Source organism: Hanstruepera ponticola (genome assembly GCF_012931685.1).
Classification (GTDB): Bacteria; Bacteroidota; Bacteroidia; order Flavobacteriales; family Flavobacteriaceae; genus Hanstruepera; species Hanstruepera ponticola.
The window spans coordinates 1-115,343 of sequence record NZ_JABANC010000002.1 but is presented as its reverse complement, the minus strand read 5'-3'; the positions used below and the strand labels follow the sequence as shown (position 1 = coordinate 115,343).

Sequence of the window (115,343 nt, the reverse complement as noted above, 5' to 3'; positions counted from 1 at the left end):
AAGCGTTTCCATCTTACAATATCATAGGTTGTTTCGGCCACAAATCCACGATCTCGGCTTCCCCAACGCTTATCACGTTTTAAAAGTTGTTGGATAACCTTGTCAGCATACTCACCCTCATTGAAGATTTTCATCAAACCATCAATAGTGGCAAAACATAAATTTCTGTGTAAACGCATTTTAATTTATTAGGCGTGCAAAGGTACATTTTAATTACTTATTTTTATCCTAAATATTTTATAAATGAGGAATTTAATACTGTTTATTATTGCTGTTTCATGTCTTTCTTGTCAAACTGAAGAAAAGATTAAAAAGCGAGAATTTTCTAAAATTACGTTTAAAACGATTCTTGAAGATTCAACATTAAGTATTCGTGCTATTGAAATTTTAGATCAAAAAAGTCTAGCTTTTGCAGCCAATAATAACACCTATGGATTGTATAATTCAGCTTCAGATTCATGGTTAATTTCAAAAATTGAACAAGACTCTCTGAATATTGAATTTCGAGCTATTGCTAACAACCAAGAAGATTTTTTTATGATAAGTGTTGGTAATCCAGCTTTGCTTTATAAAACTGGAAATAATGGAGAAATGGAATTGGTTTATAAAGAATCACATGAGAAGGTGTTTTATGACTCTATGAAGTTTTGGAATGCGAAAGAAGGCATTGCGATTGGTGATGCATTTAATGGGTGTTTGAGTGTTATTATTACGCGTGATGGTGGATTTACATGGCAGAAATTACCATGCGAGGTTTTACCTAAAGGAATAGAAGGTGAAGGCGCCTTTGCAGCTAGCAATACAAACATTGAAATTGTAGATGATAATACTTGGGTGGCAACAACAACTGGAAGCGTTTATTTTTCAGGTGATAAAGGAATGACTTGGGATGTTTTTGATACGCCTATTATTAAAGAAAAAGAGACCGAAGGGATTTATTCAATCGATTTTTATGATAACTTCAATGGTTTTGCAATTGGCGGTGATTATACAAAACCTGCGGATAGTTCAGCTAACAAAATAAGAACATTTGATGGCGGTAAAACTTGGGAATTAGTTGCTAAAAACCAAAATCCAGGGTATCGCAGTTGTGTTCAATATATTCCAAATGGAGCAGGCGAGGAGCTAGTAACTGTAGGATTTAAAGGTATTGATTATTCCAACGATAACGGAATGACCTGGATGCATTTAAGTGATGAGGGTTTCTATACACTTCGATTTTTAAATGATAGTGTCGCTTATGCTGCCGGAAGAGGGAGAATATCAAAGCTCACTTTTAAGCCATAAAAAAAAGAGCCATTTGGCTCTTTTAATTTAAGGTCTATCTTTTTTTTTCATGACGACGTTTTTTAAACTCTTCAAACATTTTACGTTTAAAATCGTCTTCGGCTTTTTTAAGTAAAACTATTTTTTTTGATGATAATACTTTCTGAAGATCAGATAAGTATTTGCTATACAGATTGTTTTTTTGAATATTAGATTCTTTGAATTTCTTAATCAAGTCAGTGGCTTGTTCTTCAGTCAGATTGTCATAGTCAATGAGTTTTCGATCTTCATAAGCTGCTTTTCGTAATTCATGCATGTTCTCTTCAAAATCGTTATAAATGGGCCAAAATTTTTCAGCTTCAGTCTTTGATAAATCAAGCTTTTCTGTAATATAGGCAACTTTTAGTGTTTTTATTTTTTCGTTTCTATCCATTCTATCTTGCGCCATTATTGTGGTACTCATAAATAAAATGATAATTGCTATTAGGTTATGTTTCATTGTCATTGCTATTATTTATTCTATATTAAAATCTTCTACATCAATATTCTCATATAAATAATCCTCAAGATGTATGTCATTGAGTGTTTCTTCCAAAATTATATTTTCAAAAGCGGTTGTATTGGTTATTAAGTTACTTAATTCCACTGATTCTAAATCATTAGTTAGGAGATAATTTTCAATACTGTCATTGTCTAATGAGGCAAAGGTAATAGCATTACTACCTATTTTAGGAATTGTAAAAATAAAAATGATTACAGCTGCTACACTAGCAACATAAAGCCATGACTTTTTATTAAATAAGTTAATGACCTTTGTATTAGATTCTGATTTAGGTATTTCAACTTTGAATCCTTCAAGATAGCCATCAGGAATATTTAAACCAGATTCACTAACCTGATTTCTCAAATTCAATTCTGATATTAAATTGTTTTCAAGAGTTTCAAAGTAATCCTTCGGCGTTTTAAAACCTCCTGTTGATATATTATGTTTACCTATTTTTTTCATTGTATTGTTTAGACTAATAAAAAAGCTATTGGTTTAATAAGTAGGCTTCAATTTTTTTTATGGCTAAATGGTAGGAAGCCTTGAGTGCTCCTTCACTTGTTTCAAGTATTTCAGACATATCTTTGTATTTAATATCTTGAAAGTATTTCATATTGAAAACTAATTGTTGTTTTTGGGGTAAGGTTGCTATGGCTTGTTGTAGTTTCAATTGAATAGCATCACCTTCAAAGTAAACGTCGGATTTTAAATTATCAATTGCTAAACTTTGTAATTCCTCATTACTTATTTGCATTTGTTTGGCGCGTTTGTTTATAAAAGTAATGGCTTCATTTGTAGCTATACGATACATCCATGAATAGAGTTTACTATCACCTTTAAATAAGTCTATATTTTTGAAAATTTTGATAAAAGTATTTTGTAATACATCATCAGCATCATCATGTGATTTTACGATATTTCTAATTTGCCAATACAAACGTTCTTTATAGAGCGATACCAATTCATTAAAAGCAAAATCTCGTTTGTCTTTAGACTTTAAATCGTTAATTAGTTTGACTTCTTCCACAAAAACATTTTGTTTTTAGACTTCTAAAACTAGAAATAGTTTAATCTGTCAAGTAAAGTAATGAAAATAATGGATTCTTGCGTTTTAATTAATGATTAGATAATGAGATAAAATGATAAAATAACTACAACGATGTAGTTGTTTTTAGTCTGAAATTATTGTCGTTTGAAAGATATTTTTTGCATTTCACCGTAAAAATAGACTATTTTAGATGTAATCATGACTCAAAAATGTATGGTACTGATTTTATGGCCAAAAGAATATTTTTCAGTTTTATTTCATTAATTTTAGTTATCCCAAGCTTTTCTCAAGTTGGGATTGGCACTGTTACTCCCGGAGCACAGTTGGATGTAGTAACGCAAGCTACGACAACTTCAGAAAGAAAAGGTATTCAGGTAGATTTAAATAGTACTTCAACCGCTCAACAAAACACATTTTCATTACACCTAACGAATTCTAGTAGTCCATCACTCACGGCTGCTAAATATGGAATTTTCAATAACGTTTCAGGTTTAGGAACTGCAACAAGATACGGCGTTTATAGTGAGGTTTTTAAGCCAAATTCAGGGGCAACTACTACAGATATATTTGGTGTTTATAGCTATGTTGGTCAATCTACTGGAGTTAATAGTAACAGCTATGGGTTTTATGCTGATTTAACCAATGCAAATAATACTGCAAATATATTTGGTGTTTACAGTACAGTTAATGGTACTGTTGCTAACCAAGATATTTATTCAGGATATTTTTTAGGAGGTAAATTCGCAATAGGGCAGACTGGTACCAATGTTTATGTTTTACCCGCAAGCCGAGGTACAAATGGTCAAATTATGCAAACTGATGGCTCTGGAAATGTCAGTTGGGTAGATACAGACTCTAATAATTTTTCATTAGTAAGGGTTAATTTATCAGCAAATCAAATACTCAATACTTCAGGATGGCAAAAAATTACTTTTGATACTACATTGTTCGATACCAATAGTGAATTTAACAGTACCGATAATCGCTTTGTTGCTAGTAGTGATGGTTATTATAAAATTAATGCAGGATATCACACCGCTTACCAAAACAACAATGAGTTTTATAGTATTGGAGTTTGGGTAAACAACGTTTTATACCAAGAGTCATCATTTAATCACTATGCTACGGGCGACGTTGTTAGGTCTATTAACTGTATAGTTAGTCTTAATGCAAATGATTATGTTGAGATATTTGTTCAAAATTTCCAAACCAATGATGGTTCAAATGGAGCAAATGGCGTTGTAATAGATAGTTTCACAGGTAAAACCTTTTTCGAAATTCAAAGAATAAGATAATACCTGCATTAGTTACAGACTTCACTAAATTTTTTCTTGTCTTATTCTATAAGCTTTAAGTAGCTGTAAAGCAATATGTTATAATTTATAAACACGATTAAATGCAAATAATATCGATAAAATGCATATTTTTCTTGTTTTGTAAACTAATTTGTTTTATGTTTACACCAACAAACCTACTTATGTTTGTTAGTCGTCCCCAAGTCTAACAATAGCTAAAAAAAGGGCTGAATGAAAATTCAGCCCTTTTTAGTTTTTATATAGTATTGGTTATTCTTAATCGAAACTTTGCATATCCACCAGCTTTTTATAGGTACCATTTTTTGCCAATAATTCTGTATGAGTTCCTTGCTCTACAATTTCACCTTTTCTCATAACAACAATTTCATCAGCATTTTGAATGGTTGATAATCTATGAGCAATAACAATAGATGTACGGTTTTTCATCATGTTTTCCAATGCTATTTGAACTAAACGCTCACTTTCAGTGTCTAATGCTGAAGTAGCTTCGTCTAATATCATAATAGGTGGGTTTTTTATTACAGCGCGTGCAATACTTAAGCGTTGTTTTTGCCCTCCAGAAATATTAGTTCCAGAATCACCTATATTGAAATCTAATTGACCTTTTAGGTTTTTCACAAATTCCCAAGCATTGGCTATTTTTAAGGCATCAATAATTTCATCATCGGTTGCGTCAGGCTTTCCAATTAAAATATTGTTTCTTATCGTATCATTAAATAAAATAGAATCTTGGGTAACTAATCCCATTAAACTTCTTAAAGATTCTTTTGTCACATATTTAATATTAGTACCATCAATTGAAATACCTCCTTCATTTACATCATAAAATCTAGTGACAAGATTGGCAATAGTGCTTTTTCCACTACCAGATTGTCCAACTAACGCAACTGTTTTACCTTTCGGAACTTCTAAACTAAAATTTTTGAGTACGAGATCTTCCTCATATTTAAAAGAAATGTTATCGACTTTTATTTTATCATTAAAAGTATTTATCTCTTTCGCATTTGGTATATCAGGTAATTGATTTTCTTCATGTAAAATTTCAAAAACACGATCAGCGGCAGCCATACCATTTTTTACTTTATATGAGGCTTTGCTAATAGCTTTTGCCGGAGTTAAAATGGCATAGGCTAATCCCATAAAGGCAATAAATGTAGTACCTTCAATTACTTTGTCAACTAAAACTAATTTTCCACCATACCATAATAAAACAGCTATAGTAGCTATTCCTAAAACTTCGCTCACGGGACCCGCAAGGTTATTTTTTAAGCCAATTTTATTTGAAAGTCTTAAAATACTATCTGCTGATTTTTTAAATTTATTTTTAAAAATTGGCTCAGCATTATAACTTTTAACAATCTTTAAGCCTGTTAAGGATTCTTCAACAATAGAAATCAACTTCCCAGATTCTTGTTGTGCTTTTAATGAATTGCTTTTTAAGCTTTTTCCAATTCTTGAAATCATGAATCCTGCTAATGGAATAAAACACAACACAAAAAGAGACAATTCCCAACTAATAGCAAACATAAGAGCTAATGAGAATATAATGGTTAATGGTTCTCTGACTATAAGTTCAAGGATAATAAAAAAGGAATTTTGCATTTCGTTAATGTCTCCTAATATTCTTGCCATTACATCTCCTTTCTGCCTTTTAGAATAAAAGCTTAATGGCAGTTGGATAATTTTTTCATACATCTCTTTTCTTAAATCAGTCAGTACACCATTTTTTAAATACATGATGTGTTGCATAGCAAAATATCCAAACAAATTTTTCAATAAAAAAGTTGAAATGACAATTGCAATGACTATAACCAAAGCCATTTGAGCGTTTCCTGACTCTAAAAAGCCACTAACTTTGTAATCAAGCAATTCTAAAGCATAATCTTTTACATCACCAATTTTTCCAGTCCATACAGGTTCATTCTTAACAATGGTAGTTTTTCCAAACAAAACATCTAACATTGGAATTAATGACACAAAAGCTAATGAACTAAAAAGAGCATAAAGCAAATTAAAAAAGATATTTAAAAACACATGGCCTTTAAATTTCTTAATAAAAGGTAATAATTGATGTATTATTTTTTTCATTTTAGTTTAGCTGCATATCTTTTACTATAGCGTCTATTTTTTGCTCCAGAAACGCTTCAGTTTTATTGAAATCTTCTTTAGTTTTCAATTTGTCATTAACACTGATATAAAATTTAATTTTTGGCTCTGTACCACTTGGTCTCAATGCAATTTGACTGCCATCTTCTGTATAATAAATCAAAACATTTGATTTTGGTATATCAATTATGGATGTTTCCCCAGTTATTGGGTTCAGAGCTTCGGAGGACTGATAATCTTCAATCTTTATTACTTTCGAGCCATTAATTTCCGAAAAAGGAGATTTCCTAGCATCTATCATCATTTGCTTGATTTCCGCAGCACCTTCAATACCTTTTTTAGTCATGGATATCAAACGTTCTTTGTAAAACCCATGCTCTATATATAAAGTAATTAATTCGTTAAAAAATGAACTGTTTTCTGCTTTTGCTTGAGCAGCAATTTCGCAGGCTAGAAGAGATGCTGTTACGGCATCCTTATCGCGTACAAAATCACCAACCATAAAACCAAAACTCTCTTCGCCGCCACCAATAAAATTCAATTCTGGAAAATCTTTTATCATTTTGGCAATCCATTTGAAACCAGTCAGTCCAATCTTGCATTCCACATTATATGCATTGGCAAGTTCCTTCATCATCGGTGTGCTTACAATAGTTGAGCCAATGAACTCTTTTCCATTTATTTTGTCAGTTTTCTGCCATTGTTTCAGTAAAAAAGCAGTCATAACCACCATGGTCTGATTGCCATTCAATAATTGCATGTTGCCTTTATCATTTCTGACTGCTATACCAACACGATCACTGTCTGGATCAGTTCCAATTACGATATCAGCATTTACGTTTTCGGCTAATTCCAAAGCCATTTTAAGAGCTGCTGGTTCTTCAGGGTTTGGTGATTTGACAGTAGGGAAATCGCCATTCGGTATAGCTTGTTCTTCTACAATATGTACGTTTTTATAACCAGCTTGTTTAAATGTTTCTGGGATAATAGTGATAGATGTACCATGTAATGAGGTGAAAACAATGGTCAAATTATCTTTGGCACTTTGACTAGTATAAAAACTACCATTTTTAATAGATGCTTTAATAAAAGTTTTATCAACTTCTGCGCCTATTTTTGTAACTAAATTAGGGTTGGATTCAAACTTAATTTCAGAATACTTTAAGTTGTTTATCTCTGCTATAATTTCACCATCTTGAGGTGGTACTAGCTGACCGCCATCTTGCCAATAGACTTTGTAGCCATTGTATTCAGGCGGATTGTGTGAAGCGGTCAATACTATACCACAATGACAATTTAAATGTTTTAAGGCAAATGACAACTCGGGAGTTGGACGTAAATCTTCGAATAAAAAAACTTCAATGTTATTAGCTGAAAAAACATCAGCTACTAATTGTGCCAATGTTTGACTGTTGTGTCTACAATCAAAAGCAATCGCTACTTTGATTGTTTCATTAGGGAATGACCTTTTCAAATAATTACTTAAGCCTTGTGTATTTCTTCCAAGCGTGTACTTGTTAATACGATTGGTGCCAATGCCCATCACGCCGCGCATACCTCCTGTTCCAAACTCTAAATCCTTGTAAAAGGATTCCTTGAGTTCTTTTGGGTTTGTGGCAATTAAATTCTTTATGTAGTCTTGAGTCTTTTTATCAAAATCGGGTGTCAGCCAAGTATTTACTCGATTTAATAGTTCAGGTTCAATATATATCATGATGTAACTAAAATAGAACGCAAAAATACGCAATTCAAAAAAATGACATGTGTCAAGAAGGAATTAATTAGCTGTAGTATCTAAATTAATAACCTCTTTAACCAAATAGCGTTTTTTGTCTTGTTTTGTACGTAGCATAATTTCACCAAGAAATCCAGCTACAAAAAATTGGGTACCTATAATCATTGTGGCCAATGAAAGGTAAAATTGTGGTCTTTCAGTAATGAGCCTTCCAGTTTTGTGGAAAAACAACTTATCAATACCTAAATATAGAGCAAACATAAATCCTATTGCAAACATTAAAACACCTAATGCGCCAAATAGGTGCATAGGTCTTTTACCAAAACGAGACAAAAACCAAATAGTGATTAAATCCAAAAACCCATGTATAAATCGATCTATTCCAAATTTGGTTTCACCGTATTTTCGTGCTTGGTGTTTTACAACCTTTTCACCAATTTTAGAGAAACCAGCATTTTTGGCTAATACTGGAATATATCTGTGCATTTCGCCATTAACATCGATGTTTTTTACAACATTAAGTCTATAGGCTTTTAGTCCGCAATTAAAATCGTTTAATTTGACCCCAGAAGTTTTTCGTGCTGCCCAATTAAATAGTTTTGAAGGTAAGTTCTTTGTTAAAACAGAATCATAACGCTTTTTTTTCCAACCCGAAACCATATCATAATTATCACTAATAATCATTTCATATAATTCAGGGATTTCTTCTGGGTTGTCCTGAAGATCTGCATCCATGGTAATGATAACATCACCAATTGCTTTATCAAATCCTGCATGTAAAGCTTGAGATTTTCCAAAATTTGCTAAAAACCGAATACCTTTTACATGAGGATTAATTTCTGAAAGTTTTGTTATAGTTTCCCATGAGGCATCAGTACTACCATCGTCAATAAAAATGATTTCATATGAAAAATGATTGGATTGCATAACATTTGCAATCCAATCATGTAATTCTTTTAGTGAGTCCTTTTCGTTAAGTAGTGGTATGACTACTGATATATTCATTGACGATTTTTGAAGATTATGTTTTCAAAAATATGAAAATATTAATCTTGGGAGCTAGTTTTCATCACTAAACCTGCAATTGCCGACCAAATAAGTCCAAAAAAGGCACTTAAAGCAAGCCACATAGCCGATCCGAGTAAAGGATTTGAGAATGTTTTGGCCATTTCCAAACTTTTCTCTTTTATTTCAACTGACATATTTGGGTCTTCTGCTATTTTTTCTTCAGCCAACTTCATCATTTCATCCATAAATTCAGGATCAATAATGTAATTAAATATTAAACCATATACAGCATAAACCAAGGCACTAATCACAGCAATTACCATCCCTGTTTTTAATGCTTCACTGAAAGAAAGGCTGTTGGCATTTGTTTTTTTGAATTGACCAATGGCATAAAAAATAATTACTGGAAAAATAATGTAATATAAATATTGAGGCCATTGTGTGCCTTCAAGTAGCATTCCTGTAGCATACATGATTACAGAAATTAAGATCATAATTGCTCCAAGAATTAATCCGTAATTTACTCCGAATTTACCTGGAGAAGGTTTTTGATTTTCCATAGTTTGAAAGTTTAGTTAATTTAATTAGTTAGTAAACAAATATACCAAAACGTTACACATTAATTGAAAGAATAAAAAATGAAAAAAATATTGTAGATTTATTAAATTTGCTTAAATTTGCACCTCGAAAAAAGTAATGATATTAAATCGAAAAGCGATGAAAAAAGATATACATCCAGAAAATTATAGAGTAGTGGCGTTTAAAGATATGTCAAATGATGACGTGTTTTTAACAAAATCTACTGCAAATACCAACGAGACAATTGAAGTTGATGGTGTTGAGTATCCATTAGTTAAAATGGAAATTTCAAGAACGTCTCACCCTTATTACACTGGTAAATCTAAATTAGTAGATACTGCTGGACGTATTGATAAATTTAAAACTAAATACGCTAAATTTAAAAAATAATTTAGTAGTAAAATATAATTATAAAAGCCTTTCAATTGTTGAAAGGCTTTTTTTATTTTTACCAAAAGCAACCTTATGAACTATATTCTTTTTGACGGTCCATTTAGAAACAATCTTCTACCATTTACCTTTACACGACCAGTAGCAGATATTCGAGTTGGTATTTTAACTATACGAGAGAAATGGGAAAACTATCTAGAATATACCACAACAACCATAACAGAAGACTATCTTGCTGATAAATATCCCATGGTTGAAATGGAGCATAATATTATGATTAATGCTTCTTTCTTACCCAATAAAGAATTAGTAGAGATTATAAAAGGCTTGGAGGAAAATCAAGCTGTTTTTAAAGATGAGGATGTTGTAGCTTTTTTCACTAAAGAAAATCAGGAAAATATAGATTTGGAATCGTTTGAAGCTATTGAATATCTTGATGACGTTTTAAAAATAGAAAATACTTGGGATATATTTAGTAAAAATGGTTTAGCTATAGAGGATGATTTTGAACTGCTTACCAAAGGAAGACAGTCACAACCTATTCCTGAAACAACAGTTGCTTTCAATAGAAAAGATATTTTTATTGAGGAAGGAGCCAAGTTACCTCTTTGCTCACTTAATGCTGAAAATGGACCCATTTATATAGGTAAGGATACAGAGATTATGGAGGGGAGCATGATAAGAGGCCCTTTTGCACTTTGTGAAGGTGCTACCGTAAAAATGGCTGCCAAGATTTATGGACCAACAACTGTTGGACCTTACAGTAAAGTAGGCGGTGAGATTAATAACTCGGTGTTGTTTGGTTATTCCAATAAAGGTCATGATGGTTTTTTAGGAAATTCAGTATTGGGTGAATGGTGCAATTTAGGAGCGGATACTAATAATTCTAACTTAAAAAACAACTATGCTGAAGTTCGCCTGTGGAATTATGAAACCGAAAATTTTGCTAGAACTGGCTTGCAATTTTGTGGGCTTATGATGGGAGATCACAGTAAATGTGGTATTAACACCATGTTTAATACAGGAACAGTTGTTGGTGTAAGTGCCAATATTTTTGGAAGTGGTTTTCCGCGCAATTTTGTGCCTAGTTTTTCTTGGGGTGGAAGTAGTGGTTTTTCGAATTATCTAACTAAAAAAGCGTTTGAAGTTGCTAAAGTAGTCATGTCTCGAAGAAATATTGAATTTACAGAGCAAGACGCAGCCATTTTAGAACACGTTTTTGAGGAAACTCAAAAGTATAGACGGGATTAAATCTCTAGATGTGTTTCAATAAAACTAATAAAATCATCTTTTCTTCTACTTGATATAGTAATTGATTTATTGTTATTCATTTCAACTGTCAAACCGTCTCTTTTTGAAATGCCTTTCATTTTTAGAGCATTTATGATAAATGAGTTATGAACTCTAAAAAATCCAGTTTTTTCTAACTTGTTTTCAAATTCTTTTAAGTGTTTAGTAACAGTAACACGTTCGTTGTTTTCTAGATAAACATCTGTATACGCACCAGAAGCTTCTAGATATACAATATCATTTAGTTTTACTAATCTAATGGATTCAAGAGCCTTTAGCATTAACGAATTTTCTTGTTTGCTGGTGAAATAGCTAACATTGTTCTCCTTTTGTTCATTTTTTATTTTTGAAAGTGCTTTCTCAATTGAATTTTTAAACTCTTGTATTTGAATAGGTTTTAATATGTAATCAACAGCATTAGCTTTTATAGCATTGATGGCGTATTTTTCGTGACCAGTTATAAAAATAACTTTTGCAATATTATTTTCTATTACATTTAGTACATCAAAACTTGATTCTTTGCCTAAATGTATATCAAATAAAAACAATTGATAATTAGTTTCATTAATTGCTTTAATGGCATCTTTAACGCTTGTAGCGATGTCAATTTGCTTGATGGATTTTATGAAATATTTTTCTAATAATGATTTTATTAGATTACAAATACGCTTATCATCATCTAAAACTAATGCATTCATGCTGCTACTAATGGTAATTTAAATTCAACAATTGCTTCATTATCTGTTTTATAAAACTTAAAGTCAGCTATTTTTTTATAAATTTTACTGTGTAAGGCGATGCGTTGTTTAGTTATATCCAAGCCACGGGAAGTGTCATGGTCTAATTTTTTATTAATAGAAACTAGCTGACCCAAGATATTATTTTTAATCGAAATGTTGATTATATCATTAGTTCTATTAATTAAAATAGTGATAAATCCATTAGTATCTATGTTATTAAAACCGCCATGTTCAATAGCGTTTTCCAACACACTTTGTGTAATAGCGCTAGGTATTTTTAACTTATGTAATTCTTCGACTTTTATATTGGTTTCTATGCTGTAATAAAAGCTGTTTTGAAGTCTATATTGCTGTGTTTTTAAATAATTTTCCATCATTTGTTTTTCTTCAAACAGTGTCCATTCGTCCTTAAAGGTACTCTCAAGTAATGACCTTGAAAAACGTGAAATATTAGAAGTATAATCAATTAAGCTTTCATCAAAATCACGTTCTATTAACTCTGCTTGAAGAGAGGTGAACGCATTGTTAATATAATGCGGATTAAATTGGGATCGTGTTAGTTTTGATCGTAACGAAAGATTTTTAATAGTGTTTATTTTTTTCTGGTACAACAAGATAATACTAGAAAAGATAAGTATTGTAATAAGTGCCAGTCCAAGATATTTTATTTGTTCTTTTTGTTGATGTATTTTAAAATTGTTTATTTCTTCTTGTTGTTTTAAGATGGTTATTTCATTGTCTTTTTTTTCAGTTTCAAAGGCTACTAGTGTTTTTTGTAAGTTTTGCATATCTGAAGTAATACTGATGCTATCCATAATACTTATCATTTCTGAATTTACTTTGGTAGCTTCTTCAAATTGATTGGTTTTTATCAATATTTTGTTTTTTATGCTTAATACACCTTTTAAGCGTTTTAAATCATTAAGTTTTTTAAAGTATACGGCTGCATTATTGCAGTTTGTTAAGGCTTCTTCATATTTTCCTTGATGATAGTATACATTAGCCAGTAATCTTTGAGCATCAGCCTTTTTTTCTTCAAATTTCTCTGTGCTTTTTGATAGGACTTTTAATCCTAATTCTTCCGCACGAGATAATTGGTTTTCTTTAATGTACAAAAAGCCCAAATTATTACTCAATAACAACTCTCTATTGGTCATCTTTAAACGAATAGTAAGGTCTAAAGCCTTTTCTAATATTTCTAAAGCTTTTTCATTGTTGTTTGTAAGTTGATATATATAGGCCAGGTTATTGCAAGCTCCTAAATATGTTTCTTTATAATCAGTGTTGTCTTTGAGAATATTAATGATTTCATTATAGTAAACAATACCTTCATTGTAATTTTTAGATTTTACATGTAAATAACCTAATAGGTTTAGTACATAAACATATTCATCAATTTCTTTTTCAAGTGAAACCGTTTTCTCAAGCTCTTTGAGCAAATCAATAGCTTCTTTATCTTTATTGAGTACAACATAATTACTTATAATACCAGTTTTAGTTTCTATCTCAAAGCGCCATAAATCTTCAGGCATTTTTAAGTTTTTTAACTCATTTTTGTTTTCTAAATAAATTTCTATAGATTCTTTAAACTTACCAGATTCATATAGCGCTTTTCCTTTAATAATGTTGTAATGAATTTTTAAATGCCTAAAGTTAGGATGCTCATCTAAAAATGGATTTACTTCATCTAATAAAGCAAATGTTTTTGTCAAATTTATTGACTTATAATAACCCGCTTTTATGATTTTTAATCTATTAATAAGATAATCATTATTAGTTTGTTTTTCTAATGCACTCAAATAATTTAAAATGCTATCATTAGACTTAATGTTGTTTAATGTTTCCTTTGTATTGGTAAAGAATAAATTATGTTTTTTTAAAAGGTCACTTTCATTTTCTTGTGAAAATGCTATGAGAACATTTAGTGTAAAAAAGAGTGTTAGTACTATTTTCATTTGTTAAAAAATTATTACTAAAAATACCATTTATTTATCGGAATTATTTTTAATCTATTAATTAGATTCTAACACTTATTAAATGAAACCAGACATCCATTAATATCGTTTAAACTTTACAGTTGTGTCTCTGTAAATTCGTGGTAATAACTTTAAAAAACTTAACCATGAAAAAAACTTACTTATTTATTTTGATTACCTTATTTTATGCTAACATCAGTTCTTCTCAGAGTTTAGACTGGGTTAACAGTCTTGGAGGACTTCAAGATGAGATTGCGAGAGATTTAGCAGTTGATACCTTTGGGAACATTTATATCGTTGGTCAATTTAGAGATACTGTTGACTTTGACCCTGGAAGTGGAACTGTTAATCAAACTTCTAATGGAAACGCAGATGTATTCATTTTAAAATTAGATAATTCAGGTGCCTTTATTTGGGTTAGAACATTTGGAGGCACTGGAGCAGATAACGCTACTGCAATAAAAGTAGAAGATTCTGGAAGTATTGTTGTTGTAGGTAATTTTAACGATACAGTAGATTTTGACCCATCGGCAGGAAATGCAACTACAACTTCCAATGGAGCAAATGATTCGTACTTGCTTAAGATGTCTGATTCTGGTAACTATCAATTTCATAGAACTTTTGGAGGTAGTGGAAACGATTTTATCAATGACATTGTAGTTGATTATAACAATGATTATATAGTAACAGGTAAATTTGTAAACACCGTAGATTTTGACCCTTCTGCAGGAGTATTGAACTTCACATCTGGCAGTACCGAATCTGATATATTTGTCATGAAGATTTCTTGGTCAAGTGGGTCGCTTATTTGGGCAAAACAATTTATTGGTAATAGTACTACAAGAGATAGTGCTGGTACAAGTATAGGGGTAGATCTAAATAATAATGTTTTTATAGGTGGATATTATGCAGGGACTGTAGATTTTGATCCAAATGCAGGTGTTGCAAATGAATCATCTACCGATTTAAGAAACATATTCATTTCTAAATTAAATCAGAATGGTAATTTCGTTTTTGTAAAAGTAATAAGTAATGATAACCGAAATGATCGTGTTAGAGATATAAAATTAGATTACAATAACAATATTTTAGCTGTTGGTGATTTTCAAGGAACAAATGTAGATTTCGACCCTGGATCTGGAATATCTAACTTAAGTGGTAATGGAGCTACTAATGTTCCTTTTTTGTTAAAGCTTAACAATAATGGAGATTTTGTTTGGGCAAAAGAATTTAAACCATTGGGTAGTGTTAATAATGGTTTTGCTGTTGCTGTTGATCCTTCGAACAACGCCTATGTTTCTGGACAATATTCAATTCAAATTGATTTAGATCCAGGGCCAAATACAACTAATGCAGGAACAATAGGAGCTGCTGATGCTTTTATGGTTAAATTAAACGAAATGGGCGATTTTGTTTGGGGAAAACGCTTTGGTGGAGCTAATAATGATACGCCTTATGCTATGAAATTCATAAATAATAAAATTTATCAAGTAGGGCGTTACAACGGTACTGCTGATTTTGATCCTGAAGCACCTAATGTTTATGAGACATCCAATGGTGGATATGACTTTTTTGTTCAGAGAATTTCAGAAAACACACTTTCTGTATCTGACTTTACAACTGACAGAATTAAAATATTCCCAAACCCAACACCACAGTATATTGTGGTTGATGGAATACCAGAATTTAATTATGAAATTGTATCATTAGAAGGAAAGCTCATTATGAAAGGTAAATATGTTAGTAATCAAATTAAAATTGACGTTTCAGGTTTGGTTTCTGGCATATACATCATTGAAATTAATTCATTGGATAATGATCAAAAAATAATTCATAAAATTATTAAACAATAAAAATGCTTGATTTATTATATAATTTTAGATTAGAATTGTTTTTAGTCTTGTTTTATAGTAGTGTGATTTTAATCCTATTTGTATTGTAATTATCAAAATAAAAAAGCTCATTTAATGAGCTTTTTTTACGTGTTTTAATTCTAAAAGATTAATTGGGTTAATTCCTAGCCCTTTTACATTTTTTCTTGTAAAGCGAACAACTTCGTCATAAAACATAGGCACTATTGGCGTATGACTCATAATTAATGAATCCATTCTGGAGTATAAATGCTCTCTTTTTTTTGACTCTGTTTCAATAAAGGCTTGTTCATACCAAGTGTCAAACTGTTCACTGCTAAAATGTGTGTAATTAGGTCCATTTGGCGCAAAGTTTTTACTGTAATAGAGTGATAGGTAATTTTCAGCATCAGGGTAGTCGGCTACCCAACTGGCTCTAAACATGTCTAGTTTTCCATTTGCTTTAGCATCTTTCAAACTGGAAGCAGGAACAACATCTACGTTTACAATAAGCCCTGTTTTTTGAAGTTCACGTTGTATGTATTCGCAAAAGCTTAAATAATTGCTGGTAGTTGTTATGCTAATTTCTGGATTGTTATTTCTTGTTTCTTTTATGTATTGTTGAACAAGTTGTTTTGATTTTTCAGGTTGATAGGTGAAGCCAATTTTATTACTGTAACCAGGCAATCCTTTAGGGATAAAACCGCCATTGGCAGGAATACCAATACCATTTCGTAAATAAATCATCATTTTATTTCTATCGAAACCGTAATTAACGGCCTGTCGGATTAATTCTGACTGTATTTCAGGAGCATCAGATTCCATATAAAAGGCTAAGTACTCAGTATTTAGATAGGGACCACGAATCATGTTGACATCAGAAGCATACAAATCTCGTAATTTACCATCTGCTGTTAATATTTCATCCTTATAGGAAGCATCCAATCCTGATACGTAATCAATATTGCCTTGGGCAAATTGTAAAAATTCACTTTGTTTGTCGGGTAAAAAAGTTATCGCAATAGCTTCTAGATAAGGAAGTTGCTTTCCGTTTTTATCAACTTCAAAGTAATCAGGATTTTTCCTAAAAACCAATTTTAAATTTTCTTCCCAGCGTTTAAATTGAAAGGGACCTGTTCCAATAGGATTTGATCTAAAATCATTACCATAATTTTCAACAATTTCTTTTGGAACAACGGAACAATATTTCATAGTCAATAAGCCTAAAAATGCTGGGAAAGGTTGCTTTAGCTTAATTTCAAAAATAGAATCGTTTACAGGGTAGAACGTTTTAACTTTATTCAATACCCAGCTTCCTGGTGATGCTAGTTTCTCATCTTTGAGTCTATTGAAACTATAAAAGAAATCATTTGAAGTTACGATTCGTGTGGAATCACTACCAAATAATCTATGTTTATGATATGTTACATCATCGCGAAGCGTAAATGTATAAGTAAGTGCATCATCTGAAATAGTCCAGCTTTTTGCAATAGCTGGTTGCACATTCAATTTATTATCCATTTCCACCAAACCATTAAAAAGCTGATTAGTTGCCCATATATCTGCAAGGTCTTTTGAAAATGCTGGATCTAATGAGCCAATATTTTTATGCTCATTATATCTAAAAACTAATGAACTATCAAGCTCCTTATTCTCATTGTTGCAAGAAATAATTATGATGGTGAAACACATTATCCATATCCATTTTATGGGAAGTCTCAATAATGACAGGTGGCGTTTTATCATTTTGTTTAATAGTTGTAAATTTGCAACTTGGTAAAAGTACAAGAATGACAGCAAGAAAAAAAGTCGGTTTTTACACGTTAGGATGTAAATTGAATTTTTCAGAAACATCAACCATAGCAAGAACTTTTAAGAACGAAGGTTTTGAGCGCGTAGATTTTTCTGAATATGCCGATATTTATGTTATCAACACTTGTTCTGTCACTGAAAATGCCGATAAACGTTTCAAGACCATAGTAAAGCAAGCTCAAAAAAATAATCCCGAAGCATTTATAACTGCTGTTGGATGTTATGCGCAACTTAAACCTCGAGAATTAGCTAATGTCGAAGGTGTCGATTTGGTTTTAGGTGCTACTGAAAAATTTAAGATTACCGATTATTTGAACGATTTATCAAAAAATGATTATGGCGAAGTTCATTCATGTGAAATTCAAGAAGCCGATTTTTATGTTGGTAGTTATTCGTTTGGAGACAGAACAAGGGCTTTTTTAAAGGTTCAGGATGGCTGTGATTATAAATGTACCTACTGCACCATTCCGTTAGCTAGAGGAATCTCTAGAAGTGATTCGGTAGAAAATGTTGTTGCTAATGCTAAAGAGATAGCTGCAAAAGATATTAAAGAGATTGTTTTAACAGGAGTGAATATAGGTGATTATGGTAAAGGGGAATTTGGTAACAAACGCCATGATCACACTTTCTTGGATTTGGTGAAAGAATTAGATCAAGTTGAAGGTATTGAACGATTGCGAATTTCTTCGATAGAGCCTAATTTATTGAAAAATGATACCATTAATTTAGTTGCGGAATCTGATAGTTTTGTACCGCACTTTCATGTACCACTTCAAAGTGGTAGTAACGCTATATTAAAGCGTATGAAGCGTCGTTATTTACGTGAGTTATATGTTGATAGGGTTGATAAAATAAAGGAAGTTATGCCAGATGCTTGCGTTGGAGTTGATGTGATTGTAGGATTTCCTGGTGAGACGGATGAGCATTTCCTTGAGACCTATAATTTTTTAAATGATTTGGATATTTCCTATTTGCATGTTTTTACGTATTCTGAAAGAGATAATACCGAAGCTTCACAAATGGAGCAAATAGTCCCCAAAAACGTGCGTTCTAAAAGAAGTAAAATGTTACGTGGTTTATCAGTAAAAAAACGTCGTGCTTTTTACGAAAGCCAGATTGGTACCATAAGAGAAGTGCTTTTTGAAAGTGAAAATAAAGAAGGCTATATTCATGGATTTACAGAAAACTACGTAAAAGTTAAAACGCCTTGGAATCCAGAATTGGTTAATACTATTCTAAAAGTAGAACTCACTACTATTGGTGAAGATGGGATTGTAAGATTCAATTTTCAAGAATCGGTGATTTCTGCTTGATTCTTCGTTTTTTCAAGTAGTTCAACGAGTTTTAATGTTTTTTGTCCTCTATTTTCCATTTGTCTTTCGAAAACAAATTATTTTCATCTCAAAATCAACTACTTATGTCTAAAGCCTTATCTATTATTGGTGCAATATTTTTGATCCTTTCCTTTACCGCTTGTTCCACTGATAATGATGACAACTTATCTGATAGATCAAATAATTTTAAAGGTGTTTGGAGGTTATCAATGAAAACAATTGAAACACCTATTGATTTTCACAATGATGGCAACTTAACCGATGTTGTTTATATAGGAACTAACTCACCTTACGATACAGAAATCATTATTAATAATAATAACAGTGGTATAATTTACTTTTCTGATACTGTTACTTACAATACTCGGGATGAAAATGGTACTTTAGTTTATATGGTAGCTAGTTCATTTAATAATGAACGTGTTGATATTCCATTAAGTTATATGTTAAGTAATAATTCTGGAATTATAAATTACAATGATGTTGAAGCTACTTTTCTATTGGAAGGAAACACTTTGTTTATGACCATTGAAGATGGTTTTGTTGCGAAAGACATTGATACTTTTGAGATAACTGTAGTTCAAGATTTGACCTATGTTTTTGAAAAGCAATAGAATTAAACGAAATATAAATAAAAAAAAGCCGAAATTTAATTTCGGCTTTTTTTTATATCCTAACTCCTACTGGGAGCATACTTTTGTATTGTCTATTTCGTCTAATAAATTTTGCTATTTCAGGACTCGTAGGAACAACGCTTAAATTGCGTTCTTCAATATGTTCAAATACGGTTCTAATAAATTCGTTTTGAAATTCTTCCGTAAAAATAGTTTCAGGAATAATTAATTTAGTTAAGAAAATTTTACGCTCTTGAAGGGAGTATTCAATTTTCGCAAGTTCATTATCAATTTTTAATTCAAACTGACGCAAAAAATCATTGTCAACGAGTTCATGTGCTTCTATCATAATAATCTTTTTTATTAATTGGAACTATAAGGAGTAGGACTATTTTATATAGTTTTGTAACGCAAATTTACGAAAAATTATTGTCATTTTAAAGATAATATTTGCATAATACCTTATGAATCAAGATATAATACATGTTTATTTCATGCCAGGAATGGCTGCGAGTCCAAAAATATTTGAAAACATACAACTGCCTGAAAACCAGTTTAAAATACATTATTTAGAATGGTTAATTCCAGAACGTGATGAAACTTTAGAGGCTTATGCCATAAGGATGACCCAAAAAATTAAACATGAGAACTTGGTATTAGTTGGTGTGTCTTTTGGAGGTGTTTTGGTTCAGGAAATGAGCAAGCATTTAAAGTTAAAGCGCTTGATAATCATATCTAGCGTTAGTTCAAAGCACGAACTTCCAAAACGCATGAGAATAGCTCGTAAAACAAAGGCTTACGCTATAGCTCCAACAAGTTTGGTAAGTCACATAGATATGTTTGCAAAATATGCCTTTGGATCTAATGTAAAAAAACGAATTGAGCTATATAAAAAGTACTTATCAGTCAACGATAAACGTTATTTAGATTGGGCTTTAAAAAATATGGTTTGTTGGAATCAAGACAAACCAATTCCAGAAGCTATTCATATTCATGGTGATCAAGATATGGTGTTTCCGTGTCATCATATTACTAATTGTATAAAAATAAAAGGTGGTACACATATTATGATTATCAATAAATTTAAGTGGTTTAATGAAAATTTGCCTAAACTAATTTTAAATGGACGACTAGATTAACATGTCGTTTTTTTTTATAACTTTAATGAAAAATTCCTCGCAATGAAAACTCTTAAAAACATACTATCAATTATAGGATTATTTGCACTCGGCATGATTTTCATTTTTGCACTTCAGGATGCTCCAAGTGATGAAAATTTTGAACGAAAACTTATTAACGATTATAACGTTTACGCGCTACAAGTTCCTGATAATTTAGATTTTGCAGGAGAGCCGTTACCACTTAAAAACCCAGATATTTTGGAGCGTATGGATCGTGAGCTTTTAGTTAATACGTATTGGCAATCCAATGGGTTACTTATGTTTAAAAGAGCACATAAATATTTTCCTATAATTGAGCCTATTTTGAAAAAAAATGGTATTCCAGATGATTTTAAATACTTAGCAGTAATCGAGAGTGGTTTGGTTAATGTGGTGTCACCAGCTGGAGCAAGAGGAGTTTGGCAAATAATGCCAGCAACTGGAAGAGAATTTGGGCTAGAAGTAAATGATAATGTTGATGAACGTTACCATTTAGAAATGGCAACTGAAGTTGCTTGTAAATATTTGAAAGAATCAAAGGAAAAATTGGGTTCTTGGACCTTGGCAGCAGCAGCTTATAATGCTGGTATGTCTGGAATTTCAAGACGCTTACAAGAGCAAAATGTATCAGATTATTATGATTTATTATTAGGCGAAGAAACAGGGCGTTACATGTTCCGTATCGTGGCATTAAAAGAAATATTGTCCCACCCTGATAAATACGGATTTAACTTTAGAACAAAGGATTTGTATAAAGATGTTCCAACATTCAAAGTTGAGGTTGATACAGCAGTAACTGATTTTACAGCTTTTGCCGAAAAGTTCAGTATCAATTATAAAATTCTCAAAATTCACAATCCTTGGTTGCGAGAGCCTCATTTAAACAATAAATCAAGAAAGCAATACTTTATTGAAATACCTAAGCCTGGCTATTATTCAACAAACCCTTAATGATTGAATATATAAAGGAGCATATCTGGTCTTTACTATTAGGCTTAAATTACATACTGGTAATTTTTGCTATTGCCATTATTCTTTTTAAAAACATTAATCCTACTAAAACCATTACCTATATTCTGGTTTTGGTGATGTTTCCTTTTGTTGGATTATTGGTTTATTATTTTTTCGGTCAGGAGTATCGTAAGAGTAAAATATTTAATCGAAAAAACGTTTTGAACAAGAGTATAGTGAAAAAAATCAGTGAAGATTTTACTCTAAATTCTAAAGAGCTCGAAGAATTTGATGATTTGTTGGACGAAAAAATGAAATTAGTACATCTTCTGTACAATTCAGAACATACACCTTTAACACGTTACAATGAGGTGGCATTATTGAAAAATGGTAAAACAAAATTTAAATTGTTATTTGAAGATTTAAAAAAGGCAAAACACCATATTCACCTTGAATATTATATCCTCAAAGATGATAATATTGGCACACAATTAATTGATATTATTTGCGAAAGAGCTCGAAACGGAGTTTCAGTAAAAGTAAGTGTCGATGACGTAGGTAGCAAGATATCAAATAAAGCTAAACGGAAAATGAAAGAATCTGGTGTTGAATGCAATGCATTTATGCCAGTATTATTTCGTGGATTTACAGGAAAATTGAATTATAGAAATCATCGAAAAATTGCAATAATTGATGGCAAAATTGGTTACGTTGGAGGTATAAATGTATCTGATAATTATGTTAATTATAAAAATGGAGAATCATTTTGGAGAGACACGCACGTAAGAATAGTAGGAGAAGCGGTTAAACCACTTCAAGTAAATTTTTTAATGACGTGGAATTTTGTATCCAATTCTGATTTAAAGATTACCGAAGAATTATTTCCGGAGGTAAAAACCAAGCATGAAACAGCTGTACAAATATCTGCTAGCGGTCCAGATACCAATTGGCCTAACATTATGGAAGCTATGTTTGTTTCTATTAATAGAGCAGAGGACTATGTATATGTTACAACGCCTTATTTTATTCCAAACGATGAGATAATCACGGCTTTACAAGTTGCAGCTAAAAGTAATATTGATGTTCGGTTAATAATACCCAAAATGTCTGATTCATGGACAGCTAAACATGCTACCAACTCCTACATAGAACCATTGTTAGAAGCAGGAGTAAAGGTATATAGATATTGTAATGGATTTATTCACGCAAAAACTATGGTTGTAGACGATATACTGTCAACAGTAGGAACAACCAATATGGACCATAGGAGCTTTAATATTAATTTTGAAATTAATGCAATAATCTATGACAAGAAAACCAGCGTTGAATTAAAACAACATTTTCTAGATGATTTAAAAGAATCTGAAGAACTAGATTTAAAGCGTTGGCAAGAAAGACCAATTTCAAACAAACTTAAAGAATCCTATGCTAGGCTGTGGTCTCCCTTATTATAATATTACCTTCTGCTACGTCTATTTTGTCTTGACGAAGTTGGTTGACCATAGTGTTGTTTAGGGATGGCAGCTTTTTTCATTTGTTGTTTGAACATTTTTATTTGATCTGCCAAAATATTTCTCTTGTCTAATTTTTCTGCTTCCTTCAATAATAATTGAGCTTCTTGCTTTCTTCTTTTTGAAAATGCAATACCAGCCAAATTAAGTTTTGCCATGGCTAGGTCATGATCCATAGATAAACCCAATGAAATGGCATTCTTAAAATATTTTTCGGCCTCATTCATATTATCTTGTGACACCATGATGCCATGTAAATAATTGTAATAACCTTGTTGTTTTTTTACTAATGCAGCACTCGGATTCTTAATTTTGTTCAACCATTTTTTTGCACCTTCAAAATCTTGCTTTCGCAACCTTAAAAAGGCTAATAAAATGAATTCATTTTTAAAATATAAAAAGATAAATATTCCAGAAAGTAGAATATACATGATACCATTACCAATATTTCCTTCAATAAACTGATAAATTGCAAAAGCAATAATCCCGAAAGCAATAATTAATTTGATAATTTTATTATACATATTTTAATGATGTTTTATAAAAAGCTTGTTGTGTTTTCAACAAGTGTTCAATTTCACTTCTATTAGACTGCAAAGAAACTAAAATTTTATTGAAAAAATATTTTTAAAATAAGGTTTGTCAAATAAAAAAGGGTTTGTATATTTGCACGCAGTTTTGGGAGTATGTTTTGAAATCCCAGTTCTAAAAATAAATAAGAAGATTTTAAAGATATAAATAATGAGCAAAAGAACATTTCAGCCATCAAAGCGTAAAAGAAAAAACAAGCATGGCTTTAGAGAAAGAATGGCTACTGTTAATGGTAGAAAAGTCCTTGCACGTAGAAGAGCAAAAGGAAGAAAGAAATTATCTGTATCTTCTGAACCAAGACATAAGAAATAATGATTAACAATTGTTAATATTTTAAAGGTGTTACTTAGGCGTAACACCTTTTTTTGTACCCTATTGATAACTATTTTTGCAAAACAAAATTTTCAACATGCCAAAAAACAAAAACATAAAATCGGTTTTAATTATAGGTTCTGGACCAATCATCATAGGTCAAGCATGCGAATTTGATTATTCTGGAACACAATCTTTAAGATCATTGCGAGAAGATGGGATTGAAACTATCCTAATTAACTCTAATCCAGCTACAATCATGACTGACCCTTCCATGGCAGATCATGTGTACCTTTTACCTTTGACTACCAAATCAATTATTAAAGTTCTAAAAGATCATCCGCAAATAGATGCTGTTTTACCTACAATGGGAGGACAAACTGCTTTAAATTTAGCTATAGAAGCTGATGAAAAAGGGATATGGAAAGATTTTAACGTTAAACTCATTGGTGTTGATATTGATGCCATTAATATTACCGAAGATCGTGAACAGTTTAGAGAGTTGATGTTGAAAATTGGAGTTCCAATGGCACCGCAAGCAACAGCAACGTCGTACCTAAAAGGAAAAGAAATAGCTCAAGAATTTGGTTTTCCATTAGTAATTAGAGCATCTTATACTTTGGGTGGAGCAGGAGCATCAATAGTTTACAAAGAGGAAGATTTTGATGAGTTATTGACACGTGGTTTGGAAATTTCACCTATTCATGAAGTGATGATTGATAAGGCCATGATGGGTTGGAAGGAGTACGAATTGGAATTACTTCGTGATAAAAATGATAACGTTGTAATTATCTGTACGATAGAGAATATGGATCCAATGGGAATTCATACAGGAGATTCTATTACTATCGCACCAGCTATGACCTTATCTGACAAAACATTCCAGCGCATGCGCGATATGGCAATACATATGATGCGTAGTATTGGTGATTTTGAAGGAGGATGTAATGTGCAATTCGCAGTAAGTCCAGATGAAAAAGAAGAAATAATTGCTATTGAAATTAATCCACGTGTATCACGTTCTTCAGCTTTAGCAAGTAAAGCCACGGGTTATCCAATTGCGAAAGTAGCAACGAAATTGGCGATTGGTTATTCTTTAGATGAATTAACGAATCAAATCACGGGTTCTACTTCGGCATTGTTTGAACCAACCATTGATTATGTAGTTGTAAAAATACCACGTTGGAATTTTGATAAGTTTGAAGGCTCAGATAGGACTCTAGGTCTGCAAATGAAAGCAGTAGGTGAGGTCATGGCAATTGGTCGTTCGTTTCAAGAAGCCCTGCACAAAGCTACGCAATCACTCGAAATTAAACGCAACGGATTAGGTGCTGATGGTAAAGGTTATAAGAATTACGATCAGATAATTGATAAACTTACTAACGCTAGTTGGGATCGTGTTTTTGTGATTTATGATGCTATTCAAATGGGAATACCTTTAAGTCGTATTCACGAAATCACAAAAATTGATATGTGGTTCTTAAAGCAATATGAAGAACTTTTCCATTTGGAAAGAGAAATATCAAAATTCACAATAGATACTATTGAGCGAGACTTACTTTTAGAAGCTAAACAAAAAGGCTATGGAGATAGACAAATTGCTCACATGCTTAAATGTTTAGAAAGCCAAGTATATAAAAAGCGTGAAGAATTTAATGTTAAGCGCGTTTATAAATTAGTTGATACCTGTGCTGCAGAATTTAAAGCTGAAACACCTTATTATTACTCTACTTTTGAAAATGAAGTTCAAGATAAGAACGGACATGTAAAACCGGCTAATGAAAGTGAAGTAAGTGAAAAAAAGAAAATAGTTGTTTTAGGTTCTGGACCAAATCGTATTGGTCAGGGTATCGAATTTGATTATTGCTGTGTTCACGGTGTTTTGGCAGCTTCTGAATGTGGTTATGAAACTATTATGATTAATTGTAATCCAGAAACAGTTTCAACCGATTTTGATATTGCAGATAAACTATACTTTGAACCTGTATTCTGGGAGCATATTTACGATATTATTCAACACGAAAAACCAGAAGGTGTAATTGTTCAGTTAGGTGGTCAGACTGCTTTGAAACTGGCTGAAAAGCTAGATAGATATGGTATTAAGATTTTAGGAACAACTTACCAATCTTTAGATTTAGCCGAAGACAGAGGAAGTTTTTCTAAACTTTTAAAAGAGAATGATATTCCTTACCCTGAATTTGATGTAGCCACATCAGCGGATGAAGCATTAGCGGTTGCAGATAAATTAAACTTTCCAATTTTGGTAAGACCATCTTACGTACTTGGAGGCCAAGGGATGAAGATTGTTATCAACAAAAAAGATTTGGAAGAGCATGTTGTTGATTTATTACGCGGTATGCCTGATAATAAATTGCTGTTAGACCATTATTTAGATGGTGCTATTGAGGCTGAAGCTGATGCAATATGTGATGGCGAAAATGTTTACATCATAGGGATAATGGAGCATATTGAGCCATGTGGAATTCACTCTGGTGACAGTAATGCTACGTTACCACCTTTTAATTTGGGTGAATTTGTAATGCAACAAATTAAAGATCATACAAAAAAGATTGCTTTAGCACTTAACACAGTTGGGTTGATTAATATCCAATTTGCCATAAAAGATGATAAGGTTTATATTATTGAAGCCAACCCAAGAGCATCTAGAACAGTTCCATTTATTGCAAAAGCTTACGGCGAGCCTTATGTGAATTATGCTACAAAAGTGATGTTAGGAGAGAAAAAAGTAACTGATTTTGAGTTTAACCCAAAATTAGATGGATTTGCCATAAAGCAACCAGTATTCTCTTTCAACAAATTTCCAAATGTCAATAAACAATTAGGGCCAGAGATGAAGAGTACTGGTGAAAGTATCTTGTTTATAGATAGCTTAAAAGACGATGAGTTTTATAATCTTTACTCTAGACGTAAAATGTATTTAAGCAAATAAATTGTTCAATTAGCAGTTATTTAATTTTAGTTGCGCAAAAAGTATTATTTTAGTAGAAAATATTGTGCTATGAGGAAAAAACTACTTTTTTTAATACTTATGTTAACTTCTGTTGTTGTGTTTTCACAAGTGTCTGCTGGTCAGGTTGATGATTTTGAAGACGGAACAGTGCAAAACTGGATTATTGGAGCTACTGGTTCAAGTTCACCAGTTAATGTAGCTTCAGGAGGTCCTGATGGAGTTGACGATAATTTTTTAGAATATACTTCAACTGGTGCTGGCAGTATAGGTAGTAGAATGGCTATTTTTAATGCTAATAATCAATGGTCTGGAGATTTTATTTCTGAAGGTATAGTTGAAATACAGTTTGATGCAGAAGTAACAACTAATGACTTGCATTTAAGGTTAGCTTTTCAAGGTCCAGGTGGAACACGTATGATATCTACTGTTCCTGTTGTAGTCGCTGCTAGTTCAGGATGGAATAGTGTTTCATTGCCGTTAGGCTTGAGTGATTTTACAATTGTTCAAGGAGCCAACACTGTTTCTGAAGTATTGTCAAATGCTTTCACTATGCGAATAATTAGTGTTGCCGATGAAAATATTGATAATTGGCGAGGCGAAGTGATTGCTGCAACGCTTCGAGTTGATAATATCACGGCTTCGACTACTTTGAGCAGACAAGATTTAAAAGTGGAGAATAGTTTTAGCATTTATCCAAATCCTAGTTCTAGAAATTTAAACTTAAATATCTCGAATTTAGAAAAAAATGCTCAAGTAACTATTTATAATATTTTAGGTGCTAAAGTTTACAGCAACACATTAAATAACTCTAAATTTTCTATTAATACCTCACAATGGCAAAAAGGAGTTTATTTGGTGAGAGTATCTTCAGATAATGGTACTACAACTAAACGTTTTGTAAAACAATAATAAAAGAATCATATATTATTAGCCATCAGTTTTCTGATGGTTTTTTTATGTCAAGATTGTAAACAATATACCAGTTACAATGGCAATTCCAAAGCTAATAAGTGTTCCTATTAGTATGTATTCTGTGAGCTTTCTGTGCTTACTTTCTTTTAAATCTCCAAATCTAAAAACCGACTTTGCAGTAATTAAAAATCCCACAGCTTCCCAATGATTGGTTATAATAAATATAAAAACTAATAGCCTTTCTAAAATTCCTATATACTTGCCAGCATCTTCCAATGATTCGTTGCCCTTTGTAAGTTTTTCAATGTTCCATTTGCCAAAAATGGCTTTCATGATTATTGAAACAGGTTGTGTTAAAAACAGTAGACAAGTTGTAAGTAACAATATATTTTCCTTGTCAATAGTTGCTACAGAAAAGTGAGCATTTGTGAATATATAATAAGCTATAAAAATGCTTACTATGTGCAATAATTGATCTATAAAAAACCAACGTCTTCTTGTTTTTTTATTTTGAAAAACGAGTTTTGTTGCATCAATAACAAAGTGTGATAAGCCAATAGTAACCAGTAATGGCCAATATGATAAATCCCAAACAATTAAAAATAATAATAGGAAATGAATAGCAACATGAAAGTAAAGCTTAAGTGATTTTAATTTTTTCTTTTCTTTTTCCTTGACCCATTTTTTTGGTTGAAGTAGAAAATCACCAATTAGATGTGCTAATATGAGTTTGATGAGTAAAGTCATTTTATATTATAGATTGAGCTATTTTGGATTTAAACATGGCGTTGACTTCTAATATTTCATCAAGATATGCGCGTTTCATACGTTTACTTACCGCATCTTGACTGATTCCAATAAGTTTAGCTATTTCTTTTTGAATTTTGTTTTCGTTCTCTAAATGTAATTTAACAATTTCTGCCGAATTTACTGACCAGTGATCCATAAGAATGCCAATAAGTTTTAAATATAGATTTAGTTCGTCATCAATGCTTACAGTTCCTTTAATTTTTAAATTGGTTTTTGTGTGCTTTAAATTTTCTAGAACACTTCCAGAGTTTTGGAATGCGCTACCATTTGATTCTGTAATAGTATCACCACTATATGTTTTTGTACCAATACCTATTGCTATTCTAACATCCAATCCTTTTATCATTTTTACAGAAGCTTTTATGTAAATAGCACTTATTAAGGATTTATAAACATTAGTAACTTCAATTTGAAAACTATCACCTCTAAAAACCTCCCAAGATGTTGATTTGGATGATATGGTTTGTAGTGCTCGTTTTAACGGTATCAACCATATGTTAGGGTCGTCATATTTGGTGGAGTTGATGATATCTCCTGTAATTACACTTATCATATTATATTGAGATAAATTTAAAATACCATTAAAAAAATGATAAATACAAATATCATTTAATAATGCGATAATCAAATATATGCCTTTTTAACGGAATAAACAAATATATGCTTTAATTATGGAATATTTACAAATATTCCTTATTTACAGAATAATAATTTATCTATTTTCAGGTAAGTCAATTTTAATTCTATAGCCTTCTAATTCTTCAATATAATTTTCCAAAGAAAAAGAAGCGCTGTTGAACTCATGTTCTCGATGCACTTTAGTTTCTTTACGTTTTATGGCTTTAAGAAAACGCTTCACTTCTGATTTATCATTTAAAATCAATCCAGGAACAGAAATAGATTTTCCTAGATCATCTTTGGCTACCATCGTGAAATATGAAGAATTGCAATGTTTTATGTGTCCTGTACGAATGTTTTCAGCTTCAACGCGAATACCAACAACCATTGAAGTTTTTCCTACATAATTAACCGAAGCTTTCATGGTAACTAATTCACCAATCTCAATAGGGTTTAAAAAGTCAACAGTATCAACAGAAGCTGTAACACAATAGGTTTCAGAATGTTTTGAAGCACATGCAAAAGCTATTTGATCCATTAAATTTAGAATGTAGCCACCATGTATTTTACCATCGAAATTGGAATGTGAAGGCTGCATCAATTCAGAAATTGAGATACGAGACGCATCTACTTTTTTGTAGTTATTAATCATTTAAGTATTGGTTGATAGTATTATCTTCTTCAACTTTTGTGACAAAATATTTAGTATCACCTAACCAAAAGAGCTTACCGAAACGCTCAAAATAATGAAGTTTCACAAACTTGCCTTGAAACTGTTGTAAATCACTTATCACTTGTTTCTCTTTATCTTCAACTGAAAAAACAAAAATTTGAGCATCAGAAACACCTTGGCTTATCTCACCTTCCCAAGTTTTTATAATAACACCTTTATGACTGAATTTAACCAGTCTGCCAGCCCGAATACCTTCGCTGTAGGAGGCAAAATATAGAAATGCAACATAGGCTATAAATAAAACAATTATGCCGCCCAATACTTTTAAAAAAAACTTTTTCATAATATTAAGTTATTATTCTTCTTCACTATTTTCTGCGCGTTTCAAAATAGGCTGCGGTAATGATTTTTTTGCTTTGGCACCCATTTTTTTCAACTTTTCAACACGCCCAATGAGATTGCCTTTACCCTCGACTAATTTATTCATAGCCGAAGAATAATCTGATTTTGCAGCATCAATTTTCTTTCCCACACCTGTTAAATCAGAAACAAGACCTTCAAATTTATCATATAATGCACCTGCCTGTTTTGCAATTTCAAGGGCATTACGTTGTTGTTTTTCATTGCTCCACATTGTATCTACCGTTCGAAGTGTTGCTAAAAGGGTAGAAGGTGTAACAATTACTATATTTTTTTCAAATGCTTTGTTGTATAATGTGTTATCTTGATTCAAAGCTACTGCAAAGGCAGGCTCTATTGGAATAAACATTAGTACAAAATCAGGAGATTCAATATCATATAAATCCTCATATTTTTTTTCTGAAAGCTGATTGACATGTTTGTTTATGGAGTTGACGTGTGCTTTTAGAAATAGTGCTTTGTCATCATCGTCAGCATTGGCATAACGCTCATAGTCTGTTAAAGAAACTTTACTATCTATAATCATACGCTTATTATCTGGTAGGTGTAATACCACATCTGGCATCACGCGAGAACCATCATCACGATTAAAGTTTTGCTGTACAAAATATTCTCGGTCTTTTTCTAAACCAGATTTTTCTAAAACACGCTCTAAAACCAGTTCACCCCAATTACCTTGCATTTTACTGTCTCCTTTTAGTGCTTTAGTCAGGTTATTGGCTTCTTTTGTCATTTGTTGATTTAAGTCTTTTAAACCTAATAGCTGCTCTTTTAAAGCTGAATGCATGCTGATACTTTCTTTTTGAGATTTCTCAACTTTATCTTCAAATGTTTTTATTTTTTCTTGTAGCGGATTGAGTATTTGTTTGATATTTTCTTTATTCTGAAGGGTAAATTTCTCGCTCTTTTCATCCAAAATCTTACTTGCCATGAGCTCAAAATCTTTTCGAAGTTGCTCTTGTTGTTTAACAAGTTCTTCGTCACGTTTTGCATTTTGTTTCTGCAAGTTTTCAAATTCGGTATTACGACGTGCCAATTCAGAATTCAAGAACTCTTTTTCATTTCGAATTGTTTCACGATTGGCTTCAACTTTACTTAAATTTTCTTTTAAATCATTAATGGTTTGTGATAATTGATTTTGACGCTCTTCTAATGTGCTTTTATCACTTTTGCTTTTTAATTTGGTAATGGTCATACCAATGTAAGCTCCAATCCCACCTGAAATTAAGATGGCAAGAATAAGAATGATGTTGTCGTTCATTTAATAAGAAGTTTATCCAAAGATAAATTTTTACCATGAGGATAAAAAGAAATGTAACAGCTTAAATATTCACTATTTTTAAAGAATAGATGTTTTTATATCTATATCAGCATCTTCCCATGCTTTGTTGAATTCTTGCATAATAGCTGTGGCCTCATCCATCTTATTTTGAGCAACCAAACTTTCATATAAACCCATAAGAGACCATCCGTTCTGTCGTAAGACTTTTAAATCTTCTAAATAGATACTTTCTGCTTCGGCATATCTTTCAGCTTTTAAGAGTATGGCTCCTAAATTTTGTCTAGGTGGAATATGCCAAGCCGATGGTTCGTTATAAATAAGATTGTCTTCCATATCAACGGCTTTTTGCATGTGTTTAATAGCTAAATTGAAGTTGCCTTCAAGAGAAGCAATTTCACCTGCTACGACTTCATAAGCCAATTTTGCTATGGTGGTTCCGTTGTCAAATCCGGAAGCAAATATAGATTCCATTTGAGGGTCATTTATGAATTGTTTGATTGCGTCGAGTTCTTCTTTGGCTTCCTTACTGTTGCTTTTCCTGGTGAAAGCAATACCTCTTGTATAATGCCAAATTAGTTTGAGGTGTTTAATACTATCGTTTGGCTTGGGATAAGTTAAAATATCATTCCATTTTCCAAATCTGGTATAAGCTAATAAAGGAGTCGCAGCAAAATTTTGTAAAAAATGTAACTCCTCCATCTCGCCAATAGGAACTTTCTCTGCTGTTTTTTTAGCGGCATCAATTGCCATTTCACTATTACCTAATAAACTTGATGCTGACCAAAGAAAGTGAATATTGTGAGGATAGTAGCCCAAAGGATACATACCTTGTGCATAGCATTGCGAAATATAATCTTCATCAGCTAGAATGGCTTTCTGGTTAGCCAATACAGCATCTTTATAACGACCAACACGAATGAATATATGTGATGGCATATGAACTATATGGCCAGCTGCAGGCACTAAGGAGCCTAATTTTTCGGCACTAGGGACTGCCAAATCTGGTTTAGGCAGTTCTACCATATGAATGTAGTAATGATGTGCTCCTGGATTGTCCGGACTTAATATCATAGCTTTTTCAAGTGCGTTTTTAGCTTCTGTAATATTAGGAGAAGGGTTCCCTTCTTTATCCCAATAATTCCAGGGAACTGTATTCATTACTGATGCAGCATAAAGTGTCAGAACATCTGCATCTTGTGAATAATCTGTAGCTACTTTTTCCATGGCTTGCATGTACGTAAGATTTAATTCAGCCACATCTTTTTCTAAATCTGTAGAATATCTGTGTGTAAGTGCTTCAATTAAAGCTTGCTCTTTTTTTGAAGCCATTGGAGCAAGTTTTGAAGCATGAGCTATAGCTTCATTATATTTCTTTTTGCGTTCATCATCTGGTAAAGGGTCATTTATATTCGGACCTAAAGTATAGGCTTGTCCCCAATAAGCCATGGCTAATTTAGAATCTAATCTTGCAGCTTCCATAAAGGACCTATGCGCTTCAGCATGATTAAAGGCGTAGGTCAATCGCAACCCTTGATTAAAGAAGCGTTGCGCTAATTCATTATCTGTACTAACCTTATATGAGTGGTTTCCTAGATTTTCAAATAATGGAGAAATTTGCTTTGTGGTATCTACATCTGTCAAAAGAAATTTTGCAGGTGTACATTTAATAAAATTCATGCCAACCTTTTGTGAATCGTCAAACTCCTTTTCTTCATTGGTGAAAATTAATAGAATTCCTATGATAGCAATTAATGATAGTGCTACTGCCAGTTGTTTAAATTTCATGACTACTGAATTAATGGTTAATATTTGATGCTAAAAGATTAATTCAGGGAGTAGTTCAAAGGCTTGAAAGAGAATATTGTAAATATAGTTTATTTTAAATAAAACGATTGAGCTATGAGTTATTTTTTAATCTTAAAACTTCCAGTTTTTTCATCGAAAGTAATAAGATCTTTTGGGAACAATTCATTGAATGTCCCTTTTTGAATTAAATTACAAGGCATTTCAGAAATAACATTATTTTTCGTCATCACAATCATTTTATCACATAGTTGAATGGCTAAATCAATTTCGTGTGAAGAAAATAAAATGGTCTTACCAGTTTCTTTAACCAGTTTTTGAAGTAATTTTAAAATATATGCTTTGTGATACATGTCTAGATGGGTAGTAGGTTCATCTAATATTATGACATCTGTATCTTGTGCTAAAGCGCGTGTAATCATTACTTTTTGCAGTTGTCCATCACTTAATTCAAAACATTTTCTATGCTTTAATTCTATAATGCTTGTTTGTTTTAAAGACCTTTCAACAACTTCAATATCTTGCTTTGATAGTTTGCCAATCCAATTGGTGTAAGGTTGTCTGCCCAGCGCAACTAACTCAAATACAGTAAGGTTTTTGGAGACAATCTGTTCAGTCAATACTAAACTTAAGTTTTTAGCCAATTCCAATGGTTGAATTTCAGTAAGTTTTTTATCGTTTAATAAAATAGTACCATCCAGCGGGTCTTGAACCTGTGTTAAGGTTCGTAGTAAAGTAGATTTTCCGATACCGTTGGCTCCAACCAAACCAACTAATTCACCAGCAAATAAATTAATATTTATACCAGATGCGATAACTGTATGTGACTTTTTAGACTTGTAGCCAATTGCGAGATTATTAGTCTTTAAAATAATATGTTGATTTTGATTGGTCATTAAAACATCATTTTACGTTTTCTAATCAATAACCAAATCACCACAGGCGCACCAAACAAGGAGGTTATGGCGTTTATAGGTAATGTATAGTCACTTGTTGGTAATTGAGCAATACTATCACATACCAGCATAACAATTGCACCTAATAATAATATGGCAGGCAATAATATTTTATGATTTGATGTAGTAAATATTTGGCGAACAATATGCGGAATTGCTAAACCTATAAAAGCAATGGGCCCTGCAAATGCGGTAATAGTTCCAGCCAATAAACTGGTCGCTACTATAATTATCAATCGGTTTTGTTTAATATTAAGGCCTAAACTTTTTGCATAATTTTCACCTAACAGTAAAGTGTTCAAAGCTTTTATTGATATAATACTTAATAACAATCCAAAACCGTAAATAATACTAAATATTAATAATTCATTCCATGAGAGATTTCCAAGACTTCCAAATCCCCAGAAAATGTATTGTTGTAATTGTTCAGCAGAGCTAAAGTAGGAGAGTACACTCACTACGGCTGCGGTAATACTACCAAACATAAGACCAATTATTAATATTGCCATTGTGTCTCTAACTTTTGTAGATACCACTAAAACGGCTAATAAAACGAGAAAACTACCCAAACTAGCAGCAATGACAATACTCCATTTTGAAACTAATAGCGCTGTAAAAGCACCACCAAAAAAACCAGCACCTAAAATGACAATGGCCACACCAAGACTTGCTCCAGAACTTATTCCTAATACAAAAGGACCAGCAAGAGGATTTCTAAAAAGAGTTTGCATTAACAAGCCTGACACACCAAGACCAGAACCCACCAATATAGCTGTTATGGCTTTTGGTAATCTGTAATTTTGAACAATATAATTATCTGAAAATCCGAATAAGCTATTTACTATCTCACCAAATGAAATAGAAACAGAACCTAGACTGATATTAGTGAAAAAGCATACGATTAATAAAGCAATTAATACTATAAATGATAGTCTATATGTTTTAATATCTGACACTTACATCAACGGTTTAAAGAACTGCGTGTTATAATTTGGAAGCAAATCAGGATGACAAATTTTTATTAAATCCTTCAGTACCAAGTCGGGTCTAGCTATTCCTAATTCATAATACGTCACACCACCTGAAGTTCCAGTAGTATTACTAAAGGTAAAAATAGATTTGTTTTTAAACGCATCAAATTTTGTATAATGGTCACTCGCTTTTTCAAGACTTTCATAGGTTCCATAATAGGAAGGGCTCAACCAAATATCTGCATCTTTAGCTTTGTTGTAAACACTTTCAAAACTCAATGCTAAACTGCCATTTCCATCACTGTCTTGCCATAAATAATTGACATTAGCATCTTTTAACAATTGTGCTTCAGGACTTGTATTGCTCGGCAAGTACCATATATCTTTATGCATCGCTCCACATAATACGGTTGGTTGCTCTTCAACATGTGCCGCTAGTAATTTAGCTTCTTTGTAATTATTTTCAATAGTTTTGAAAACTGAATCGGCTTCTTTTTCTTTATTATACAAAGCGCCAAAGAATTTAATCCATTCAGCTTTTGCTAAAGGTGATTTTTCAACCCAATCACCATTATAGACTACAGGAATATTTGATTTTTTAATGGTTTCGAGTGACTTATTATTACCATCTACGCCAAATCCGACGACTACATCTGGTTTCAAATCCAACAATACCTCTGTGTTGAGTCCTTCATTTTTACCTAGTTCTCTAATCATATCATTTTTTATAAGCACTCTAGTTTTTTCTGATGAAATATAATCTGTGCCCGGAAAACCAATTAAAGTGTTTTCAACATTTAATAATTCTAGGGCTGGAATATGGGTTGTTGAGGTAACAACAATACGTTCAATAGGAATAGTAATAATCCCGTCAAACTCATCTTTATTTAAAGTAATGGTAGGCAATACATTGCGATGCACCAATGCATATTTGTAAGCTTTATCGGCTTTGGGCCAAGGGTTTTTTATGGTTAAAATTTTGAAGTTCTCATTAGTTGTAATATGAAAGCCTTTGGCATATTCAAAATGTGAGTTTACAACATCTTGCTTTATATTTTCAGGTTGTTTAGGCTTATTTTCACAAGAGATGAAGCTGATAAATACAATTAATAAGAATAATTTTTTCAAAACAAATAGATTATGTTCCAAAAGTAATATTATTTCATGTTATTGATGAAACATTAAACAAAATGTTTAATTTCGCAGCGAATTTTGGTTTGGCTTTGCAATTGGGCAAAGTCAATTAAAAGGGAATCTGGTGCGACATGTAATTGTCTAGTCCAGAACTGTTCCCGCAACTGTAAGCTACAACGCTTTATGTTATACTTCTGAAGTCACTGGAAATTTCTGGGAAGACCAACATAAAGACGCAAGTCAGGAGACCTGCCAAATTCAAACAAATAAGTCAAACTTTCGGGATAAAAGTTTACGTATGATAGTCCATGCGATTCTCGAGCAATTAATTTAAAATGAACAAAAAAACATGGTTTTTTGGTGTGCTTTGTGTTACATCATTATTTGGGTATGCCCAACAAAAAACAGACTCTACTCAAGTAGAGCAATTAGATGAAGTGGTAATTACTGATTCTAAATTCAACCTAAAACGTGAAAATTCAGGTAAGGTTATCACTACTATTTCACAAGAAGAGTTATTGCAATTACAAGGAAAGTCAATAGCCGAAATTATTAATAATACCGTTGGTATTGAAATCAATGGCGTAAAAAGTAATGCAGGTCAAAACTTAAACTATTATGTACGAGGAGGACGTAATCGTCAAGTTTTAATTCTTATTGATGGCATCGCTTTGACGGATCCATCGCAAATAGCTAATGACTATGATTTACGCTTACTTAATGCTGACCAGGTAGAAAGTATTGAGATTTTAAAAGGAGCATCAAGTACGCTATATGGTTCTGGTGCTGCTACTGCTGTTATAAATATTACATTGAAAAAAGCTTCAAAAGAAGCTATTTCAGCAAATTTAAGAAGCGTAATAGGCACTAACCAATCACAAAATGACAATAACTATTCGGTCGCAGATTTTAGAAATTCAGTTTCTATAAATGGTACTTTGAATGATTTTAATTATTTAGCAAGCTTTGGTAATCAATATACTGATGGCTTATCGGCTATTTCAAGTGGTCAGGAAAGTGATCCTTACAATGCCATAAATGGTAATTTAAAGATGGGTTATCAGTTTAGTGAAGCATTTAAAATAAATACCTATGCTAGTTTTGATAAGTTTAAAGCAGATTTTGATGATGGTTTTTCAGGAATTGATACCGATGATATTTCAACCACCAATCAATACCGTTTAGGTGTTAATTCTGAATATAAATACAAGAATGGAAGTCTTACTTTAAATGCTGCTTATAATGATGTAGAACGCAGTATTGAATCTAGTTTCCCAGCTGAATTTTATTCAAATAGTTTTATTGGCGATTTGTTCAATAGATACAATTTTAACAACAAATTTTATGCTGTTTTAGGTGTGAATGCACAGCAAAATGAGATGGAAAGTTTTACAATTCCTTTTGGATCATCCAATCTGGAACAAAGCATTAAACCGCAAGAGGCGACCTTTACCATTGTTGACCCGTATTTAAATATGGTTTATGTATCAGATTTTGGACTAAATATAAATGCTGGAGCGCGTTTGAATAACCATAGTGAGTATGGTAGTCATTTGGTTTATAGCTTTAACCCTTCGTATAGAGAAGATTTTAATTTTGGTTATTTAAAAGCTTTGGCAAGTTACAGTACAGCATATATTACACCTTCATTATATCAATTGTTTGAGCCAACTTATGGTAATTCAGAGTTAGAGCCAGAGGAGAGCGCAACTATAGAAGGTGGTTTAGAATTTCAATTTAAAGAAAAAGCAACAGTAAGTGTAGTATATTTTAATAGAAGAGAAACCAATTTTATTGATTTCGTTGATTTAGGAAGTTTTGTTTTTCAGTATAATAATGTAGCAGATGAATTCACAGCCAGTGGACTGGAGTTTATAGCCAATTATAAAGTTTTATCTAAACTGAACCTGAATGCAAACTTAACTTACACTAAAGTTGAAGAGGATTTGAATTTGAGAATTCCTGAATTTAAGGTTAACGCTAAACTAGATTACCAGTTATTTAGTAATACAGTTTTAAGTTTGTCTTACCAATACAATGATGATAGGAATGATATGATTTTTAATAATACGACTTTTATGAATGACACAGTTGTATTAGAATCGTATAACCTTTTTGATTTTTATTTGAGTCACACCATTTTAAACAACAAGTTGAAGCTTTTTACGAACATAACCAATATTTTTAATGAAGATTACCAGGAATTATATGGTTATTCTACAAGGGGAAGAAACGTAAATATTGGATTTAATTTAAGTTTATAATTTAATAATCTGGTCATTTTGAGAACCTCAACTGACCAGATTTTTTTATTTTTCAATATACATGTTGTCTTGCAATGGCGTAAAAGAACTTTTACTACCAACAATTTCAAAAGGTTCAAACGTTTGTCCTGATAAACGGCTGTTATCCTCAATATGTTGTAATGCAACAGATAGCAGTAGCTCATTTTCATCACCAAGAACACCCATATTAGCATAGTTTTCTGAAACTAAAATATCAGGATCTAAACCTTCAAAATAATCAGTAACTCCAGCAGCATTTAAAGATTTTAAAACTAGTGGTTGCATAGCATAAAGATGAGAAGGGTTGGCGCCTTGCCTTCTGAAATCAGGAGAATCGTAAAGCGTAATGGAAGCTTGATATTTTCCAGTGGTTGATGTTCCAATTTGAACTACATTTATATAGGGCCTTAAACAATTAATCACTAATTCACTAGCAGAAGCAGAGCGTTTAGTAGTTAAAACATAAACACGATTAAGGTTTAAAATATTCAACGGTGTACCTTCATCATTATTGGTAAATCTATTAACTGTTGATTCCACTGATAACTGTGATTGAATATCATTGTTCCATTGTTCAGTACTAAAAACTTCACCGTTTCTTCCAGCTATCATACTTGATAATAAAATGGCTGTATTAACTGATCCACCTGGATTATAGCGTAAATCCAAAACTAAATCTTGAATATTGTTATTCGAAAAGTAGCCAAATGTATCATTTAATTGTGCATCAAAATCTCTAGTAAATCCATTATAGACTAAATAACCAACATTGCGACCAGCAACTTGGAAAACATTTCTTTCAAATATAGGATTTTCGGTATAGGGTGATTTTGTTAGCGTCACACTTTGTCCATTGGGAGTTATCGTATCATCATCTGGATCTGGTGTGCCATTATCATCATATATGGCTAAATTAATAGTATAAGTGTTATTGCTTAACAGGGAGAGGTAATTATTGTCATTCAATGGTGTGCCGTTAACAGCATAAAATATATCACCGCGTTGTAACCCTTGATTGGAAGCACTTGTATTTGGCAAAACATAGCCAACATAACCAAAAATATCTGAACTGGATGTCTGTCGTCTTACAAGCCCAAAATCCATACCGTTGTTTTGTGTAGTACCATTTAAAAAAGCTTCTAGTTCAATATAATTGCTAGTAATCCAACTAAATCTATCAACAGTTTCAGGTTGATATATTAAATGGTTGAACAATGCTTCGGGAGAATTATAACTATTTAAAAAAGCATCATACTCACTATCTGAAAAGCGATTGTTGGCTAAATCAGGAACATCATCTTTATACAAATAATATGTATTCATGCCTCGATAAACAAAATCATTTAAATCTTTAATTGATGCTGGATTATCATCTAAATCTTCGAAACAACTGATGAATACAGACGAAATAATAAAGAAGAGTAGTAGGTGTTTGAGTATTTTCATAGCAATAAAGTGTTCTTTTTCACTTTAAAAGTAGTTACTTTATTGAAGAATAAAAATTTTTTGTAACAAAATTGATAGTAGTTCGTCGTAATAGTAAATAACCCCAAAAGGGTAATTTTAACCAACCACAACTTATGACACAGAGTGAGTTTTTAAATATTGTCATGCCTTTTAAAGATAAGGTATTTCGTTTAGCCAAGCGATTACTGGTATCTAGGGAGGAGGCTGAAGATGCCACTCAAGAAATTTTATTGAAGTTGTGGAACAATAAAGCAAAGATTGAAGAGTACAAAAATGTGGAAGCATTTTCAATGACCATGACCAAGAATTTGTGTTTAGATAAGTTGAAATCCAAACAAGCTCAAAATTTAAAAATAGTACACAGTAATTATCAAGATCACAGTGTCTCTGTACAAAAGCAAGTAGAGTTAAATGATAGTTTGGATTGGGTAGGCAGGATTATGGAGGATTTACCAGAACAGCAAAAAATGGTCATTCAACTCCGAGATATAGAGCAATATGATTATGACGAAATAGCCAAAATGTTAGACATGAACAATACAGCAGTGAGAGTGGCTTTGTCAAGAGCGAGAAAAACAATAAGAAAAAAATTAACTAATACACATAGTTATGGTATTAAATAATATAGAAAAGTTACTAGAAAAGTACGAGAACGGCGAAACAAGCCTAAAAGAAGAGCAACAGTTAAAAAGCTATTTTTCTCAAGAAACTGTAGCGCCACATTTAGAAATGTACAAGCCAATGTTTACGTATTTTTTGGTAAATGAGAAAGAACAGTTCACCAAAAACATTCCATTAAAAACTAAAAAGACATTTAATTATAAGTGGATTTCTGTCGCAGCTGTAGCCGTTCTTTTAATCAGTGTTTATTTTTCCAATCCATTTGTTGTACAAGATGATTTAGGAACCTATGATGATCCTGAAGTAGCTTATAACGAAGTTACAAAAGCTTTGGAGCTAATTTCCTCTAATTTTAATAAAGGAGCTGGTAAAATAAATTATTTAAATGGCATGGACACAGGTGTATCCAAAGTTGGATACCTTGATGAAATGCATAATACAACTAGTAAAATTTTTAAATAAAAACTAAAAAAATGAAAACTATAAATAACTTAAAAATAAATACTTTCAAGAAGTATACGGTAACCTTATTAATGGTAATTCTATTGTTGCCATTAACATCTATGGCTCAAGATATATTTGCCAAATATGATGGTAATATAGACGTCACTTACGTGGATATTAAGCCTAAAATGTTTCAAATATTGGCAAAAATGGATGTTAAAATTGATGATCCAGATATGCAAGATTATTTAGAGACAGTAAATAGCATTACCAGTTTAAAAGCTCTAGTCACAGGAGAAGCGTCTATTTCAAATGATATCGCTACTTGGGTAGATTCAAAATCTAAAAATTTAGAAGAATTAATTGAAATAAGAGATGAAGGAACAGTTGTTAAGTTCTATATCAAAGAAGGTAGAGAGCAAGACCATGTTGAAGAACTTTTAATTTTTATTAATGGTATAAGTAATCAGATGAATGATTCTAAAACTGATAAAAATGGAAAAGCGCTCAATATTGAAACGGTTGTAGTTTCCGTAACTGGAAATATTGATTTAAAGCAAATAAATTTTGATTTAATTGGAGATCAAATCCAATCAAAACAATCTTCAGCTAAAATATTATCTCAAGACAGTATGGTTTTTAAGGATTTAAAAGTTTATCCTAATCCATCACAAGATAAGGTAACCATAGATTTACCATCTGAATTAAAGAATAATGTTAATATTACAGTTTTAAACGCTCAAGGAAAGCAAGTGAAAACTCAAGTTATAAATGCACAAAACAAAACTTTAGATATTTCTGATTTACAAGCGGGTGTTTATTTAATTCAGTTTATATACGATGATTCTCGTGTTGTAAAACGCTTTGTGAAACAATAATTTAAATAATATTTTAGAAAATACTTCAAGATTTTAAATAAAAAAACAATGAAAACTTCAATAAATAATAAAACAAAAACAATGAAAAAGTACACAGTAATTTTATTAATGGCAATTATGTTATTACCATTAACGTCTATGGCACAAGATATTTTTGCTAAATATGCAGAAAATCCAGATGTAACGTACGTGTCAATCAAGCCAAAAATGTTCCAAATGTTAGCAAAAATGGACATTAATACTGACGATCCTGAAACACAAGAATATGTAAAAATGGTTAATAGCATTACTAGTTTTAAAGTAATTACTACTGATAACAAAGCCATTTCTACTGATGTGACAAATTGGGTGAATTCTCGTAAGAGTTCTTTGGAAGAATTAATGGTTGTGAAAGATGATGGTGTGAATATGACTTTTTATGTAAAAGAAGGTCGTGATTCAGATCATGTAAGTGAATTTCTAATGTTCGTTGATGGTTTAAGTGCCATTACTAAAGATGCAAACATTGAAATGAACGGTAAAAAACGTGAGTTTGAAACAGTCGTTGTCTCCTTGACAGGTGACATTGATTTGAACCAAATTTCAAAATTGACTCAAAAAATGAACATCCAAGGTGGTGAGCATTTAGAGAATAAGAAAAAGTAAAAACAAATATGAAAACATCAATCAAAACAATATTGTTCGGTTTACTAGCATTAAGTATGCTAGTAAGCTGCAACAATGGGCCATCATTGCAAACATATTTTGTAGATAATCAGGAATCACCTGATTTTATTTCAGCTGATATTCCAACGTCTGTAGTTACATTAGACGAAGCGTCACTATCTGATGATCAAAAAGAAGCTTATAAATCTTTAAAGCGTTTAAACTTTTTAGGTTACAAAAAAAATGAAAATAATGCTGATGTTTATAATGCAGAACTTTCAAAAATAAAAGCGATTCTAAAGGATGAAAAATATATTGACTTAATGGAATTTAGCGATAAAGCCATGAAGTTTGATGTTAAATATATTGGTGATGATGATTCGGCTGATGAAGTTATAATATTTGCCAATTCACCTGATATGGGTTTTGGTATTATCCGAGTTTTAGGCGATGATATGCGTCCTGAAAATATGGCAACTTTAGCAAATGCCCTTCAAAATGCTGATTTTGACGAATCTCAATTAAACGGAATTACCGATTTTTTTAAATAAATAGTTTAAAATGTTAATGATAAAAACGACTGACCATTGAAGTTATCAAAGTGCAGTCGTTTTTTTTATAATGGTAGATGATTGTTAATCTTCATTCCCTTTCGTTAAAACCATGACGATGTTAACTATCACCACCAATAAGCCCACAATCAGCAATCCAATAATTGCAAAGTTTTCTAAAATCCCAAAAATTCCGGATAAAACAAAAAGAACAGTTATTACTGTACAAAGTATAATGGATTGTTTGTCAGACAACATATGATAATATTGTAAATTGATTATTAATCAAATTCAACTTCAATTTTATTTAAGTTAGCAATATCTTTATTTAGATATTTAATACTTACTTTAGGTGGGATAGAAATTTCAATACAAGTTTCACTAAAAACTAATTTATCGGAAGATATTTTAGCTTGGAAATCGTTTGACATTAGTAATGATTTCAAGATTAATTTAAACGTTTTTCTGTCATTGTATTTTTCGTACAACTCATCAATTTGGTCTTTATTAAGCTCTTTGAATCTGCTTACGTGTATTTCAACTGATGGTGGAATTGAAATTCCAACAATAAGTCTATTAGTTCTAAAACCAGCTTCTTCAATCAAAGGTAAAACATCAAAAATCTCCTTAACGTAACTAGCAAACTTATTTTTTGTATTTATTCCTAAATCACTAATTTTAGTAAGTCCATTTTTTAACTGATAAATTATTTGATCGGTACTATCAGTTATAGATTCTGAAGTTTTTTTTATGATGGACTTGTCTTTCACTGATTAATTCAAGGAACAAAAGCGTTATATACCTGTATAATTACTAGGCGTAATAGCTTTTAATTCGGTTTTAATTTGATTTGAGATCTCTAATGTATCAATAAAATTTGAAATGGACTTTTGATTGATTTTCTCATTAGTTCTCGTCAACCCTTTCAAGGCTTCATAAGGATTAGGATAGCCTTCGCGCCTTAAAATGGTTTGAATAGCTTCAGCTACAACGGCCCAATTATTCTCTAAATCTTCAGCAAATTTTGTTTCGTTTAATAATAACTTATTTAAACCTTTTAATGTTGATTTAAAACCAATTAAGGTGTGTCCAAAAGGCACACCAACATTACGTAAAACGGTACTATCAGTTAAATCACGCTGTAAACGTGAAACTGGTAATTTGGCTGAAAGATGTTCAAAAATAGCATTAGCAATTCCTAAATTACCTTCGCTGTTTTCAAAATCTATGGGATTCACTTTATGTGGCATAGCAGAACTTCCAACTTCACCAGCTTTAATTTTTTGCTTGAAATAATCCATAGATACATAGGTCCAGATGTCTCTATCTAAATCTATTAGAATAGTGTTTATGCGCTTCAAGCAATCAAATAAAGCAGCCATATGATCATAATGCTCAATCTGTGTCGTAGGGAATGAGTGGTATAAGCCTAGTTTTCCTTGAACAAAATTAGCACCAAAAGCTTTCCAGTCAATATCTGGATAAGCAACTTTATGCGCATTGAAATTTCCCGTTGCACCACCAAATTTGGCCGCACTTGGAATATCGTTTAATAAGTTAAACTGTTCTTTTAAGCGGACTACGAATACCTCAATTTCTTTGCCTAAACGCGTAGGAGAAGCTGGCTGACCATGCGTTCTAGCTAACATAGGTACGTTTGACCAATCTTTTGATAGCGATTCTAACTTATTTAATACTTCGGTATAATCAGAAATGTACACATCATTCATGGCATCTTTAATGCTTAACGGAATGGCAGTGTTATTAATGTCTTGCGATGTTAATCCAAAATGGATAAATTCTTTGTATTTAGAAATATCAAGCCTATCAAATTGCTCTTTAATAAAATACTCAACTGCTTTTACATCATGGTTGGTAACCATTTCAATGTCTTTTATTGCTGATGCATCAATAGCTGTAAAATTCTTATAAATCGCTCGTAAATCATCAAATAAATCTGTATTAAAATCAGCAAGCTGCGGTAGTGGAATTTCACATAAAGCAATGAAGTATTCAATTTCAACTTGAACACGATATTTTATTAAGGCTTCTTCCGAAAAATAAGGTGCTAATTTCTCAACTTTATTTCTATAACGTCCATCAATAGGAGAGATGGCATTTAATGATGATATAGACATGTTTTTGCTTTGTTTTTGAAAGATGCAAAGATAATCTTTTTAGATAGAAGAGCGAAGTTTGTACCTATAAGATTTAGTGCTGTATTTTATTTTTTAAGTATATTAGATACCTAAACTTGTAACCATGACTAGATCGTTTTTTCTATTATTATTTATTCTTTCTGAATTCAGTTTTTCTCAAGTTTATAAGAAATCTGAACCATTTACACATACCTATTCCATTGTGGCTCGTGATTCTGTAACTGGCGACATGGGAGTTGCAGTACAATCACATTGGTTTAGTGTAGGTAGCATTGTAATTTATGGCGAAGCTGGTGTTGGTGTAGTCGCTACACAATCATTGGTGAATCCTAGTTACGGATCTAAAGGATTGGCTTTAATGGCACAAGGATTGAGTCCGCAACAAGCACTTAATGCGTTACTTAATAATGATGCTGGGCAAATGTATAGGCAAGTAGCTTTCTTAAACCATAAAGGAGATGTGGCTACCCATACTGGAAGTTTGTGTATAGCTGAAGCTGGTCATAGACAAGGTAAGAATTTTTCGGTGCAAGCAAATATGATGTTGAATAACAGTGTTTGGAATGCTATGGCTGATGCTTTTGAAAGTACAACAGGAAGCTTAAGTGGACGTATGTTAGCTGCTATGAAAGCTGCCGAAAGTGAACGTGGAGACATACGTGGTAAACAATCTGCTGCTATTTTAATTGTAAAAGCTGAATCTACAGGTAACTCCTGGGAAGATACGATAATGGATTTACGTGTTGAAGATCATGAAAATCCCATTCAAGAATTGGAGCGCTTAATGCAGATTCATAAAGCCTATGATTTTATGAATAAAGGCGATGTGGCTATGGAGCATGGGAATTCAGAAAAAGCTGAATCGCTTTATATGAAAGCTCAAGAATTGTTTCCAGATAATTTAGAAATGCAATACTGGTATGCTATAAACCTATTAAACAACAAACAGTTTGATAAAGCAAAACCCATAATGACATCTATTTTTAAACAAAATGCGGACTGGAAAACATTAACATCACGATTAGTAGTTAGCAAATTGTTGGTGGTTACAAATGATGAACTTCAAGAAATTTTGAGTTGGTAGATTACTTTTTAATTTTCTTTAAAATATGTTTAGCTCGCGCTTTAAACCCAGAACTTTGCATTTGATAATCACGCTCCAAAATTAGAGCCAATTCCGGATGAATCCAGTCATAGTCTTGACCTAATAAATACAGGCTATTCATAGCATAAGCTTTAGGCGCAATTTTTTCGTCGTTAATCATATAATCAAAACAAGCCTCAATGATACGCTCTTTATGTTGTGGTAATAAAGCTGTTTTTATGTTGTTGTCGTTTTTTGAATAATAGGCTTTAACCAGATATTCGCATACTTTTGCAACAGGACGAACAGCAGAATCTAAATGAACTTTACTTACGTTTTTAGTAAAATCATCAAGATAAGGAATTGCAGCTTCTAAATTTTCACCACACATAAATTCAAAGACCCATGCAGCGCGACAAGAAATCTTATCATCAACCATAAAAAGAATGTCTAATAGCTTGGGAATTAAATCGGGATTATCAATGACGAGATTCGCATAGTGTAAACGTTTTTCTCGGGAATGATTCACGTAATTTAATTCATCATAAAGTTGTTTGGTAGTCACGAATATTTCCTATTTTTAAAAATCTAAAATTAAACATAATGAAAATAATTAAGAAACTCTTATTCATACTTTTAGCAGCATTTATAATAGCACAATTTTTTGGTCCAGATAAAAATGAAGGTGATTTAGCATCAATTGATGCTTTTTTAGCAGATACTAATCCACCTGAAGACGTCAGAGCCATTTTAAAAGAAAGTTGCTATGATTGTCATTCCGATGTAACGCGATATCCTTGGTATAATAACATAACACCTGTGAATTATTGGTTGGCTGATCATGTAAAACATGGAAAAGGTCATTTTAATGTATCGGTTTGGGATGAGTATTCTACCAAAAAGAAAGACCATAAGTTAGAAGAGTTAATTGAAATGGTTGAGGATAAGGAAATGCCATTAAACTCTTATACGTGGACGCATGGAGAAGCTAAACTTTCTGATGCTCAAATTCAATCGGTTATTAATTGGGCTCAAGCCGTTAGAGTCAAGTATGGTTTAGAACCAAAGCCAGAATAATCAATGTCTAAACTGCTCATTATTGGCTTTGTTTGGCCAGAACCCAAAAGTTCTGCAGCTGGAAGCCGCATGATGCAGCTTATAGAAACGTTTCAATCGCTAGATTATCAAATAACCTTTGCTAGTCCCTGTGAAAAGCGTAAGCAAGCGTTTGATTTCGAATCTATAGGAATTTCTCAAAAGTCCATTGAAGTCAATTCGAGTTCTTTCGATGACTTCATAAAACATTTAAAACCAGATGTGGTTTTGTTTGATCGTTTTATGATGGAAGAGCAATTTGGTTGGCGCGTGGCTGAAAACTGCCCAGATGCATTTCGAATTTTAGATACCGAAGATTTACATGGACTGCGAAAAGGCAGACAGCAAGCTTTTAAAAATAACAAACCATTTGAGAGATCCTATTTACTCAACGACACCTTTAAAAGAGAACTAGCCAGTATCTTCAGAAGTGATTTAAGCTTGATTATTTCAGAATTTGAAATGAACTTGCTAATTACCGATTTGCATGTTGACAAATCACTGTTGACTTATTTACCCTTTATGGAAGATAGACTAGAAGATGAGGTTATAGTGCAACTACCTAATTTTGAATTACGACAACATTTTATTACCATTGGGAATTTTTTACACGCTCCAAATTACCAATCGGTTTTATATTTAAAAGAAACCATCTGGCCATTAATCCGAAAGCAATTACCACAAGCCGAATTACATATTTATGGAGCTTATGTTACACAAAAAATAAACCAATTGCATAATGACAAACAAGGGTTTTTAATAAAAGGATATACTGAAGAAGTTAATACAGTTATGCAACAAACCCGAGTTTGTTTAGCACCATTACAATTTGGAGCAGGTTTAAAAGGGAAATTGATTGATGCTATGAAAAGCGGTACACCTTGTATTATGAGCTCAATCGCTGCTGAAGGTATGTTTGGGGATTTAGAATCTAATGGTTTTATGGAAGATAATCCTGTAGATTTTGCCAATAAAGCTGTACAACTGTATACAGATGAAAACCAATGGAAAACCAAGCAACAAAACGGCTTTAGGGTTTTAAATACACGTTTTAAAAAGGAAACTCATAAAAACAATTTTATTAAATTGTTACAGCATCTTAAGGGCAACATGCAATCTCATAGACTAAACAATACTATCGGACAAATACTTCAACACCAAACTCTGCAAAGTACCAAGTATATGAGTAAATGGATTGAGGAGAAGAATAAATCCTAGAAATTTTGAAGTTTCGTTTATGTTTATGGAAAGTTGCGGTTATGTATACGAGTATTTTCCGAAGGAAAATCAGACGAAACAAAACAAGCAACGACCTTTGATTAAGCACAACACAAGCAATTTTTTATATACTGTGTTGTGCAACGTAATTATTTTTTTCTTAATTCTTTAATTGCCATTAAATAATATATTTTGTCAATTAATAATTCAGACGCTTTTTTGTAAACAGGTTGATAGTTGGTTTCCACTTCAAAAGTATGTGCTGGTTTTCTATCAAGAAGTTTTTCAAATAGTCGGAATGTTAATCCGTGTGCTACAGGATTTCTTATTTCAGTATAAAATGTGTCATACTCTTGCTTTTCAATTTCTGAAATTACATTTTTGTTTTTTAATTCTTTGGTGATTTGACGAAAACAGAGTTTTTGTGTATTAATTATATCATTCTCTTCTTCCATCAAATTTTTTAGTTGCTCATTTATATTTTCTTTGCTTGGAATAAATCCGATTGGATTTGCTGTTTCTCGGACTAATCTGGTTGTAAAAATCATTTCGTAAAGAGTGGAACATAAACTCGCAGATGTACGGAATTTGTTGTCCATAAAAAACATTAACGCATCTCTAAATAAGTCATTTTCAATTGCTCGGTGAAATCTAACATTCCCAAGAAGAAATTCAGAATAAATTTCGTTTACTGGTTTCATTTTCTCTTATGTTGCACAACGCCCTGATATGGTTAGTTTTAATTAATTATATCAGTTGTAAACGAAGTTAGTTGTTTTTAATGATAATATCAAGACGTCATATTAGACTTACACAATTATAGGAATTCTTTATGGAAATAGGTATCTTTCAAATCACTTATTATTAACCAACTAACCATTTTCTATGAAATCCATTAAAAAGCAATCGGTTGCATTTGTATTATTTCTTTCGTTTTGTTTTTGCCAACTTCAAGCACAAGTAACTTCACAACAAATTGACTCTATTGTCAATTACGCAATGTCTAAATTTAATGTAGCTGGTTGTGCTGTTGCGGTTGTAAAGGGTGGTAAAATATTGCATGAAAAAGGCTATGGTGTCAAATCTATTAAAACCAATGAACCCGTAAACGAACACACAAATTTTGCTATAGCTTCAAATAGTAAAGCCTTTACAACGGTTGCTTTAGCCTTGCTGGTAGAGGAAGGCAAATTAAATTGGGACGATAAGGTTAAGATGCATATACCAGAATTTACTATGTATAATGATTATGTAGAAGAGAACTTTAATATAATCGATTTGGTAACGCATCGTAGCGGTTTGGGTTTAGGTGTTGGTGATCTCATGTTTTTTCCACAAGGGTCTGATTTTACCATTGACGACTTGTTGTCAAGCTTTCAACATTTTAAACAAGAGTCTGCGTTTAGAACTAAATGGGACTATGACAACTTGTTGTATTTAGTGGCTGGTGAACTCATTGCCAGAAAAAGTGGGATGACCTGGGAAGCTTTTATTGAAACGCGAATTTTCGAGCCACTTGGTATGGATAATTCATATGCATCATTAGCATCAATACAAGATTCTAGTAATTTGTCTGCTTCTCACTCAACCGAAACCGGTGAGATGCGTATAATCCCAACCTTTGAAGAAATGATAAATGGTGCAGCTGGAGGAATTTTTTCAAATGTAAACGATTTATCGCAGTGGATGCTATTACATTTAAATAAAGGCAAATATGGTAATAATTTCAACAGTCAGCTATTTACGATAAGCAATCACTACGAAATGTGGAAAATTCATACGGTTATGGATGTTAATCGAAATCCAAGATATAATTCCCATTTTGCAGGTTATGGCTTAGGATGGAATCTAACTGATGTTAATGGAAATATGCAAGTTTCCCATACTGGCGGATTACCAGGAATGTTATCTAGAACATTGCTTATTCCAGATATGAATTTGGGCATAGTTATTTTAACCAATACGAGTAATGATGGTGGCGGTTTGTTTTCGGCAGTTTCACAAACTATTTTAGATATGTATCTCGAAATGGATGATTTTCAATGGATTGATAAATATTCGGCTTATTTGGCGTCAAGACAAAGCGGCGATGATGCTGCAACTCAAAAAGTTTGGGAAACGGTTGCCAATATGGATCAAAAAGCTGTAAAGCGAGAAAAATATATTGGTGTTTATGAAGACGTTTGGTTTGGCAAGGTAGAAGTGTTTATGAAGGGTGACCAATTATGGATTAAATGTCATCGGTCACCATTACTTAATGGTCCTTTGAAACATTACAAAGATGAAACCTTTGCCATTAAATGGGAATATCAAGACATGAATGCCGATGCTTTTGCTATGTTTGAAATAGGTGAGAATGGTAAAGCCGAAGCGTTTACAATGAAAGGTATTTCACCAAACATCGATTTTAGTTTCGATTTTCAAGATTTAGATTTAAAACGCATAGACTAATGGTATCAGCTTTACGAAAAATTAGAAAAAAATTGCTAGAACAAAATAGGGCACAACGTTACATATTATATGCCATTGGAGAAATTGTACTTGTGGTTATAGGTATTTTAATAGCCTTACAGATTAATACGTGGAATAAAGAGAAACAAAATAGAGTGCATGAAATTGTAACGCTTAAAAACTTAAAGGCAGATTTAGAAATCCAAAAAGAACTTATTAAGGAGCAAATAGATTATGAGCTTGCTGTGATAGCTCAAGTAGATTCTGCCAAACATTATGTGTCAGATGAGGCAAATAAAGCTGTTTTAAACCGATTATTCAGAGAACTAGCAGCAAGGCACACATTTAAAGCCAATCGTGCCACTTTTAATAATATGATTTCAGGTGGTAGTATTAATTTGGTTAGAAATGAGGAACTACAAAATGATGTTATTAGATATTTTCAACGATTAGATTACGTTGAATCTGTTGTAAATAATAATAATTTGTATATGATGGATTCAAATTTTGGCCTTTTTGTTGCTAATAATGGATTAGGTTTAGAAGTAGATGATAACAATGAGATTATTTCAACTAAAATATTTAATAGGCGAGAGAAAGCAACAGTTTTTGCTCAATTGAATTATAGGCTTGCGAGTTCTAGTAGTATAAAAGATATTAACAAAATTTTATTGGAAGTAACAAATAAATTAATAAAAGATATTGATGACTACATAAACTGAATTAAATTATCGATACTCTGGATTTTCAAAATTCCAACGTGTTCCACTATCCCATTCTTTTCTAGAATTCCCATAAGCCGAATAACCACCATGTTGTTTAATCATATTTGCAAGATGGAGTAGGTTGTAAGTCATAAATGTGGTATTCCTGTTGGTGAATTCATTAGCCTTGGCATTACTTTCTTCATCCAAATAACTGGGTCCAGGACCTACTTCACCAATCCATCCGCAATCGGCTTGTGGTGGTATGCTGTAGCCTACATGTTGTAAAGCATACAAAATACCCATAGCACAGTGTTTTACACCATCTTCATTTCCTGTAATAATACAACCACCAACTTTATTGTAAAATAAGTATTGCCCTTTATCATTGGTTTTTCCGCTCATAGCATATAATCGTTCAATTAATTTTTGAGTAACAGATGATTTTTCTCCCAGCCAAATAGGCGTTCCTATAATCAATATATCAGCAGCTTCAATACGTTTAAAAAGTTCTGGCCATTCGTCTGTATCAACACCTTGTTTAGTCATATCTGGATATACCCCAAATGCCACATTATGGTCTATAAAACGGATATCATCAACCGTTACGCCTTCTTTTTTCATAATGCCTTTTGAAACATCAATAAGCCCTTGAGTATGACTTTTTCTAGGCGATTGCTTTAAAGTACAGTTGACGTAAAGTGCTTTTAAATTTGAAAAATCTGGTGTTCCCATAATTATTTTGTGGCATTTAAAGTTAAAAGTTTTTGAACAGCTGCTTGTATCTGGAGTTCAGCCATATCAATTGTTTTATTATTTTGAAAAATGTTATTTAGTATCGATAATTCAGAACAAGCAATTAAGGCATGTGAATCTTTAGTGTAGTCGGCTATTAAATTATTATAAATATCTAAATGTTCATCGGTAAGAGGATTTCTGTAAACAGCTTTTCGAAGTGTATCGATTACTTCTTTGTCTTGTTCTTTGGGAATTACAATGTCAATATGCAACCGTTTTATGAAAGCGGAAATATAGTCAGATTCCATAGTGTATTTTGATCCCAGAAGTGTTATTTTTTTTATTGACTTGTTTGAAATGTGGTCTGCCGCCAGTTGCAGTGGGTGTAGAATTTTTAGCTTTGATTGACATCTGTCATAGGCTTCGTGTAGCGTGATATTCGGAATAATTAAATAGCCGTTTGATGTGGATTCAATGTCGTTTAAGTAATTTTGTAAGTTGGGAACTAATCTTTCAAATTGATTGGGAAGAAATGGATTTATGGTATTAAAGTCTTTATTGTGAACTGTACATGGAAACGTATGGTAATCTCCTAGATAAGTATGATACAAATTGTTTAAAGATTCCAAATAAAATAGCGTACTCCGACTACCAAGACCTAATATGTTGATATGTGCTTTAGTTTCTATCAATCAGAAGTTTTATTTAGAATATAATCTGCAAAATAGTTTTTGGAATCTGTTAACTTATGCGATATTTCCAATTGCGTATTATCTAGAATTTGCTTTAGGATTGTACTGTTGTATTTTCGGGATGTTTCAGTATATATTTTTTCTCCTTCATTGAAATGAAATGTTTTGTCTAATGCTTTAATAAGAACAGTTTGATCTATTTTACTAACCAAATAACTTTTTGCGATACCTGTATTTTCATCATATTCAGGAAGGTGTTCAAAATTCTCCAAAATAAAACTACCACCCAATTCTTTATTTATGCGTTGGAGTAAATTGAGATTAAATTGCTTTGTTATGCCTTGTGAATCGTTGTAAGCTGGCAGAACAATATGTGTAGGTTTAATTAAATCGACGCCTAAAACAACCTTGTCGTTTTTTTCTAAAACAGCATTTAATTGTGTCATAAAATCTATTGCTTGATTATCTTCAAGATTTCCAATGTTAGAACCCAAAAAGAGCACGACTTTTGGTTTATGAAATAATTTAATTTCATTTAATACATTAAAGTAATGTCCTTGTTTTGGTGTGAGTTTAACCTCTGGAAGTTCTTCTTTTACAGAGTTCTCTAGATTGTTCAGAGCATTTTGTGAAATATCAATAGGGATAAACGTAAACTTGAATCCTTTTGAATTCAGGGCTTTAAGCAGATTCTTTGTTTTTGTTCCATCTCCTGCACCTAATTCAATTAAATCGAACTCTTGTTCTATCGGTAAGTCAAGAGCCGTTATAAGCTCATCAGTTTGATTTTTAAATATATCGAGTTCGGCATTAGTTAGATAGTACTCTGGCATATTCATAATCTGTATAAAAAGGGCATCACCTTTTTCATCATAAAAGTATTTTGAGGGCAGATACTTTTGTTTTGCTGATAGTCCTTTTTCCACATCTTTTAAGAACAACATGTTTTCAGTTGAAGTATTTTTTGTTTTGGTAGTTTGCATATAAGATTTTTAGTTGGCTAATCGTATTCCAGAAAATTGCCATTGGGTGTTAGGTGAAAAAAAGTTTCGATAGGTATATCTGCTGTGGTTTTGAGCAGTGGCTTTTGAAGCACCTCTTAAAACCATTTGATTTATCATAAATTTTCCATTGTATTCTCCTACAGCACCTTCAGCAATTTTAAAATTTGGGTAAGGCAAATATGCGGAGTTAGTCCATTCCCATCTATTTCCCCAATTAAGTTGTTTTGAGGCGATTTCCCATTCAAATTCCGTAGGTAAACGTTTATTTTTATATTGTGCAAAAGCAGCAGCTTCATAATAGGAAACGTGAGTCATAATATGATTAGGATTTACTTTAATTAATCCGGATAAAGAATACTGATACCAATCACCATTTATATTTTTCCAGTATAATGGTTTAGTTATGTTGTTTTCTTGAACCCATGTCCATCCGTCATCATGCCAATATTTAGACTTTTTATAGCCATCATTTTCAATAAATTTTATAAACTCACCATTAGTTACAAGTCTCTCTGATATAGTAAAAGTTTCTAAAAATACCCGATGTTTTCCTAATTCATTATCAAAACAGAATTCATTGGTATTGTGACCTATTTCATAAATGCCTTCAGTAATTGTTAGCCAGCCTGAAGATGTTTCCTCATCTGAAATGAAATTGTTATGACTGTATTTTGGATAAATAGGATTTAATGAAAATGTGTACTTTAAATCAGTAATTAATAATTCTTGATGTTGTTGCTCGTGGTTTAAACCTAAAATGGTCAGTTCTCGCAACTTTTCATTATTGCTGGTGCTTAAAAGTTTGCGCATAGCGACATCAACATAAGCACGATATTCAAATATTTTTTGTACCGAAGGACGTGTAAGTAAGCCTCTGTTTTTTCGTTCTAATTGTTCACCCACACTATTGTAATAGCTGTTAAATAAAAAAGAATATTCCGAGTTAAAAACATCATAGTTAGGTAGAAATTTCTTTAAAATCATTTCTTCAAAAAACCATGTGGTATGGGCAATATGCCATTTTGGAGGACTAGCAAATACAGCAGATTGAGGTGTGTAATCCTCAATAGATAATGGCTTACATAAATTTTCTGTATGAGAACGAATGTTAGTATAGAAATCTACTAGTGTGCTTTTTTTTGTTTCGATAAAATTCATTGTATAAATTAAGAAAAATTCAGTCTAAAAGATTAATTCAAAAGACTAATTCTTTTCCTCTATTAAGATAGTGATACTTTAAATGTACTTGAATAATTATAATCTTTTTAATACTTTTTTAACACCAGTTGTGGCAGGTTCAGCAATGACAGTGATGTTACTTTGACTTTCAAAAGCAGGTTTTGGGTCAATAAAAAATGTTGGTGTGTTTTCTGGTACATAATGCATTAAGCTAGCAGCGGGATATACTTGCATGGAAGTTCCTATTATCATTAAAATATCAGCTGTAGTACATATATTAATAGCGTTTTCAATCATTGGAACGGCTTCACCAAACCACACAATATGTGGCCGCATTTGATAACCTTGACTGCAAGTGTCGCCAGTAACCAAATCAGTTTTCCAATCCATAATATCTGATTCATTAAAAGAACTTCTCGCCTTTAGTAATTCGCCATGCAAATGAACCACGTTCGAACTACCTGCGCGTTCATGTAAGTCATCAACATTTTGTGTTATAATGCTTACCTTATAATTATTTTCAAGCTGTGCCAAATCATAATGTGCACTATTGGGCTCAACCTTTAATAATTGTCTACGACGTTGATTATAAAATTCTAGAACTAGTTCAGGATTGCGTGCAAAACCTTCTGGTGTTGCTACTTCCATAACGTCATGACCTTCCCATAGGCCATTTTCATCTCTAAAGGTTTTTAATCCGCTTTCGGCACTCATACCAGCTCCAGTAAGTACTACAACATGTTTCATAGCTAATAAAGTTAAAAAGATTATTTGATAATTGTAGAATACCGTGATTACATTTTTAGTTTCTGGTAATAATTGTAAATTTAGACAGTCTAAAAATCAAATCATGAAAAATCTTTTATCAGGTTTTGTTTGTCTATTTACTATTTTATTATTCACAAATTGTGCTAATGATGATAACATTACTCGTATTGAAACCAGCCTAGTTTATAAGGTATACGCTCTAAACGCCATTAGTGACCCAAGTGTTACAGGTTACTCACGGTTCGTGAAAAACGAAGACCAATCGGTTACCATTGAATTGAATCTTTCAGGATTACTATCAGACCAAATGCATCCTGCTCATATTCATTATAATACAGCAGCCGAAACAGGAGGCATTGCCATTACTCTTGGAACCATAAACAGTAACACGGGTAGAAGTGAGGTTACTATAACCGAATTAGATGATGGTACACCTATAACCTACGAAGAACTACTTGATTTTGACGGTTACATAAATGTACATTTAAGTAATTCAAATTTAGATATTCTAGTTGCCCAAGCCGATATAGGCCAAAATGAATTGACTGGTGTAACAAAAACTTATGGATTAAATGAATTGGATGTAGATGGAATTAGTGGGTCTGCTAAATTTTCTGAAAGACTAAATGGCGAGGCATTGGCGACGATTCAATTAACTAATGCAATTCCTGGGAATGAGCATCCTGCGCATATTCATAATAATACAGCCCTTGAAAGTGGAACTGTTGCATTAACTTTTAACCCTGTTGATGGTGACACAGGAATTAGTCATACTAATATTACTCAACTAGATGATACCACACCTTTCTTATACGAAAACATTGAAGATTTTGACGGTTACATTAATGTACATTTAAGTCCTACAGATTTGGATACTATTATTGCACAAGGAGACATTGGAGAAAATGAGTTAACAGGTGAGTCTGTAGTATATGAACTTGACGAGGTAGCTATTGCTGATATTAGCGGAACAGCCTCATTCTATAAACGTCAAAATGGTGAAGCACTGGCTATTATAGAATTAATGAATACACCTGTTGATGGTATTCATCCAGGCCATATTCATGAAAACGATATAGCAACTACAGGACCAATAATGTTCACCTTTAACGATGTAGATGGTAATACAGGAATTAGCCAAACAAATGTGATTCAGTTAGATGATGGTACTACATTTGGATATGATGATGTCTTGGAAGTTAATGGCTATATCAATATCCACTTAAGCGCTACTAATTTGAATACTTTAGTAGCCCAAGGAAACATAGGTATAAATAATTAAATGGTTGATTTAGGGTTACTTGAACATTTAGAAGGCTATCTTACCCAAAATAGAAAAGAACGCTTTTCTAATGTAATTAATCAGCGAACAAAACATTTTACGGTTGCAATAGAAGATGTTTACCAATTGCACAACACAAGCGCTGTTATTAGAAGCTGTGATGTTTTTGGAATTCAGGAGGTTCATATTATTGAAGAAATCAACAGTAAGCGCATTGATCGTGAAATAGCCATGGGAGCTCAAAAGTGGGTTGATTTAAATCGTTTTGGGAATGTCAAAGATTGTTTAAAAAGACTTAAAGATCAAGGATATCATATTGTAGCCACAACACCACATACTGATTGCATGTTGCAGGATTTTGATGTAAGCAACAAATCTTGTTTCTTTTTCGGTCGTGAAACCGAAGGACTTTCACAAGAAGTTTTAGATAATGCTGATAGCTTTTTGAAGATTCCTATGGTAGGTTTTACAGAAAGTTTGAATATATCCGTTTCGGCAGCCATAATATTACAGCACGTTACAACACAACTAAAAAAATCAGATGTTAATTGGCAATTATCAGACGATGAAAAGAACCTTAAACGTTTAGATTGGATAAAGAAAACTATAAAAAGCTATGATGACATTGTCAAAAGATTTTATAGTGAGTGAGTATTTTGTAACTTTAACGTAACTAACTTATACTTTTTATCATGATTGTTCTTTATATCTTTATTGGCATTCTTGCCTTAATACTAGTTTTAGCCTTAATAGCGCCAAGACATTATGAAGTAAAACGTGACGTTGTTATCAACAAAAACCTAACGGAAGTTTTTCAATATATTAAATTAGTTAAAAATCAAAATGTCTGGTCACCTTGGAAACAAAAAGATCCAAATATGAAACAAGAGTATTTAGGAACTGATGGTGAAGTAGGATTTGTTTCTAAATGGGAAGGTAATAAACAAGTTGGTACTGGTGAGCAAGAAATAATAAGTATCGATGAAAATAACCGTATGGAAACCCAATTGCGGTTTTTTAAACCGTGGAAATCTGAATCACTTGGTTTTTTTACTGTAGATGAGGTAGGAGCGAATCAAACCAAAGTCGTTTGGGGTTTCAAAGGAGTTAACCCAATACCATACAATATTATGATGCTTTTTTTTAATTTTGAGAAAGCAGTTGGTAAAGACTTTGAAGAAGGGTTAGCTAAATTAAAAGAAGTTTTAGAAAATCAATAATTATGAAGCATAATATGGTAGGCTGGTTTGAGATTCCAGTAGATGACATGAATCGTGCAAAGGCATTTTATGAAACTGTTTTTAAGGTTGATATACAAGTGGTAGATTTCGGTGGTATTTTAATGGGTTGGTTTCCAGATAGAGGTCAAGTAACTGGAGCTCAAGGAACCTTAATTAAGCAGGAATCATATATTCCCAGTCAAGAGGGCACTTTGGTTTACTTTATTAGTGACAATGTTCAGAATGAGTTGGACAGGGTAGAAGGAGCAGGTGGTAAAATTTATCAGCCTAAAACGCAAATTTCACCAGAACATGGCTATATGGGTGTGTTTTTGGATACAGAAGGGAACAGGGTAGCTTTACATTCTAGCAATTAAGATTTTGTTAAATGAAAAGCAATTACTTTTTAATAAACTTCAATGTTGTGTTGTTATCAAGATTTAGGAAATAGATTCCCTGACTTAACCCTTGTGTTGAAATTTTGCTGTTTGTTGGTTTTATAGTACCTGTTGATACAATGCTGCCTTGCATATTCAGTATGCTGTATGAAGTTTCATGGTTTAAACCACTTATGCTGATTTCATTAACCGAAGGGTTGGGAAATAGAGCAACATTATATTGACTCTCAAATTCCTCAACAGTTAGTGTGTTGGTATCTAGTTTTGATATCTTATCGTTTGAGTGCTCTGCAATATATAAATCAGTACTATTGCTTGCCAATCCATAAAGAAAGTCTAAATCTGTTGCTATTACTTCAATTTCTGGTGTTGACAATGTGCTATCAATTCTAGATAATTGACCACCAAAAGCTTCTGCAACGTATAAATAATCATCAATAAAACGAATACCTCTTGGGCCATTAAGACCTGTCATAAAATCTGTGGCAACTGGGTTGGTGTCTGCTACATCTAAATAGATTACTTTACCTTCAAATTCAATTGAAGCATAGAGTGTACTTCCTATAAAAGCCAATCCATTTGATGAGAATCCCACACTAATCAATTGTTCAATACTGGCTCCTCCTGTTAAATCCGTCCGATGTATACCATTATTGTTGTTTACAATAGCACTAAAATATAATTGGTTATTATAAATTTCCATAGCTCCTACAGAACTATCCAAATCATCTGGTGATACAATTTCAACAAGTGTCTGTGAATTATCGGTTATATCTACTTTAAAAATACCTGGTATTGACGCATAGTATAAATCATTTCCATTTAAGGCAATGGCAGTAATACCATTTAATCCAGTCAAAAAATCTTCAGCAACGGGAGTAGATGTAGTTACATCTATTTTGATAATTTTACCAGCACCTCCTTCTATGACATAAAGATCGTTCCTGTTAAAGGCAATTTCATAGGGTGTATCGACACCTGTTACCACATCCACTAATTGGGCAGACACATTAAAAGAAGTTATAAAAAAAAGCAAAATTAAAAAGTAGAGTTTTTTCATGAGCCCAAAAGTTGAATTGATAAATTGCTGCGGTACAAATATATATATATATATATAATGCAAAAAAAATAAACTACAACCGTCCTTTGTTACGACTACGGCTCAATACTTTGTACTCTTCGTAACACTCACTGATGGCATCCAGAATTTGAAGATCATTGGCGGTTTGTATGAAACTGGCTGAATAATTACACTGTCTCACAATTTCGTCTAAATCAACACGGTCTACCTGCAGTAAAACGGTTAGCATTTCCCTATCAAAACGTGAAGCTAGGAGGTTTCTAATTTCATCATCCTGCTTCATTTGTTTGAGCTTTTTCATTTCATTGGGCTTCCTACCAAACATTTTATAGAGGAAATCTGCTGGATTAAAAATAGCACCCAATACTTTGGAAACAGAATTAGATCGATTTCCGGCTTCATAACCAGTAGTTGGTAATCCAGAAATACTATATCGATAGTTGGTGTTTATAGGTACTTGGAGAATATCAACTTCTAGAACACCTGTAAGTTTAAATTCATTAATAACTACTTCCTCAAGAGCAAGAGCTAGTTCCGTTAGTTCAATAGTAGAAGCACCATATTTGATCCAGTCATTAGTAACACGAACCCTTATAGATTTAAATCCTAAATAAGAAAAATGAAGAGTGTCATTAGGTTGCGCTTTTAATTCAAACTCACCTTCGTCATTTGTAGTTGTACCTATAACTTGGTTTAAATTAACAATATTAACGCTTTCCATGGGTGTACCACCAGATGCATTTACAACTACTCCTTTTACCGAAGTGTCTTCTTGAGAATAGACCAAGGTAGTAGTTAATACTAAAATAAGTAGGAAAAAGCGTTTAATCATTACCACGAAATTAGGCATAAAAGTACTAAACAAAAAAATAGATTGGAAAATTAGATGATATTTTGTCGAAATATTAACAAATTGATGATGCGACAGCATTAATAATCTGATTTGCTAAATTTTTTTTAAAGACCCAATGAAATCATTTTTTAGATTATTTGTGCGTTGATTAAATAGCCGGATTTATCACAAAACAGAGTTTTCTCTTACATTTTAACTAATCCTTAGTGTTTTTTGATAAGTTTAAATTAAATACATGATAATCAATTATTTAAGTGTCTATTTGGACTTTTAGATTTCGGGAAATGCTAAAGGTGTTCTCTTTTTATATAGTATATCTATTTATACATTTCAACTTTAAACGGCAAGTTGAGGAGCTCGATTGATTTTAGTTTTTCAAAATTCTTGTTCATTAAAAAACCACTTACTAATTATTAATTTAAACTAAAATGAAATGAAGAAAATTACTTTCTTATTAATGATGCTTTTAAGTATCACTGCTTTCTCGCAAGTTGAAGTAGTTGAAAATTTTGATAATAATCAAATTCCAACAGGATGGACATCTAGTGGGTTTTCAGCTAATGCTTTGGTAGCTTGTGGAGGAACTGGTTCTGGTGTATTTGCCAATCTGTTTGGCGGTACTCAAGGTTCGTTAACATCACCTGATTATTTAGCTATTTCCAATGGCACTAATTTAACAGCTAGTTTTAGCTTTAATGTGTTTGCTGTTGCAGGACCTGGTTCATTTTCAGCACCTCCTGCTGATTGGGGAACTATAACTATGGAATATTCTAATGATAATGGCGCTAACTGGACTACAATTACAACTGTAGATGATGCAGATTTTACCTTTGTTGATAATACTACCTGTACTTCTACAGGTGATATAGCAGTAGGAGCTATTGCCGATGGTAGTGATTTTCAGGTTAGAATCGTAGCTGATAACGCAGCAAGTAGCCCAAGATTGGTTTATGCTATTGATAATGTATCTTTAACCCAAGTTCCAGATTCAGCACCAAATTGTGATGTTGTTTTGACTACGCCATTAAACGGTTCAGATACTGCAGATATTGATGTAGTATTAACTTGGAATGCAGCTACTGGTTTTCCAGATGGTTATACTGTATCTGTTGGAACTACTTCAGGTGGTACCGATATTGTAAATGCTGACACTACTACTGAAACCAATTACTCACTTGATGGTTTAGGACTTAACTATGAAACAGAATATTTTGTAAATATTGTTCCTTACAATGGCTTCGGATCTGCTACAGGTTGTACAGAAGAAAGTTTTACAACGCGTGTAGCTCCTGTAGTTGGAGCGGCATGTTCTAACCCACATGTAGTTGGTTCATTTCCATACATTGTTGCTTCTGATGATACTGCCAACTATGAGAATAATGTAAACTCTGGTAGTTGTGGGTCTAATGATTCATCTTATATGTTAGGTAACGATGTGTTTTATTCGATAACGCCAACAACAGACGTATCTATAAATATTGATTTAACAAGCATTAGTAACAATGGTGCAGGAATGCATTTAATGAAAGGTTGTCCAACCGATGTTGATAAAGAGTGTTTAGCCTTTGAAGGTACATTTAGCACAACAGGCGGTTCATTAAATATCTCTGAAGCTGTATTATTGGCTGGTGAAACTTACTTTTTAGTTTTGAGTAACTCATCTTCTTCAAGAACATATACTTACAGCTTAATAATTACTCAAAATGATTGTATTAATCCTGATTTCACGTTATCTACTACTCAAGATTGTGGTAATGGTGAGTTTTATGTTGATGTAGATGTAACATATATGGGAGATGCTTCATCACTGACAATATCTGACAATTTTGGTAATACAGGTGGTGGTATTAATGCAACTGGAGTTTATGCTGGTTATGGTCCATATACAAGTGGATCAACGGTTGAAATAACATTAACCAATAATAATGATAATTCTTGTTTTTATACAGATTCTATATATTTCTTTTGCCCACCTGTAAATGATGAATGTGCAAACAGTATTGCATTAACTGTAAACACTGATGGGACATGTACAAATGTGCTTGCTGCATCAAATGCTGGCGCAACAGAATCAGTTTCAGATCCATTATCGTGTGGTAACAATACAAATGATGTTTGGTTTAGTTTTGTAGCTGCTAGTGAAACAATGATATTAGAATATTTAAATGTTACTGAAGCAATTGGTTCTGGAGGAACATTACAAGCTACTGAATTATTAGAAGGTACTTGTGGAACCTTAACAAGCCTTTCATGTAATACAGGCAGTTATGTTGCTTTTGGTGGTTTAACTATTGGAAACACTTATTATATTCGTAACAGCACTAATTTGGCTGGTGAATATGCTCAAAACTATGATATTTGTATCAGAACATTACCAGCAGCACCTGTAAATAACGACTGCTCTAATGCGACTGTTTTAACTGCCTCTGCTGATAATACATGTGGTAGTGCTGTAGCTGGAACAACTATAGGTGCTACAACTTCAGCTGATAATACATGTACTTCAGTTTCTTCAGACTACAGTGATGTTTGGTATGTGTTCAATCCTGGAAACACAGGATATTATGAATTTACATTGGAAAGATTAAGTACTACGCCTTCTACTTACTATTCCGTATTTAGTGGTAGTTGTGGTTCTTTGGTAGAAAAAAGCACATCTTGTACATCTAATGGTGACCAGATTTATTTTATGGATAATTCAGAAACTTATTACGTACAAGTTCGTTCATCTCTTAATGGACCTGGTATTGATTTTAACCTTTGTGTTTATCAATTACCTGATGGTGTTGCCAACAGTGAATGTTCAACTTCAGTAACTATTTTGGAATCTGCTGATTCCAACGGAAATAATTCAATTTCAGGTAATATCAACGTTACAGATGTTGCTTATTATTCTCCTGAAGGTTGCGCAAGTTCAAGTACTGAATCTGTATGGTATAATTTTACACCTCAATATACAGGATTGTATAACTTTAACTTTACTAGAGTTAGTGGCTCTGCAAGTTATACGGTTTATAATACTGACGATTGTTCACAAACAGAAACTGCTGGTTATGTAACTGGTCTTGTTAGTTGTTTTAATTCAACAACTCCAAGAACAGGAGAATTGGTAGCTGGTAACACATATTTAGTTATGATTCATGCATCTTCTGCCGCAGAGTATGAATTCTTTGTTTACCCAGACCCTTCATTAAGTGTTGAGTCATCTGTTTTTGAAACCTTTAAATACTATCCTAACCCAGTTGTAAGCACATTTACTGTTGAAGCTAAAGATGCTATATCTAAAATAACAGTACATAATATTGTTGGTCAACAGGTACAGGTTATTACGCCAAACAGTTTCAAGTCAACAATAAATATGAACACATTGAAAAAGGGCGTTTATTTTGTAACGGTTTCTATCAATGATGCACAAAAAACCATAAGAGTTATTAAAAATTAATTTTAGAACAATTAATAGCTATAAAAGCTTGAGTAACATATTATGCTGCTCAAGCTTTGAAAAAACAAATGATATTATTCAATGAATAAAATGTATAAATATCGATTGCAAATATTACTGATTTTAATGTATGTAGTAGTTGTATTAGGTATTTTATATTCCTGCTCATAAAAAGGAGTAGTTTTTTTCAGGAAAAAGCAGCCATATGGCTGCTTTTTTTATTTATTTAAATCGTATATCTTATCTTATGTTAGTAAAATAAAGTTCTGTAATGTTTTTTTATACAACGATTTGAATTTTAGGAAACTAAAATATCAACACATAATCAATGCAGTAAGATGTAGATTGCACTAAAGGTTTCTATTTTTAAGTTTAGTATATTTACCATTGCGATTGTTAATAAAGTAATCAAGAGATTATATTTTTTAAACTATAACAAACTAACTTAATGGTGAATAAACTCTCACAACACCATTCACAGTGTGTATTATATTATAAGAAATTAACACTTCTGTTAATTGGCTGTTTGTTGTCATTTAATGTGTTTTCGCAACAAGATAATCTTATTAGTAAGGCTTCAGAGTTGGTTTATTCAAATCCTGATGAAGCCATAAAAATTGCTGAACTTATTCTAAAAACAAGTCAGGATTCACAAGATAATGCTCATGCTAGGCTTTTATTAGCCAAAAGTTATTTAGTTAAAGGCGCTTTTAATGAAGCTGTTATAAATGCGTTTGATGATGTTAGCCTACTTGACGATATTAATGTTGAAACGCAAGTGGAGATTAATATCATCAAGGCTACATTACTACGGAAATTATATCTAGACAAGCAATCAGAATACTATTTAAATCAAGCTAGTGAGATGCTTTCTAAAGAATCAATTAAAGCACAAGATTCTCTACATAGTAATATTGCTCTGGAACGAATCAATATGCTAATTGATAGAAGGAATTCCACTGAAGCACTTGCTGTTATCAATAAAACTGAAGCACAATTTAAAAGCTTTTTTGAAAGTAACAAGCACAAAAAACAGAGTTTATATATAGCCAAAGAAAGAGCCTTTAGTGATTTAACTCAATATGATTCAGCATTTGTATATATTAATAAAATATTTTCTGTTAAGGACTCCACACAAGTAACTAATCTTTATGAAAGAGCTATGCTTTATAAAGAATTAGGATATCTGCATTTACAAAAAAAGGAATTCGATAAAAGTGAAAAAAACTTTTTTATTGCTTTGAGATTTGCTGAAATACTTGGGAACGATAATTTGCTGTTGCAAATAAACAGGGAGCTAGCTATTAATTACCTAGCTTCTGGTCAAAAAAGTCAGCATAAAGTCTATAATGACGTGTTTTTATTGTTAAACAATGAGGTAGAGCTTATGGAGCAGGAAGCGGTCAATACCGTTTACAACTTAATAACAAAACAACATGAAAATTGGGTGTCATCTGAAAAGGACATTTATCAGAGATATCAAAACTTACTACTAGCAGGTATTTTATTCATAATTGTTGTTTGTGTATTCTTTATTTTAACAAGTCAAGCTCGAAAAAAGAGAATAAAGGAGATTATTAGTTATTTAGAGATAAGTAAGTCCAATCTCATAAAGACAAAACCAACTAAAAAATCATCTAAAAGACGTATTGCAATACCCGAAGAAACAGAGAAAAATTTGTTGGATAAGTTAAAACGATTTGAAAAATCAAAGCAATTTCTTAATAATGATATGTCTCTAGCTTTATTAGCAGGGAAATTTGAAACCAATACAAAATACCTTTCGGAGATAATCAATAGGCATTATAATGACAATTTCAACACCTTTATTAATAAACTCCGAATAAAACATATCATTGAAAAACTCAAAAGTGATTCTAACTATATGAACTATAAAATAAGTTATTTAGCTGAAGAATGTGGCTTTACATCCCATAGTAGTTTCGCAACAGTATTCAAATCTATAGTTGGTATGTCTCCGGCAACATTTATTGGCCTTATAAAAGAAGAACGCAAGAGTTTAAAAAAGAAAGAAAACGTAGAATGATTTTAAGGCAACCAACATATTATCTTCTCTTTTTTGCGTTATCATTTAGTGTTAACTTGTTTGCTATTGCAGAGCCTTATCAAACAGAGCAAGAAATAGACAGCTTGCTAAAAGCCAATACAAATCGTGTTTACGAAAACCCTGATCAAACTATAGCCTTCGGGTTATCAGTTTTTGATAATGACAAATATTCAATTCGATCAAGAACCAGAGCGCTTATGCTGGTTTCACTAGGCTACACGTCTAAACGAAACTATCAAAAAGCACTGGAATATATTGAAAAGGCTAATGAACTTTCAAGTAATTTGAAAGATCAAGTTTTGCAAGTTGAGATTTTGTTCCGAACAGGTATTTTATATCAACAACTTAAAATATACGATAAATCTATTGAGTTTTTAGAAAAAACAGAACGCTTGGCTCTAACATATCCAAAACATGATTCTGTTGGTCGCTTTTTAGCAAATAGTTATGTAGTTAAAGGCTTCATATATAAGGATAATTTAAATTGTGATATTGCACTTGAATTTTTTAATAGAGGCATCAGAGAGTATGAAAAAATTAAAAATTCAAATAACAACGCCAATTTAAGTATCGTCTATTACAATATAGGTAATTGTTATATCCTCTTATCCGAATATGATAACGCTAAAAATAGTTTTAGTAAGTCAATCAAATTCGCCAAATTAGAAAATGCCAATAGCCTCATATCTTTTGCAAAAAAAGGATTGGCAGAAGTTTATACGCTAGAGAGTCAATATGACTTGGCAAAAGAACAATTATTAGATGCTTTAAATCTATCAAAAGAAGTAGGTGATTTAATTTTAAACCTCGGTATTTATAAAGGCTTGTTTGAAAACTATTTGGCTTTAAATGAATGGGATAATTATCAGAAATATTATGATCTCTATTCTAAAACCCAGCTTGATATAAAAAAATCTGAACGTAGCTCTGTAAGTGATTCAATTGATAAAACTATTGAATTACAAACTGTACAATTACAAGAATTTGAGAACGCATTTAAAGGCAGGCTAAAGTGGTTTTTTCTAATAGTTTTTTTAATGTTAGCAGCAACTTTTTTAATTGAAAGAAAGAATAAAAAAGCTATAAAATCCCTTCAAAAAGAAGTTGAAACCCTACAAAAGACAAATTCTACCTCCTAAATAATAATCAAAAAGAATATTCATTAAAAATCTGTAAAACAAATAGTTACAGGTTGTTTTGTGTTTTTGAATTTCAGTAAAGTGCAAAGACATTCATTATATATATAGAGTATATTGTAATATATTCACAACTCAAAATTACTAACTGAAATTGTTTGAATATGAAAAACAAGTTACCAAAAACTGTAGCAATTTTACCTTTCTTATTTTTAAGAGCTAGAAGCAAAAACAAAAGTTTTGTTTTCGTTTTTTGTCTATCATTATTTTTAATGGTTTCCGGAAAAGGGTTTGCTCAATTAAATGAATCTTTTGATAGTGGTATCCCAGGAGCATGGACACTTTTTGGGAATGGTGTTGGAACATTCGATTGGACTACTACATCTGATGGCTATTTAGGAACTAATGGTGTGTCACTTAATCCAAGCGATGATAATATTGGTGATGGAAACACGGCTCAATATTTTTTAGTAACACCACAAATAGCTGTTCCAGAAAATGGTGAAATTCAGTTTTATACCAAACAAGCCAATGAAGCTGATAATGGAGCTCAATATGAAATAAGAATCTCAACAGCAGCACAGCCCGATATTAACGGTTTTAACATACCTATTCAATCTTATACAGAATCTAATTTAAACGTTGGCTCTCAAACTTCATATGAGAAAAAAGTTGTTGAGATTCCAGAATCTATTCCAACTGGATTAAACATTTATGTTGCTTTTGTTGTAATTAATACTCAAAATGGTGCTACACCAACAGGAGATGAATGGTTTGTTGATGAAGTAGCTATTTTAGAAGGATGTACTGAAGTTTTAGATGAAGATGTTACAATTGATCAAATAACAGTAAATTCAGCCGAAATCACTTGGGACCATCCAACAGCTACTAATTTTGAAATACAAATCTTGCCTACTGGAGGCGTGCCAGCAGATAGTGGTATTCCTGTTGTAGGAACTAGCTATTCACTTATGAATTTAGATGCACAAACAGAATATGACATTTATATTTCTGCTATTTGTGACAATGACACGCAAAGTGGTTGGTCTGGTCCATATACTTTTGAAACTTTAAAATTCGGTTTGAGCTGTGATTTTCCAATAGAATTAACCGATTTATCTTCTGCGCCTTATGTGTTAACAGATAACCTAGCCAATTGGGTAAACCCAGATGAAGTTTATTCTACAGAAGGTACCAATTGTAATACCGTGGGTTCAACTACTGCAAACTATTTAAATGGCGACAAGGTATTTTTGTCTTATACACCTACCGAAGATGGTTTAATTTCATTATCTATTACAACATTTGTTGGAGGTGGTGAAAATTGCTTTAATAATAGATCATCACTCTTTGTATATGAAGGTTGTTCAAATGTCGGGATCAATTGTATTGCAGGTACAAATACAACAAATTCATTTGACCCTAGAAGCATTAATAATTTGTTGGTTCAAGCAGGTCAAGCCTACATAATTGTTGTATCTTCTCAATTATCTTCTACGGCAGGTATTTGTTTTGAGTTAGAAATATCTAGCCCAACCTGTGCGCCTCCAAGTGATTTTGAATATAACAATCTAACTAGTGATAGTGTTCTTTTTTCTTGGGATAACATTGGCGGATTTGCTGATTCTTGGGAATATGCAGTAGTTCCAACAGGTTCAGGAGAACCTACTGGAGCAGGTACAACTACCAACACAAACAGTGGCACTTTAATAAATTCTGGATTAACACCAGCAACAACTTATGATTTGTATGTAAGATCGGTTTGTGGAGGTACACCAGGTATTTGGAGCAATCCCTCAACATTTATGACCCAATGTACAACCTTTGACACACCTTATTCTACTGATTTTGCCAATGCTACAAATGAAAATCCAGAACCTTGCTGGACAACAATTGATGCCAATAAAGATGGAATTACTTGGGCTTTTATAGGAGGTTATGCAACAGTACAGACTGAATCCTCACAAAATGAAAATTATGATATTTATGCATCACCTCGTGTAAATTTTGATGGAACTCCAAAGCGAATTCGTTATAAACACAGAGCGACTCAAGGAGTGTCCACTTATACAGTAAAACTTTCTACAACAGGTGTTGGTTATGATGACTTTACAACTACCGTTTTACCAGAAACTACAATAAACAATACCAGTTTTCAAGAAGTCATAGTTGACTTACCTGAAGATATTACAGGAGAGGTTAATATAGCTTGGATTGTTGAGCCTAATGCATCTGAAGATGCCTTAAGACTTTCTATTGATGATGTGTTTATAGAAGACAAACCAACCTGTCCAGATCCATTAAACCCATTTGTATTACAGATTACAACCAATTCAGCTTGGTTATTCTGGACCGCAGGAGATGCAGAGACTCAATGGGAAGTAGCTATACAAGATGAAGGTTCTGGCGTGCCTACAGGTAGTGGGTTACTTGTTGATAGTAATTTCCCGTACATGGCTACTGGTTTAGATTCAGGAAATAGATATGAGTTTTATGTAAGAGCTTATTGTGCAGCTGATGATCAAAGTGAATGGGTTGGTCCAGTTGCGTTTACAACACTATGTGAGTCCTACGACACACCATTTTATGAAAGTTTTGATGATGCAGATCCAGATACTCAAAAGTTTTGCTGGAAAATCACCGATGCTAATAATGATGGGACAACTTGGAGTATTAATGAGAATAATGCTCTAATACAGACTGCGCCATTTTCTCCACCTTCTAGTTTTAATGAATATTTAATTTCACCTGCTATTAATTTAGACGGTACAACAAAAGAATTAAAATACAAGTACCGAGCAGAATTTTCATTCTTTACAGGTCCTCCACGCTTTGGTCTTGAGGTATTAATGTCAACTACTAACACAAGCCCAGGAAGTTTTACCGTAATTGAGCCTCTAGAGGTATTTACCAACACTGGTTATATAGAAAAATCTATTATTCTTGAAGGCACGGGAACTATTTACATTGCATTTAGAGTGCCACCTCAGTTTACTGGAGGATGGTCAGTTTTAAATTTGGATGATGTTAGTATTACAGATGCACCAGCTTGTCCAAACCCTTCTGATTTAACTGTTGATACTGTATTTACTGATGGTGCTGAGTTGTCGTGGACTGAAGGTTTCCAGGAAACCAATTGGAATATTGTCGTGCAACCAGCAGGCTCTGGTGTACCAACAGGTACTGGAGAAACTGTAACAGCCACCAATTTTTCGGCAACTGGGTTAACTCCGGATACAGAATATGAATTTTATGTCATGGCTGATTGTGGTGCTGAAGGAAGCGAATGGGTAGGGCCAATAACTTTTAGAACCTTATGTTCTCCTTTTTCAACGCCTTTTGTTGAAACTTTTAATTATGATTCCGAAACTGAAGATTGTTGGGTAATTGTTAATGATAATGGTGATTTGGAAACTTGGGAATTAGATAGTGGCGCGTTTCCTTATGAAGGCGATCAAGCGGCAGCTATGTTTACTGGAACCAATGGTAGGAATGAAGATTGGCTAATATCACCAACCATAACTATTACCGATAACCAACGCTTAAGATATTATTATAGAGTAAACGATAGCTTCTTTACAGAAGATTTAGAAGTATTGTTATCAACCAATGGTACTGGATTGGATCAATTTACAACCGTTCTATATGATTCTGATGACGACCCAATTTTACTAAATAATGTAGAGTATCGTGTTAAGATTATTAATTTTCCTGATGGTATCACGGGCGATGTCAATATAGCCTTCCATGTACCGTTCTTTCCAAGTACTGGACCATACAGAGGCCAAACTTTAGTCATTGATAATGTTAATATTGAAGATATCCCTGAATGTCCAGCACCAACTAATATTTTTATAGACAACGTAACTGATACAGCGTTTCAAGTAACTTGGGATGCCAATGGTTCAGAAACGGAATGGGAAATTTCGGTGCAACCTTCAGGGACACCTGCTCCAGTTGGTGATACAGATCCAAGTTATTTATACAATGCAGATACTAATCCTTTTACGGTTACAGGGTTAACAGCTTCAACAGCTTATGATATTTACGTAAGAGCTGTTTGTGACGGTGACATTGGCGAATGGACAGGGCCAGTTGAAGCACTTACTAGATGTAGTTTTGAAAACCTATGTCAATATACATTTGTATTAAATAGTGACTCTGATATTTCTGGAGAATTGGAGATTACACAAAACAACCAAGAAGTACAAGCGCTCCCGTTTGCAGGAAATCAAGGTGATGAATTCCCGTTGTTTTTATGCTCTGGAGTAGAGTTTACAGTGTTCTTTAATACACTGGGCAGTAACGCCAATCAATTTGCAAATTATTCTTTTGAAATTCGTAATGATCAAGGTACTACCATTTATACAAGTCCAACAGGTTTAATACCAAGACGAACCGTTTATGAAGGAACTGCTATTTGTGGAACGATTTCTTGTCCACAACCTACAGATTTAAGTATTAGTGCAACAAATGTGATGTCTTGGACAGCAGGTGGTAGTGAAACAGAATGGGAAGTTGCTATTCAACCAATTGAAAACGGAACAATCCCACAGTCTGGAACTATTGTTTCTACTAATTCATACACGCCAACAGCTACAGATTTTTCAGATCCTTTTGCTGTAACTTACGAGTATTTTGTAAGAGCAGTTTGTGGTACAGATGATGAAAGTTATTGGTCTGGACCTTTTGAATTTATTAGAAATGATGATGTTACAACAGCAATTACTTTACCAATTAACACTGATGAAGTGTGTCATATTTCAGCAACTGAAGCCTCGTTTATTGGTGCAACAGCTTCATCAGAAACTATGAGTTGTAACGGTGTAAACGGTGGTGATATTTGGTTTGAATTTACTGCTGAATCTACAGCACATGTATTAGAAATTAATAGTTTTTCTGGAGACTTACGTGAAAGTAATGGCGATTTGCCTTACCACAACTTAATCATGACGCTTTACAGAGATAATGCTGGAACACTTGAAGAGATAACTTGTAGTTATGATAATTTATTATTGGCTATGTATTCCTCTGAATTGGTTATAGGAGATAACTATAAACTACGTATTACACTAGATAGTAATGAATCTGATGCTTATAGATTTAATGTTTGTGTAAAAACTCCAGAAGATGCTTGTACATTTAATCTAGCTGTAAATGGTAGTTTTGAAGAACCTAATTTAGATAGATTAAGTGGTATAACGACTATTAAAGATGTAAAAACCATGCCAGGATGGCGTTGTAATTTAGATTCGTCAGACTCTATATTTATTTGGGAATCTTTAAATGCACCTGGTTTAGCACCATATGAAGGTGGTCAGTTTGTGCAATTGCTTTCGGATCAAGGTACAACCATTGACCAAAATGATAATATCAATGTAAAAGGCTACTACACTGATTTTGATACATCTGAAATCACCTTATTTGATTATAGCTTTGCACATTATGCTAGATTTGATGGTAATGCTGTTGAATTATTAGCTGGACCTCCAGGTGGCCCATACACACAAGTGACATTGCATTTAGGTGATGCTGTTTGGCAAGTAGTTTCTGGTGAATATGTGGTTCCAAACGGACAAGATGTAACACGATTTATTTTTAGAGCTAACGGAACAGACAATGTTGGTAATGCTTTAGATGCAGTTAGTTTTGTAGCCAACAATGAAATCATTACGCAACCATCAGTAATAGATTGTACAGATGCCACATTAACCCTTGAAGCTAATGGAACTGGTACATGGATTCCAAACGGAGACAATCCAGGTGCTGTTATTATTGATGATGCTAACAATAGTTCAACTACAGTTTCAGGTTTCTTGCAACCAGGTGAATATATCTTTACATGGCAAACAACTTATTGTGAAAACAGTGTAGCATTTACCTATAACGGTATTGCTGAAATGCCTACAGTTGAAACACCAGTTGAATATTGCTTAAACGATACAGCACAACCATTAACAGCTACACCTTCAGGAAGTTATTCATTGGTTTGGTACACCCAAGCAGTTGGCGGAGCTGGAAGCACAACAGCACCAACACCAGACACATCAGTTGTGGGAAGCACAGCTTATTATGTGGCAAATGCAGACACTAATGGATGCGAAGGGCCACGTGTAGAAATAGTAGTGAATGTTAATGCTTCAGTTACTCCTGAACTTACATTTAGTTACGAAACAACTTGTATAGTAGATACCAACAATCCATTACCAACATTAAATTCTGGTTTTGTTACTGGAGGCTCATTCTCATCTGCTACTTTAACAGTTGATTCTGACACTGGTGAGATTGATATCACTTCAGCTACAGCAGGACAACACGACGTGGTTTATACCTATGATGGTGATTCAGATACGTGTACACTTGCTGGAACATTTACGGCAACCATAGAGTTCACAACTGCAATCACACCAACAACTGAATTTGATTATGGAACTAATCCTTTCTGTCAGTTGTCTATGGCGGTGATATCACCAAATTTAGCATCTGGATTTACTACAGGAGGCGTGTTTAGTTCAGGAACATTAATAGTGAACAGTACAACAGGAGAAATAGATTTAGCTTCAGCAACTGTTGGTAATCATGATATTACCTATACGATTGATGCTGATGCTGCTACCTGTCTTGAAGCAGGAAGTTTTACAACTAGTATAGAAATAACTGCGAGTACAGCTTCTATAACAGATTTTACTTATGAGAATGATATTTTCTGTGAGGATAGCTCCAATGTACTTCCAATTTTGGAAGCAGGATTTACCACAGGAGGTGTCTTTTCTGCGGAGTCAGGATTGTCAATTGATGCCGCTACTGGAGAGATTAATATTTCAACAAGTAGTATAGGTAATTACACAATAGTGTATGAAGTCTTGGATGATTTAAACAATTGTATTGAAGGTAATATCAGCCTATTTGATATTACTGTTTTAGATACAATAGGCGTATCGGTTGAAGGTGCTTGTAATGGCAATGATTATTGGTTGACTGCAATACCTGTTTCAAATTCTTTTGATCCAGATGACGCTACTTACACATGGATGGACGCCAATAACAATGTAGTAGGAGAGAACTCTGAAATGTTTAATGTTACCGATTACGCTAATCAAAATGGTAATGTTTCAGCTCCAATCCAATTTAGCGTGACTGTAGAGTTTGGAGGTTGTTCCACAACAACGAGTTATACAGCTACACAATTGGCTTGTCAAGAAACTGTTATACCACGTGGTATTTCACCTGATGGAAATGGTAAAAATGATACGTTTGACCTTACAGATTATGGTGCTACAAACGTAATTATTTTTAATCGTCATGGTCGTGAAGTTTACAAGTTTAGTGGCGCTTATACCAATCAATGGTATGGACAATCTAAAGATGGTAATGATTTGCCAGACGGCACATATTATTACAGTATTCAAAAGGAAGATGGCAGTTCTGTTACAGGATGGGTTTATATAAATAGAGCACACTAATCAAATATGAAAAAGCAATATAACACACCGATGAAAAATATATATATTACAATAACACTTGTATTTATCATGTTTGCAAGTACACAGGCTCAACAAGACCCACAGTACACGCAGTATATGTATAACATGAATGTGATTAACCCAGCTTATGCTGGATCTAAAGATAACTTGGCGCTGGGATTATTGTATAGGTCTCAATGGGTGAGTATCAATGATGCACCTAAAACAGCTACGTTTTCAGCACATAGTCCTGTGGGAAAAAATGTTGGTATGGGTTTATCAATTGTTTCAGATAAAATAGGCCCTGTTGAAGAAAACAATGTGTATGGTGATTTTTCCTATACGTTAAACATGGGAGGTGAACACCGTTTAGCTTTTGGTTTAAAAGCTGGTGCAACGTTCCAAAAAATTGGTTTATACAGTGATATTGGTAATGGTTATGTTCCAGATGCTAACGATGAAGCATTTAGCGAAAACACGAGTAATACGCATTTAAATATTGGTGCTGGTTTATTTTATTACACGGATAAGTATTACCTATCCTTCTCTATACCAAATATGTTAAAAAACACCTATTTGGATGTCACTAACAATGGACAGGAATTTAAGTATGGAACTGATGTTATGCATTATTTCTTATCTGCAGGATATGTCTTTAATTTATCTGATAACACAAAATTCAAACCATCATTTTTATTGAAGTCGGCGTTTGAAGCACCAACTTCACTTGATGTTTCAGCAAATTTCCTATTCTTTGAAAAGTTTGAATTAGGTGCAACCTATCGTTTGGATGATTCTGTTGGTGCTATGGCCAATTTTGCGATTACACCATCCTTACGTATTGGATATGCTTATGATTATGTCACATCAGAATTAAATGTCAGAACATCTGGATCGCATGAAATCATGTTGTTATTCGATTTGAATTTCCCGAAAAAAGTATCTATTTCACCAAGATTCTTCTAACCTAAAAGTATAATAAAATGAAAAATATATACAGTCTTTTAAGCTTTGCATTAATTACTCTAGCGAGCTTCGGGCAAAGTAAACAATCTGAAAAAGCAGATAACCTTTTTGAAAGCTATCAGTATGTTGATGCTATTGAGTCATATCTTAAGTTAGTAGATAAAAATGAGGCAGATGCCCATGTGTACAAACAATTAGGTGATAGCTATTACAATATTTTTAACATTGATGAGGCTTCTAAATGGTATGCAAAAGCCATAGAAACGCAGCAAGATGCTGAAACTTACTATCGTTATGCGCAAGTATTAAAATCACAAGGAAAATATGAACTTGCAAAAGATCAAATGGACACATTTTCTAAAATGGTGCCTAATGATCAACGTGCTAAAAATCATTTACAAAATCCAAATTATGTATCAGAACTAGCTGGTAAATCGAAATTATATGATGTTGAGGTGGCGAAAATCAATGATTCGGAGCAAAGTGATTTTGGAGCTATTCTATCAAATGATGATGTGCTTTATTTTGTTAGTACTAGAAATAAAAGCACTAAAGAAGATAGATGGACTAAAAGTTCTTATTTAGATGTTTACAAATCAGTAAGAAATGCTGATGGTACACTATCTGAACCAGAGCCAGTAAAAAGCTTAAATACACCATATCATGATGGTCCAATAACCTTGAGTGCTGATGGTAAAACCATGATTTTTGCCCGTGATGGACATAGTGAAGGAACATTTAAAAAGCTTAAGAGTAATCAAGTAAAACTTGCACAACAAGGACTTTACAAAGCAACTTTATTAGACGGTAAGTGGGATAATATTCAGGCCTTACCTTTTAATAGTGTTGACTATTCAGTGAGTCATCCAAGTTTAAGCAGTGATGGTAAAACACTTTATTTTGCATCTAACATGCCTGGTGGATTGGGTGATACTGATATTTGGAAAGTGAGTGTCAACGGTGATTCTTATGGTGAGCCTGTGAATTTAGGTTCAAAAGTTAACACATCTGGCAAGGAAGGCTTTCCATTTATTAGCGACAATAACATCTTGTATTTTGCTTCAAGTGGTAGACAAGGATTTGGTGGTTTTGACATTTTTAAAGTAGATTTAAATAAAGGAGAAGATGCCATTAACTTGGGAAACGCAGTAAATACTAAAAGAGACGATTTCGCTTTTAGTATAAATGAACAAAAGGAAATCGCATACTTTTCATCAAATCGTTCAGGAGTTGATAACATTTATATCGCTGTTCCTATTTGCCATGTAGATGTTTGGGCTTCAATAACCGATGCTAATTCTGGCTCTTCCATTTCAGGTGCCAAAGTGGTGCTTAAAGATTCACAACAAAATGTCATAAATGACTTAAATAGTGATAATAATGGCGAAGCGCAATTTAATGTGTTGTGTAAAACAGATTATTATATTTCTGTTTCTAAAGATGGGTATGATAGTATGACGATACCAGTTACTGGACCTAAAAAAGATGAATTAACTGTTAAGTTCTCACTGAATCCAATTAATGAAATGATTACAGAAACAGAAGTGAAATTAAATAATATTTATTTTGAGTTTAATAAAAGTAATATCACCCAACAAGGTGCCTTTGAATTAGATAAACTTGTAAAGATTATGAATGATTATCCAGAAATGAATATTCTTGTAAAATCTCATACAGATACCAAGGGTAGTGCTGAATACAACTTAAAATTATCTGAAGAGCGTGCGCAATCAACGGTTCAGTATTTAATTTCAAAAGGAGTAGATAAAGATAGACTTTCGGCTAAAGGGATTGGTAGTTCTAATCCAAAAATTGATTGTAAGTCTCAATGCACAGATGAAGAAGATGCCCAAAACAGGCGATCAGAATTTTTGATAATTAAGTAATAGATAAAATTTAACTATCTTTAATAGACTTCAAGGTTTTTGATAAGTATAATTTCTAATAGTTAAATTATTTAATGATAATGGCTATTAACCTATTAAAATGAACAAATACGCAATTTTAGGATTATTTTTAACGGTATTTACTCAAGTATTTGCACAAGAACCTAATGACTGTGTTGATGCTATTACAGTTTGTGGTAATGGAACATTTTCTTCTAATGCCAGTGGAATTGGTAATACTCAAGAAGTATCTGGGTGTGGTGGTTTTGAACATAATTCATTGTGGCTAGAAGTTAATATTGTACAAGCAGGTACATTAGGCTTTGATTTGATACCTGATGATCCTGACATTAATGTTGATTACGATTTTTGGGTTTTTGGACCTAACAGAATTTGTTCAAATTTAGGAAGCCCTATTCGATGTGCGACTACTAACCCTAATCAAGCAGGCCTTCCAAACAATCATACTGGAATAAATGGCAGTACAACATTAACCCAAACTGGACCAGGTGCCAATGGCAATGGTTATGTATTTTGGTTAAATGTTAACGTTGGAGAAACATACTATATAGCTATTGACAGACCAGCTGGAGAGGGAGGTTTTGAACTACAGTGGACTGGAACAGCAATGGATGGTACTGGTGCTTTTCCAGCACCACCAGAACCTAATACTATTGATGATCAAATAACCTGTAGCAGTACGCCTGATATTGGTATTTTTAACTTAAATGGTCTTAGTAGTAGTATTAGTAATGATTTAGCAAATGAAACAGTTGAGTATTATGCCAATTTAGCCGATGCTACGGATGGTATTAATCAGCTGCCAGGAATTTATGCTAACACATCCAATCCGCAACAGATTTATGCTAAAGTACTATCCAGTGTTACAGATTGTTATACTTTAGTTGAATTTAACTTAATCGTTTCTGAAATACCGGATGCTATGGTATCTGTTTCTCCCACAGTTATTTGTGATGGCGAAAGTACCACATTCACCATCACGGGAACACCAAGTACTACAGTACATTATACCTTAAATGGAGGAACTACTCAAGATGTACTTTTGGATGCTAGTGGAACAGCTACCATCACCGAAAGTCCAAGTGTAAATACCACTATCGAATTAATTAATGCGCAAGTTTTGAATGCATCTGGTGATGTCATCTGTTCGCAAGCACTAACGCAAACAGAAACCGTTACAGTAAACCCATCGGTTACACCGCTATTTACACAAGTTGATCCAATTTGTAATGGTGATACTTTGAATGCCTTACCAACAACTTCAACTAATGGTGTTTCAGGAACCTGGAGTCCTGCTGTTGACAATACAGTAACAACAACATATACTTTTACACCTAACGCAGGTCAATGTGCAACAACGCAGACTATGGAAATAGTTGTAAATCCTAATGTCACCTCAACGTTTACCCAAGTTTCTCCTATTTGTAGTGGCGATACCTTATCACCATTACCAACAACTTCAAACAATGGCGTAACGGGAACCTGGAGTCCAGCGTTAGATAATACAACAACAACCACTTATACGTTTACACCAGACGCAGGACAATGTGGAACAGTTGAAACTATGGAAATCGTTGTAAATCCTGTTGTTACTTCAGCATTCACACAAGTATCACCAATTTGTAGTGGTGATGCCCTATCACAGTTGCCAACAACTTCAAACAATGGTATTTCTGGAACCTGGAGTCCTGCAATTGATAATACTACAACCACCACGTACACATTTACACCAGACGCAGGGCAATGTGGTACTGTAGAAACTATGGAAATAGTCGTAAATCCAGTTATTACACCTACTTTTACACAGGTGACACCAATTTGTAGTGGTGAAGCACTATCACCTTTACCAACAACATCTAATAATGGCATAATAGGAACATGGAGTCCTGCAATAGATAATACAACGACCACGACCTATACATTTACACCAGATGCTGGAGTTTGTGCAACAACACAAACCATGGAGATTGTCGTAAATCCTTCAACAACACCAACGTTTACTCAAATTCCACCAATTTGTAGTGGTGAGACACTTTCCCCTTTACCTACCACATCAAACAATGGTATAACTGGAAACTGGAGCCCAGCAATAAATAACACAAGTACCACAACTTATACTTTTACACCTGATGTAGGGCAATGTGCAGCAACTGAAACTATGGAAATAGTTGTAAATCCTATAGTCACACCAACTTTTACACCAGTAGATCCAATTTGCAGTGGCGAAACTTTAGCCGCTTTACCTACCACATCAAATAATGGTGTTACTGGAACTTGGAATCCTGTAATTGATAACACAGTAACTACAACGTACACATTTACACCAGACTCAGGACAATGTGCAACGGTTGAAACATTACAAATAGTAGTGAACCCATCAATTACTCCAACATTTACACAAGTGGCACCAATTTGCGAGGGAGATGCTTTATCTGCGTTGCCCACAACATCCAATAATGGTGTTACAGGAACTTGGAGTCCTGCCATAAATAATATGGCGACCACAACATACACATTTACACCAGATGCAGGTATTTGTGCTAGTGTTCAAACTATGACAATTGTAATTAATCCTCCAACAGCTCCTACCTTTACTCAAGTAGCTCCCATTTGTTTAGGTGATCCTTTGTCTGCTTTACCAACAACTTCTAATAATGGGATAATTGGTACATGGAGTCCTGCTTTGGATAATACGGTTACTACTACATATACTTTTACGCCTAACCCAGGACAATGCGCTCTTACTCAAACAATGACTATTGAAGTGAATCCGTTTCCATCAATAGTAAATCCATCACCATTGGTTTCATGTGATGATACAGTTATAGATGGTATGACCGAAATGAACTTAACGGTTAAAAATGATGAAATAACAGCAAGCAACTCGGATTATATTGTGACTTATCACAACAGTTTGCTGGCTGCTCAAAATGGTATGCCAGAAGTATCACCTTCGTCCACAGCTTATATTGGAACAGATGGCGAAGTTGTTCATGTGAGAATTGAAGATTCAAATACAGGTTGTTATGATACAACGACTTTGACTTTAAATGTAGTAACAGGTCCTTCTGTTAGCACACCTTTACCATTATATGATTGTGATCTTGATAATGATAATTTAGGAAGTTTTGATTTGTCACCAGTTAGAGATGATATTTTGGCTTCAGATCCTACGCTTGTTGTTACGTTTCATTTAACGTATCAAAATGCGTTAGATAATGTTAATCCTCAGGGAGATTCAATGTCTAATGTAGCGGGACAAATTATTTATGTAAGAGTAGATTTTGGAACTGGGCTTGGTTGTGCAACAATACTCGAGTTACAACTTATTGTTGAACCTTCTCCAATAGTGCCAACTGATATTGATCCTTATGTTGTTTGCGATGATGATTCAGATGGAACAGCTACATTCAATTTAACAACGATGGATCCAACTATTTATGGGTCTCAAAATCCGTCAGACTATATTTTGACTTATCATGAATCATTGACTGACGCTGAATCGATTCCAGGTTTAAACCCAATTATTGAACCAGATTTGTCAAATTATGTATCTGGAAATACGACAATCTATGTAAGACTTGAAGGTCTAAATGGTTGTGTTACAGTTGGGCAATTTGATTTAATTGTAAATCCACTTCCAGATATACCTGCTGAAGCTCAAGATAGTGTTTTTGAAATATGTGATGACACTAGTAATAATGATGGTTATGTTATTTTTGATTTAACGTCTCAAAATGATAATTATACAGGAGGTGATGTTACTTTGGAAGTAGATTATTATGAAACTATGGCAGATATTCCTAATAATCCTATTTCTAATGATTCTGCTTATGAAAATACATCAATTACTGGGTTGCCTCATAATCCACAAACAATATTTGTAACCGTTACTGAAACAACAAGTGGTGGAAATTGTTATGCAATAACAACATTAACATTAGTTGTAAATCCGTTACCAACACCTAACGATGTTTTACCTGATTTAATTGATTGTGATATTAACAATCCAGGTGACTTGCAAGAGGCGTTTGATCTGACTCAAAACGAAGGGCTTATGCTCAACGATTTTGATGAAACGGTCACATACCATGAGTCTATGGCAGATGCTGAATCTGGAGAGAATGCCATTACTAACGCTTCAAGTTACTCTAATATAGCAACTCCTCAAACTATTTATGTAAGAGTGACCAATACTGGTGACCCAAGTGATAGTAGTGATGACGGAACAGGTTGTTATGCCATTATAACTTTTGATTTGCTTGTAAACCCAGTTCCAATGTTTACGCCAGATGAGTTATACACTATTTGTGTTAATACCAATGGTACAGAAGTTGTTGGATCTCCAACAATAGATACAGGTTTGAGTACTACTGATTATACTTTTGAATGGATGGATCCTAATGGTGTTATTGTTAGTATAGACTCGAGTTATACAGCTGTTCAAGCAGGAACGCATATAGTAACCATATCAGATATTGATACCATGTGTTTTAGCGTGATATCCGTTGATGTTGAGGAGAGTTCTCCGCCTATAGTTGATGCAGTTGTAGTTACAGAAGCATTTGCTGATGGTAATGTCATACAAGTTACGGCTACCGGAAACGGTGCAGCTCAATATGAGTTTAGCATAGACAATGGACCATGGGTGAGCAATGACCCTAATATGAACACCTATACTTTTACTAATGTTTCACCGGGAGAGCATGTTATACAAGTGAGGGATATTTATGGATGTGGTATTGGAAGTGATGTTGTGGTAGTAATGGACTATCCATTGTTCTTTACACCAAATAACGATGGCGATAATGACACCTGGCAAATTTCAGGAATTAGTTCCCAGATGGATGCCAAGATATATATCTTTGATAGATATGGCAAGCTGCTAAAACAGTTAAGCCCATCGAGTCCAGGTTGGGATGGAACGTCAAAAGGATACCTGTTACCAACGAGTGATTATTGGTTTACGGTAGATTATAAGGAAGATGGCCAAGCGAAACAGTTTAGGTCGCATTTTACATTAAAACGATAAAAAAGCTATCTAAAAAACTAAAATTCTGTCATTCTGAATGTATTTCAGAATCTGAAACGAGTTCAGATTGACAAAAATGCAATTTTTAGTTTTTTAGACAGCCTGTTTAGGTTATTTACCTTCTTGAACGTCTTGGTCTCGAGGAACTAGTTGAGGTTCTGTTTTCGGAACGTCTTGGTTTGGGTGCACCTTCAGAACTACGTCGGCTTCTTCTATCTCCAGAATCACCACTTCTAGAGCCTGAACGTCTTTCGCCTCTTGGTTTATCATCACGTCTTCGTTTACTGCCGCCATCACGACGTCTTTTGCCACGACTTGTGCCACGACCCTTGTCCTCACTTACTTCAACATTAACAAAACGACCATCGTGTTTAAAATCTGTAAAGAAGGCAAGTACCTTTTCTTGTAACTTACTTTCAGTGGTGAAAAATGAAAAGCTTTCTTTTACATCTACTTTAAAAACATCATCACGACCTAATTCTAAAACGTCTTTTAAGAAGTCTTTCAGTTTCATCCAATCATAACCATCTTTTCTACCCACATTAATAAAATATCGGGTATTATCACCAGAATCACCTGGACGGTCACCAGATACATCACCTGAAATATTTAGGTTTTGAGATTTTTGATAATAATTAAAGAAACGCGTGAATTCAACCGAAAAGAACTTTTTGATCAGTTCATCTTTACTCGTGTCTTCGAATAATTGATTAATGCTATCTAAATATTTATCAATCTCATGATTAATTTCTGTATTGTGAATTTTATTAGCCAACGACATCAGTTGAACTTCGCAAATTTCCATACCATCTGGAATGTCTTTCTTTTCAAAGTTCTTTTTTATAATGCGCTCTATACTTTTAATTTTTCTAACCTCACTTTTCGAAACAATGACCATGGAAACACCTGTTTTGCCAGCACGACCCGTACGACCACTTCGGTGTGTATAGGTTTCAATTTCATCAGGTAATTGGTAGTTTATGACGTGTGTAATATCGTCTACATCAATTCCACGAGCAGCAACATCTGTAGCTACTAACATCTGGATTTGTTTATTTCTAAACGATTTCATTACCAAGTCACGTTGATTCTGACTTAAATCACCATGCAAGGCACCAGCGCTATAACCATCTTCGATTAATTTTTCAGCAACTTTTTGAGTATCGCGCTTTGTTCTACAGAAAATAACAGAAAAAATATCAGGATTGGCATCTGCTAATCGTTTTAAAGCAGAATAGCGATCACGAGCATTAACCAAATAATATTCATGAGATACTTGGTCACTTCCTACGTTTTTATGGCCAACTGTAATTTCTACCGGATTACTCATGAATTTTTTAGCAATGGTTGCCACTTCTTTTGGCATAGTAGCCGAGAACAACCAGGTATTTTTTTCTTCTGGAGTATGTGAAAGAATATCAGTGATATCTTCGTAGAATCCCATGTTGAGCATTTCGTCAGCTTCATCTAAAACAGCATATTCAATTTTAGAAATATCAACTAAACGACGGCTAATCATATCTTTCATACGGCCAGGTGTAGCTACAATAATTTGAGCCCCTTTCTTAACATCTCTGGCTTGTTCTGTAATGCTGGCACCACCATAAATGGCAACCACATTTAAGCCTTTGCAATACTTTCCGTATTGTTTCAATTCGTTTGTGATTTGCAAACAAAGTTCGCGAGTAGGCGAGAGGATAAGACCTTGTGTGGTACGACTATCAATTTGAATTTTCTGTAACATGGGGAAGCCAAAGGCTGCCGTTTTTCCTGTTCCTGTTTGTGCTAATGCCACCAAATCAGTGTCTTGGTCTAAAAGAATTGGAATGGCTTGTGCTTGAACGTCACTAGGGGTTTCAAAACCCATGTCAGTAATAGCTTGTAATAGGTCTTGGTTAAGACCTAGTTCTTGGAATGTGTTCATTCTTGTGTATAAGTATTCGATTATGTTATAAAGTGTTACAACAGAAGCGAATCGACATACTTAAACCTAAACTTCTTGGTAACACATCCTCACCCTGAGGAATTTGAAACAGAAATATTCTTGTGTTTCAGTCGGCAAAGATACACTTTTATTTTAGATGGTATTGTTAAGGGGTTATTATTAACTCTTTTGAGACATGGAATTAGAGTTAAGCTTATCTATCTCTAGTATAAAATTTCGTTGTGATATCATCCGCAGGATTATTCCGCCGAAATCAAGCCATTTGGTTTCTAAATTGAACATTGATTTTATCCTTTGCCAAATGAGTTATAGTTATTGTTGGCAACTGGCATTTCTACCACATTGTATTGAATATCCGTTATTTTTAATTTTAACCAAGTCCATTTACCACTCTCCAATTCCCAACTTGCTTCGCACTCAACAGGTATTTTTATTCCATTCCTTTCTTCGGTTTTGGTCGCAGTTACAGTCCATTTGGTAGGTTGGTCATTGTTTGAATCTTGGTAACGCATTGCTACGAATTTTTCAAAATTTCCGTTTATATCAAAATGAAATACGCCTGAACCTTTTGTTCCTTTGTATTCCATTGTTGCTCTGGCAGAATTGTCGTCTATAGTCTCCCATTTTATATATTTACTCATAGACGCTGAAGGAAACCAAACGATTTCCGCCAAATATCGTTGCAACGTTGCCTGATTTACCTTTTCGTCATTTTTTGCATTGGCAACTGGAATAAGTGATAGAAGCTTAATTGTCATCTCGCCTTTGCCATCTTTAAATTTGTCTCTACCTGCAACACTCAATATTGCATTCATTTCAGTATTAATATTCCAATTGAACGCTGGTGGTTGAACAGTGAAATATTGCTCTGCCGTACCATTGCTCCAACTTGTTTGTTCAGGTTTTAATTTAAGTTGTAGTTCTTGAGTTAAATAGACATTAGAAATCAATTGTTTTCCGATTATTCCGCTATTAGTCAACCATTTTTGAACAATTGGTGGTAAGTCAAGCAATGTTTCTTCGGTAAGAATTTCTTGGTTTTTGGGTTGCGAGTTTTCAAAAAGTGTTATTCGCTCTTCTTTGATCTTTTCCTTAAAGTTGAAACTAGAATATCCAATAACTGTTGCCAATAGAATAATTACGTTTGCTATAGTGCCAAATTTTGCATCGCTCCAATAGTTTATTATTAGGAGCTGGGAAAGGATTACTCCAACAATTCCGATAATCCACCAATAATTAGATTGAGCAATTAATAGAACTGCAGTGGTTGCAAATAAAACAAAGGTCAATAACCATACTAATCCAAATATCTTGCTAATAGGATGTGAAATTGCATTGAACTCGGATATGCCAAATGCTTTCAGAAATCCAAATAAATGGATAACTCCGTGTAATGCAATCAATATTGTTAAAATTATTCGCATTGTTTCTTTTGCTGTGGCTAACGGTTTTTTGTATGGCTTGTTACGGGTTTAAAATTACTAATTTTCGGTTTAGAACTGACGAAGTAAATGCGGTTATACTTTGTTGCGGTTAGTACTTTTTTCATTCACTATTTTATTTAGTCTCGGTTGAATAAACCAAATCCCGATTGGAAAGAACCAAATCATAAAAAATTCTCCAATAAAGTCGCTAAAAGTAACGTTCCGTTCCAATTCGGTCGTTTTTATTGTTTTCGAAACAAAATACAATAAATAGAACATACAAAACATTGAAAATAAATGCATTGGAATAACAATAAATAGCATCTTTCCGACAATTCCTCCCACAGCATTATTACCAGATGAAATTCCATAAAATGTTGTTCCGATAATCGTTAAGAAGAAGAGAATATAAATCAAAGGAATAAAAAAGAATATTTTGAATTTTTTAGTTTTCATATTTATGTCATTCGGAATGTATTTCTGCAATCCAATTCCAATTGACCAAAACCAACCAAAAAACAGTCCAACATAAAGTAACATTATGATTGGGAATATTTTCATCATATTCAGCATTCCTGTTGGGTCAGGATTTCCGTTTCCATCAATATTCACAAACATTGATGTCATAGCGATTATTTGTAATAAAATAGGTATTCCAAACATTAGGGTAAATAACTGCCAATGTTTAGCATTTAGAAACTTATTTATCATTCAATTTGTGGGTTTTTCAGTATTAATGGCAACGCTTTTGTGTATGATTAGTGGCGTGTTTAAGCACCTAATTTAGCAAATAAAAACCGAATAGAAAATTGCTTCGCCAGTTCGCGGCACTCGTGTCGCGAGGATTTTCGTAAGTAGGCTAGAACTAGCAATAAATTATATACGTTGTTATGTGCTGGCTTTTATTCATTTTCTGTTTTAAATTCAATCAAATACGGTTTTAATGGAATCCAATCTGTTGTTCTAAAATTGTTATGTAATAAGATTTGATACTGTTTATTAGGTTCTAAATGCACAGGAATTGTATAAGATTTATTGTCTTCTGACCAATATCTACCAACTACGGTATTTTTTGGGAAATAGTCCTTGCCTAAAGGCCCAAATTCTATTCCTGTACTAGTACCATTTAATGGCTCTGAAAATTCTACCGTGATTTGGTTGATTTTTGGATTTACATTTTCATTTTTGTTTTCAAATTGCTTTATTCCTATTACAGTAGGTCTTTCATTCTCAAAATTTTGATAAAGTTCATCAAGCGATGCTGAAAAAAAACTTGTGGAATGTACGAATTCCTCAATTTCGGTTTCGTTGTTAAAATCTAATTCGATAAGCTTTTTGATGGCTTCTTTCTTATTTTCTGCTTGTTCATAAAAGTTTTCTGCCATTTGATACCCTATGTAATATATTAAATCTCGCACTCCAAATTCATTAGATGTACCACTGCTCCATAACCATTTGAATCTATTGTTGGTATAGAACATTTCTTGTTCAAATTTTTCTCTAACACTATCTGCGTTTTTCTTCCCAAATTCAATAGCAGGTGCAGCAGAAGGAACACCCATTGCTTTTACAGAAACAAATTCTGCAACACCTTCGTAAATTGCCAAAGAAAGTAAGTTGTGAACCATTGGTTTCTGTTGTGTATGGACATATTCATGAATGTTCAATAGAACCAAATTATCAATGGGACTACTATCAAAAAATGTTCGTCTATCTTCTCGCTCTTCTTTAGGAAATTCAGTTGAAATTGTGTGCTTATCTGCCATTGCCAATTCGCTACCTATTAGTACTAAACTGTCTAATGTGGTTCCATTTGTTCTAAATGCTCCAATTGTAAAATAGATTTTTGCAGGTTTTAGATCAGGATAAATGTTCCTAAATTTTTCAATTCCATCTTGTAATTCAGAACCAAACTGGTTGGCTTTTAAAGTGTTTTCTCTAATTGAAGTCCAGAATTTGGGATAGTTGTTAATAGAGCGTAAGTAATCTTGTGCTGTATAATTTCTTACTTGTTTGATAGCTTTTAATCCTTCTGTCCCTTTTTTAAAGTACAGGCTGTCGAGATATTGGTATTGCAAAGTTGAATCTTGAGTCGATGTGATTTTGTCATAGGCTTCCCAAAAGTTATTAATGTCTGTTGTTACAATGTTTTTATAGCCATTTTTTTCTGTTTGACAACTCACTAAAATCATTACTATTGTCAGTAAACCCAAAAGTTTTTTCATGTTTATTTCAGTGTTTTATTCAGCTTGCACATAACGTTGATGTATAAGGAAAGTTGCGTGTTTGTGTGCGAGGATTTTCCGAAGGAAAATCAGAGGCTAGCAAACGAGCAACTAACTTTGGTTTAGCTAAAACTAGCAATTTTTTTTATACATTGTTGTGTGTAGTTTTTATTTTTTTCACGTTTATATATTCAATCAACTTTCCGCCAATAAAAACAAATAATGCAATAATTCCAGAAAATATAAACCCAGTTATAAAAGAAAAATTCCTTCCTGTATCAGAGGTCAATTTCCGCATCGCTTCTTTTTGTTCAGACGTTATTTCTTCTCCACTAAAGAATCCATCTTTATTTAGGTCAAATTCATTCAAAGTAAATTGAGCATTCAAGTCAGAATAAGTTGCTCCTCCAACAACAAGAAGATAAATTCCGAAAAATACTGCTGTACTTATCCAAAAGCATTTCCATTTACCACTCGCAAACAATTTCTTTCTTTTTAGAAATATTATTCCTAAAATCAGAATCGAAATCAGACTTGGAATTATTAAATGATATGGTAAACTTATTTCGTTCATTTAATTCGCGTTCGGTTTGGTAAATTACACACAACGGGTTTGTATAACGATTGTGGCGGACAGGCGGCTGAATCGGAAAGACCGACCATGCGTTAAGCGTGGTGCGGGCAGCAGCGGAGCTGCGTGAGATTCAGATAGCGCAACGGCGCCGCGATCGAAATTTTATCAGAAGCAATTTACGTAAAAATTGTAGGACAAAACATTCAATTAACCATATACCGCTATAAGCGTTATGCGTTGTTATATGCTGGCAATTAATTCGAAATAATCTTTTTCCGTAAAAAGAACATCAAATTCCAAATGAGAGCCCCAATTCCCAGCAGAATAAATATGATAACATGAGATATGCAATAATAAGTATCATGAATATTTAAAACAAAGCATCCAAAAAGTTCGGATTCAGAAACTGAATTAATCAGTATAATAGCAAGAATTAAATTGAAAATTGCAATTATAATCAGAATTGAATAATATAAAAGTTTGTTCATTTCTTGGCTTGCATATAACGTGTTTGTGTATGATTAGTTGCGTGGTTAAGCAACTAATTTAGCAAATAAAAACCGAATAGAAAATCCGCGAGGATTTTCGTAAGTAGGCTAGAACTAGCAATTGATTATACACGTTGTTACCACACGTTTTTATCCTCGAATATTTATTTCAGTCAGCTTGTTTTTCGTATTTAATACCGCAACAATTTCGTGTTCCCAAAATAAATCTCCATCATCGAAAATCAATTCCGAATTTCCTTCGCCAAAAAAAGATATTGAAGTCAGTTTAATTCGTTTTATAAATTCACTTTCTGATAATTCAGATTCGTTTTCTTCAAGCCAATTTTCGTTTTTTAGAGTAAGTAACTTTTTAGTAATTCCGTTTTTAATTCCACTTTCATTATCCGCAATCCAATTCAAATTCCGATTCATTTGGTCAATGAATTTATCTTCATTTAATTCAATTTCACTTGGGTCGTAAGTTATTTTTATATTATTCCCGAAAAGCGATAAAGTAGCTGTGTTAGTTATCAGTTTTGACTTTCCAGTATAACTATCTTTCTTTTTTGCTTGCGGAAACTTTTCAAAAAAATCTCCACTTAATTTTACAGAAAGAACTTCAAAATCTTCACTTTCAGTTTTAAAGTCAGATTTTGATAAATTAATATTTCCTTTTTTCTTGAATCTTGAAAATATTCCCATAGGTTTTTCTCAAATGTGTGGTAACGTATTTGTGTATGGTTTCGTTGCGGAATGGTTCGGCAAAACTATTCCGCCGTAAACCAAACATTGCAAACACGCAGGAATTTCCGAGAGGAAATTCCGCCGCAATGAACTATAGCCATTGTTGCCATTTCGATGTATTTTTGTCATTAATTCAGTCCAAATGTTGATTTATTGATATAAAACATATCTTGGCGGTTTTAATCCGTTTAGTCGCATGTAAACAAGCATTTGTCCTCTATGGTGAGTTATGTGGTCGGCAAGTAATAACAAAATTTGTCTTTTCGTTCTGTCCGCCCCAAAATAGTCCAATCTTTCTTCAAGTTTATTTGGGTCGAAATTTGAGATAAATTCTATTGTTTTGTCAAAAGTCTCGCTGATTTTAACAATCATTTTCTTTTTCGATTTGTTGTCCGTTTTGAGTTCCGTGTCCGTATTCCAATCTCTCGCTTCACGTCCGCCCATTAATGATTGACTGTGCCAATCCATTGCCCAACCAATATGCATTAAATTTTCCGCAAAACTCATTGATTCAGGCGTTGCTTTGAATTCATATTTATCTTGTGGCATTGTTTCCGCTACAAGAATTAAGTATTCTTTCGATTTTTCTAATCGTTCCAAATATTCTTTGATGAAGTCATTTTCTTGAGCAAAAATCGGCTGTGAAAATGAAGACAAAAACATTACCGAAGTCAGAATTAATAGATATTTTATGTTTTTCATTTGGTTCAATTTATTATTTCCGTTGAGTTTGTTCACAATGAATGGCAACGGTTTTGTGTATGATTTCGTTGCGTGTTTAAGCACTAAAGTTAGCAAATAAATCACAGATAGAAAGTCCGCGAGGACTTTCGTAAGTAGGCTAGAACTAGCAATGAATTATACACGGTGTTACCCATAGGCTTTTTTATTTTAATTGGAAATGAATATGGTCATCGTGTCGAACAGCTTGACAACCGTGAAACCTTACTTTTCCGTTTGTTAAATTCAGTCGTTTTTTTAAATGTGGTTCAATAAATAATTTTCCGATGCTGTTTTGACGTAAAATCAAATTCGCTAATTCACGAGTTCCCTTTTCGGAAAATTCAATTTCTTTGTTGATAGTTCCTAAAGTCAAATACTTCGGGAAATCATATTGCCAATTCCCACGTTGTTTGCAATCTGCATTTTGGTCATATTCGGTTGCAGTTGGTTTTTCGTAAACTCCATATCCGCTTACTGATGGTTTTTTATTGGTCAATTGTCCATTTGGCTCCTCGTAAATCAGGGAAACGTCAACTTTCTTTCCGTCGTTGTGGCTTAAATGTGGTAAAAGAGGAAACCTGTCTATGAATGGGAAATTTGCGTCCAAATAAATCAATTTCAATCCATAATTGAATTTTTGTAAATCCAGAGAAATATTTTGAAGAGTAGAATTCAGTTCTGGTCTTACGTAATTCCGATTTGCAAGTTTATAGAAGAACGAATGAGCTTTTATAAATTCCGTTTCTTTAATTTTTTCACGTCCGAAAATTGGTGCAACATTTGGGACAATCAAAAAAGTAGCTGATAAGTAAAGCCCCGCAAAAATTCCAATTCGTTTCAGTCGTCTTTTTTTTGATGTCCGTTTTATTAATAAAACAGCAATTAAATAAATAATTCCGCCGATTTGGGTAACAATTGTTAAAAGAACGATGATTATGATGTGAAGCAGTATTCTCAATGGTCAGTTTAGCTTATGGGTAACTTGTTATATAATAACAAATATAACTGTTTAACAGTTTTATTTTCCGGATATCATAACTTTTTGTTTCCTTTTGCGTATTGTGTTATTGCATTTGTCCGTTAAGCCATAGTATCTGCCCGTTATGACATAGTATCCGTCCGTTAAGGCATAGTATCCGTCCGTTGAGGCATAGTATCTGTCCGTTATGGCATAGTATCCGTCCGTTATGGCGTTGTCACCGTTATATTATGTGTTGTCACCGTTTACAATGGCGTCGTCACCGTGTACAATGCCTCCGTCACTGTGTACAATGCTGTCGTCACCGAGTACATTGATGTTGTCGCAGCCTTATTGTGCGTTGTAACTGTTTACACTACCGCAGTAACTGTATTTTGCAACGAACGATATAATACTTGTACTCATTTATTATTAGTTGTGATAGGCTGTATTATGTGCTAAAGTTCCACCACATGAGCTACAATTTCCGGCAGATCCTGCACCACCTGCACAACCGTTTCCACACGTGTAATGCCATACGCCAGCCGAATTTTGACTTGGTTCAGGCGTTGGTGTAGCTGCGGGATTAGTTGGTGTAGTAGCTGGTGTATTGGCAGTGTTATTGTTGTTAGAATGGTACGCTTGGTTATGTGCTAAAGCGTTTCCACATGTCGCGCAATTACCAGCTGCTGCGGCTCCTCCTGCACAACCGTTGCTACAAGTATAGTGATAAACACCTGATACATTTTGAGCAGTTGTGGTTTTCTGTTGGTTTTGCGCGTCGAATACTTGTAAGGGTTGTAATTCAGAATTTTCTGTTGTAGTAGTAGCCTCTGGTGTTTCGGCTTTATCTTTACAAGAGGATAACAACAGTGTTGAACTTGCTAATAGTATTGTAAGTATTTTAAAATATTTCATGATAGTGTATTTTAGGTGCCTAAATATAAGATTAATTTTTGCAATAGGTAAAAAGTTTGGGTTCTTCGGTAAAAATCATAGAGCATTTAAAAAGTTGACTAATTGTTTGACTGCCTTACCACGATGACCAATCTTGTTTTTTTCTTCAAGTGTCATTTGAGCAAAGGTTTTATTGAAGCCTTCGGCTTTAAATATAGGATCATAACCAAAGCCTTCTTTACCTGACTTTCTTAAAGTAATTTCACCTTTACAAATCCCAGTGAAGGTTTGTATTTGTCCGTTGAGATGTAAAGCTATGACAGTTTTAAATTGCGCATTCCTGTTGTTTGAACCTTGAAGTGCAGTGAGAAGTTTATTTATGTTGTCATCAGCATTTCGCTGTTCACCTGCATAACGCGCTGAAAACACGCCTGGTTCACCATTTAAAGCTTCAACTTCCAGACCTGTATCATCTGCAAAACAGTCATAACCATACTGTTTTTTTATGTATTCGGCTTTTTGAATGGCATTGCCTTCAATGGTGTTTTGGGTTTCTGGAATATCTTCTAAACAGTTAATATCTTTTAAGCTTAATAGTGCTATGTGATCTGGAATTAGTTTTTCAACTTCTTTGAGTTTATTTAAATTATTGGTAGCGAAAACAAGTTGCATATTAGTTGAATTAATGTAATTTTAGCTTTTAACAAGATTGATAAAATAAAACGTATCAAATTTAGTTGTTTAAAGTTACATGATTCAAAGAATTTCGTTACTTATTGTTTTTTTATTTGTCGCATTTATTGGGCAAGCACAAGAAGAAGAAAAAAAAAGCTCATCTGGTTTTTTTAAAATAATAGATTCGCTATTTATAGATCATGATTTAAGTAATTATTCTGCTCGTATATTTTCAAACTATAAAGTGAAGCAATTTCGCATTTTAAACGATGATTACAGGTCTCGTTATGTGCCAAACAATAAGTCTGGTGTAGGGTTTGGTGTGGCTAATAGTAAGTTGCTGATTGATATTGCATTCAATATTAAATCAGGAAATAAACAGGCCACTGACAGGTTTGATGCGCAGGGGAGTTTAATTATTGGAAAGCATAATTACGTTAGTTTTTATCTGCAAACTTATAATGGGTTCAATATTCGTAATAATTTTGATGAGCCAGATGTTTTTAGGAAAGATATAAAGTCGTCAACCGTTGGTTTTAACTACCTCTATACATTTTCAGAAATTGAATTTTCGTATGCACTGCTAAAAGCTGGATTACCAACCAAAAGAAAGAAGGTGCATATTTCTGGAGGAGTGGGAACGTTTGCTGTGTTTGATTCATTTAAATCAGATGGTAATATTTTGACAGAAAACGGTGAGCAATATTTTAATGATGAAGCCGCAATTGAGAAATACAGTGGTAGAGCGGTTGGGATACTGGGAGGTTTTTTGTCACAGTTTGTAATTACTGATAGATTTATTGCAACCTGCAATTTAATGCCTGGAATAGCATTGATGAACAAAAAGGTACAGTTAGAGAATGGTAGCTACAGACCATCGAACCCTATGTTGTATAAACTTGATGTTTCTTTAGCATTAGCTTATAATGTAAAAAGATTTTATGTTAATCTAATTTATGGAACAGGAATCTATTCAACCAATTTAGATTTTGATAATAAATACTTATTTAATTTATCCATGGGCAAATTGGCTATAGGGTATAAATTGAAAGTGAAAAAATAATTCATAATTAATTGATAAATCAATGCTAACCAAACTCGGCGAAAAATTCACGCATTTGTTTTTAAAGTATATGCCAGATGCTTTTGTATTTGCTATTCTTTTAACAATCATAACTGGCGTCACGTCATTTTTTTGGTTAGAGGCCAATCCACTTGACATAATTGTTGCTTGGTACGACGGTTTTTTTGATTTGTTAGCCTTTGGAATGCAAATAGTATTAATTGTGATCACAGGCTTTTGTATCGCATTGTCTCCGGTAATAAATAATGGCATTGATAAACTAACCAACTTTATTAAAACACCCAGACAGGTTTATTTTTTTGTACTTGTTATTGGTTCGTTATTAACATTAGTCAGTTTTGGTTGGGTAGTTATTACCTGCGTATTAGCTAGAGAATTAGCGTTACGTGTAAAAGGTGTTAATTACCCCTTTTTAATTGCGTGTGTTTATTTTTCTAATGGTAGTTGGGTAACCGGCTTATCTAGCTCTATCCCATTGTTATTAAATACTCAAGACAATTATTTAATTAATGCAGGGATATTAAATACAACCATTCCTACATCATACACCTTGGGCTCTACACTAAATATAGCCATGATAATCTTGATTGTAGTTATTGCTCCGATTTTGTTTTTAATGTTTATGCCAAAAACTAAAAAGCCAAAAGAACTAAAAGATTTAATTCATTCTAATAATCAATTTGACGAATGTACAATTAAGCAAGAAGCTGAAAGTTATAAGCTTCCTATAAAAGCAGTTTCTGATACCTTGAATAACAGCATGATATTACAATATCTAATTGTTGTTATGGGCTTTGTTTATATAGTCTATCATTTCGTCAATAAGGGGTTTAGTTTAGATTTTAATATTATGATTTTCATTTTTATTATTATTGGATTGCTTTTGCATAAAACACCCATGCGCTATGTTGTTGCTATGAAGCGTTCTAGTAAGAACATATCTGGTATTTTATTTCAATATCCATTTTATGCTGGCATTATGGGGATTATGTTATATACAGGTTTGGGAAATAAACTTGCAGAAATTTTTGCAACTGTTGCCACCATAGATAATTACCCTTTTTATGCTTATCTCACTGGCGGATTTGTAAATTTTGCAATTCCTTCGGCTGGAGGAGAATTTGCAGTAGTGGCACCTAGTATTATTAATGCAGTAAAAGAAATAGGTTCTGGGTTACAGCCCAATGAAATTACAGCTATGATTTCTAGAGCTTCGTTATCTGTTGCCTATGGAGAAAGTTTAAGTAATTTGCTTCAGCCTTTTTTCTTATTGCTTGTTTTTCCAATTATGGGAGCTGGTGTTAATTTACAAGCTAGAGATGTTATGGGTTATTTAGTTTTACCATTTTTAACATTTTTTGTAATTCAATCACTTATGGTCATGTATATTCCTCTTTAATAAATAATTGTATATCTTTATGGGAATCAACCAACTACATTATGCCTGACTTTCAATCACCAATTGAAGCTTTTCTATACTGGGAAGCAAAAGCGCCTCAAAATATTTTTCTTAAACAACCACTTAATGGCACAATAAAAACCCATACTTATGCCGAAGCAGGTATTGAAGCCAGAAAGATTGCTTCTGCATTACTTGCTTTTGGTTTACCTGAAAAAAGTCATGTAGCATTACTATCCAAAAATTGTTCGCATTGGGTCATTGCTGATATAGCCATTATGATGGCAGGTTTTGTATCAATACCTATTTATCCTACTTTAAATGATAAATCCATCCAACAAATTTTAGAACACAGCGAATCAAAAGCCATTATTGTTGGTAAACTAGACGACTTTAACTCCCAAAAATCTGGTATTCCTAATATGCCTATTATTTCAGTAGGATTATATGGTGGGCATGATCGAAATAACTGGGAGAAGTTACTAGAAGCTCATCAACCACTTCAGGATGTAAATATTCCAAAGCGTGATGATCTACATACCATTATTTATACGTCTGGCACAACAGGAAACCCTAAAGGGGTTATGCACACAGTCAATAATTTTGCCGTGAGCTCAAACACTTTCAAAAAAGTCATGAAACTTCCGCAACATGTGCGACTGTTTTCATACTTACCATTGGCGCATGTTGCAGAAAGAGCACTTTGCAATGCAGGATTGACTTTAGGAGCATCAATTTCTTTTTTTGATACAATGGATACCTATGCTAAAGATCTAGAAGATACCCAACCACATGTATTTTTTGCAGTACCCAGAATATGGACAAAATTCAGGGAAAAAATATTGGATTCCATGCCTCAAAAGAAATTAAGTATGTTGTTAAGTATTCCTATTTTAAATTCTATTGTTAAGAAAAAGCTTAAAAAGAAATTGGGATTAAATGAAGCTATATTCATTGTATCAGCTGCCGCACCTATTGCATCAAGTTTGGTTAAGTGGTATAAAAAACTGGGAATTACCATTCATCAAGGTTATGGTATGACTGAAGATTGTTGTGTATCACATTTTAATGTTCCTGGTGAAAGTAAAATTGGCACAGTTGGCAAAACTTTAATAGGAGCGAAAGCAAAATTATCGGCTGAAGGAGAGATTTGCATAAAAAATAATTGCTTAATGATTGGTTATTATAAATCACCAGAAGCTACTGCCGAAATTTTTGATGAAGAAGGTTATTTAAAAACTGGTGATATTGGTGAGTTTGATCACGATGGCTTTTTAACTATTACTGGCCGAGTAAAAGATCAATTTAAAACAGACAAAGGAAAGTATATTTCGCCTTCACATATGGAGCTTTTAATGTCTGCTAATACAGATATTGAGCAAATTTGTATTGTTGGAACCGGAATTCCTCAACCTATAGCATTGGTAACTTTGTCTGAACTAGGTAAACTAAAATCCCATGAGCAATTAATAGCTAGTCTTGTTGAAACTGTTGAATCAATGAATCCAACACTTGAAAAGCATGAAAAAATAGAGAAAGTAATTGTTATGAAAGAAGACTGGAATGTGGACAACGGATTAACTACACCAAGTCTAAAAGTAAAGCGCAATGCTATTGAAAAAATCCATCAGGAATTTTATAAACAATGGTTTGAAAGTTCTGAAAGCGTAATTTTTGAATAAATGAAGATTGTTTGTTTAGGAGATAGCCTGACTGAAACCTATGGAATTGACCAGAAAAAGGGTTGGGTAAACTTGTTGAGAAAAGAATTAAATGCTGAAACCATAAATGCTGGAATTTGTGGTGACACTACAAATGGTATGTTGGCACGATGCGAACAGTTAATCTTCAAGCATAAACCAAGTCATCTCATTATACTGGGAGGAACTAATGATTTATGGTATGGTCTTAAAAAAGCGTATATTATTTCTAATTTACAAGCTATTACAAGTCAAGCGAAATATCATGAGGTTGTTCCTGTAATAGGTTTGCCTACGCTGTCATACAATTTAGAAGAATTGAATACTGCACAAGAAAACTATTCAGAATCAATCAATAGTTTTAGGAAAGCCCTATTACAATACTGTATAAATCAGGATAAAATTTGTATTGATTTTTCTAAAAACATGGAAAAAGAACATTTTTTAGAAGATGGGTTGCACCCAAATGAGTTGGGCCAGAAAATAATGTTTCAAAACGCATTGACTGTGTTAAAAATGATTAAATAAATATGACAAAAGTCATTAGAGATTAAAGGAATCTGCAGTAATTTTAATTTGTAAAAATAATAAACTATGACAATCAATATTCAATACGTTAATATGTTAACTAGTGAGGCGATGAATGCCTACGTGACAGATAAATTAGAAAAATTAGGAAAAAAGTATGACTGGGTTATTAGTGCTCAAGTTCATTTTGAAGTTATCAATGATCCTAAAGGAAAAGGTAAGATTTGTAAGATGGAATTGAGTTTGCCAGGTCCAAGAATATTTGCTACTTCAAATGAAGAAAACTATGAGAGTGCTGTAAAAGAAACCATCAAAGACCTAGAGAAACAGCTTAAAAAACGAAAACACCAATTTTCTTCACATTAATACACTTTGAAAAATTTTGATGTGAAAATTCATACGTAATTATAAAGAACTATCAATAATTGTTAACAAAAAGTTAATTTATTGATAGTTTTTTTATACATTAAGCACATCATCAGTCAATTACGGTTCTCAAGCCAAACTTTTTAAGTTTAACCAACCATCAAATAATTATGAGAAATCGTGTTGTAAATATGTCAACAATCTTAATGCTAGCGTTAGCTACATTTGCTATGATTAAATTAATAATATTCTTTATTGGTTTTTTTAGTAGGGTAGGAATTGATGTATCAGCCATGGCTAATTTAGGATAATTAGTCTTTACCTATCTGTGATGATAGGGTTCATTTTTTAATATTGTGAAGGCTCTGTAGAGCTGTTCCACAATAAACAGACGTATCATTTGGTGTGAGAATGTCATTTTGGATAATGACAACTTGCCTTGCGCTTTATTATATACTTCTTCAGAAAACCCGTACGGTCCACCAATTACAAAAATAAGCTGCTTAATTCCAGAATTCATATGTTTTTGAAGGTATTGTGAAAAAACAACTGAATCCATTTGTTTGCCATTTTCATCTAACAGAATGAGTATGTCAGTTGGATTGATTCGCGATAAAATCAATTCGCCTTCTTTTTGTTTTTGCTGTATTGCAGAAAGATTTTTGGCTTTTTTTAAATCTGGAATAATTTCGAAATCAAATTTTATATAATGGCGTAATCGTTTTTGATAATCAGCTATTAATGTCTGAAGCTGTTTGTTGTCGGTTTTGCCTATGGCTAAAAGTTTAATAGTCATACACAAATTTAAACTTTTCAAATTATTTTTAAATACAATAAAAGATGATTACTGAATATTGCTATTCATTCTAACTATACTGATGATGTGAGAGCATTATTTATTATTAATAGCATATAATCTTGTGGTAAATGACTTAAAAAATCAAAAAGCAATTACTATTTTAGCTGTAAACAATTTATTATGATTAGTAAGGAGCAATTTGATAAAGAAATAGCTGGTATCATATCCAATGCTATACGTGAAGATGTTGGTGATGGTGACCACAGTTCGTTAGCTTGTATTCCTCATACTGCTCAAGGAAAAGCAAAATTGTTGGTTAAAGACAAAGGTGTCATTGCTGGTGTTGAATTTGCAAAAATGGTGTTTGAGTATATTGATAGTAATTTACAGGTTGAAACTATAATTAATGATGGTTCCACGGTAAAGTATGGCGATATTGTATTTTATGTATCAGGTTCGTCACAATCAATTCTAAAAGCTGAACGGTTGGTTTTAAATGCTATGCAACGAATGAGCGCTATTGCGACAAAAACCAAACAGTTTGTTGACTTGCTAGAAGGTACAGGAACCAAAATATTAGATACTAGAAAAACAACTCCAGGTATTCGTGCATTAGAAAAATGGGCTGTAAAAATTGGAGGAGGCCAGAATCATAGATTCGCACTTTATGATATGATAATGCTAAAGGATAATCATATTGATTTTGCTGGAGGTATTACTAAAGCCATTGATAAGACCAAACAATATTTAAAGGATAATCAAAAAGATTTAAAGATTATAGTCGAGGCCAGAAACTTGAGTGAAATCCAAGAGATACTTGAATCTGAAGGGATTTATAGAATTCTCATTGATAATTTTAATTATGAGGACACCAAAAAAGCAGTTGCTATGATTGGTAATCAGTGTCTTACTGAAAGTTCAGGTGGAATTACAGAAAAAACGATTAGAAAATATGCTGAATGTGGTGTTAATTATATTTCTTCAGGAGCCTTGACGCATTCTGTTTATAATATGGATTTGAGCTTAAAAGCAGTGTGATAATGACGAAACCTATTGAGGATAAATTAGATAAAATTCCAATAATCAACCTGCTAATCAGACTTTTTAAACAAATTAAATTGCCTGCTTTAGAAGGCTTATCCTTATACGATTTACTGGAGCTTTATACAATAGGTGTTGTAAGAGGTGCTTTAACAACGCGAGCTAGTGCTATTGCCTTTAGTTTTTTTACAGCGTTGTTTCCTTTTTTACTGTTTATTCTTATCATTATTCCATTCATTCCTATTGACGATTTCAAAATTGAATTTTTGAAATTTCTAGATTCTTTTTTACCGCCAAGCACATCAGATTTTTTTGCAACAAATATTTTTGAGAATATTGATAAAACGGAACGAGGAGGTTTGATATCTTCAGTGTTCTTTATTTCTCTCATATTAATGGCTAATGGTATTAGTGCTGTGTTTTCTGGTTTTGAAAGTTCTTATCATGAGCAGTTGACAAGAAATATTTTAAAACAATATTTATATGCTTTAGGTGTGGCTCTTATATTGGCTTTTTTGTTATTACTCACTGTGGCCGTATTTGGGTATTTTCAAATATATATTATGGGCAATTTAGAAACGCATGGTATTGTGGATGAAGAAGCTACAATTGGTTGGATTATTGCTGCTAAATACGTGTTTTTTGTGATAATGGTCTATGTAGCGACAGCAACTTTATACTATTTTGGAACAAAGGAAGGTAAACAATCAAAATTCTTTTCAATAGGTGCTTTGTTTACTACATTTTTAATAATACTCAATTCTTATTTATTTGGAATTTACATTGAAAATTTTTCAAAATACAATGAATTATATGGCTCTATTGGTGCTTTGTTAATATTGCTTTTCTATTTATGGTTAAACTCCAACATTTTGTTATTAGGTTATGAGTTGAATGCCTCCTTAAACCGTTTGCGCAAATTAAATTCAGGTATTTATGGGTAGGTATTTCGTGTTCTTTTTATTATTCAGCATTAAAGTCAATTCACAAGACATATTTGGGAAATGGCGAACGATTGATGATCAGACCCATGAGCCAAAATCTATTGTTGAAGTTTATAAGGAAAATGGAAAGGTATATGGTAAAATAATTGACATTTACAGTGAATCTGATAAAAATGCGTTGTGTAAAAAATGTCAAGGCGATGACTATAATCAACCTGTTGTGGGTTTGGTTATTATCAAGGCCTTGACAAAAGACGGGAAGTATTATAAAGACGGAACTATTTTTGACCCTGAAAGCGGAAAAAATTATACCTGTCGCATAGCATTAAATGATGATAACCCAGACATTCTTGAAGTTCGAGGTTATATATCCTTTTTATACAAAACACAATATTGGGAACGAATAGAGGATTAGAGACTTATGTTAAATTTTATTGATGTTATACTGCCTATTCCGTTACCAAACTTCTTTACGTATAGTATTACTATAGCAGAAGCCGATTTTTTAAAACCTGGTATGCGTGTATCTGTGCCCTTTGGTAAATCCAAAATTTATACGGCTCTTGTTCATGAAATTCATAGCAGGCCACCTGTATTATATGAAGCTAAAGAGATTCATCAGATTTTAGATGATAAACCTCTGATAACTGAAAAACAATTTGATCTTTGGAAATGGCTTGCTAGCTACTACATGTGCACTTTGGGTGACGTTATGCGTGCTGCATTGCCCAATGCTTTTATTCTTGAAAGCGAAACAATTATTTACAGAAATACTTCACTAACCATTAACGATTCTGAATTAGAGGATGATGAATTTATGGTTTACGAAGCCCTACATCATCAATCATCACTAACCATACAGGATATTACAAGTATTATTGATAAAAAAAATGCGTTACCAGTAATAAAGCGCCTTTTAGAAAAAGAGGTTATTTTAGTGAAAGAAGAGGTTTATGCTAAGTATAAACCCAAATTGGTAAGATACGTTCGGTTGGACAAGCGATACGCAGCTGATCAAAAATTAAATGAGTTATTAGAATCTTTAAGTCGAGCGCCAAAACAACGTCAAGTAATCATGACACTTTTTTCTATTTCGGCAAAATCTAAATCACCAATAAAAGTTTCAGAATTAATTGAAGAAAGTGATGCATCAAGTGCCATTATAAAATCTTTGATAGATAAACATATTTTAGAGGAACATTTTATCCAAACCGATAGAATTGAATATGATGATGATAGCGAAACTCCTAACTTAAAGTTAAGTGAAGATCAAAATAATACTTTAAATGATATTGTTCAAAAATTTGATAATCAAGATGTTGTGCTACTTCATGGTGTTACGTCTTCAGGGAAAACAGAAATATATATCAAACTCATTCAAAGTGTTTTAAACAAAAATAAGCAGGCCTTATATTTATTACCAGAAATAGCTTTGACTACACAATTAGTGCAACGCTTACAGGATTATTTTGGAGAAAAGGTAGCTGTTTATCATTCTAAATATTCCAGTAACGAGCGCGTTGAGGTCTGGAAACAGGTTTTGCAAAATTCTACTAAAGCACAAGTTATTATAGGAGCACGTTCGGCGGTGTTATTACCATTTCAAGATTTAGGTTTGGTAATTGTTGATGAAGAGCATGAGCAGTCTTATAAGCAATTTGATCCTGCGCCACGTTATCATGCAAGAGATACTGCTATTGTATTGGCGAACATTTTTAAAATCAAAACCCTTTTAGGGTCTGCTACACCTAGTTTAGAGAGTTATTATAATGTGCAGCAAGGGAAATATGGCATGGTTGAATTAAATACGCGATATAATGATGTTTTGATGCCAGATATTGAGCTAGTTGATTTAAAAGACAAGCACAAACGAAAGCGTATGAAAGGGCATTTCAGTGATAGATTGATTGCTGAAATGACCGATACATTGAAAAATGGTTTTCAAATTATTCTGTTTCAAAACAGACGAGGGTTCTCACCAATTGTTGAGTGCCAAACTTGTGGACATTCACCACAATGCCCTAACTGTGATGTTAGTTTAACTTATCATCAATACAGAGATCAATTACGTTGTCATTATTGTGGCTTTAACACCATCATGATGAAATCTTGTGAAGCTTGCGAAACATCAAATTTGGATACTAAAGGTTTTGGCACCCAGCAAGTAGAGAAGGAGGTGAGCGATTTATTTCCAGATTATAAAGTGGCTAGAATGGATTTAGATACAACACGTGGTAAATATGGTTACGAAAAGATAATTGATGCCTTTCAGCATGGAGAAGTTGATATTTTAGTTGGTACGCAAATGCTTACTAAAGGCCTTGATTTTAGGAATGTTAAGCTTGTTGGCGTTATGAATGCCGATAATATGCTGAATTTCCCTGATTTTAGAGCTCACGAGCGGAGTTTCCAATTATTATTGCAAGTTTCAGGTAGAGCCGGAAGAACCAAAGAACGCGGAAAAGTTTTAATACAAACCTATAATCCCTTCCATAAAATATTACAGCAGGTCTCTACAAATAATTATTTGGAGATGTATCATGAACAAATGGATGATAGGCATAATTTTAAATATCTACCTATATACAGGTTAATTAAAATCACATTAAAGCATCGGGATTATAACAAGGTCAATACAGGAGCCGATTGGTTTGCGAAATCACTTCGCAATGTTTTTAAGCAAGGTGTTTTAGGTCCTGAATTTCCACCTATTTCAAGAATACGAAATCAGTATCACAAAAATATTTTAGTTAAAATACCTAAAACCCAATCATTACCAAAAACAAAAGAAGCTATTATTAAAATTAATAACAGCTTCTCAAGTGTAAAAGATTTTAGGGCTATAAGAGTAGTTTTAAATGTCGATAACTATTAAATATTATTTAAAGCGTCAACAAGTTGGGTTTTCTTATTCCTACTCAAAGGAATTTCGTAAGTTCCAACTTCAACATTCTTACTATTAAATCTATCTACTTTGTCTAAATTCACAATATAAGATTTGTGAATTCTCAAAAACTTACCTTCTGGCAGTTCGTGTTCAAAAGCTTTCATGGTTGAAAGAACCACTAAGCTAGTTTCTTCAGTAACAAGTTTTACATAATCACCAAGGGCTTCAATCCACTTGATGTCTTTAATGTAAACTTTTCGCTTTTTCAGGTTACTCTTCACAAAAATGTGTTCGCCTTCTGTTTCGTTGAAGTCTAGTTTAAGCTTGTGTTGTTCTACAGCTTTATCTACAGCTGTATTAAAACGTTCTCTTGTGATAGGTTTATGCAAATAGTCAGTAGCATCATAATTAAATGCTTTAAAGGCATATTCGGTTTTACCTGTCACAAAAATAATTTGGGGTTTGTTGTTAAGGACGTCAAGCAATTCGAAACCATTTAAAACAGGCATTTCAATATCCAAGAAGATTAAATCTACTTTGTGGGTATTGAGTCCGTTTTTAGTCTCCAACGCACTATTGTACTCAGCTATTAAATTAAGTGAAGGATGATTTTCAATTAACTTTACAATTGAGAGACGTTGTATCGCTGAGTCGTCAACTACTACACAGTTTAATGTCATAACATTTGTTTTATTTCGGTTAAGATATCGACAATAGTACAAAAAATTCGGTTAAAAACCAAAAAACATCGTTAAAAGGTTCTTTTTAACATAATTTTAACATATTCAAATCATCGAATAATAATGTTGGGATTATGTTGTAATATAAGCAAAAAATAGTTATTTTTGCACCCATTTTTAACTATAAATTAGATTTTTATGAATCATTATGAAACTGTTTTCATCTTAAATCCCGTTTTATCTGAAGATCAGATAAAGGAAACAGTAAAGAAATACGAAGATTTTCTTGTTTCTAACGGAGCGAAGATGGTAGCCAAAGAAGATTGGGGCTTAAAGAAATTAGCTTACCCAATTCAAAACAAAAAAAGTGGTTTTTATCACTTATTTGAGTACACTGTACCAGGAGAAGTCATCAATCAGTTAGAAGTTGAGTTTAGACGTGATGAGCGTTTTATGCGTTACTTAACTGTTACTCTAGACAAGCATGCGATTTCTTGGGCAGAGAGAAGAAGAGAAAAACTTAAACAAAAAGCGTAATTATGTCATCTATAGAACAACAAGCAAAAGGAAAGAAAGATGGAGAGATCAGATATCTTACTCCATTAAACATAGATACCAATAAAACGAAAAAATATTGTCGTTTTAAAAAGTCTGGAATTAAGTATGTAGATTATAAAGATGCTGATTGGTTATTAAACTTTGTAAACGAACAAGGAAAAATTTTACCAAGACGTTTAACAGGAACTTCTTTAAAATATCAAAGAAAAGTATCTGTAGCTGTTAAAAGAGCACGTCATTTAGCATTAATGCCATACGTGGCCGATTTATTAAAATAAAATTATCATAACAATGGAACTTATATTAAAACAAGACGTTGAAAATTTAGGATTTAAAGACGATGTTGTAACGGTTAAGAACGGTTATGGTAGAAACTTTTTAATTCCTCAAGGACAAGCCGTTTTAGCTACAGCTTCTGCAAAAAAAGTATTAGCAGAAAACTTAAAGCAACGTGCTTTTAAAGAAAAGAAAGTAATAGAAGATGCTCAAAAAGTAGCTGAAGCTATTAAAGGACTAGATTTAAAAATTACTGCAAAAGCAACTGAAGGTGCTTCTGCTGGTGATAAATTATTTGGTTCGGTAACAAAATTAGATTTAGTTGAAGCTTTTGAAAAAGAAGGACACACTGTTGACAAGAAATTTGTTAGTATTACTGGTGGTAATATTAAGCGTTTAGGTCAGTACAATGCTGTTATTCGTTTGCATAGAGAAGTAACTGTAGAATTGCCATTCGAGGTTATTGCTCAAGCTTAAACCATATATATCATATAAAAAGCCTCAACCTAGTTGGGGCTTTTTTTTTAAAGTTTTTTAAAGATGAAATATTCAAGACTTACTAAAGAACAGTTTGAAGAATTACACCAAGAATTTATTAATTTTTTGGCTACACAATCTATCACAGCCGATGAATGGGCTGAAATCAAGAAAAATAAACCAGAAGTTGCTGAACAAGAATTAGATGTTTTTAGCGATTTGGTTTGGGAAGGTGTCTTATCTAAAGTTGAGTATGTTGAACATATTTCCCCACAGCAAATACATTTATTTCATTTAAATGAAACCAATATGCATGTTATAGGAATTCAGTTGAAAAATGCAATTGATTTGACGACAACAGATGGTTTTAACTGGCTTCGTGATAATTTAATGGATGATGATGTGGAGTTCATGCAAGCTAAAAAAGACTATTCAGATGACAGACATTTGGATAAGTTTAAACTAATACAGCAAGGAGGCGCAATTACTAAAGGCGAATTATTTCAATATTTTGATAAGTTGATTAATTAGCAAGATTGTCTATTCGAGAGCAGTCGAGAACTATTTTTTTAATAGTTTTGTTTATAAGTACTAACTTAAATGAGATTCTCACTTTTGTGGGAAGTTAACATGGCACAAAAACCAAGCATTCCAAAAGGCACACGCGATTTTAATCCAGAGCAAGTTGCTAAACGCAACTATATATTTTCTACTATACAAAACCAATTTGAAAAATTTGGATTTCAACCTATTGAAACGCCAAGTTTTGAAAACTCTGAAACTCTCATGGGTAAATATGGTGATGAAGGGGATAGGCTGATTTTTAAGATTTTGAATTCTGGGGACTATTTGAGTAAAGTAGAAAATAGCTTATTTAAAGAAAAAGATTCAAACAAAATTACTCAAATTATTTCCGAAAAAGCCTTGCGTTATGACTTAACTGTGCCTTTTGCACGTTATGTTGTGCAACATCAAAATGAGATTGAATTTCCATTTAAACGTTACCAAATGCAACCAGTTTGGCGTGCAGATAGACCGCAAAAAGGACGTTTTAGAGAGTTTTATCAATGTGATGCCGATGTTGTTGGGTCAACGTCATTGTGGCAAGAGGTTGAGCTAGTGCAATTATATGACGCTGTTTTCACGGCTTTAGGATTAAATGGAACTACAATAAAAATAAATAACCGTAAAATCCTCTCAGGAATTGCTGAAGTTATTGGCGCAAGTGATAAGTTAATTGACTTTACAGTGGCGCTGGATAAACTTGATAAAATAGGAGAGGAGAAGGTAAAACAAGAAATGCTAGATAAAGGTATTTCGCAATCTGGTATTGAAAGATTGCAGCCATTGTTTACCTTATCAGGAGATTTTGGCTCTCAAATAAAAGAACTCAAGGCTATTCTAAATGCTTCTGAAGACGGTAAGAAAGGCATTGAGGAATTAGAGTTCATAGATAACGCTATTTCAGAATTAGGCCTTCAAACAGCCAGACTACAGCTAGATGTCACACTAGCTAGAGGATTAAACTATTATACTGGTGCAATTTTTGAAGTGGCTGCTCCAGAAGGTGTCAATATGGGCTCTATTGGTGGAGGAGGTCGTTATGATGATTTAACGGGAATCTTTGGTATGAAAGATATGAGCGGTGTTGGTATTAGCTTTGGGTTAGACAGAATTTATCTAGTTCTTGAAGAATTGGATTTATTTCCTGTAACCGTCAATAAAAATATCGATGTACTTTTTATAAACTTTGGAGATAAAGAAGCCTTATATAGTTTAAAAGCTATTAAAATACTACGTGATAAAGGCTTTAATACGGAACTGTATCCTGATGCTGCTAAAATGAAAAAGCAAATGAATCACGCCAATAAGAGGAACATTCCTTTTGTTGTTTTAGTAGGAGAACAGGAAATGTCTAAAGATGCTTTTACTTTAAAAAATATGATTTCGGGTGAACAATCGGAAGTTACTTTAGATACTTTAATTTCAACATTGACATAAAAAAAGAGTCCCGAATACATTCGGGACTCAATTAAAGCACGGTTATGGCTATAGTAGATTTGGGACTACTGTTTAGGACTATTTAACCAGTACTTTTTTCGTGATTGCAGTACCATCTTTTGTTTTTAAATTAATGATATATGTTCCGGTACTTATCTGATTAGTTTTTAATCTAACCAATTCTGTTGTTTCAATGGCTTCAAATCTATTGATTGTCTGCCCGAGCATGTTTAATATTTCCGCTGATTGAAGATCAATCAATTTTGGATTTTGAATTATAATATTTCCAGTAGCATTGGAATAATTAATAATCAGATTTTCCGCAAAGTTGTTATCATCTATGCTTAATGAGTTGTTACGGAATACAATTTCAAATCGTTCAAGATATTCTCCAGCAGGCAAATAGACCATATAGTTGCTATCTCTTAAATTATGATATATATCCAAATCCTTGTCATGCGCATAAATCTCCATATCAGATGGTACGTTTTCAAGTACATCAATTGTTATATTGTTCATGCCTTCCTCATTGGTATGAATACCAATTGGTAAAACAGTATCTTCATTTATGTTATCTATTCCTTGTACTAAATACTTGTCATTGGCAATCATCCAGTACATATCATCAATTTGTTCTTCGTTTATCAATCCATCAAATCCCCAATCAAAATCTTGTGAAGCTCTTTCATCAACAGTAATCAATAACTGTCTATGAATGGTATTCACAGAATTAAATCCAATTCTTAATTTCATACGTGAATCGATACTGGAATTATCTGTTCTGTTATTATTAGAGTTTCTCATAAATACAGAAGAAGCAGTTCCTTCTTTTTGGAAAACTCGCATACTATTCCTGAATTTAATATAAGAATTATCGGATGTACCAGTTACAAAGAACCCTTGTCCAACTGGAATGTAACGGCCAGGAGTTTTAGTACCGGTTCCTACTTGTGCTACATCTGGATCAGGATTTCCGAAAGCCGCTGCTGGCGTACCACCAGATAGATTGTAAGTCCCATATCCACCTTGATATTCGGCAAGTATATGTGAACCACCTCCCCAGTGCTCCCAGAAATATAGTGTTCCGCTCATTGTAGGATCGCCTTCTGGATAGGAGTTGTCATCTGATGGGTCTGTATAGCTTATTTCGCCACCGTTATAAAGAATAAAGGCTTCCGCATCAATAGCTGAAGCATACGGGTTTCCAACTAAATAGTCACTTCCAGAGTCAATTTCCAAATCAACATTACCGTTATTTGGCTTGCCATCAAAAACATAATTTTGTTCTGTTTCAACAGCTCCACCAGTGTTTGTAACTCCTTTCATTGTGAATCCTTCACCAGCTGTAAGAGTTCCAGTATTTCTTATATGTTGCCATGATGCATAATCATCACTTGTTCGGTTGCTAAATTTCCATATCCAGTAGTGGGCAATCTCAATCTGGGAACCAGCATTGTTGCCATCATATCCAGATATAAAGTTGATGTTTACTGGGTTGTCAGGGTCTGTCCCATCTCTTAAAACACCTGTATTGTTTAGAATATAACTATAATTGTTTATAGCTGAAACTCCAGATCCAACAGGCGAAGACCAATAGTTGTATGTATATAAATCTTGTGTTCCTTGTTGATCTTTTTCAAGACTACCGCTACCGCCTACAGTTAAATCACTATCTGTAGTTTGTATTAATTGTGACTCCCCATTTAGGTCAATTTTGCCATCCAAATTTAAGTAATGGGAAATTGTTAATCCACCACCAGTTTCAGAGGCATTATCTCCATCAACTGTAATGGTATTACTGTCAACAAATAGCGCTAAAAGATTTCTGTTTTCATTATTTGTTGTTGGTACGTAAGTCGTATTGCTATTATCAATGATTATATCATGGTTAGTCTCAACAATGTTCCAGTCTATAGTTTGAGTTGGATTCACAATTGATTTAGTACCAGGCATCGTTTGTACACTACCATTCAGCCACGTAGCACTAGAATCCCAATCTCCATTTGAATTTGACTTATATGGTAGAGGAGCTGTTTGTCTATCAACAGTTCTTAAACTGCGTAATGCACCTTGATTTCCATTTCCGGACTCATCTTTAGTGTTTGTATAAGTATAAGTCGACATTGGATAGTATCCTGCTAAATCAGACCAAGGGATTGTATTAACTTCATCTTTGGTAGGAGTAATTCCTCGTGATCCAAAATATGATCCTCTAATGAAGTTTGAATTATTTTCAATTTCTTGGTTCATTATATATCGCAGTTGGTTTTCTGTAAGGCTGATATTCCAAACACGAACTTCATCAATATTTCCATGAAAGAAATCTCTAGGTGCTGATTTTGAAGCCGCCCCAATAAAGAAAGAATTATTTGTTTCTTCAGGTTCCGTTAATGTACGTTGTTTGTCTAAAACGCCATCTACATACATTTTTGCTATTCCAGAATTATATACAACAGCGAGATGATGCCACTCGTTTTTTGGAATTGTTGTATTTGATACTATATCTTGTCTGATACCTGAAGGACTCCACCATGAAACTCTAAATTTGCCAGCTCCGTCGATTCTGAAATCATAACCGCTGTTATATGGGTAATCTCTTTTTGATAAAACCGAATTTCCGTATGCATTAGCATCGGCATTAATCCAGAATGAAACAGTAAACTCTGTTGGATTTAAATTCAAAGCATCTTCCATATCCACATAGTTAGTTGTTCCATTAAAATAAATTGAACGTTCATAAACTAATTCTGGTGCCCATCCAAAAGTGATGTACTTTGTACCATCAAAATCATAGTTTGTGGTAACAATCGGTTCGCCCAATTCATTGGTGTCGTCAGACATTACTCTATAATCCGCAGTTGGATCAAAGTTTGGAGTATCTGAAATAAACATTAAATATCTTCCATCTGGAGGTGTAGCTGTTCTAATGGCACTTTTAAGCATTTGTACTTCTACAGATGGTATGTCACCACCATTTTCAACCACTTTCCATGTTCTGGCTATAGCATAGAATTCAACTTCTGTAGTAAGCGCAGGAGAAATATCCGTACTCATGTTTACCACTACATCAACTGAAGGATCATCCAAATCAACTCCATCATTACCCCATACCAAAAACTCTTTGTCATTTAATGTATTTGGATTAAGGTTATTTGTGTCATATATTTCGTTTATACCGATAGTTAATACGCCTTGTGTGCGGCCAGCGCCATCGCTTGCATTGTTAACACTTCGTGATTGTTTTTGATAAAGGTCAGAATCATCATCACGACCAATACCAGCAATGTCATAATTAAATACATCGTCGATAGCAACACCAGAATTTTGGTCCCAAATAACGGTTCCATCACTATCCACGTAATCCTGTGAAGTTCCATTAGTTCCTAACGTGATACCATATTTAATAGCTAAGTATGATTGAATTCTATTACGTTCTTGCGTTAAATCAGTATCGTTTTGTCTAGTAGAGTAAGTAATTATTTCTGCGATTCGAGCATCGGTACTGGCTTCCCAACCTTCACTACGTCCAATCCAATATCGAGCATCGTTAACATTAGCAAAATCTGGCACATCATTTTGTACAGATTCTTTATTAATAGCATTATAATAAAGTTCCTGTTGTGTTGCTCCAAGATTATTTCTAGCATTAATAATTCCAGCATTATTATAAATAATGTTATTACCCGATCCAGAATCAACTTCAGCTACACCATAGCCATCACCAGAAGATGTTGGTCCATGGGCATAAACTAAAACTTCATTAGTAAAACGAACAGTATATTTTCCTAAACCAATTCCTGTAGCATCCGTATTATTGGTTGCTAAATCTTCGTCACCACAAAAAATATCCATACTACCAAATGTTTTATTTACTTCCACATCAGGAATTAAGACCGTAAAAACATCTTGGGAGTAATATCCACTTGGTCCTTCCAAAAAATTTCTATTCGGAGCATCATAAGAAAAGTCACCATCTAATGGTATATTGACATAATCGCCATCAAAATCTACGACTGGGTTGAAATTTATATTATCATTTACATTGTCTTTATAAGTGGGTTCTTGTCCAATTCCTGGCGTATTGACAGTTGCGTCTGCACCACGACCTTGGTCGTACCAAGTACTCACAAGATCACCATCTGTGTAGCCCAATCCATCAGTTCCTTTCAACCATAGTTTAAGATTACTAGTTACACCACCAGGGCCTTCTGTTAAAGGTGGTATGCCATTTCCTTGTAAAGAAAACTGATAGGGATTTTCATCGCTATCACCATTTACAATATTTATGGTAGCTGTACGAATGCCAGCAGCACTAGGAGTAAAAGTGACTTCAAAAGAGGTACTTGAACCAATAGCTACTGAACTAGCTGGAGTTGAAGTAACAGAGAAATCTCCTGGATTGGTACCAGTGAAGCTTATGGCTCCAACTGATAAAGACCCAGTTGCTGTATTTAAATTTTGAATAGTAAATGATTGTGCAACGCTTGAGGAAACATCAATTGATCCAAAATCCGTACCATCTGTACCAGCAGGAGTGGTATCTGTATGAGCTATATTAATAGTATTTCCTTGAACATTTATTTCAGGTTGAGGTGTTGTTCCGTTACCTTGAATATTAATTGTATAAGGTTGTTCGTTAGCTCCAACACTATTATTTACAATAGTCACAATAGCCGTTTTTGTTCCAGCAGATGTTGGTGTAAATGTTATCGTAAAGTTTGCCGAATTACCTCTACTTATTGTAGTTATTGAATTTGTAATAGAAAACTCACCAGGGTTGACACCAGAAAGAGTAATTGATGATATATTAAGTACATTGAGACTAGGGTTACCACCACTATGGGTATTCTGAATAGTAAAAGTGTGGGTTACACCTACACTAATTAAAGAAGATCCAAAATCTGTACCATCAGAAACCAATGGTGACTGTGGGCCAGGAGTACTATCAGGAATAGTATTGCCACTCCCTGTAACATTTATATTTTGGTTTTGAGAGAAACCAAAACTTCCTATTAAAAATAGTATGCTAAATACTATTAATTGAGTAAAGTTTTTCATAAGTAGATTAATTTAGTTTTGGGACTAATTAAATTATTTGTCAAATATACTAATTAAACTCCATGAAATGCAAAAAAAATCGATGAAATGCATATTAATTTGTAGTTAATTGATAATCAGATACATAAAAACGGGTTAAATCACTTGATTTAACCCGTTTTATTTATTTAAGCTATTAATTATCAGAATTTTAATAGTTTTTTGACAATAGTATTACCAGTATTTGAATTAACTATTTTAATAAAATACGAACCTTGCTGTAGTTCATCTATATTTTGAATAGTGATTTCTCCATTAGTACTGGTTAAAATTTGATTATATACCACTCTTCCATTAATATCGAATAATTTGATTGAATATTTATCGCCATTAAAGTTAGTTGGTAAACTAATTCTGATGTGCGTATTAAACGGATTTGGTTGAACGGTTACATCTTCTAAAGTTGATTCTACAGTTCCTAAAGTATTTTCGGTTACAGTTACTGTAGCATTACAAGTTGATATGTTGCCACTATTGTCTGTTATTGTAAATACAACATTGTTGTCGCCAATATCATTCGTATCAAATGTATTTGGACTAACGGACATTGTATTTATAGCACAATCATCACTAGATCCATTATCTATTTGATTGGCAGAAATAGTCACATTACCTGTTCCATCCAATTCAACAGTGATGTCTTGGACTATACATACTGGGTTAATGTTATCACCATCATCAGTTACATCCCAAGAACAGGTCGTGTTATTGAAGGTCGCTGTTTCCCAACATTCGGTAGTTGGTTCAGTTGGTTGTGATCCCTGATTCACCCAAGTACACGACGTGGTATTGAATTGGTAATCATCCCAACAGTTTGTAGCTGTTGGTTCAGTCGGTTGTGATCCCTGATTCACCCAAGTACACGACGTAGTGTTGAACTGATAATCATCCCAACAGTTTGTAGCTGTTGGCTCCGTAGGTTGTGATCCTTGGTTCTCCCACGTACAAGACGTTGTGTTGAACTGATAATCATCCCAACAGTTTGTAGCTGTTGGTTCAGTTGGTTGTGATCCCTGATTCTCCCAATTACACGACGTGGTATTGAATTGGTAATCATCCCAACAGTTTGTAGCTGTTGGTTCAGTCGGCTGTGATCCCTGATTCACCCAAGTACATGACGTGGTATTGAATTGGTAATCATCCCAACAGTTTGTAGCTGTTGGTTCAGTCGGTTGTGATCCTTGATTCACCCAAGTACACGACGTGGTGTTGAACTGGTAATCATCCCAACAGTTTGTAGCTGTTGGCTCCGTAGGTTGTGATCCTTGGTTCTCCCAAGTACACGACGTGGTATTGAATTGGTAATCATCCCAACAGTTTGTAGCTGTTGGTTCAGTCG

At 33.2% G+C, this 115,343-nt stretch carries 97 protein-coding genes and 1 riboswitch (1 of these 98 running past the window's edge); of the genes, 49 read left to right on the top strand and 48 right to left on the bottom strand.

The annotated features are described in order from the left end of the window. Positions 1-179, bottom strand: the 5' portion of a protein-coding gene (locus HGK31_RS06330; protein WP_191858999.1) for an RsmB/NOP family class I SAM-dependent RNA methyltransferase. 1,033 nt of this gene lie to the left of the window's left edge; 179 of the gene's 1,212 nt are visible here — the first part of the coding sequence; the start codon lies at positions 177-179; the stop codon falls past the left edge of the window. Between the two features lie 64 nt (positions 180-243). On the opposite strand from HGK31_RS06330, the gene HGK31_RS06325 reads away from it, so the two are divergent. After that, positions 244-1,287, top strand: coding sequence for a WD40/YVTN/BNR-like repeat-containing protein (locus HGK31_RS06325; protein WP_191858998.1), 1,044 nt, complete (start codon positions 244-246; stop codon positions 1,285-1,287). Positions 1,288-1,321: 34 nt separating this feature from the next. On the opposite strand, the gene HGK31_RS06320 is transcribed toward HGK31_RS06325, so the two are convergent. The 3 genes from HGK31_RS06320 to HGK31_RS06310 are packed head-to-tail and all read right to left on the bottom strand — an operon-like array spanning position 1,322 to position 2,837. Then, positions 1,322-1,765: a hypothetical protein gene (locus tag HGK31_RS06320; RefSeq protein ID WP_191858997.1), complete on the bottom strand. Its 444-nt coding sequence runs from the start codon at positions 1,763-1,765 to the stop codon at positions 1,322-1,324. Positions 1,766-1,780: 15 nt separating this feature from the next. After that, positions 1,781-2,272, bottom strand: a complete 492-nt coding sequence (locus tag HGK31_RS06315) for a hypothetical protein (RefSeq protein WP_191858996.1) — start codon at positions 2,270-2,272, stop codon at positions 1,781-1,783. A gap of 25 nt (positions 2,273-2,297) precedes the next feature. Continuing rightward, positions 2,298-2,837, bottom strand: coding sequence for an RNA polymerase sigma factor (locus tag HGK31_RS06310; RefSeq protein WP_191858995.1), 540 nt, complete (start codon positions 2,835-2,837; stop codon positions 2,298-2,300). A 248-nt stretch (positions 2,838-3,085) separates the two neighbouring features. Here HGK31_RS06310 and HGK31_RS06305 point away from each other — a divergent pair, with 248 nt between their 5' ends. Further along, a complete protein-coding gene (locus HGK31_RS06305) occupies positions 3,086-4,153 on the top strand; it encodes a hypothetical protein (RefSeq protein WP_191858994.1) in 1,068 nt (355 codons plus the stop codon). Between the two features lie 276 nt (positions 4,154-4,429). Here HGK31_RS06305 and HGK31_RS06300 read toward each other — a convergent pair whose 3' ends face one another. The 4 genes from HGK31_RS06300 to HGK31_RS06285 all read right to left on the bottom strand — a co-directional run bounded on the left by HGK31_RS06300 (position 4,430) and on the right by HGK31_RS06285 (position 9,583). Next, a complete protein-coding gene (locus HGK31_RS06300) occupies positions 4,430-6,262 on the bottom strand; it encodes an ABC transporter ATP-binding protein (RefSeq protein WP_191858993.1) in 1,833 nt (610 codons plus the stop codon). A 1-nt stretch (position 6,263) separates the two neighbouring features. Next, positions 6,264-7,994 (bottom strand): phospho-sugar mutase, encoded by a 1,731-nt coding sequence (locus tag HGK31_RS06295; protein ID WP_191858992.1) that lies wholly within the window; start codon positions 7,992-7,994, stop codon positions 6,264-6,266. Positions 7,995-8,057: 63 nt separating this feature from the next. Then, positions 8,058-9,020, bottom strand: a complete 963-nt coding sequence (locus HGK31_RS06290) for a glycosyltransferase family 2 protein (protein ID WP_191858991.1) — start codon at positions 9,018-9,020, stop codon at positions 8,058-8,060. A gap of 41 nt (positions 9,021-9,061) precedes the next feature. Beyond that, positions 9,062-9,583: a DUF4199 domain-containing protein gene (locus HGK31_RS06285; RefSeq protein ID WP_104734107.1), complete on the bottom strand. Its 522-nt coding sequence runs from the start codon at positions 9,581-9,583 to the stop codon at positions 9,062-9,064. A 157-nt stretch (positions 9,584-9,740) separates the two neighbouring features. Here HGK31_RS06285 and HGK31_RS06280 point away from each other — a divergent pair, with 157 nt between their 5' ends. Both HGK31_RS06280 and HGK31_RS06275 read left to right on the top strand, forming a co-directional pair. Then, positions 9,741-9,992: a type B 50S ribosomal protein L31 gene (locus HGK31_RS06280; RefSeq protein WP_104735755.1), complete on the top strand. Its 252-nt coding sequence runs from the start codon at positions 9,741-9,743 to the stop codon at positions 9,990-9,992. Positions 9,993-10,067: 75 nt separating this feature from the next. Continuing rightward, positions 10,068-11,243 carry a GlmU family protein gene (locus tag HGK31_RS06275; protein ID WP_191858990.1) on the top strand — a complete coding sequence of 392 codons (1,176 nt, stop codon included), beginning with the start codon at positions 10,068-10,070 and terminating at the stop codon, positions 11,241-11,243. Here the strand turns inward: HGK31_RS06275 and HGK31_RS06270 are convergent. Beyond that, a complete protein-coding gene (locus HGK31_RS06270) occupies positions 11,240-11,980 on the bottom strand; it encodes a LytR/AlgR family response regulator transcription factor (RefSeq protein ID WP_191858989.1) in 741 nt (246 codons plus the stop codon). The genes HGK31_RS06275 and HGK31_RS06270 overlap by 4 nt on opposite strands. Continuing rightward, on the bottom strand, positions 11,977-13,977 hold the full coding sequence (locus HGK31_RS06265; RefSeq protein WP_191858988.1) for a tetratricopeptide repeat protein: 2,001 nt from the start codon (positions 13,975-13,977) through the stop codon (positions 11,977-11,979). Before HGK31_RS06265 ends, HGK31_RS06270 begins: the two co-directional genes overlap by 4 nt. Positions 13,978-14,144: 167 nt before the next feature. Here HGK31_RS06265 and HGK31_RS06260 point away from each other — a divergent pair, with 167 nt between their 5' ends. After that, positions 14,145-15,851, top strand: coding sequence for a T9SS type A sorting domain-containing protein (locus HGK31_RS06260; protein WP_191858987.1), 1,707 nt, complete (start codon positions 14,145-14,147; stop codon positions 15,849-15,851). 111 nt (positions 15,852-15,962) lie between these two features. On the opposite strand, the gene HGK31_RS06255 is transcribed toward HGK31_RS06260, so the two are convergent. Continuing rightward, complete coding sequence (locus HGK31_RS06255; protein ID WP_191858986.1) at positions 15,963-17,594, bottom strand: ABC transporter substrate-binding protein; 1,632 nt, start codon at positions 17,592-17,594, stop codon at positions 15,963-15,965. Positions 17,595-17,638: 44 nt separating this feature from the next. On the opposite strand from HGK31_RS06255, the gene mtaB reads away from it, so the two are divergent. Both mtaB and HGK31_RS06245 read left to right on the top strand, forming a co-directional pair. Beyond that, positions 17,639-18,973: a tRNA (N(6)-L-threonylcarbamoyladenosine(37)-C(2))-methylthiotransferase MtaB gene (mtaB, locus tag HGK31_RS06250; RefSeq protein WP_191858985.1), complete on the top strand. Its 1,335-nt coding sequence runs from the start codon at positions 17,639-17,641 to the stop codon at positions 18,971-18,973. Between the two features lie 104 nt (positions 18,974-19,077). Further along, positions 19,078-19,608: a hypothetical protein gene (locus HGK31_RS06245; RefSeq protein WP_191858984.1), complete on the top strand. Its 531-nt coding sequence runs from the start codon at positions 19,078-19,080 to the stop codon at positions 19,606-19,608. Between the two features lie 52 nt (positions 19,609-19,660). On the opposite strand, the gene HGK31_RS06240 is transcribed toward HGK31_RS06245, so the two are convergent. Further along, positions 19,661-19,957, bottom strand: coding sequence for an N-acetyltransferase (locus HGK31_RS06240; protein ID WP_104734103.1), 297 nt, complete (start codon positions 19,955-19,957; stop codon positions 19,661-19,663). 115 nt (positions 19,958-20,072) lie between these two features. Here HGK31_RS06240 and HGK31_RS06235 point away from each other — a divergent pair, with 115 nt between their 5' ends. The 3 genes from HGK31_RS06235 to cls are packed head-to-tail and all read left to right on the top strand — an operon-like array spanning position 20,073 to position 23,173. After that, a complete protein-coding gene (locus HGK31_RS06235; RefSeq protein ID WP_104734102.1) occupies positions 20,073-20,747 on the top strand; it encodes an alpha/beta hydrolase family protein in 675 nt (224 codons plus the stop codon). A gap of 42 nt (positions 20,748-20,789) precedes the next feature. Continuing rightward, positions 20,790-21,719 (top strand): lytic transglycosylase domain-containing protein, encoded by a 930-nt coding sequence (locus HGK31_RS06230; RefSeq protein ID WP_104734101.1) that lies wholly within the window; start codon positions 20,790-20,792, stop codon positions 21,717-21,719. Continuing rightward, complete coding sequence (cls, locus tag HGK31_RS06225) at positions 21,719-23,173, top strand: cardiolipin synthase (protein ID WP_191858983.1); 1,455 nt, start codon at positions 21,719-21,721, stop codon at positions 23,171-23,173. Before HGK31_RS06230 ends, cls begins: the two co-directional genes overlap by 1 nt. Positions 23,174-23,175: 2 nt before the next feature. Here cls and HGK31_RS06220 read toward each other — a convergent pair whose 3' ends face one another. After that, complete coding sequence (locus tag HGK31_RS06220; protein ID WP_104734099.1) at positions 23,176-23,754, bottom strand: hypothetical protein; 579 nt, start codon at positions 23,752-23,754, stop codon at positions 23,176-23,178. Positions 23,755-23,971: 217 nt separating this feature from the next. Between HGK31_RS06220 and rpmH the strand changes: the two genes are divergently transcribed. The 3 genes from rpmH (at position 23,972) to HGK31_RS06205 (ending at position 28,013) form a co-directional block, all read left to right on the top strand. Next, a complete protein-coding gene (gene rpmH, locus HGK31_RS06215; RefSeq protein ID WP_104734098.1) occupies positions 23,972-24,133 on the top strand; it encodes a 50S ribosomal protein L34 in 162 nt (53 codons plus the stop codon). 97 nt (positions 24,134-24,230) lie between these two features. Further along, positions 24,231-27,083, top strand: coding sequence for a carbamoyl-phosphate synthase large subunit (carB, locus tag HGK31_RS06210; RefSeq protein WP_191858982.1), 2,853 nt, complete (start codon positions 24,231-24,233; stop codon positions 27,081-27,083). Positions 27,084-27,152: 69 nt separating this feature from the next. After that, a complete protein-coding gene (locus HGK31_RS06205; RefSeq protein ID WP_191858981.1) occupies positions 27,153-28,013 on the top strand; it encodes a T9SS type A sorting domain-containing protein in 861 nt (286 codons plus the stop codon). A gap of 45 nt (positions 28,014-28,058) precedes the next feature. Here the strand turns inward: HGK31_RS06205 and HGK31_RS06200 are convergent, their stop codons facing one another. The 9 genes from HGK31_RS06200 to HGK31_RS06160 form a co-directional block, all read right to left on the bottom strand. Then, positions 28,059-28,763 carry a DUF3307 domain-containing protein gene (locus tag HGK31_RS06200; RefSeq protein WP_191858980.1) on the bottom strand — a complete coding sequence of 235 codons (705 nt, stop codon included), beginning with the start codon at positions 28,761-28,763 and terminating at the stop codon, positions 28,059-28,061. A 1-nt stretch (position 28,764) separates the two neighbouring features. Beyond that, positions 28,765-29,379 carry a transcriptional regulator gene (locus HGK31_RS06195; protein ID WP_191858979.1) on the bottom strand — a complete coding sequence of 205 codons (615 nt, stop codon included), beginning with the start codon at positions 29,377-29,379 and terminating at the stop codon, positions 28,765-28,767. Between the two features lie 159 nt (positions 29,380-29,538). Continuing rightward, positions 29,539-30,096 (bottom strand): acyl-CoA thioesterase, encoded by a 558-nt coding sequence (locus tag HGK31_RS06190; RefSeq protein WP_104734093.1) that lies wholly within the window; start codon positions 30,094-30,096, stop codon positions 29,539-29,541. Next, positions 30,089-30,460, bottom strand: coding sequence for a 6-phosphogluconate dehydrogenase (locus HGK31_RS06185; protein ID WP_104734092.1), 372 nt, complete (start codon positions 30,458-30,460; stop codon positions 30,089-30,091). Before HGK31_RS06185 ends, HGK31_RS06190 begins: the two co-directional genes overlap by 8 nt. Before the next feature lie 12 nt (positions 30,461-30,472). Further along, positions 30,473-31,798 (bottom strand): DNA recombination protein RmuC, encoded by a 1,326-nt coding sequence (rmuC, locus tag HGK31_RS06180; protein WP_191858978.1) that lies wholly within the window; start codon positions 31,796-31,798, stop codon positions 30,473-30,475. Positions 31,799-31,876: 78 nt separating this feature from the next. After that, positions 31,877-33,604 carry a tetratricopeptide repeat protein gene (locus HGK31_RS06175; RefSeq protein ID WP_191858977.1) on the bottom strand — a complete coding sequence of 576 codons (1,728 nt, stop codon included), beginning with the start codon at positions 33,602-33,604 and terminating at the stop codon, positions 31,877-31,879. Between the two features lie 119 nt (positions 33,605-33,723). Then, entirely contained in the window at positions 33,724-34,518 is a 795-nt protein-coding gene (locus HGK31_RS06170) for an ABC transporter ATP-binding protein (RefSeq protein WP_191858976.1), read from the bottom strand. Next, positions 34,518-35,534 (bottom strand): FecCD family ABC transporter permease, encoded by a 1,017-nt coding sequence (locus HGK31_RS06165; protein WP_191858975.1) that lies wholly within the window; start codon positions 35,532-35,534, stop codon positions 34,518-34,520. The genes HGK31_RS06170 and HGK31_RS06165 overlap by 1 nt, the downstream gene beginning before the upstream one ends. After that, complete coding sequence (locus HGK31_RS06160; RefSeq protein WP_191858974.1) at positions 35,535-36,677, bottom strand: ABC transporter substrate-binding protein; 1,143 nt, start codon at positions 36,675-36,677, stop codon at positions 35,535-35,537. Positions 36,678-36,745: 68 nt separating this feature from the next. Continuing rightward, a riboswitch (cobalamin riboswitch) is annotated at positions 36,746-36,954 on the top strand. Between the two features lie 64 nt (positions 36,955-37,018). Between HGK31_RS06160 and HGK31_RS06155 the strand changes: the two genes are divergently transcribed. Then, the gene (locus HGK31_RS06155) at positions 37,019-38,947 is read left to right on the top strand and encodes a TonB-dependent receptor plug domain-containing protein (RefSeq protein WP_191858973.1); all 1,929 of its coding nucleotides are present in this window, start codon (positions 37,019-37,021) and stop codon (positions 38,945-38,947) included. 45 nt (positions 38,948-38,992) lie between these two features. Here HGK31_RS06155 and HGK31_RS06150 read toward each other — a convergent pair whose 3' ends face one another. Then, positions 38,993-40,414 (bottom strand): S41 family peptidase, encoded by a 1,422-nt coding sequence (locus HGK31_RS06150; RefSeq protein ID WP_191858972.1) that lies wholly within the window; start codon positions 40,412-40,414, stop codon positions 38,993-38,995. Positions 40,415-40,548: 134 nt separating this feature from the next. On the opposite strand from HGK31_RS06150, the gene HGK31_RS06145 reads away from it, so the two are divergent. From HGK31_RS06145 to HGK31_RS06125, 5 genes are all read left to right on the top strand, one after another. Further along, the gene (locus HGK31_RS06145; protein WP_104734084.1) at positions 40,549-41,058 is read left to right on the top strand and encodes an RNA polymerase sigma factor; all 510 of its coding nucleotides are present in this window, start codon (positions 40,549-40,551) and stop codon (positions 41,056-41,058) included. Beyond that, positions 41,045-41,518, top strand: a complete 474-nt coding sequence (locus HGK31_RS06140; protein ID WP_191858971.1) for a hypothetical protein — start codon at positions 41,045-41,047, stop codon at positions 41,516-41,518. The genes HGK31_RS06145 and HGK31_RS06140 overlap by 14 nt, the downstream gene beginning before the upstream one ends. Before the next feature lie 11 nt (positions 41,519-41,529). Next, positions 41,530-42,378, top strand: coding sequence for a DUF4252 domain-containing protein (locus HGK31_RS06135; protein WP_191858970.1), 849 nt, complete (start codon positions 41,530-41,532; stop codon positions 42,376-42,378). Between the two features lie 81 nt (positions 42,379-42,459). Continuing rightward, positions 42,460-43,023: a DUF4252 domain-containing protein gene (locus HGK31_RS06130; protein WP_104735753.1), complete on the top strand. Its 564-nt coding sequence runs from the start codon at positions 42,460-42,462 to the stop codon at positions 43,021-43,023. An 8-nt stretch (positions 43,024-43,031) separates the two neighbouring features. Next, complete coding sequence (locus HGK31_RS06125) at positions 43,032-43,574, top strand: DUF4252 domain-containing protein (protein WP_104734081.1); 543 nt, start codon at positions 43,032-43,034, stop codon at positions 43,572-43,574. Between the two features lie 281 nt (positions 43,575-43,855). Here HGK31_RS06125 and HGK31_RS06120 read toward each other — a convergent pair whose 3' ends face one another. Both HGK31_RS06120 and purB read right to left on the bottom strand, forming a co-directional pair. Next, complete coding sequence (locus HGK31_RS06120; RefSeq protein ID WP_191858969.1) at positions 43,856-44,344, bottom strand: hypothetical protein; 489 nt, start codon at positions 44,342-44,344, stop codon at positions 43,856-43,858. Positions 44,345-44,368: 24 nt separating this feature from the next. Beyond that, positions 44,369-45,712, bottom strand: coding sequence for an adenylosuccinate lyase (gene purB, locus HGK31_RS06115; RefSeq protein ID WP_191858968.1), 1,344 nt, complete (start codon positions 45,710-45,712; stop codon positions 44,369-44,371). A 124-nt stretch (positions 45,713-45,836) separates the two neighbouring features. On the opposite strand from purB, the gene HGK31_RS06110 reads away from it, so the two are divergent. Beyond that, positions 45,837-46,817, top strand: a complete 981-nt coding sequence (locus HGK31_RS06110) for a DUF1028 domain-containing protein (RefSeq protein ID WP_191858967.1) — start codon at positions 45,837-45,839, stop codon at positions 46,815-46,817. A 1-nt stretch (position 46,818) separates the two neighbouring features. Here HGK31_RS06110 and HGK31_RS06105 read toward each other — a convergent pair whose 3' ends face one another. Further along, positions 46,819-47,382 carry an adenylosuccinate lyase gene (locus HGK31_RS06105; protein ID WP_191858966.1) on the bottom strand — a complete coding sequence of 188 codons (564 nt, stop codon included), beginning with the start codon at positions 47,380-47,382 and terminating at the stop codon, positions 46,819-46,821. A 38-nt stretch (positions 47,383-47,420) separates the two neighbouring features. Between HGK31_RS06105 and HGK31_RS06100 the strand changes: the two genes are divergently transcribed. Together HGK31_RS06100 and HGK31_RS06095 are read left to right on the top strand one after the other, a co-directional pair. Then, complete coding sequence (locus HGK31_RS06100; RefSeq protein WP_191858965.1) at positions 47,421-47,894, top strand: heme-binding domain-containing protein; 474 nt, start codon at positions 47,421-47,423, stop codon at positions 47,892-47,894. 3 nt (positions 47,895-47,897) lie between these two features. Beyond that, positions 47,898-49,130 (top strand): glycosyltransferase, encoded by a 1,233-nt coding sequence (locus tag HGK31_RS06095; RefSeq protein ID WP_191858964.1) that lies wholly within the window; start codon positions 47,898-47,900, stop codon positions 49,128-49,130. A 149-nt stretch (positions 49,131-49,279) separates the two neighbouring features. Here HGK31_RS06095 and HGK31_RS06090 read toward each other — a convergent pair whose 3' ends face one another. Next, entirely contained in the window at positions 49,280-49,831 is a 552-nt protein-coding gene (locus tag HGK31_RS06090; protein ID WP_191858963.1) for a hypothetical protein, read from the bottom strand. Positions 49,832-50,015: 184 nt separating this feature from the next. Between HGK31_RS06090 and HGK31_RS06085 the strand changes: the two genes are divergently transcribed. Both HGK31_RS06085 and HGK31_RS06080 read left to right on the top strand, forming a co-directional pair. After that, on the top strand, positions 50,016-51,581 hold the full coding sequence (locus HGK31_RS06085; RefSeq protein ID WP_191858962.1) for a serine hydrolase: 1,566 nt from the start codon (positions 50,016-50,018) through the stop codon (positions 51,579-51,581). After that, positions 51,581-52,303: a DUF6090 family protein gene (locus tag HGK31_RS06080; RefSeq protein WP_191858961.1), complete on the top strand. Its 723-nt coding sequence runs from the start codon at positions 51,581-51,583 to the stop codon at positions 52,301-52,303. The genes HGK31_RS06085 and HGK31_RS06080 overlap by 1 nt, the downstream gene beginning before the upstream one ends. Before the next feature lie 6 nt (positions 52,304-52,309). Here the strand turns inward: HGK31_RS06080 and HGK31_RS06075 are convergent, their stop codons facing one another. The 5 genes from HGK31_RS06075 to HGK31_RS06055 all read right to left on the bottom strand — a co-directional run bounded on the left by HGK31_RS06075 (position 52,310) and on the right by HGK31_RS06055 (position 56,645). Continuing rightward, positions 52,310-53,020: a flavodoxin family protein gene (locus HGK31_RS06075; protein WP_191858960.1), complete on the bottom strand. Its 711-nt coding sequence runs from the start codon at positions 53,018-53,020 to the stop codon at positions 52,310-52,312. Positions 53,021-53,022: 2 nt separating this feature from the next. Next, a complete protein-coding gene (locus HGK31_RS06070; protein ID WP_191858959.1) occupies positions 53,023-53,715 on the bottom strand; it encodes an aspartate/glutamate racemase family protein in 693 nt (230 codons plus the stop codon). After that, a complete protein-coding gene (locus tag HGK31_RS06065) occupies positions 53,712-54,698 on the bottom strand; it encodes an L-histidine N(alpha)-methyltransferase (RefSeq protein WP_233451013.1) in 987 nt (328 codons plus the stop codon). The genes HGK31_RS06070 and HGK31_RS06065 overlap by 4 nt, the downstream gene beginning before the upstream one ends. A gap of 9 nt (positions 54,699-54,707) precedes the next feature. Beyond that, a complete protein-coding gene (egtB, locus tag HGK31_RS06060) occupies positions 54,708-55,877 on the bottom strand; it encodes an ergothioneine biosynthesis protein EgtB (RefSeq protein ID WP_191858958.1) in 1,170 nt (389 codons plus the stop codon). Positions 55,878-55,973: 96 nt separating this feature from the next. Beyond that, positions 55,974-56,645, bottom strand: a complete 672-nt coding sequence (locus HGK31_RS06055) for an SIR2 family NAD-dependent protein deacylase (RefSeq protein ID WP_191858957.1) — start codon at positions 56,643-56,645, stop codon at positions 55,974-55,976. Between the two features lie 103 nt (positions 56,646-56,748). On the opposite strand from HGK31_RS06055, the gene HGK31_RS06050 reads away from it, so the two are divergent. Genes HGK31_RS06050 through HGK31_RS06035 form a run of 4 tightly spaced genes read left to right on the top strand, consistent with a single transcriptional unit; the run spans position 56,749 to position 59,545 of the window. Beyond that, on the top strand, positions 56,749-57,948 hold the full coding sequence (locus HGK31_RS06050) for a CHRD domain-containing protein (protein WP_191858956.1): 1,200 nt from the start codon (positions 56,749-56,751) through the stop codon (positions 57,946-57,948). Further along, a complete protein-coding gene (locus HGK31_RS06045) occupies positions 57,949-58,599 on the top strand; it encodes a TrmH family RNA methyltransferase (protein WP_191858955.1) in 651 nt (216 codons plus the stop codon). Between the two features lie 41 nt (positions 58,600-58,640). After that, positions 58,641-59,168 carry an SRPBCC family protein gene (locus HGK31_RS06040; RefSeq protein ID WP_104734065.1) on the top strand — a complete coding sequence of 176 codons (528 nt, stop codon included), beginning with the start codon at positions 58,641-58,643 and terminating at the stop codon, positions 59,166-59,168. Positions 59,169-59,170: 2 nt separating this feature from the next. After that, positions 59,171-59,545, top strand: coding sequence for a VOC family protein (locus HGK31_RS06035; protein ID WP_191858954.1), 375 nt, complete (start codon positions 59,171-59,173; stop codon positions 59,543-59,545). 22 nt (positions 59,546-59,567) lie between these two features. Here HGK31_RS06035 and HGK31_RS06030 read toward each other — a convergent pair whose 3' ends face one another. Together HGK31_RS06030 and HGK31_RS06025 are read right to left on the bottom strand one after the other, a co-directional pair. Further along, positions 59,568-60,626, bottom strand: coding sequence for a T9SS type A sorting domain-containing protein (locus tag HGK31_RS06030; RefSeq protein WP_191858953.1), 1,059 nt, complete (start codon positions 60,624-60,626; stop codon positions 59,568-59,570). A gap of 73 nt (positions 60,627-60,699) precedes the next feature. Beyond that, positions 60,700-61,479, bottom strand: coding sequence for a carboxypeptidase-like regulatory domain-containing protein (locus tag HGK31_RS06025; RefSeq protein WP_191858952.1), 780 nt, complete (start codon positions 61,477-61,479; stop codon positions 60,700-60,702). Between the two features lie 454 nt (positions 61,480-61,933). Between HGK31_RS06025 and HGK31_RS06020 the strand changes: the two genes are divergently transcribed. The 7 genes from HGK31_RS06020 (at position 61,934) to HGK31_RS05990 (ending at position 83,514) form a co-directional block, all read left to right on the top strand. Further along, on the top strand, positions 61,934-64,942 hold the full coding sequence (locus tag HGK31_RS06020) for a T9SS type A sorting domain-containing protein (protein WP_191858951.1): 3,009 nt from the start codon (positions 61,934-61,936) through the stop codon (positions 64,940-64,942). Between the two features lie 448 nt (positions 64,943-65,390). Continuing rightward, positions 65,391-66,989 (top strand): helix-turn-helix domain-containing protein, encoded by a 1,599-nt coding sequence (locus HGK31_RS06015; RefSeq protein WP_191858950.1) that lies wholly within the window; start codon positions 65,391-65,393, stop codon positions 66,987-66,989. Beyond that, positions 66,986-68,149 (top strand): tetratricopeptide repeat protein, encoded by a 1,164-nt coding sequence (locus HGK31_RS06010; protein WP_191858949.1) that lies wholly within the window; start codon positions 66,986-66,988, stop codon positions 68,147-68,149. The genes HGK31_RS06015 and HGK31_RS06010 overlap by 4 nt, the downstream gene beginning before the upstream one ends. Positions 68,150-68,310: 161 nt before the next feature. Then, a complete protein-coding gene (locus tag HGK31_RS06005) occupies positions 68,311-75,609 on the top strand; it encodes a choice-of-anchor J domain-containing protein (RefSeq protein WP_191858948.1) in 7,299 nt (2,432 codons plus the stop codon). A 30-nt stretch (positions 75,610-75,639) separates the two neighbouring features. Further along, positions 75,640-76,575, top strand: coding sequence for a PorP/SprF family type IX secretion system membrane protein (locus HGK31_RS06000; protein ID WP_104735752.1), 936 nt, complete (start codon positions 75,640-75,642; stop codon positions 76,573-76,575). A 17-nt stretch (positions 76,576-76,592) separates the two neighbouring features. Then, positions 76,593-78,461, top strand: coding sequence for an OmpA family protein (locus tag HGK31_RS05995; RefSeq protein WP_191858947.1), 1,869 nt, complete (start codon positions 76,593-76,595; stop codon positions 78,459-78,461). Between the two features lie 100 nt (positions 78,462-78,561). Then, positions 78,562-83,514, top strand: a complete 4,953-nt coding sequence (locus tag HGK31_RS05990; protein WP_191858946.1) for a T9SS type B sorting domain-containing protein — start codon at positions 78,562-78,564, stop codon at positions 83,512-83,514. Positions 83,515-83,629: 115 nt separating this feature from the next. On the opposite strand, the gene HGK31_RS05985 is transcribed toward HGK31_RS05990, so the two are convergent. The 10 genes from HGK31_RS05985 to HGK31_RS05940 all read right to left on the bottom strand — a co-directional run bounded on the left by HGK31_RS05985 (position 83,630) and on the right by HGK31_RS05940 (position 94,164). Continuing rightward, entirely contained in the window at positions 83,630-85,438 is a 1,809-nt protein-coding gene (locus tag HGK31_RS05985) for a DEAD/DEAH box helicase (protein WP_191858945.1), read from the bottom strand. Between the two features lie 308 nt (positions 85,439-85,746). Continuing rightward, positions 85,747-86,883, bottom strand: coding sequence for a ferric reductase-like transmembrane domain-containing protein (locus HGK31_RS05980; RefSeq protein ID WP_191858944.1), 1,137 nt, complete (start codon positions 86,881-86,883; stop codon positions 85,747-85,749). 93 nt (positions 86,884-86,976) lie between these two features. Next, positions 86,977-87,594 (bottom strand): hypothetical protein, encoded by a 618-nt coding sequence (locus tag HGK31_RS05975; RefSeq protein ID WP_191858943.1) that lies wholly within the window; start codon positions 87,592-87,594, stop codon positions 86,977-86,979. 191 nt (positions 87,595-87,785) lie between these two features. Then, complete coding sequence (locus HGK31_RS05970) at positions 87,786-89,108, bottom strand: gliding motility protein GldB-related protein (protein ID WP_191858942.1); 1,323 nt, start codon at positions 89,106-89,108, stop codon at positions 87,786-87,788. A 145-nt stretch (positions 89,109-89,253) separates the two neighbouring features. Continuing rightward, entirely contained in the window at positions 89,254-89,682 is a 429-nt protein-coding gene (locus tag HGK31_RS05965; RefSeq protein ID WP_191858941.1) for a hypothetical protein, read from the bottom strand. A gap of 638 nt (positions 89,683-90,320) precedes the next feature. Next, positions 90,321-90,872, bottom strand: a complete 552-nt coding sequence (locus tag HGK31_RS05960; protein ID WP_191858940.1) for a DUF2262 domain-containing protein — start codon at positions 90,870-90,872, stop codon at positions 90,321-90,323. Positions 90,873-91,064: 192 nt separating this feature from the next. Then, positions 91,065-91,616, bottom strand: coding sequence for a DinB family protein (locus HGK31_RS05955; RefSeq protein ID WP_191858939.1), 552 nt, complete (start codon positions 91,614-91,616; stop codon positions 91,065-91,067). Between the two features lie 184 nt (positions 91,617-91,800). Further along, positions 91,801-92,595, bottom strand: coding sequence for a hypothetical protein (locus HGK31_RS05950; RefSeq protein ID WP_191858938.1), 795 nt, complete (start codon positions 92,593-92,595; stop codon positions 91,801-91,803). A 432-nt stretch (positions 92,596-93,027) separates the two neighbouring features. Beyond that, positions 93,028-93,513: a hypothetical protein gene (locus tag HGK31_RS05945; protein ID WP_191858937.1), complete on the bottom strand. Its 486-nt coding sequence runs from the start codon at positions 93,511-93,513 to the stop codon at positions 93,028-93,030. Between the two features lie 75 nt (positions 93,514-93,588). Then, entirely contained in the window at positions 93,589-94,164 is a 576-nt protein-coding gene (locus HGK31_RS05940) for a non-canonical purine NTP diphosphatase (RefSeq protein WP_191858936.1), read from the bottom strand. Between the two features lie 79 nt (positions 94,165-94,243). Here HGK31_RS05940 and HGK31_RS05935 point away from each other — a divergent pair, with 79 nt between their 5' ends. The 5 genes from HGK31_RS05935 (at position 94,244) to hpf (ending at position 99,244) form a co-directional block, all read left to right on the top strand. Beyond that, positions 94,244-95,230 (top strand): DUF4421 family protein, encoded by a 987-nt coding sequence (locus tag HGK31_RS05935; protein WP_191858935.1) that lies wholly within the window; start codon positions 94,244-94,246, stop codon positions 95,228-95,230. A 22-nt stretch (positions 95,231-95,252) separates the two neighbouring features. Further along, on the top strand, positions 95,253-96,650 hold the full coding sequence (locus HGK31_RS05930) for a short-chain fatty acid transporter (protein WP_191858934.1): 1,398 nt from the start codon (positions 95,253-95,255) through the stop codon (positions 96,648-96,650). Positions 96,651-96,691: 41 nt separating this feature from the next. Continuing rightward, entirely contained in the window at positions 96,692-98,332 is a 1,641-nt protein-coding gene (locus tag HGK31_RS05925; protein WP_191858933.1) for an AMP-binding protein, read from the top strand. Next, positions 98,333-98,878: a GDSL-type esterase/lipase family protein gene (locus HGK31_RS05920; RefSeq protein WP_191858932.1), complete on the top strand. Its 546-nt coding sequence runs from the start codon at positions 98,333-98,335 to the stop codon at positions 98,876-98,878. 66 nt (positions 98,879-98,944) lie between these two features. Continuing rightward, the gene (gene hpf, locus HGK31_RS05915; RefSeq protein WP_104734037.1) at positions 98,945-99,244 is read left to right on the top strand and encodes a ribosome hibernation-promoting factor, HPF/YfiA family; all 300 of its coding nucleotides are present in this window, start codon (positions 98,945-98,947) and stop codon (positions 99,242-99,244) included. Positions 99,245-99,566: 322 nt separating this feature from the next. Here the strand turns inward: hpf and rlmH are convergent, their stop codons facing one another. After that, a complete protein-coding gene (gene rlmH, locus HGK31_RS05910) occupies positions 99,567-100,040 on the bottom strand; it encodes a 23S rRNA (pseudouridine(1915)-N(3))-methyltransferase RlmH (RefSeq protein WP_191858931.1) in 474 nt (157 codons plus the stop codon). Positions 100,041-100,223: 183 nt separating this feature from the next. Here rlmH and nadC point away from each other — a divergent pair, with 183 nt between their 5' ends. Genes nadC through priA form a run of 4 tightly spaced genes read left to right on the top strand, consistent with a single transcriptional unit; the run spans position 100,224 to position 104,903 of the window. Further along, positions 100,224-101,081, top strand: coding sequence for a carboxylating nicotinate-nucleotide diphosphorylase (nadC, locus tag HGK31_RS05905; protein ID WP_191858930.1), 858 nt, complete (start codon positions 100,224-100,226; stop codon positions 101,079-101,081). Positions 101,082-101,083: 2 nt separating this feature from the next. Then, complete coding sequence (locus tag HGK31_RS05900; RefSeq protein WP_104734034.1) at positions 101,084-102,028, top strand: YihY/virulence factor BrkB family protein; 945 nt, start codon at positions 101,084-101,086, stop codon at positions 102,026-102,028. Beyond that, positions 102,021-102,443, top strand: a complete 423-nt coding sequence (locus HGK31_RS05895; RefSeq protein WP_191858929.1) for a DUF2147 domain-containing protein — start codon at positions 102,021-102,023, stop codon at positions 102,441-102,443. Before HGK31_RS05900 ends, HGK31_RS05895 begins: the two co-directional genes overlap by 8 nt. A 6-nt stretch (positions 102,444-102,449) precedes the next feature. Next, the gene (gene priA / locus HGK31_RS05890) at positions 102,450-104,903 is read left to right on the top strand and encodes a replication restart helicase PriA (RefSeq protein ID WP_191858928.1); all 2,454 of its coding nucleotides are present in this window, start codon (positions 102,450-102,452) and stop codon (positions 104,901-104,903) included. Here the strand turns inward: priA and HGK31_RS05885 are convergent. Further along, positions 104,900-105,595, bottom strand: a complete 696-nt coding sequence (locus tag HGK31_RS05885) for a LytR/AlgR family response regulator transcription factor (RefSeq protein ID WP_104734031.1) — start codon at positions 105,593-105,595, stop codon at positions 104,900-104,902. The genes priA and HGK31_RS05885 overlap by 4 nt on opposite strands. A 198-nt stretch (positions 105,596-105,793) precedes the next feature. Between HGK31_RS05885 and rpsF the strand changes: the two genes are divergently transcribed. From rpsF to hisS, 5 genes are all read left to right on the top strand, one after another. Beyond that, the gene (gene rpsF, locus HGK31_RS05880) at positions 105,794-106,132 is read left to right on the top strand and encodes a 30S ribosomal protein S6 (RefSeq protein ID WP_103052634.1); all 339 of its coding nucleotides are present in this window, start codon (positions 105,794-105,796) and stop codon (positions 106,130-106,132) included. A gap of 2 nt (positions 106,133-106,134) precedes the next feature. Next, the gene (rpsR, locus tag HGK31_RS05875; protein WP_104734030.1) at positions 106,135-106,431 is read left to right on the top strand and encodes a 30S ribosomal protein S18; all 297 of its coding nucleotides are present in this window, start codon (positions 106,135-106,137) and stop codon (positions 106,429-106,431) included. A gap of 13 nt (positions 106,432-106,444) precedes the next feature. Next, a complete protein-coding gene (gene rplI, locus HGK31_RS05870) occupies positions 106,445-106,906 on the top strand; it encodes a 50S ribosomal protein L9 (protein ID WP_104734029.1) in 462 nt (153 codons plus the stop codon). A 63-nt stretch (positions 106,907-106,969) separates the two neighbouring features. Further along, a complete protein-coding gene (locus tag HGK31_RS05865) occupies positions 106,970-107,437 on the top strand; it encodes a DUF6495 family protein (protein ID WP_191858927.1) in 468 nt (155 codons plus the stop codon). A 99-nt stretch (positions 107,438-107,536) separates the two neighbouring features. Then, the gene (gene hisS / locus HGK31_RS05860) at positions 107,537-108,907 is read left to right on the top strand and encodes a histidine--tRNA ligase (protein ID WP_191858926.1); all 1,371 of its coding nucleotides are present in this window, start codon (positions 107,537-107,539) and stop codon (positions 108,905-108,907) included. Positions 108,908-108,985: 78 nt separating this feature from the next. On the opposite strand, the gene HGK31_RS05855 is transcribed toward hisS, so the two are convergent. Continuing rightward, positions 108,986-113,965 (bottom strand): choice-of-anchor D domain-containing protein, encoded by a 4,980-nt coding sequence (locus HGK31_RS05855; protein ID WP_191858925.1) that lies wholly within the window; start codon positions 113,963-113,965, stop codon positions 108,986-108,988. A 182-nt stretch (positions 113,966-114,147) separates the two neighbouring features. Continuing rightward, positions 114,148-115,343 (bottom strand): T9SS type A sorting domain-containing protein (locus HGK31_RS05850; RefSeq protein ID WP_191858924.1); only part of this gene is annotated, 1,196 nt, incomplete at its 5' end.

Excerpts from the sequence above, each read along its gene's own strand:
- HGK31_RS05980 (WP_191858944.1), bottom strand. The coding sequence starts at position 86,883 with ATGCGAATAATTTTAACAATATTGATTGCATTACACGGAGTTATCCAT.
- rlmH (WP_191858931.1), bottom strand. The coding sequence starts at position 100,040 with ATGACTATTAAACTTTTAGCCATAGGCAAAACCGACAACAAACAGCTT.
- HGK31_RS06125 (WP_104734081.1), top strand. The coding sequence starts at position 43,032 with ATGAAAACATCAATCAAAACAATATTGTTCGGTTTACTAGCATTAAGT.
- HGK31_RS06000 (WP_104735752.1), top strand. The coding sequence starts at position 75,640 with ATGAAAAATATATATATTACAATAACACTTGTATTTATCATGTTTGCA.
- HGK31_RS05900 (WP_104734034.1), top strand. The coding sequence starts at position 101,084 with ATGACGAAACCTATTGAGGATAAATTAGATAAAATTCCAATAATCAAC.
- HGK31_RS05995 (WP_191858947.1), top strand. The coding sequence starts at position 76,593 with ATGAAAAATATATACAGTCTTTTAAGCTTTGCATTAATTACTCTAGCG.
- HGK31_RS06100 (WP_191858965.1), top strand. The coding sequence starts at position 47,421 with ATGAAAATAATTAAGAAACTCTTATTCATACTTTTAGCAGCATTTATA.
- HGK31_RS06245 (WP_191858984.1), top strand. The coding sequence starts at position 19,078 with ATGTCTAAAGCCTTATCTATTATTGGTGCAATATTTTTGATCCTTTCC.
- HGK31_RS06095 (WP_191858964.1), top strand. The coding sequence starts at position 47,898 with ATGTCTAAACTGCTCATTATTGGCTTTGTTTGGCCAGAACCCAAAAGT.
- HGK31_RS06065 (WP_233451013.1), bottom strand. The coding sequence starts at position 54,698 with ATGCAAACTACCAAAACAAAAAATACTTCAACTGAAAACATGTTGTTC.
- HGK31_RS06235 (WP_104734102.1), top strand. The coding sequence starts at position 20,073 with ATGAATCAAGATATAATACATGTTTATTTCATGCCAGGAATGGCTGCG.
- HGK31_RS05865 (WP_191858927.1), top strand. The coding sequence starts at position 106,970 with ATGAAATATTCAAGACTTACTAAAGAACAGTTTGAAGAATTACACCAA.
- HGK31_RS05960 (WP_191858940.1), bottom strand. The coding sequence starts at position 90,872 with ATGGGAATATTTTCAAGATTCAAGAAAAAAGGAAATATTAATTTATCA.
- HGK31_RS06305 (WP_191858994.1), top strand. The coding sequence starts at position 3,086 with ATGGCCAAAAGAATATTTTTCAGTTTTATTTCATTAATTTTAGTTATC.
- HGK31_RS05930 (WP_191858934.1), top strand. The coding sequence starts at position 95,253 with ATGCTAACCAAACTCGGCGAAAAATTCACGCATTTGTTTTTAAAGTAT.
- rpsF (WP_103052634.1), top strand. The coding sequence starts at position 105,794 with ATGAATCATTATGAAACTGTTTTCATCTTAAATCCCGTTTTATCTGAA.
- HGK31_RS06090 (WP_191858963.1), bottom strand. The coding sequence starts at position 49,831 with ATGAAACCAGTAAACGAAATTTATTCTGAATTTCTTCTTGGGAATGTT.
- HGK31_RS06190 (WP_104734093.1), bottom strand. The coding sequence starts at position 30,096 with ATGATTAATAACTACAAAAAAGTAGATGCGTCTCGTATCTCAATTTCT.
- HGK31_RS06040 (WP_104734065.1), top strand. The coding sequence starts at position 58,641 with ATGATTGTTCTTTATATCTTTATTGGCATTCTTGCCTTAATACTAGTT.
- HGK31_RS05920 (WP_191858932.1), top strand. The coding sequence starts at position 98,333 with ATGAAGATTGTTTGTTTAGGAGATAGCCTGACTGAAACCTATGGAATT.
- carB (WP_191858982.1), top strand. The coding sequence starts at position 24,231 with ATGCCAAAAAACAAAAACATAAAATCGGTTTTAATTATAGGTTCTGGA.
- HGK31_RS06270 (WP_191858989.1), bottom strand. The coding sequence starts at position 11,980 with ATGAATGCATTAGTTTTAGATGATGATAAGCGTATTTGTAATCTAATA.
- HGK31_RS06285 (WP_104734107.1), bottom strand. The coding sequence starts at position 9,583 with ATGGAAAATCAAAAACCTTCTCCAGGTAAATTCGGAGTAAATTACGGA.
- HGK31_RS06155 (WP_191858973.1), top strand. The coding sequence starts at position 37,019 with ATGAACAAAAAAACATGGTTTTTTGGTGTGCTTTGTGTTACATCATTA.
- HGK31_RS06005 (WP_191858948.1), top strand. The coding sequence starts at position 68,311 with ATGAAAAACAAGTTACCAAAAACTGTAGCAATTTTACCTTTCTTATTT.
- HGK31_RS05945 (WP_191858937.1), bottom strand. The coding sequence starts at position 93,513 with ATGAAATATTTTAAAATACTTACAATACTATTAGCAAGTTCAACACTG.
- HGK31_RS06325 (WP_191858998.1), top strand. The coding sequence starts at position 244 with ATGAGGAATTTAATACTGTTTATTATTGCTGTTTCATGTCTTTCTTGT.
- HGK31_RS06030 (WP_191858953.1), bottom strand. The coding sequence starts at position 60,626 with ATGAAAAAACTCTACTTTTTAATTTTGCTTTTTTTTATAACTTCTTTT.
- rplI (WP_104734029.1), top strand. The coding sequence starts at position 106,445 with ATGGAACTTATATTAAAACAAGACGTTGAAAATTTAGGATTTAAAGAC.
- HGK31_RS05935 (WP_191858935.1), top strand. The coding sequence starts at position 94,244 with ATGATTCAAAGAATTTCGTTACTTATTGTTTTTTTATTTGTCGCATTT.
- HGK31_RS06075 (WP_191858960.1), bottom strand. The coding sequence starts at position 53,020 with ATGGGAACACCAGATTTTTCAAATTTAAAAGCACTTTACGTCAACTGT.
- HGK31_RS06010 (WP_191858949.1), top strand. The coding sequence starts at position 66,986 with ATGATTTTAAGGCAACCAACATATTATCTTCTCTTTTTTGCGTTATCA.
- HGK31_RS06035 (WP_191858954.1), top strand. The coding sequence starts at position 59,171 with ATGAAGCATAATATGGTAGGCTGGTTTGAGATTCCAGTAGATGACATG.
- HGK31_RS06050 (WP_191858956.1), top strand. The coding sequence starts at position 56,749 with ATGAAAAATCTTTTATCAGGTTTTGTTTGTCTATTTACTATTTTATTA.
- nadC (WP_191858930.1), top strand. The coding sequence starts at position 100,224 with ATGATTAGTAAGGAGCAATTTGATAAAGAAATAGCTGGTATCATATCC.
- HGK31_RS06255 (WP_191858986.1), bottom strand. The coding sequence starts at position 17,594 with ATGATAAAACGCCACCTGTCATTATTGAGACTTCCCATAAAATGGATA.
- HGK31_RS06080 (WP_191858961.1), top strand. The coding sequence starts at position 51,581 with ATGGTATCAGCTTTACGAAAAATTAGAAAAAAATTGCTAGAACAAAAT.
- HGK31_RS06260 (WP_191858987.1), top strand. The coding sequence starts at position 14,145 with ATGAAAAAAACTTACTTATTTATTTTGATTACCTTATTTTATGCTAAC.
- HGK31_RS05975 (WP_191858943.1), bottom strand. The coding sequence starts at position 87,594 with ATGATAAATAAGTTTCTAAATGCTAAACATTGGCAGTTATTTACCCTA.
- mtaB (WP_191858985.1), top strand. The coding sequence starts at position 17,639 with ATGACAGCAAGAAAAAAAGTCGGTTTTTACACGTTAGGATGTAAATTG.
- HGK31_RS06055 (WP_191858957.1), bottom strand. The coding sequence starts at position 56,645 with ATGAAACATGTTGTAGTACTTACTGGAGCTGGTATGAGTGCCGAAAGC.
- HGK31_RS06265 (WP_191858988.1), bottom strand. The coding sequence starts at position 13,977 with ATGAAAATAGTACTAACACTCTTTTTTACACTAAATGTTCTCATAGCA.
- HGK31_RS05990 (WP_191858946.1), top strand. The coding sequence starts at position 78,562 with ATGAACAAATACGCAATTTTAGGATTATTTTTAACGGTATTTACTCAA.
- rpsR (WP_104734030.1), top strand. The coding sequence starts at position 106,135 with ATGTCATCTATAGAACAACAAGCAAAAGGAAAGAAAGATGGAGAGATC.
- HGK31_RS06295 (WP_191858992.1), bottom strand. The coding sequence starts at position 7,994 with ATGATATATATTGAACCTGAACTATTAAATCGAGTAAATACTTGGCTG.
- HGK31_RS06205 (WP_191858981.1), top strand. The coding sequence starts at position 27,153 with ATGAGGAAAAAACTACTTTTTTTAATACTTATGTTAACTTCTGTTGTT.
- egtB (WP_191858958.1), bottom strand. The coding sequence starts at position 55,877 with ATGAATTTTATCGAAACAAAAAAAAGCACACTAGTAGATTTCTATACT.
- HGK31_RS05965 (WP_191858941.1), bottom strand. The coding sequence starts at position 89,682 with ATGAACGAAATAAGTTTACCATATCATTTAATAATTCCAAGTCTGATT.
- HGK31_RS06220 (WP_104734099.1), bottom strand. The coding sequence starts at position 23,754 with ATGTATAATAAAATTATCAAATTAATTATTGCTTTCGGGATTATTGCT.
- HGK31_RS05970 (WP_191858942.1), bottom strand. The coding sequence starts at position 89,108 with ATGAAAAAACTTTTGGGTTTACTGACAATAGTAATGATTTTAGTGAGT.
- HGK31_RS06195 (WP_191858979.1), bottom strand. The coding sequence starts at position 29,379 with ATGATAAGTGTAATTACAGGAGATATCATCAACTCCACCAAATATGAC.
- HGK31_RS06025 (WP_191858952.1), bottom strand. The coding sequence starts at position 61,479 with ATGATTAAACGCTTTTTCCTACTTATTTTAGTATTAACTACTACCTTG.
- purB (WP_191858968.1), bottom strand. The coding sequence starts at position 45,712 with ATGTCTATATCATCATTAAATGCCATCTCTCCTATTGATGGACGTTAT.
- hpf (WP_104734037.1), top strand. The coding sequence starts at position 98,945 with ATGACAATCAATATTCAATACGTTAATATGTTAACTAGTGAGGCGATG.
- HGK31_RS06275 (WP_191858990.1), top strand. The coding sequence starts at position 10,068 with ATGAACTATATTCTTTTTGACGGTCCATTTAGAAACAATCTTCTACCA.
- HGK31_RS06140 (WP_191858971.1), top strand. The coding sequence starts at position 41,045 with ATGGTATTAAATAATATAGAAAAGTTACTAGAAAAGTACGAGAACGGC.
- HGK31_RS06280 (WP_104735755.1), top strand. The coding sequence starts at position 9,741 with ATGAAAAAAGATATACATCCAGAAAATTATAGAGTAGTGGCGTTTAAA.
- hisS (WP_191858926.1), top strand. The coding sequence starts at position 107,537 with ATGGCACAAAAACCAAGCATTCCAAAAGGCACACGCGATTTTAATCCA.
- cls (WP_191858983.1), top strand. The coding sequence starts at position 21,719 with ATGATTGAATATATAAAGGAGCATATCTGGTCTTTACTATTAGGCTTA.
- HGK31_RS06290 (WP_191858991.1), bottom strand. The coding sequence starts at position 9,020 with ATGAATATATCAGTAGTCATACCACTACTTAACGAAAAGGACTCACTA.
- HGK31_RS06130 (WP_104735753.1), top strand. The coding sequence starts at position 42,460 with ATGAAAAAGTACACAGTAATTTTATTAATGGCAATTATGTTATTACCA.
- priA (WP_191858928.1), top strand. The coding sequence starts at position 102,450 with ATGTTAAATTTTATTGATGTTATACTGCCTATTCCGTTACCAAACTTC.
- HGK31_RS05955 (WP_191858939.1), bottom strand. The coding sequence starts at position 91,616 with ATGAAAAACATAAAATATCTATTAATTCTGACTTCGGTAATGTTTTTG.
- HGK31_RS06045 (WP_191858955.1), top strand. The coding sequence starts at position 57,949 with ATGGTTGATTTAGGGTTACTTGAACATTTAGAAGGCTATCTTACCCAA.
- HGK31_RS05885 (WP_104734031.1), bottom strand. The coding sequence starts at position 105,595 with ATGACATTAAACTGTGTAGTAGTTGACGACTCAGCGATACAACGTCTC.
- HGK31_RS06110 (WP_191858967.1), top strand. The coding sequence starts at position 45,837 with ATGACTAGATCGTTTTTTCTATTATTATTTATTCTTTCTGAATTCAGT.
- HGK31_RS05855 (WP_191858925.1), bottom strand. The coding sequence starts at position 113,965 with ATGAAAAACTTTACTCAATTAATAGTATTTAGCATACTATTTTTAATA.
- HGK31_RS06175 (WP_191858977.1), bottom strand. The coding sequence starts at position 33,604 with ATGAAATTTAAACAACTGGCAGTAGCACTATCATTAATTGCTATCATA.
- HGK31_RS06170 (WP_191858976.1), bottom strand. The coding sequence starts at position 34,518 with ATGACCAATCAAAATCAACATATTATTTTAAAGACTAATAATCTCGCA.
- HGK31_RS06185 (WP_104734092.1), bottom strand. The coding sequence starts at position 30,460 with ATGAAAAAGTTTTTTTTAAAAGTATTGGGCGGCATAATTGTTTTATTT.
- HGK31_RS06135 (WP_191858970.1), top strand. The coding sequence starts at position 41,530 with ATGAAAACTATAAATAACTTAAAAATAAATACTTTCAAGAAGTATACG.
- HGK31_RS06085 (WP_191858962.1), top strand. The coding sequence starts at position 50,016 with ATGAAATCCATTAAAAAGCAATCGGTTGCATTTGTATTATTTCTTTCG.
- HGK31_RS05925 (WP_191858933.1), top strand. The coding sequence starts at position 96,692 with ATGCCTGACTTTCAATCACCAATTGAAGCTTTTCTATACTGGGAAGCA.
- rpmH (WP_104734098.1), top strand. The coding sequence starts at position 23,972 with ATGAGCAAAAGAACATTTCAGCCATCAAAGCGTAAAAGAAAAAACAAG.
- HGK31_RS06200 (WP_191858980.1), bottom strand. The coding sequence starts at position 28,763 with ATGACTTTACTCATCAAACTCATATTAGCACATCTAATTGGTGATTTT.
- HGK31_RS05985 (WP_191858945.1), bottom strand. The coding sequence starts at position 85,438 with ATGAACACATTCCAAGAACTAGGTCTTAACCAAGACCTATTACAAGCT.
- HGK31_RS06315 (WP_191858996.1), bottom strand. The coding sequence starts at position 2,272 with ATGAAAAAAATAGGTAAACATAATATATCAACAGGAGGTTTTAAAACG.
- HGK31_RS06230 (WP_104734101.1), top strand. The coding sequence starts at position 20,790 with ATGAAAACTCTTAAAAACATACTATCAATTATAGGATTATTTGCACTC.
- HGK31_RS06240 (WP_104734103.1), bottom strand. The coding sequence starts at position 19,957 with ATGATAGAAGCACATGAACTCGTTGACAATGATTTTTTGCGTCAGTTT.
- rmuC (WP_191858978.1), bottom strand. The coding sequence starts at position 31,798 with ATGAACGACAACATCATTCTTATTCTTGCCATCTTAATTTCAGGTGGG.
- HGK31_RS05940 (WP_191858936.1), bottom strand. The coding sequence starts at position 94,164 with ATGCAACTTGTTTTCGCTACCAATAATTTAAATAAACTCAAAGAAGTT.
- HGK31_RS06145 (WP_104734084.1), top strand. The coding sequence starts at position 40,549 with ATGACACAGAGTGAGTTTTTAAATATTGTCATGCCTTTTAAAGATAAG.
- HGK31_RS06150 (WP_191858972.1), bottom strand. The coding sequence starts at position 40,414 with ATGAAAATACTCAAACACCTACTACTCTTCTTTATTATTTCGTCTGTA.
- HGK31_RS06020 (WP_191858951.1), top strand. The coding sequence starts at position 61,934 with ATGAAGAAAATTACTTTCTTATTAATGATGCTTTTAAGTATCACTGCT.
- HGK31_RS06015 (WP_191858950.1), top strand. The coding sequence starts at position 65,391 with ATGGTGAATAAACTCTCACAACACCATTCACAGTGTGTATTATATTAT.
- HGK31_RS05895 (WP_191858929.1), top strand. The coding sequence starts at position 102,021 with ATGGGTAGGTATTTCGTGTTCTTTTTATTATTCAGCATTAAAGTCAAT.
- HGK31_RS06320 (WP_191858997.1), bottom strand. The coding sequence starts at position 1,765 with ATGAAACATAACCTAATAGCAATTATCATTTTATTTATGAGTACCACA.
- HGK31_RS06300 (WP_191858993.1), bottom strand. The coding sequence starts at position 6,262 with ATGAAAAAAATAATACATCAATTATTACCTTTTATTAAGAAATTTAAA.